At 66.7% G+C, this 111625-nt stretch carries 106 protein-coding genes, 2 tRNA genes and 1 pseudogene (1 of these 109 cut by a window edge); 48 read left to right on the forward strand and 61 right to left on the reverse strand.

Features of this window, described 5'->3' with window-relative positions:
* The first annotated feature begins 122 nt into the window (after positions 1-122).
* From ACFPOB_RS06330 to ACFPOB_RS06345, 4 genes are all read left to right on the forward strand, one after another.
* Entirely contained in the window at positions 123-1427 is a 1305-nt protein-coding gene (locus ACFPOB_RS06330) for a hypothetical protein (protein ID WP_377796819.1), read from the forward strand.
* A gap of 506 nt (positions 1428-1933) precedes the next feature.
* On the forward strand, positions 1934-2437 hold the full coding sequence (locus ACFPOB_RS06335) for a hypothetical protein (RefSeq protein WP_377796821.1): 504 nt from the start codon (positions 1934-1936) through the stop codon (positions 2435-2437).
* Positions 2438-2452: 15 nt separating this feature from the next.
* Positions 2453-3079, forward strand: a complete 627-nt coding sequence (locus ACFPOB_RS06340; RefSeq protein ID WP_377796823.1) for a L,D-transpeptidase — start codon at positions 2453-2455, stop codon at positions 3077-3079.
* A 43-nt stretch (positions 3080-3122) separates the two neighbouring features.
* Positions 3123-4160 carry an amino acid ABC transporter substrate-binding protein gene (locus ACFPOB_RS06345; protein ID WP_377796825.1) on the forward strand — a complete coding sequence of 346 codons (1038 nt, stop codon included), beginning with the start codon at positions 3123-3125 and terminating at the stop codon, positions 4158-4160.
* A gap of 119 nt (positions 4161-4279) precedes the next feature.
* Here ACFPOB_RS06345 and ACFPOB_RS06350 read toward each other — a convergent pair whose 3' ends face one another.
* Together ACFPOB_RS06350 and ACFPOB_RS06355 are read right to left on the reverse strand one after the other, a co-directional pair.
* A complete protein-coding gene (locus ACFPOB_RS06350) occupies positions 4280-5239 on the reverse strand; it encodes a Bug family tripartite tricarboxylate transporter substrate binding protein (RefSeq protein WP_377796827.1) in 960 nt (319 codons plus the stop codon).
* Between the two features lie 250 nt (positions 5240-5489).
* Positions 5490-5972 carry a MarR family winged helix-turn-helix transcriptional regulator gene (locus ACFPOB_RS06355; RefSeq protein WP_377796828.1) on the reverse strand — a complete coding sequence of 161 codons (483 nt, stop codon included), beginning with the start codon at positions 5970-5972 and terminating at the stop codon, positions 5490-5492.
* A gap of 425 nt (positions 5973-6397) precedes the next feature.
* Here ACFPOB_RS06355 and ACFPOB_RS06360 point away from each other — a divergent pair, with 425 nt between their 5' ends.
* The 3 genes from ACFPOB_RS06360 (at position 6398) to ACFPOB_RS06370 (ending at position 9518) form a co-directional block, all read left to right on the forward strand.
* On the forward strand, positions 6398-7180 hold the full coding sequence (locus ACFPOB_RS06360) for a class II aldolase/adducin family protein (protein WP_377796829.1): 783 nt from the start codon (positions 6398-6400) through the stop codon (positions 7178-7180).
* Between the two features lie 55 nt (positions 7181-7235).
* On the forward strand, positions 7236-9158 hold the full coding sequence (locus ACFPOB_RS06365) for an FAD-binding monooxygenase (protein WP_377796830.1): 1923 nt from the start codon (positions 7236-7238) through the stop codon (positions 9156-9158).
* 132 nt (positions 9159-9290) lie between these two features.
* Positions 9291-9518 (forward strand): hypothetical protein, encoded by a 228-nt coding sequence (locus ACFPOB_RS06370; RefSeq protein WP_377796831.1) that lies wholly within the window; start codon positions 9291-9293, stop codon positions 9516-9518.
* 28 nt (positions 9519-9546) lie between these two features.
* Here the strand turns inward: ACFPOB_RS06370 and ACFPOB_RS06375 are convergent.
* The 3 genes from ACFPOB_RS06375 to ACFPOB_RS06385 all read right to left on the reverse strand — a co-directional run bounded on the left by ACFPOB_RS06375 (position 9547) and on the right by ACFPOB_RS06385 (position 13004).
* A tRNA-Glu gene (locus tag ACFPOB_RS06375) sits at positions 9547-9621 on the reverse strand.
* 94 nt (positions 9622-9715) lie between these two features.
* The gene (gene recJ, locus ACFPOB_RS06380; protein WP_377796832.1) at positions 9716-11518 is read right to left on the reverse strand and encodes a single-stranded-DNA-specific exonuclease RecJ; all 1803 of its coding nucleotides are present in this window, start codon (positions 11516-11518) and stop codon (positions 9716-9718) included.
* A 46-nt stretch (positions 11519-11564) separates the two neighbouring features.
* Positions 11565-13004, reverse strand: a complete 1440-nt coding sequence (locus ACFPOB_RS06385; protein WP_377796833.1) for an MFS transporter — start codon at positions 13002-13004, stop codon at positions 11565-11567.
* A 295-nt stretch (positions 13005-13299) separates the two neighbouring features.
* On the opposite strand from ACFPOB_RS06385, the gene ACFPOB_RS06390 reads away from it, so the two are divergent.
* From ACFPOB_RS06390 to ACFPOB_RS06430, 9 genes are all read left to right on the forward strand, one after another.
* Positions 13300-13641 (forward strand): hypothetical protein, encoded by a 342-nt coding sequence (locus tag ACFPOB_RS06390; RefSeq protein ID WP_377796834.1) that lies wholly within the window; start codon positions 13300-13302, stop codon positions 13639-13641.
* Between the two features lie 169 nt (positions 13642-13810).
* Positions 13811-15304 carry an IMP dehydrogenase gene (gene guaB, locus ACFPOB_RS06395; RefSeq protein WP_377796835.1) on the forward strand — a complete coding sequence of 498 codons (1494 nt, stop codon included), beginning with the start codon at positions 13811-13813 and terminating at the stop codon, positions 15302-15304.
* Positions 15305-15407: 103 nt separating this feature from the next.
* Positions 15408-15818 carry an MAPEG family protein gene (locus ACFPOB_RS06400; protein ID WP_377796837.1) on the forward strand — a complete coding sequence of 137 codons (411 nt, stop codon included), beginning with the start codon at positions 15408-15410 and terminating at the stop codon, positions 15816-15818.
* 215 nt (positions 15819-16033) lie between these two features.
* Positions 16034-17299 carry an efflux RND transporter periplasmic adaptor subunit gene (locus ACFPOB_RS06405; RefSeq protein ID WP_377796838.1) on the forward strand — a complete coding sequence of 422 codons (1266 nt, stop codon included), beginning with the start codon at positions 16034-16036 and terminating at the stop codon, positions 17297-17299.
* Positions 17299-20445 (forward strand): efflux RND transporter permease subunit, encoded by a 3147-nt coding sequence (locus ACFPOB_RS06410; protein ID WP_377796839.1) that lies wholly within the window; start codon positions 17299-17301, stop codon positions 20443-20445. Before ACFPOB_RS06405 ends, ACFPOB_RS06410 begins: the two co-directional genes overlap by 1 nt.
* Positions 20446-20624: 179 nt before the next feature.
* Complete coding sequence (locus ACFPOB_RS06415; protein WP_377796840.1) at positions 20625-21737, forward strand: DUF2865 domain-containing protein; 1113 nt, start codon at positions 20625-20627, stop codon at positions 21735-21737.
* A 125-nt stretch (positions 21738-21862) separates the two neighbouring features.
* A complete protein-coding gene (locus ACFPOB_RS06420) occupies positions 21863-22912 on the forward strand; it encodes an HpcH/HpaI aldolase/citrate lyase family protein (protein ID WP_377796842.1) in 1050 nt (349 codons plus the stop codon).
* 112 nt (positions 22913-23024) lie between these two features.
* The gene (hspQ, locus tag ACFPOB_RS06425; protein ID WP_091829030.1) at positions 23025-23354 is read left to right on the forward strand and encodes a heat shock protein HspQ; all 330 of its coding nucleotides are present in this window, start codon (positions 23025-23027) and stop codon (positions 23352-23354) included.
* A gap of 50 nt (positions 23355-23404) precedes the next feature.
* The gene (locus ACFPOB_RS06430; protein ID WP_377796843.1) at positions 23405-25033 is read left to right on the forward strand and encodes a phytoene desaturase family protein; all 1629 of its coding nucleotides are present in this window, start codon (positions 23405-23407) and stop codon (positions 25031-25033) included.
* Between the two features lie 12 nt (positions 25034-25045).
* Here ACFPOB_RS06430 and hflX read toward each other — a convergent pair whose 3' ends face one another.
* From hflX to dusB, 7 genes are all read right to left on the reverse strand, one after another.
* A complete protein-coding gene (hflX, locus tag ACFPOB_RS06435) occupies positions 25046-26383 on the reverse strand; it encodes a GTPase HflX (RefSeq protein ID WP_377796845.1) in 1338 nt (445 codons plus the stop codon).
* Between the two features lie 80 nt (positions 26384-26463).
* On the reverse strand, positions 26464-26712 hold the full coding sequence (hfq, locus tag ACFPOB_RS06440) for an RNA chaperone Hfq (RefSeq protein ID WP_057192822.1): 249 nt from the start codon (positions 26710-26712) through the stop codon (positions 26464-26466).
* 197 nt (positions 26713-26909) lie between these two features.
* A complete protein-coding gene (gene ntrX, locus ACFPOB_RS06445; protein WP_377796847.1) occupies positions 26910-28277 on the reverse strand; it encodes a nitrogen assimilation response regulator NtrX in 1368 nt (455 codons plus the stop codon).
* Positions 28274-30523, reverse strand: a complete 2250-nt coding sequence (locus tag ACFPOB_RS06450; protein WP_377796849.1) for a sensor histidine kinase NtrY-like — start codon at positions 30521-30523, stop codon at positions 28274-28276. The genes ntrX and ACFPOB_RS06450 overlap by 4 nt, the downstream gene beginning before the upstream one ends.
* Before the next feature lie 145 nt (positions 30524-30668).
* Entirely contained in the window at positions 30669-32120 is a 1452-nt protein-coding gene (gene ntrC / locus ACFPOB_RS06455; protein ID WP_092153877.1) for a nitrogen regulation protein NR(I), read from the reverse strand.
* A 26-nt stretch (positions 32121-32146) separates the two neighbouring features.
* A complete protein-coding gene (locus tag ACFPOB_RS06460; protein ID WP_377797336.1) occupies positions 32147-33199 on the reverse strand; it encodes a two-component system sensor histidine kinase NtrB in 1053 nt (350 codons plus the stop codon).
* 107 nt (positions 33200-33306) lie between these two features.
* Positions 33307-34323, reverse strand: a complete 1017-nt coding sequence (dusB, locus tag ACFPOB_RS06465) for a tRNA dihydrouridine synthase DusB (RefSeq protein ID WP_377797338.1) — start codon at positions 34321-34323, stop codon at positions 33307-33309.
* On the opposite strand from dusB, the gene ACFPOB_RS06470 reads away from it, so the two are divergent.
* The 3 genes from ACFPOB_RS06470 (at position 34223) to ACFPOB_RS06480 (ending at position 36197) form a co-directional block, all read left to right on the forward strand.
* On the forward strand, positions 34223-34435 hold the full coding sequence (locus ACFPOB_RS06470) for a hypothetical protein (RefSeq protein WP_377797351.1): 213 nt from the start codon (positions 34223-34225) through the stop codon (positions 34433-34435). The genes dusB and ACFPOB_RS06470 overlap by 101 nt on opposite strands.
* Positions 34436-34501: 66 nt before the next feature.
* A complete protein-coding gene (locus tag ACFPOB_RS06475; RefSeq protein ID WP_377796850.1) occupies positions 34502-35695 on the forward strand; it encodes a bifunctional 2-C-methyl-D-erythritol 4-phosphate cytidylyltransferase/2-C-methyl-D-erythritol 2,4-cyclodiphosphate synthase in 1194 nt (397 codons plus the stop codon).
* A gap of 4 nt (positions 35696-35699) precedes the next feature.
* On the forward strand, positions 35700-36197 hold the full coding sequence (locus ACFPOB_RS06480; protein WP_377796852.1) for a CinA family protein: 498 nt from the start codon (positions 35700-35702) through the stop codon (positions 36195-36197).
* 10 nt (positions 36198-36207) lie between these two features.
* Here ACFPOB_RS06480 and ACFPOB_RS06485 read toward each other — a convergent pair whose 3' ends face one another.
* The 15 genes from ACFPOB_RS06485 to ACFPOB_RS06555 form a co-directional block, all read right to left on the reverse strand.
* A complete protein-coding gene (locus ACFPOB_RS06485) occupies positions 36208-38316 on the reverse strand; it encodes a fused MFS/spermidine synthase (protein WP_377796853.1) in 2109 nt (702 codons plus the stop codon).
* Between the two features lie 49 nt (positions 38317-38365).
* Positions 38366-38836, reverse strand: coding sequence for a type II toxin-antitoxin system RatA family toxin (locus ACFPOB_RS06490; protein WP_377796855.1), 471 nt, complete (start codon positions 38834-38836; stop codon positions 38366-38368).
* Between the two features lie 14 nt (positions 38837-38850).
* Entirely contained in the window at positions 38851-39849 is a 999-nt protein-coding gene (lipA, locus tag ACFPOB_RS06495) for a lipoyl synthase (RefSeq protein WP_377796856.1), read from the reverse strand.
* 96 nt (positions 39850-39945) lie between these two features.
* Complete coding sequence (locus ACFPOB_RS06500) at positions 39946-40221, reverse strand: GlsB/YeaQ/YmgE family stress response membrane protein (protein WP_092153865.1); 276 nt, start codon at positions 40219-40221, stop codon at positions 39946-39948.
* A gap of 71 nt (positions 40222-40292) precedes the next feature.
* On the reverse strand, positions 40293-40628 hold the full coding sequence (locus tag ACFPOB_RS06505; protein ID WP_377796858.1) for a GlsB/YeaQ/YmgE family stress response membrane protein: 336 nt from the start codon (positions 40626-40628) through the stop codon (positions 40293-40295).
* 46 nt (positions 40629-40674) lie between these two features.
* Positions 40675-40923, reverse strand: a complete 249-nt coding sequence (locus tag ACFPOB_RS06510) for a GlsB/YeaQ/YmgE family stress response membrane protein (protein WP_092153861.1) — start codon at positions 40921-40923, stop codon at positions 40675-40677.
* Between the two features lie 169 nt (positions 40924-41092).
* Positions 41093-42532, reverse strand: a complete 1440-nt coding sequence (gene lpdA / locus ACFPOB_RS06515) for a dihydrolipoyl dehydrogenase (RefSeq protein ID WP_377796860.1) — start codon at positions 42530-42532, stop codon at positions 41093-41095.
* Between the two features lie 2 nt (positions 42533-42534).
* The gene (locus ACFPOB_RS06520; protein WP_377796862.1) at positions 42535-42978 is read right to left on the reverse strand and encodes an endonuclease domain-containing protein; all 444 of its coding nucleotides are present in this window, start codon (positions 42976-42978) and stop codon (positions 42535-42537) included.
* Positions 42979-43079: 101 nt separating this feature from the next.
* Positions 43080-43778, reverse strand: coding sequence for an SGNH/GDSL hydrolase family protein (locus ACFPOB_RS06525; RefSeq protein WP_377796864.1), 699 nt, complete (start codon positions 43776-43778; stop codon positions 43080-43082).
* 155 nt (positions 43779-43933) lie between these two features.
* On the reverse strand, positions 43934-44419 hold the full coding sequence (locus tag ACFPOB_RS06530; protein ID WP_377796866.1) for a hypothetical protein: 486 nt from the start codon (positions 44417-44419) through the stop codon (positions 43934-43936).
* Between the two features lie 14 nt (positions 44420-44433).
* Positions 44434-45804, reverse strand: a complete 1371-nt coding sequence (locus ACFPOB_RS06535; protein WP_377796868.1) for a pyruvate dehydrogenase complex dihydrolipoamide acetyltransferase — start codon at positions 45802-45804, stop codon at positions 44434-44436.
* Positions 45795-46157: a hypothetical protein gene (locus ACFPOB_RS06540; protein ID WP_377796870.1), complete on the reverse strand. Its 363-nt coding sequence runs from the start codon at positions 46155-46157 to the stop codon at positions 45795-45797. The genes ACFPOB_RS06535 and ACFPOB_RS06540 overlap by 10 nt, the downstream gene beginning before the upstream one ends.
* A gap of 25 nt (positions 46158-46182) precedes the next feature.
* Positions 46183-47601 (reverse strand): pyruvate dehydrogenase complex E1 component subunit beta, encoded by a 1419-nt coding sequence (locus ACFPOB_RS06545; RefSeq protein WP_377796872.1) that lies wholly within the window; start codon positions 47599-47601, stop codon positions 46183-46185.
* A gap of 67 nt (positions 47602-47668) precedes the next feature.
* A complete protein-coding gene (gene pdhA, locus ACFPOB_RS06550; protein WP_377796874.1) occupies positions 47669-48766 on the reverse strand; it encodes a pyruvate dehydrogenase (acetyl-transferring) E1 component subunit alpha in 1098 nt (365 codons plus the stop codon).
* 382 nt (positions 48767-49148) lie between these two features.
* Complete coding sequence (locus tag ACFPOB_RS06555) at positions 49149-49460, reverse strand: FtsB family cell division protein (RefSeq protein WP_377796875.1); 312 nt, start codon at positions 49458-49460, stop codon at positions 49149-49151.
* Positions 49461-49789: 329 nt separating this feature from the next.
* On the opposite strand from ACFPOB_RS06555, the gene ACFPOB_RS06560 reads away from it, so the two are divergent.
* Positions 49790-49864, forward strand: a tRNA-Lys gene (locus ACFPOB_RS06560).
* A gap of 596 nt (positions 49865-50460) precedes the next feature.
* Here ACFPOB_RS06560 and ACFPOB_RS06565 read toward each other — a convergent pair.
* Both ACFPOB_RS06565 and ACFPOB_RS06570 read right to left on the reverse strand, forming a co-directional pair.
* Positions 50461-50802: pseudogene (locus ACFPOB_RS06565) on the reverse strand (transposase); the annotation flags it as partial.
* Between the two features lie 534 nt (positions 50803-51336).
* Entirely contained in the window at positions 51337-51594 is a 258-nt protein-coding gene (locus tag ACFPOB_RS06570; RefSeq protein ID WP_377796877.1) for a hypothetical protein, read from the reverse strand.
* 192 nt (positions 51595-51786) lie between these two features.
* On the opposite strand from ACFPOB_RS06570, the gene ACFPOB_RS06575 reads away from it, so the two are divergent.
* A complete protein-coding gene (locus ACFPOB_RS06575) occupies positions 51787-52344 on the forward strand; it encodes a PRC-barrel domain-containing protein (RefSeq protein ID WP_377796879.1) in 558 nt (185 codons plus the stop codon).
* 32 nt (positions 52345-52376) lie between these two features.
* Here ACFPOB_RS06575 and ACFPOB_RS06580 read toward each other — a convergent pair whose 3' ends face one another.
* Positions 52377-53924: an NAD(P)H-hydrate dehydratase gene (locus ACFPOB_RS06580; RefSeq protein WP_377796881.1), complete on the reverse strand. Its 1548-nt coding sequence runs from the start codon at positions 53922-53924 to the stop codon at positions 52377-52379.
* Between the two features lie 282 nt (positions 53925-54206).
* On the opposite strand from ACFPOB_RS06580, the gene ACFPOB_RS06585 reads away from it, so the two are divergent.
* The 4 genes from ACFPOB_RS06585 (at position 54207) to ACFPOB_RS06600 (ending at position 58355) form a co-directional block, all read left to right on the forward strand.
* Positions 54207-54545, forward strand: a complete 339-nt coding sequence (locus ACFPOB_RS06585; RefSeq protein ID WP_057192756.1) for a P-II family nitrogen regulator — start codon at positions 54207-54209, stop codon at positions 54543-54545.
* A 96-nt stretch (positions 54546-54641) separates the two neighbouring features.
* On the forward strand, positions 54642-56051 hold the full coding sequence (gene glnA / locus ACFPOB_RS06590) for a type I glutamate--ammonia ligase (protein WP_092153837.1): 1410 nt from the start codon (positions 54642-54644) through the stop codon (positions 56049-56051).
* 202 nt (positions 56052-56253) lie between these two features.
* A complete protein-coding gene (locus ACFPOB_RS06595; RefSeq protein WP_377796883.1) occupies positions 56254-57192 on the forward strand; it encodes an FkbM family methyltransferase in 939 nt (312 codons plus the stop codon).
* Between the two features lie 8 nt (positions 57193-57200).
* Complete coding sequence (locus tag ACFPOB_RS06600; protein ID WP_377796885.1) at positions 57201-58355, forward strand: acyltransferase family protein; 1155 nt, start codon at positions 57201-57203, stop codon at positions 58353-58355.
* Here the strand turns inward: ACFPOB_RS06600 and ACFPOB_RS06605 are convergent.
* Together ACFPOB_RS06605 and ACFPOB_RS06610 are read right to left on the reverse strand one after the other, a co-directional pair.
* Positions 58325-59542 carry a glycosyltransferase family 4 protein gene (locus tag ACFPOB_RS06605; protein ID WP_377796886.1) on the reverse strand — a complete coding sequence of 406 codons (1218 nt, stop codon included), beginning with the start codon at positions 59540-59542 and terminating at the stop codon, positions 58325-58327. The two genes, ACFPOB_RS06600 and ACFPOB_RS06605, sit on opposite strands and share 31 nt — an antisense overlap.
* Positions 59543-59605: 63 nt before the next feature.
* On the reverse strand, positions 59606-59806 hold the full coding sequence (locus ACFPOB_RS06610; RefSeq protein WP_377796888.1) for a hypothetical protein: 201 nt from the start codon (positions 59804-59806) through the stop codon (positions 59606-59608).
* A gap of 302 nt (positions 59807-60108) precedes the next feature.
* Here ACFPOB_RS06610 and parE point away from each other — a divergent pair, with 302 nt between their 5' ends.
* The 3 genes from parE (at position 60109) to ACFPOB_RS06625 (ending at position 63631) form a co-directional block, all read left to right on the forward strand.
* Entirely contained in the window at positions 60109-62172 is a 2064-nt protein-coding gene (gene parE / locus ACFPOB_RS06615; RefSeq protein ID WP_377796890.1) for a DNA topoisomerase IV subunit B, read from the forward strand.
* Positions 62173-62340: 168 nt separating this feature from the next.
* Positions 62341-63255: a LysR family transcriptional regulator gene (locus ACFPOB_RS06620; protein ID WP_377796892.1), complete on the forward strand. Its 915-nt coding sequence runs from the start codon at positions 62341-62343 to the stop codon at positions 63253-63255.
* 115 nt (positions 63256-63370) lie between these two features.
* The gene (locus ACFPOB_RS06625; protein WP_377796894.1) at positions 63371-63631 is read left to right on the forward strand and encodes a hypothetical protein; all 261 of its coding nucleotides are present in this window, start codon (positions 63371-63373) and stop codon (positions 63629-63631) included.
* Positions 63632-63634: 3 nt separating this feature from the next.
* Here the strand turns inward: ACFPOB_RS06625 and ACFPOB_RS06630 are convergent, their stop codons facing one another.
* Positions 63635-64339 (reverse strand): alpha/beta fold hydrolase, encoded by a 705-nt coding sequence (locus tag ACFPOB_RS06630; protein ID WP_377796896.1) that lies wholly within the window; start codon positions 64337-64339, stop codon positions 63635-63637.
* 165 nt (positions 64340-64504) lie between these two features.
* Between ACFPOB_RS06630 and ACFPOB_RS06635 the strand changes: the two genes are divergently transcribed.
* Positions 64505-65977, forward strand: coding sequence for a DEAD/DEAH box helicase (locus ACFPOB_RS06635; protein WP_377796898.1), 1473 nt, complete (start codon positions 64505-64507; stop codon positions 65975-65977).
* A 99-nt stretch (positions 65978-66076) separates the two neighbouring features.
* A complete protein-coding gene (locus ACFPOB_RS06640; RefSeq protein ID WP_377796899.1) occupies positions 66077-67135 on the forward strand; it encodes a GGDEF domain-containing protein in 1059 nt (352 codons plus the stop codon).
* Positions 67136-67148: 13 nt separating this feature from the next.
* Here ACFPOB_RS06640 and ACFPOB_RS06645 read toward each other — a convergent pair whose 3' ends face one another.
* Positions 67149-67544: a HesB/IscA family protein gene (locus ACFPOB_RS06645; RefSeq protein WP_377796900.1), complete on the reverse strand. Its 396-nt coding sequence runs from the start codon at positions 67542-67544 to the stop codon at positions 67149-67151.
* Positions 67545-67722: 178 nt separating this feature from the next.
* On the opposite strand from ACFPOB_RS06645, the gene ACFPOB_RS06650 reads away from it, so the two are divergent.
* Positions 67723-68799, forward strand: a complete 1077-nt coding sequence (locus tag ACFPOB_RS06650) for a malate/lactate/ureidoglycolate dehydrogenase (RefSeq protein WP_377796902.1) — start codon at positions 67723-67725, stop codon at positions 68797-68799.
* 16 nt (positions 68800-68815) lie between these two features.
* Here ACFPOB_RS06650 and ACFPOB_RS06655 read toward each other — a convergent pair whose 3' ends face one another.
* Together ACFPOB_RS06655 and ACFPOB_RS06660 are read right to left on the reverse strand one after the other, a co-directional pair.
* Entirely contained in the window at positions 68816-69205 is a 390-nt protein-coding gene (locus ACFPOB_RS06655) for a GFA family protein (RefSeq protein ID WP_377796904.1), read from the reverse strand.
* 55 nt (positions 69206-69260) lie between these two features.
* Positions 69261-70769 carry a winged helix-turn-helix domain-containing tetratricopeptide repeat protein gene (locus tag ACFPOB_RS06660; RefSeq protein ID WP_377796905.1) on the reverse strand — a complete coding sequence of 503 codons (1509 nt, stop codon included), beginning with the start codon at positions 70767-70769 and terminating at the stop codon, positions 69261-69263.
* A gap of 135 nt (positions 70770-70904) precedes the next feature.
* Here ACFPOB_RS06660 and ACFPOB_RS06665 point away from each other — a divergent pair, with 135 nt between their 5' ends.
* Positions 70905-71102, forward strand: a complete 198-nt coding sequence (locus ACFPOB_RS06665; RefSeq protein WP_377796907.1) for a DUF1127 domain-containing protein — start codon at positions 70905-70907, stop codon at positions 71100-71102.
* 87 nt (positions 71103-71189) lie between these two features.
* The gene (locus ACFPOB_RS06670; RefSeq protein ID WP_377796908.1) at positions 71190-71549 is read left to right on the forward strand and encodes an MmcQ/YjbR family DNA-binding protein; all 360 of its coding nucleotides are present in this window, start codon (positions 71190-71192) and stop codon (positions 71547-71549) included.
* Positions 71550-71670: 121 nt separating this feature from the next.
* Here the strand turns inward: ACFPOB_RS06670 and ACFPOB_RS06675 are convergent, their stop codons facing one another.
* From ACFPOB_RS06675 to ACFPOB_RS06695, 5 genes are all read right to left on the reverse strand, one after another.
* Positions 71671-72558 carry a PhzF family phenazine biosynthesis protein gene (locus ACFPOB_RS06675; RefSeq protein WP_377796910.1) on the reverse strand — a complete coding sequence of 296 codons (888 nt, stop codon included), beginning with the start codon at positions 72556-72558 and terminating at the stop codon, positions 71671-71673.
* 249 nt (positions 72559-72807) lie between these two features.
* Entirely contained in the window at positions 72808-74322 is a 1515-nt protein-coding gene (gene gatA / locus ACFPOB_RS06680) for an Asp-tRNA(Asn)/Glu-tRNA(Gln) amidotransferase subunit GatA (RefSeq protein WP_377796912.1), read from the reverse strand.
* An 87-nt stretch (positions 74323-74409) separates the two neighbouring features.
* The gene (gene gatC, locus ACFPOB_RS06685; protein WP_377796914.1) at positions 74410-74697 is read right to left on the reverse strand and encodes an Asp-tRNA(Asn)/Glu-tRNA(Gln) amidotransferase subunit GatC; all 288 of its coding nucleotides are present in this window, start codon (positions 74695-74697) and stop codon (positions 74410-74412) included.
* Positions 74698-74828: 131 nt separating this feature from the next.
* On the reverse strand, positions 74829-75527 hold the full coding sequence (locus ACFPOB_RS06690; RefSeq protein ID WP_377796916.1) for a metal-dependent hydrolase: 699 nt from the start codon (positions 75525-75527) through the stop codon (positions 74829-74831).
* 52 nt (positions 75528-75579) lie between these two features.
* The gene (locus ACFPOB_RS06695) at positions 75580-75864 is read right to left on the reverse strand and encodes a GIY-YIG nuclease family protein (protein WP_377797340.1); all 285 of its coding nucleotides are present in this window, start codon (positions 75862-75864) and stop codon (positions 75580-75582) included.
* A gap of 189 nt (positions 75865-76053) precedes the next feature.
* On the opposite strand from ACFPOB_RS06695, the gene ade reads away from it, so the two are divergent.
* Positions 76054-77754 (forward strand): adenine deaminase, encoded by a 1701-nt coding sequence (ade, locus tag ACFPOB_RS06700; RefSeq protein WP_377796918.1) that lies wholly within the window; start codon positions 76054-76056, stop codon positions 77752-77754.
* Between the two features lie 126 nt (positions 77755-77880).
* On the opposite strand, the gene ACFPOB_RS06705 is transcribed toward ade, so the two are convergent.
* The 6 genes from ACFPOB_RS06705 to ACFPOB_RS06730 form a co-directional block, all read right to left on the reverse strand.
* Positions 77881-78846: an Ldh family oxidoreductase gene (locus tag ACFPOB_RS06705; RefSeq protein WP_377796919.1), complete on the reverse strand. Its 966-nt coding sequence runs from the start codon at positions 78844-78846 to the stop codon at positions 77881-77883.
* Positions 78843-79772: a hydroxyacid dehydrogenase gene (locus tag ACFPOB_RS06710; protein ID WP_377796921.1), complete on the reverse strand. Its 930-nt coding sequence runs from the start codon at positions 79770-79772 to the stop codon at positions 78843-78845. The genes ACFPOB_RS06705 and ACFPOB_RS06710 overlap by 4 nt, the downstream gene beginning before the upstream one ends.
* Before the next feature lie 25 nt (positions 79773-79797).
* A complete protein-coding gene (locus ACFPOB_RS06715; protein WP_377796922.1) occupies positions 79798-80850 on the reverse strand; it encodes a YeiH family protein in 1053 nt (350 codons plus the stop codon).
* Positions 80847-81434, reverse strand: a complete 588-nt coding sequence (locus ACFPOB_RS06720) for a GNAT family N-acetyltransferase (RefSeq protein ID WP_377796924.1) — start codon at positions 81432-81434, stop codon at positions 80847-80849. The genes ACFPOB_RS06715 and ACFPOB_RS06720 overlap by 4 nt, the downstream gene beginning before the upstream one ends.
* Before the next feature lie 35 nt (positions 81435-81469).
* Positions 81470-82621, reverse strand: coding sequence for a UxaA family hydrolase (locus tag ACFPOB_RS06725; protein WP_377797342.1), 1152 nt, complete (start codon positions 82619-82621; stop codon positions 81470-81472).
* Positions 82622-82823: 202 nt separating this feature from the next.
* Positions 82824-83111, reverse strand: a complete 288-nt coding sequence (locus ACFPOB_RS06730; protein ID WP_377796925.1) for a UxaA family hydrolase — start codon at positions 83109-83111, stop codon at positions 82824-82826.
* 105 nt (positions 83112-83216) lie between these two features.
* Here ACFPOB_RS06730 and ACFPOB_RS06735 point away from each other — a divergent pair, with 105 nt between their 5' ends.
* The 3 genes from ACFPOB_RS06735 to ruvX all read left to right on the forward strand — a co-directional run bounded on the left by ACFPOB_RS06735 (position 83217) and on the right by ruvX (position 85710).
* Positions 83217-83975: a GntR family transcriptional regulator gene (locus ACFPOB_RS06735; RefSeq protein WP_377796927.1), complete on the forward strand. Its 759-nt coding sequence runs from the start codon at positions 83217-83219 to the stop codon at positions 83973-83975.
* A 179-nt stretch (positions 83976-84154) separates the two neighbouring features.
* Positions 84155-85159, forward strand: coding sequence for a tripartite tricarboxylate transporter substrate-binding protein (locus ACFPOB_RS06740; RefSeq protein ID WP_377796929.1), 1005 nt, complete (start codon positions 84155-84157; stop codon positions 85157-85159).
* Between the two features lie 50 nt (positions 85160-85209).
* Positions 85210-85710, forward strand: coding sequence for a Holliday junction resolvase RuvX (gene ruvX / locus ACFPOB_RS06745; protein ID WP_377796931.1), 501 nt, complete (start codon positions 85210-85212; stop codon positions 85708-85710).
* Here the strand turns inward: ruvX and ACFPOB_RS06750 are convergent.
* Both ACFPOB_RS06750 and ACFPOB_RS06755 read right to left on the reverse strand, forming a co-directional pair.
* Entirely contained in the window at positions 85707-86036 is a 330-nt protein-coding gene (locus ACFPOB_RS06750; RefSeq protein ID WP_377796932.1) for a hypothetical protein, read from the reverse strand. The two genes, ruvX and ACFPOB_RS06750, sit on opposite strands and share 4 nt — an antisense overlap.
* Positions 86037-86195: 159 nt before the next feature.
* The gene (locus tag ACFPOB_RS06755) at positions 86196-86615 is read right to left on the reverse strand and encodes a hypothetical protein (RefSeq protein WP_092153777.1); all 420 of its coding nucleotides are present in this window, start codon (positions 86613-86615) and stop codon (positions 86196-86198) included.
* Between the two features lie 188 nt (positions 86616-86803).
* Between ACFPOB_RS06755 and ACFPOB_RS06760 the strand changes: the two genes are divergently transcribed.
* Both ACFPOB_RS06760 and ACFPOB_RS06765 read left to right on the forward strand, forming a co-directional pair.
* Entirely contained in the window at positions 86804-87175 is a 372-nt protein-coding gene (locus ACFPOB_RS06760) for a hypothetical protein (RefSeq protein WP_377796933.1), read from the forward strand.
* Between the two features lie 73 nt (positions 87176-87248).
* A complete protein-coding gene (locus ACFPOB_RS06765) occupies positions 87249-87536 on the forward strand; it encodes a hypothetical protein (RefSeq protein ID WP_377796934.1) in 288 nt (95 codons plus the stop codon).
* 17 nt (positions 87537-87553) lie between these two features.
* Here the strand turns inward: ACFPOB_RS06765 and dprA are convergent, their stop codons facing one another.
* From dprA to panB, 6 genes are all read right to left on the reverse strand, one after another.
* Positions 87554-88762 carry a DNA-processing protein DprA gene (dprA, locus tag ACFPOB_RS06770; RefSeq protein ID WP_377796935.1) on the reverse strand — a complete coding sequence of 403 codons (1209 nt, stop codon included), beginning with the start codon at positions 88760-88762 and terminating at the stop codon, positions 87554-87556.
* Complete coding sequence (plsY, locus tag ACFPOB_RS06775; protein WP_377796937.1) at positions 88763-89386, reverse strand: glycerol-3-phosphate 1-O-acyltransferase PlsY; 624 nt, start codon at positions 89384-89386, stop codon at positions 88763-88765.
* 29 nt (positions 89387-89415) lie between these two features.
* Positions 89416-90720 (reverse strand): dihydroorotase, encoded by a 1305-nt coding sequence (gene pyrC, locus ACFPOB_RS06780; RefSeq protein WP_377796939.1) that lies wholly within the window; start codon positions 90718-90720, stop codon positions 89416-89418.
* On the reverse strand, positions 90713-90955 hold the full coding sequence (locus tag ACFPOB_RS06785; RefSeq protein WP_091829279.1) for a hypothetical protein: 243 nt from the start codon (positions 90953-90955) through the stop codon (positions 90713-90715). Before ACFPOB_RS06785 ends, pyrC begins: the two co-directional genes overlap by 8 nt.
* 5 nt (positions 90956-90960) lie before the next feature.
* Positions 90961-91905, reverse strand: a complete 945-nt coding sequence (locus tag ACFPOB_RS06790; protein ID WP_377796941.1) for an aspartate carbamoyltransferase catalytic subunit — start codon at positions 91903-91905, stop codon at positions 90961-90963.
* Positions 91906-91969: 64 nt separating this feature from the next.
* Positions 91970-92791: a 3-methyl-2-oxobutanoate hydroxymethyltransferase gene (panB, locus tag ACFPOB_RS06795; RefSeq protein WP_377796943.1), complete on the reverse strand. Its 822-nt coding sequence runs from the start codon at positions 92789-92791 to the stop codon at positions 91970-91972.
* A gap of 218 nt (positions 92792-93009) precedes the next feature.
* Between panB and topA the strand changes: the two genes are divergently transcribed.
* Complete coding sequence (gene topA, locus ACFPOB_RS06800) at positions 93010-95652, forward strand: type I DNA topoisomerase (protein ID WP_377796945.1); 2643 nt, start codon at positions 93010-93012, stop codon at positions 95650-95652.
* 184 nt (positions 95653-95836) lie between these two features.
* Complete coding sequence (locus tag ACFPOB_RS06805; RefSeq protein WP_377796947.1) at positions 95837-97924, forward strand: methyl-accepting chemotaxis protein; 2088 nt, start codon at positions 95837-95839, stop codon at positions 97922-97924.
* Between the two features lie 220 nt (positions 97925-98144).
* On the opposite strand, the gene ACFPOB_RS06810 is transcribed toward ACFPOB_RS06805, so the two are convergent.
* From ACFPOB_RS06810 to ACFPOB_RS06825, 4 genes are all read right to left on the reverse strand, one after another.
* Positions 98145-98354 carry a hypothetical protein gene (locus ACFPOB_RS06810; protein WP_377796949.1) on the reverse strand — a complete coding sequence of 70 codons (210 nt, stop codon included), beginning with the start codon at positions 98352-98354 and terminating at the stop codon, positions 98145-98147.
* Between the two features lie 121 nt (positions 98355-98475).
* Positions 98476-99609, reverse strand: a complete 1134-nt coding sequence (locus ACFPOB_RS06815; protein ID WP_377796951.1) for a DUF2778 domain-containing protein — start codon at positions 99607-99609, stop codon at positions 98476-98478.
* 245 nt (positions 99610-99854) lie between these two features.
* A complete protein-coding gene (locus tag ACFPOB_RS06820; RefSeq protein WP_377796952.1) occupies positions 99855-100805 on the reverse strand; it encodes a ring-cleaving dioxygenase in 951 nt (316 codons plus the stop codon).
* A 247-nt stretch (positions 100806-101052) separates the two neighbouring features.
* Entirely contained in the window at positions 101053-103401 is a 2349-nt protein-coding gene (locus tag ACFPOB_RS06825; RefSeq protein ID WP_377796954.1) for a bifunctional salicylyl-CoA 5-hydroxylase/oxidoreductase, read from the reverse strand.
* A 229-nt stretch (positions 103402-103630) separates the two neighbouring features.
* Here ACFPOB_RS06825 and ACFPOB_RS06830 point away from each other — a divergent pair, with 229 nt between their 5' ends.
* From ACFPOB_RS06830 to ACFPOB_RS06860, 7 genes are all read left to right on the forward strand, one after another.
* The gene (locus tag ACFPOB_RS06830) at positions 103631-104392 is read left to right on the forward strand and encodes an SDR family NAD(P)-dependent oxidoreductase (RefSeq protein WP_377796956.1); all 762 of its coding nucleotides are present in this window, start codon (positions 103631-103633) and stop codon (positions 104390-104392) included.
* Between the two features lie 2 nt (positions 104393-104394).
* Positions 104395-104940: a MarR family winged helix-turn-helix transcriptional regulator gene (locus tag ACFPOB_RS06835; RefSeq protein WP_377796958.1), complete on the forward strand. Its 546-nt coding sequence runs from the start codon at positions 104395-104397 to the stop codon at positions 104938-104940.
* On the forward strand, positions 104937-105770 hold the full coding sequence (locus ACFPOB_RS06840; protein WP_377796960.1) for an enoyl-CoA hydratase family protein: 834 nt from the start codon (positions 104937-104939) through the stop codon (positions 105768-105770). Before ACFPOB_RS06835 ends, ACFPOB_RS06840 begins: the two co-directional genes overlap by 4 nt.
* A gap of 1 nt (position 105771) precedes the next feature.
* Positions 105772-106947, forward strand: coding sequence for an acyl-CoA dehydrogenase family protein (locus tag ACFPOB_RS06845; RefSeq protein ID WP_377796962.1), 1176 nt, complete (start codon positions 105772-105774; stop codon positions 106945-106947).
* Positions 106948-107023: 76 nt separating this feature from the next.
* A complete protein-coding gene (locus tag ACFPOB_RS06850) occupies positions 107024-108667 on the forward strand; it encodes an AMP-binding protein (RefSeq protein ID WP_377796964.1) in 1644 nt (547 codons plus the stop codon).
* 24 nt (positions 108668-108691) lie between these two features.
* Positions 108692-109123, forward strand: coding sequence for a RidA family protein (locus tag ACFPOB_RS06855; protein WP_377796966.1), 432 nt, complete (start codon positions 108692-108694; stop codon positions 109121-109123).
* Between the two features lie 104 nt (positions 109124-109227).
* Positions 109228-109881 (forward strand): EF-hand domain-containing protein, encoded by a 654-nt coding sequence (locus ACFPOB_RS06860; RefSeq protein WP_377796967.1) that lies wholly within the window; start codon positions 109228-109230, stop codon positions 109879-109881.
* Positions 109882-109937: 56 nt separating this feature from the next.
* Here the strand turns inward: ACFPOB_RS06860 and cysN are convergent, their stop codons facing one another.
* Complete coding sequence (cysN, locus tag ACFPOB_RS06865; protein WP_377796969.1) at positions 109938-111566, reverse strand: sulfate adenylyltransferase subunit CysN; 1629 nt, start codon at positions 111564-111566, stop codon at positions 109938-109940.
* Positions 111566-111625, reverse strand: the 3' portion of a protein-coding gene (gene cysD, locus ACFPOB_RS06870; protein ID WP_377796971.1) for a sulfate adenylyltransferase subunit CysD. Its footprint extends 843 nt past the window's final position; only the last 60 of its 903 coding nucleotides appear in the window; its start codon lies beyond the right edge, outside the window; the stop codon is at positions 111566-111568. The genes cysN and cysD overlap by 1 nt, the downstream gene beginning before the upstream one ends.

Genomic DNA, 111625 nt, shown 5'->3' on the forward strand with positions numbered 1-111625 from the left:
CCATCGCCTCCGCGACGGCCTTCCTCTACGCAGCCGCCGCCATGGTTCTTATCCGCCGCATCGCGCGAGCGTCATGAGTTCCGGGACGGACTCTCAGGGATGTCGACCTGCGCTCGCGCCGGTTGGCTCTCGCGATCCTGATACCATTCCTGTTCTTCGCCTCGCTCCCGATCAACCTTCACAGCCTCTACCCATCACCGGGCTTCGACGGTTTCGGCTACTACAACCGCCATGTGGCCCTGCTCCTCTACCTGCTGCTGGCGGCGCTTCTTTTCGTCGAAAGCCGGGTTCTGCTAACGACGCTCGTCGCGGTGCTGATGATGGCCTTGTTCCTGGTCAAGGTCACGGGGCCGGTATCGGGCGCGGCTCTCGTCGGCTACGCGGTCCTCGCCGGACGCATGCGCCTGCGAGACGCAGTGATCGCCGCCAGCGTGGTGATTGCATGCCTGTTCCTGATCGAGCTGACGACAGGCATGGTCTACGCCTATGTCGAAGACATCATGAACCTCGCCATGCTCAATTCGGCGTCGTTCCTGCGACGTTTCCTGACGCTCGGCTCAGTCAAGTTCAACGTGATCGCGCCATGCCTGACGCTGATCGGCGTGCTCGCTCTCGCCGCGTGGCGTGACAGGCTTTCGCCGGCGACATTGCTGTCTTCCCCGCTCGGCTGGCTCAGCGCCAGCCTCTTCGCCCTGGTTCTGGGCGAAACCCAGAACAGCGGGTCGCTGGAGTTCATCGGACTTTGGCCGGTCCTCATCCTGATCCTCAAGGACTACTATCCGCGGGCAGACGACCGCCTGCGCACATGGGTGCTCGTACTCGTCATGGCGGTGTCGCTGCCAAGCGCCATCATCTTCCTCGAACGCGGTGCGCGGGCCCTGGTTTCCGCGCCGCGCTACCAGGCGCTGGACGTGCCGGATCTGGGGCCGCTCGGCCGCGTCAGCCTCAAGCCGGAGCTGGCCGCACGCGCGATCGCGCAGATCGAGCGTTACCCGAAATACACGGAAGCCTACCAGGACCTCGCCCGCCGGGGCCTGCTGCCATCAGCCACCTTGTTCTCGGAGATTGATCATCAGGCGACCTGGCTCCTCGAAGTGCAGCAGGGTGTCAGTGCGATCAAACGCTGGGAAGCCTCCAACCAGCGGCAGCTGAACGGCTTCTTCGCGCTCGACTTCGTCAATCCGTTCAACCATCTGCTCGAGCGCGCGGCGCCGCTGCACGTCGCGCTCGGCATCGATACCGACCGCACCAATCCGAAGGTCACGCGGGAGATGCTGGAAGCCCTGCGCGATATCGACGCCATCATGCGGCCCAAATGTCCCTTCGAGTTCAAGCGGGCGGCGATCTGGGGTCAGTTCTCACAGGCGCTCGAAGGGCGCCAGCTGATCGCGCTTTCGCCCTGTTGGGACATGTATCTGAGAAAATAAGGCCCGCCCGCGATCGTCGAGCCCGCGCGCGAGACTCTGGAGAACGGCGGGCGCGCGTTCGGAGCAGTCATCGCCAGGAACGGCGAGGTGGTGGCCCGCGGCGTCAAGAACTCCCGAGCACGAACGATCCGACGGCGCTCCCTATGGCTTGTCGACCGCGGCCGTCTATGCCGATCTGGCCAAGCCGCTCGCAGAGCAGCCGATGAAGGTCAACTACGAGCCGGTACGGCCAGAAACAGGTCAGGATCTCTACAGGGCGTGGCGGCAGAGACAGGCTGACCAGAGCCGACACTGACGTTCCCCCGCCCGGCCCTCCGCTGTGGCCGTTGCGATGACCTCTTCTCGCAGCTCTGCAAACGTGGCCTTATCGGGCCGCGCGATCAGTCCGGCCGAAAAGGGGTTGATCGAAACCGCACTTCCGGATGTCCTACAGCCGAGCCGGGTGACGCTCGTCGCACGGTGCCCTGGAATGCCGCAGCAAGCCGGCGACTTGGCGAGGAGAGACGATGAGACGGCAACATGTCCGGTGCGCGCAGACGAAGTTCCGCTCGATCGGCAGTGCGGCCTTCGCGCTGACGCTGCCGCTGATCCTCGCCGCCTGCGGTGGCGGCGAAGGCCCGTCGTCCTCGGCAGGCGTCGCGGCAAGTGCACCGGCTCCGACCGGGATCACGCGCGACATTCTGGTCGGCCGCTGGGGCATCGCCTCCTTCCATACCGACAAGGACCGCAAGCGCACCGAGGCCGAGGCGCGGGCGGGCTGCAAGCAGCCCTATACGATCACGCAGGGGCCCGGCGACGGCGTGATGATGCATGTCGCCGACGATCCCAAGCTGTATGAGCTCAGGCTGAAGTCCGGAGGCGGCAAGACCTATGTCGGTTTCGAAGCGCCGGCTGGCGATCCGCAGGACCGCGAGATCCTCTCGCACAGCAGATCGATGCTGGTGATGCGCTTCGTCGATCCGGATGCGCAGCGGCGCTACGGCACCTTCATCTACTCCCGTTGTGGCTGAGCGGAGGCAACGCCCATGAGCACAATTCGCACCGCCCTGCGCAGCCTCCTCGCCTGCGGCCTCACCGTTCCCCTGCTAGCCCTGCCCGGTGCCGCTCAGCCACGCCCGCCCGCGGCGTTGCAGGAGACGATGGACATCGGCGACGAGCCGGGCCGGGTCTCGACCGAGGAGGTTAGCATCAGCGAGGGCCCCTATGCCCGCCAGATGGTGCTCTTCCGCTCGAACGAGGCGCCCGGCACCGTCGTGATCCATTCCGGCGAGCGCTTCCTCTATGTGGTCCAGGGCAATGGCCGGGCGTTGCGCTACGGCATTGGCGTCGGCCGCGAGGGCTTCACCTGGTCGGGCCAGGTCCAGGTCAGCCGCAAGGCCGAGTGGCCGGACTGGCGCCCGCCGCCGGAGATGCTGCAGCGCCAGCCTTATCTGCCGCGGTTCATGGCCGGTGGCCCCGGCAACCCGATGGGCGCCCGTGCCCTCTATCTCGGCTCGACCGTCTTCCGCGTCCACGGCACCAACCAGCCTGAGACGATCGGACAGGCGATCTCCTCGGGCTGCTTCCGGCTCGCCAATGGCGATATCGTCGATCTCTATGACCGCGTTCCGGTCGGGACCAAGGTCATCATCCGCCACAAGGCGACACTGTGACCGCCCTACCCTGTCCCCAGACATCCGAAAGGAGACGCGTGCCATGTCGAAGGCTTCATCGGTCTGCTCGCGGCGTTCCGGCTTGGCCGTCGTCGGCGCACTGGCGGGCTTGTCCGCCATGCCGACCATGGCCGGAACACTCGATACGGTGAAGCAGCGCGGCACGCTGCAATGTGGCGTCAGCGAGGGCGTGGCGGGCTTCTCCGACAAGGATGCGCAAGGCAATTGGCGCGGCTTCGACGTCGACTTCTGCCGGGCCGTCGCGGCGGCAGTGCTGGGTGACAAGGGCAAGGTCGCCTTCACGCCGCTCTCTGCCAGCGAGCGCTTCGAGGCGCTGAAGGGCGGCAAGGTCGACCTCCTGGCGCGCAACTCGACCTGGACGCTCGAGCGCGAGGCGCAGCTCGGCCTCGCCTTCGCGGGTATCAGCTTCCATGACGGCCAGGGTTTTTTGGCCAAGCGCACGCTCGGTGTCGACGGAGCGCTCTCGCTCGACAAGGCCAAGATCTGCGTCGAGGCCGGCACCACGACGCAAGCCAATCTCGGCGACTTCTTCAAGGCCAATTCGATGGCCTATGAGGAGAAGGCGTTTCCGAGCGCGGCCGAGGCCCTCGCCGCCTTCCAGTCCGGGCAATGCGACGTGCTGACCCGCGACCAGTCGGCCCTGCACGGCGAGCGCCTCAAGCTCGCCAAGCCCGCCGAGGCGATCGTGCTGCCCGACGTGATCTCGAAGGAGCCGCTCGCTCCGGTGGTGCGCAGCGACGATTTCGCATGGTTCAACGTGGTGAAATGGGTGAATTTCGCCCTGATCAACGCCGAGGAACTCGGCATCGCCAGCACGACCATCGACGACGCCCTCAAATCCCAGAAGCCGGATGTGCGCCGCTTCACCGGCGCCGAAGGCGGCTTCGGCAAGGCTCTCGGTCTCGATGCCGACTGGGCGGTTCGCTCCGTCAAGGCGGGCGGCAACTATGCCGAGCTCTACGAGCGCAATCTAGGCACAGGCTCGCCTCTCGCCATCCCGCGCGGCCTCAACCAGCTCTGGAGCATGGGCGGCATCCTCTACGCCCCGCCGCTGCGCTAAGCGGCGCTGCGGCAGGCGCATTGCCGAAGGATGGTCGGTGGCAGAAATCCAGGAGCACCTCGCGCGCCGGGAGGCGTACCCGCCTCCTGTTTGTTTCCTGAACGGAGGCGCGGACGCCGTCAGCCCGGCTTGATGCCGGCTTCCTCGACCACGCGGTTGGCGCGCTGGATCTCGGCCTCGATGAACTTGCCGAAGCTGGCCGGGTCCTCGGTCACGGCCTCCGCGCCGAGCGCGGTCAGCTTCTCGACGATCTCGCGATCCTTCGAAGCCGCCTGCACCGTCGCGTTGACTCGCTGCACCGTCTCGGCCGGCAGCCCCTTCGGGCCCCACAAGCCGTACCAGAGGGTGAAGTTGAGATCGGAAAGCCCCTGCTCGCCGGCGGTCGGCACGTTCGGTAGGAGCTTGCTGCGCTGCGCGCCCATGATCGCGAAGGCGCGAACCTTGCCATCGGTGATGAACGACAGGGCCGAGCCGAGCGGGGCGACCATCAGCGGCACCTGGCCGGCGACGACGTCGGTGATCGCCGGAGCCGTGCCGCGGTAATTGACCAGCTCGGCCGTCGTGCTGGTACGGAGCTTGAAGCTCTCGGTGGCGAGATGACCCATGCTGCCCAGCCCGGAATTGGCGAAGGTGAACTCGCCGGGCTTCGCCTTCATCTGCGCGATCAGCGCCGGCAGGGTCTCGGGCGTCTTGGTCGAGCCGATCAGCACCATCGGCGACATCGCGAAGCGCGAGATCGGCGTGAAATCCGCCAGCGGATCATAGGACACGCTGCGCATCACGTGCTTGGCCATGATGTGGATGTCGGCATTGGTCAGATAGGTCGTACCGTCGGGCGTGGCCCGGGCGACCTCGGCGGCGCCAAGCGTGTTGCTGGCGCCGGCCTTGTTCTCGACCACCCAGGACTCGTCGAGTGCCGGCGCGATGCGCAGGGCATAGAGCCGCCCGATGACGTCGATCGCCCCGCCCGCTGCGGCGGGCACGATCAGCCTGACGATCTTGCGTTGAGCCAAAGCGGCGTGGGGCGCGAGCGTAGCGCCAGCGAGCCCGATCAGGGCGGCACGTCGTGTGATGGTCACTGGTTTTCCTCCGGGTGCGGCCGCCTTGATGGCGGTTCTCATTCGCTGCGAAAGGGCCGTCTGCGTTCCAGATCTCGCGCTGGGGCAGCTCTCGCCAAGCGCGCTCCCCTCATGCCGCAGATAAGACCGCATACTTATTATCAGTATGCATCGTATCTTGAAGCTGTCAAATGCTGAGCCGCCAGAGCCCCGGCTCCCGGAGTGCGTGGGGCTCCCTGGCAGCAATCCCGCTTTTGCGAAAGCTGCGCTCTCAGGCCGCTTCGGTCGAGCGCCCGGCCGCCAGCCGCAATGGCACGCGCGAGGCCTCGTTGTTGAGCTCGACGAGCTGTCCGAGCATGCGCATGAAGGCCTCGCGATCTTCCGGCGCGAGCGGGGCGAGAATGCGCTCCTGCGCCCGCTGCGCCAGCGGTCCGGCCTCCTGCAGGACGCGCTCGCCCTTAGGCGAGAGGTGCAGCACCTTGATGCGCTTGTCGTCCTTGCTGCCCGAGCGCTGGATCAGCTCCTTGGCTTCCATCCGCTCCAGCACATTGCCGAGCGTCGAGCGGTCGAAGGCGACGAGAGCCGAGAGGCGGGTCGCGTCGATGCCGGGATTGTCGCGCACCGTGACCAGCGCCGCGAACTGGACAGGGGTGAGGTCAACGGGCGCGCATTCCTCCAGAAAGAGCGAGACGGCGATCTGTTGCGCGCGCCGGATGAGATGGCCGGGCATATGATAGATATCGTCGGTCGACATCGTCGCTTTGCCTTGATGGGCCGGCGGGTGACTTCCGCCGCTCGAATGGTTGCGCCGCCGGCTCTTCGTCAGGCGGATCCTCGCCAGCTCAATCTGCGGCTTCGCTATAGATAGTATGCTTTCAGTCCGTAGGCGGTCAAAGCGCCCCGTTTCCCCTGCCTGGATCGATCGCTCGGATACCCGCCCTCCAGTCACGGTTGACAGCAAAAAATCTGGGAGTACTCTGTTAATCAGTATACAGACAATTTTTTCAGAGGTCGCCGGATGGGAGGATGCCTTGGCGGTTCCGGTCGCGACGACCGGGCGCCGATGGCCCATGCGCTCACCCGCCTCTCTGATCCCTACGCGGTCGGCGGCTCACCAGCCTCATCGGCGAGGACCGGCCTCAGGACTTTCGATCAAGGCGACTACGGAGAGAGCGAGCAATGTGCACCGCGGACCATGGCAATCACCCCATCGCCGTCGACGTGGCCGATACGGCCGCTGCCTCGGTCGCGCCCACGCCCGAGATCGTCGAGGACCTGGTTGCCGCCAATCACATCCTGTTCGACCAGGGCGTTGTCGATGCCTTCGGCCATGTCAGCGTGCGCCACGACAAACGTTCCGATCGCTTCCTCCTGGCGCGCAACATGGCGCCGAGCCGGGTCGCGGCGGAGGATATCGTCGAGTTCACGCTCGACGGCGAAGCGGTGAACGCCAATGGCCGCAAGGTCTATCTCGAGCGCTTCATCCACGCCGAGATCTTCCGCAGGCGTCCCGACGTGATGGCCGTGATCCACAGCCATTCGCATTCGATCGTGCCGCTCAGCGTGGTCAAGGGCATGCGGCTCAGGGCGATGTTCCACATGGCCGGTTTCGTCGGCCAAGGCGCGCCCGTCTTCGAGATCCGCGAGGCCGGCGGCGACGCCACCGACCTGCTGATCAGCAACAACCAGCTCGGCCGGGCGCTGGCCGAGCATTTCGACGGCCACGACATCGTGCTGATGCGCGGCCATGGCTCGACCGTGGTCGGCGGCTCGATCAAGCAGGCGGTCTACCGCGCCGTCTACGCCGAGCTCAACGCGCGCTACCAGCTCCAGGCGATGCAACTCGGCGAGGTCACCTATCTCACCGAGGGCGAAAGCCGCGCCTGCGTCGCCAGCATCGAGGCGCAGGTCCATCGCCCCTGGGACATGTGGCTCGAACAGGCCCGCGCCCGCCGGCGCTGAGACGCCGGCCGCGTTCGATCCCCTCAATCGTCCTGGCTCATCGAAGGTCGCCACCATGCAGTTCCATCTCAACGGCTTCCGGACCGGCGACCCTTCCGTCTCCGAGCCGGCCACCGATCTTGCGTCCTCTGCCCGGGACTCCCTGCCGCAGGAGGTCGATGTCCTGATCGTCGGCTGCGGCCCGGCCGGCCTGACGTTGGCGGCGCAACTCGCGGCCTTTCCCGAGATCACCACCCGGATCGTCGAGCAGAAGCCGGGCCCTCTGGAGCTGGGACAGGCCGATGGCATCGCCTGCCGCACCATCGAGATGTTCGATGCCTTCGGCTTCTCCGAGCGGGTGCTGAAGGAAAGCTACTGGGTCAACGAAACCGTGTTCTGGAAGCCCGACGCAGGCAAGCCGGAGACTATCACTCGCAGCGGCCGCATCCTGGATGTCGAGGAAGGCCTCTCCGAATTCCCGCACGTCATCCTGAACCAGGCGCGCGTGCACGACTTCTTCCTCGACGTGATGCGGCGCTCGCCGAGCCGGCTGGAGCCGGACTATTCCCGGCGCGTGATCGACCTCGAGATCGACCGTGCATCGTCACATCCGGTGACCGTAAAGCTGGAGCGTGTCGATCCTGCGCATGCAGGCGAGATCGAGACCGTCCGCGCCCGCTATGTCGTCGGCTGCGACGGCGCCCGCAGCGCCGTGCGCAAGTCGATCGGGCGGACGCTGCAGGGCGATTCCGCCAACCAGGCCTGGGGCGTGATGGATGTTCTCGCCGTCACCGATTTCCCGGATGTGCGACTGAAGGCGCTGATCCAGTCCGCCGGCGAAGGCACGATCATCATCATCCCGCGCGAGGGCGGCTATCTGATCCGGATCTATGTCGAGCTCGACAAGCTCGCCGCGAACGAGCGCGTCGGGAGCCGCAATATCGGCGTGGAGCACCTGATCGCCGCGGCGCAGCGCATCCTGCGCCCCTACACATTCGAGGTGAAGCAGGTCGCATGGTGGTCGGTCTACGAGATCGGCCAGCGCCTCTGCGACAAGTTCGACGACGTGCCGGAGGGCGAGGTCGAGCAGCGCCTGCCCTCCGTCTTCATCGCCGGCGACGCCTGCCACACCCATAGCCCCAAGGCCGGCCAGGGCATGAACGTCTCGATGCAGGACGCCTTCAACCTCGGCTGGAAACTGGCCGCGGTCCTGCGCGGGCAATGCCCGCCCGAGCTGCTGCACAGCTACTCGGCCGAGCGCCGGGCGATCGCCAAGGAGCTGATCGATTTCGACCGCGAATGGGCGAAGATGCTGAGTGCTCCTTTGAAAACCTCGGAGACCGGCGACGGCGTCGATCCCAAGGAAGTCGAAGCCTATTTCATCAGGCACGGCCGCTACACTGCGGGAACCGCGACCCGCTACGCCGCCTCCTCCCTGATCGGCGAGCCAACCCATGCCGGCCTCGCAACGGGATTTCAGATCGGCGCGCGCTTCCACTCGGCGCCCGTGATCCGGCTCGCCGACGCCAAGCCGGTCGAGCTCGGCCATGTCGCGCAGGCCGATGGCCGCTGGCGCCTCTACGCCTTCGCGGACAGGGCCGATCCGTCCGCGCCGGCGTCACGCCTGCGCGCGCTGTGCGAGGCTCTGGCGAATGCGCCCTCGTCACCGCTGCGCCACTATGTGGTGCCGGGGGCCGACATCGATTCCGTCATCGACTTGCGCGCGATCCTGCAGCAGGCCCATCGCGAGGTTGCGGTCGAGACCCTGCCGGGCCTGCTCCTGCCCCGCAAGGGCCGCCTCGGCCTGATCGACTACGAGAAGGTGTTCTGCCCCGATCTGCGTGGCGGCCGGGACATCTTCGATCAACGCGGCATCGATCGGGAGCGTGGCTGCCTGGTGGTCGTGCGGCCCGACCAATATGTAGCGCACGTGCTGCCGCTCGACGCGCACGCCGCTTTGGCAGCGTTTTTTGCCAGCTTCATGTCCCCGCCCGTCTAATCGACGCGTGCCGGTCCAGCGCGACCAAGCAGACCGGATCAAGCGACGCCGAACGCGGGTGCGCCGATCGCCGGTCGCCCGGCACGATCGCGCCAAAGCGCTCGTTATGAGGGATCTGACATCCTGGTCACGATGCGGCGTTTCGGCCTGCAGGGCACGCCGTCCTCGGTGCTGATCGGACGCGACGGGACAATCCTGCACCACGTCTTCGGCGTGGAGGACGATCTCGCGGTGGGCGCCAGGATCGCGATGGCGCTGTCGGGCCCCGCTTCGCGCCTTCAGCCCGGCAAGCCGATCGCCGATGCAGATGGCTGCGACGCCGGGCGATGCGAAACGCCCATCCCGGCCGATGTCCGGTGAGCTGGCAGCTGGCGGACTGAAATGGAAATGGCGCGGTCTACGGGAATCGAACCCGTCTTCCCAGCGTGAAAGGCTGGTGTCCTAACCGATAGACGAAGACCGCGGGCCTGAGCGCGAAGCGCTCCTGCGAGGCGGGGCGAGCTATAGTGTCCCGGCGAAGCTTGGGCAAGCCCGCTCTCAGCGTTTTTCGCAATTGCTCACGACGGACGGGCGAGATCGACCACGCGCAGCTCCGCCCGCTCGCTGCCGCCCCAGCGGTTCAAGGTCAACGTGCCTGCGAGATGGACGCTCTCGCCGCGTCCCGCCAGCAGCGCCTGCCCAAGCGGCTCACGCGCGGCGCGAAAGGCAATTCCGCCGATCGTGGCGCCGTCGCCGGCACGCAGCTTGATGCGCAGATGGCCGCCGGCGCCGACCTCGATCACCTCGGTCAAGCGATGGGCCGGCAGTACGAAGACCGGCTCGGGACAGCCAGCGCCAAAGGGCCCTGCCCGGTCGATTTCGGCGAGCAGGCGCGGATTGGCGCCCCCGGCGCTGATCGCGGCATCGATCAGCAGCGCCTCCGACTCGCGCGAACCTGCTACGCCGGCGGCCAGCCTGTCGCTGACGAAGCTGGCGAAGGCGCCCTCCTGCCCCGGCGCCAGCGTGACGCCGGCCGCCATGGCATGGCCACCGCCCTTGACCGCAAGGCCGGCCTCGACCGCCTGGCGCACCGCGGAGCCGAGATCGACGCCGGCGATCGAACGGCCCGAGCCGGTCGCGCCGCCATTGGCGTTACGCGCCAGCGCGAAGGCCGGCCGGTTGAACCGTTCCTTCAGGCGGCCCGCGATCAGCCCGACGATGCCAGGATGCCAATCGGCCGAACCGACGACCAACACCGGGTGCGCGGCTGCATCCTCGAAGCGGTGCTCGACCTCGGCCACCGCTTCCTCGACCGCAGCGCGCTCGATCTCCTGGCGTTCCTGGTTGAGCCGGTTGAGCTCGGCCGCGATCGTGCGCGCCTCCACCTCATCCGAGGTCAGGAGCAGTCGGGCTCCGAGCGCCGCATCGCCAATGCGTCCGCCGGCATTGATGCGCGGCCCGAGCAGGAAGCCGAGATGCCAGGCCTGCACCGGACCATCTAGCCCGGCGATGTCGAGCAGCGCCGCAAGGCCGGGCCGCTGGCGCAGGCGCATCATGACGATGCCCTGGCGCACGAAGGCGCGGTTGAGGCCGATCAACGGCACGACATCGGCGACGGTCGCCAAGCCGACTAGGTCGAGCGCCGCGAGCAGGTCGGGCTCGCTTCCCCTCGCCTGCCAGGCGCCGCGCCGGCGCAATTCGCGATTCGTTGCGACCAAGGCGAGGAAGACGACGCCGGCGGCACAGAGATGGCCCAGGCCGGAGAGATCGTCCTGCCGATTGGGATTGACCAGCGCCCGGACCTCGGGGAGCAGTTCGGGCGCCTGGTGATGGTCGAGCACCACCGTGTCGAGCCCGAGCCGTGCCGCCTGCTGCAGGGGCTCATGGCTGGTGGTGCCGCAGTCGACGGTGACGAGAAGCGTCGCGCCCTCGCCGGCCAGCATCGTGATCGCCTCGGCATTGGGGCCATAGCCCTCGATCAGCCGATCGGGAATATGGATGCGCGGCTTTGCTCCGGCCTCGGCGAGAAAACCGGCGAGCAGGGCCGCCGAGCAGGCGCCGTCGACATCGTAGTCGCCGAAGATCGCGACCTTCTCGCCGGATATCGCCGCCTGCGCGAGCCGCTGTGCGGCGCGGTCCATGTCGCGCAGCACGGACGGGTCCGGCAGCAGGTCGCGCAGCTTCGGCTCGAGATGGCGCAGCGCCTCGCTGGAGGCGACGCCGCGGCCGGCCAGGACGCGCGCGAGCGTGTCGGGAACACCCTCGACCTGCGCCAGGGCTTCGGCCTGCGCGACGCCGGCAGGATCGAGCCGGTCGCGCCACGGACGTCCGAGGGCGGAATTCCCCACGCCGAGGAACAGGCGATTCTGGCCGAGATTCATGCATCACCGCTGGCGCAGCGGCGCGGGTTCGTCAATGCAAGGTGGATCACTCGAGCGGCTTCTGGTCCTCGATCGCCTGCGCGGTGACCTTGCGAGCGCTCACCGGCGCATGGCCGGAGACCTCGGCGCCGGCATCGGGCTTCAGCTGCATCATCCAGAGGACCGAGGAAGCGGAGATCAGGCCGACGAGGGCGAAGGCCGGCCAGAAATCGCCGGCGCCGAGCGTCCTGCCGCCATTGTAGAGATTGGCGGCTTCGAGCGCGAAGGCGCCGATGGTGACGCCGAGGCTCAGCGACAATTGCTGGGCGACGCTGGAGAGGCTGGTCGCGCTCGACATGTCGCGATTGGAGATGTCGGCATAGCTCAGCGCGTTGATGCCGGTGAACTGCAGCGAGCGGAAGCAGCCGCCGATGAGCAGGACGCCGAGCATCAGCCAATGCGGCGTCGTCGGCGTGAACAGGCCCGAGGCGGCGAGGAAGGCCGAGCCGATCAACGCATTGAAGGTCAGCACGCCGCGGAAGCCGAAGCGGGCAAGGATCGTCTTGGCCAGCGTCTTCATGATCAGCGCGCCGGCGGCCGAGGCGAAGGTGATCAGGCCCGATTGCAGTGCGTCGAGGCCAAAGCCGAGCTGCAGCATCAGCGGCAGCAGGAAGGGGATGGCGCCGATTCCGATACGGAAAACCGAGCCGCCGATCACGCCGATCCGGTAGGTCGGGATTCGCAGCAGCGAGAGGTTGAGCACCGGAGAGGCCAGCCGGCGCGCATGGAACCAATAGAAGATCAGCGCGGCAACGCCGAAGGCGACGCAGCCATAGGAAACCGCGACGGGCACGAGATGGCGCCCACCCGTGGCGAGGCCGAGCATCAGGGCGGCGAAGCCGGTCGAGGAGAGCAGGAAGCCGATGATGTCGAGCGGCGCGACATCCTCCTCGCGGATGTCCTCGAAGAACATCGTCGCGAGCGCGATGCCGAGAAAACCGATCGGGATGTTGATGAAGAAGATCCAGCGCCAGTCGAAATAGGTGGTGATGAAACCGCCGACGACCGGCCCGACGACCGGGCCGACCAGCGCCGGCACCGTCAGATAGGCGAGCGCGCTGACGATCTGCGATTTCTCGACGCTGCGCAGGATGACGAGCCGGCCGACCGGCACCATCATCGCCCCGCCCATGCCCTGGATGAAGCGGGCGCCGACGAAGGCGCCGAGCGAGTTCGAGAAGGCGCAGAGCACCGAGCCGAGCATGAAGATTCCGAGCGCGGTCCTGAAGATGGTGCGGGCGCCGAATTTGTCCGCCATCCAGCCGGAGATCGGGATGAAGACGGCGAGGCTGACGAGATAGGAGGTCAGCGCCAGCTTGAGCGCGATCGGGTCCTCGCCGAGCGACTGCGCGATCACCGGCAGCGAGGTCGCGATCACCGTCGAGTCGGTGTTCTCCATGAACAGCGCGCAGGCGACGATGAGAGGCAGGAGCTTGGCGCGCTGCAAGGAATCGCACTTTCGAAATTGTGCCGCCGGCTGCCCTTTACTGCGGCTCTACCCGGCTGGCGAGAGCGGAGCTGGGCTTGGTGACAAGGGTTGCGCCTGCTGCATGGCGGTGAACCGTGTCGTTTCAAGGAGAGCCGGCTTCAGATCTGCCCTCAGATCATCACAAGGACGTGAAAGCCGCTCTGTTATGCGTTGAAAGCAGAACAATCGAGAGGCGTCGTTACTATCTCCGGGGCGAAGGGGCGATGACTTCGCATACGCCGACGCGGCCTGTCCGCGGGCAAGAGGTGTTCTCATGATCACGTTCACTCACCACAACCTCCGTGTCGCCATCCCGGCTTCTGTCCGGTATGGCGCCGCAGTTGCCCTGTTTGCCGGAGCCGCCCTATTCAGCGCCGGCCAGGCTCCGGCTTCCGCACAATCGATGAGCTGGGAAGAAGGCTGCGCCATGCGGGTCGTCACGCCCGGCTCCGGCGATATTCTGCGGACCACCAATTGCGGCCGTCAGAGGGACTGTCAGCAGATGGCCAACGCCCAGGGCAGCATGATGATGGGCAATGGCTGCTTCTTCGTGATGCCCAACGCTGCGCCTCCTGCGGCGCAGGCCAGCCAGACGCGTCCCGTCCGGAAGCATTGACGAATATGCGAGGCGGTCGCGGCGCCGTGCCGCGACCGCCTCGACAGTTTTTATGATGATGCCTCTAGCGGGCACGTCACACGCATGATAACGGGCCTCGTCAACTCGGCTCAGGGCGCATCCGCCCGGCCTCTTTCAGCGCCGGCGCAGCCGGCCTCCGGAGTTGACGATGGCCACGATCACAGAAGGTCTCATTCGCGACGGTTTCACCTTCGACGACGTGCTGCTGGAGCCGGGGCCGTCCGAGGTGATGCCCGGCGATGTCGACATCACCACCAAGCTCACCAAGACCATCTCGCTCAACCTGCCGATCATCGCCTCGGCGATGGACACGGTCACCGAGGCGAAGATGGCGATCGCGATGGCGCAGGCCGGTGGCCTCGGCGTCGTCCACCGCAATCTCGACCCCGATCAGCAGGCTGCCCAGGTCCGCCTGGTCAAGAAGTTCGAATCCGGCATGATCGCCAACCCGATCACCATCCACCCGGACGAGACGCTGGCCGATGCGTTCGCGCTGATGCGGAACAACGGCATTTCGGGCATTCCGGTGGTCGAGCGCGGCCCGCAAGGTCACAAGGGCAAGCTGGTCGGTATCCTGACCAATCGCGATGTCCGCTTCGCCGCCAATCCCGAACAGCCCGTCTCGGAGCTGATGACCAAGGATCGGCTGATCACGGTGCGCGAAGGTGTCGCTCAGGACGAGGCCCGCCGCCTGCTCCATCAGTTCCGCATCGAGAAGCTGCTGGTCGTCGACGACCACTATCGCTGCATCGGCCTGATCACCGTCAAGGACATGGAGAAGCAGGTCACGCATCCTAACGCCGCCAAGGATAGCCAGGGGCGGCTGCTGGTCGCGGCCGCGACCACAACCGGCGACCAGGGCTTCGAGCGCTCGGAGATGCTGATCGACGCCGGCGTCGACCTCATCGTCGTCGACACTGCCCATGGCCATTCGTCCAAAGTGCTCGAGGCGGTGACGCGGGTGAAGAAACTCTCCAACACGGTCCAGGTCATCGCCGGCAATGTCGCGACCGCCGGCGGCGCCCAGGCGCTGATCGATGCCGGTGCGGACGCGATCAAGGTCGGCATCGGCCCGGGCTCGATCTGCACCACCCGCATCGTCGCCGGCGTCGGCGTGCCCCAACTGACCGCGGTGATGGATGCGGCCTCCGCCGGGCAGAAGGCGGGCATCCCGATCATCGCCGATGGCGGCATCAAATATTCGGGCGATCTCGCCAAGGCGCTGGCTGCCGGCGCCGCCTGCGCCATGGTCGGCTCGCTGCTCGCCGGGACGGATGAGACGCCGGGCGAGACGTTCCTCTACCAGGGCCGCTCCTACAAGGCCTATCGCGGCATGGGCTCGGTCGGTGCGATGGCGCGCGGTTCGGCCGACCGCTATTTCCAGCAGGACATCAAGGATGCGCTGAAGCTGGTGCCGGAGGGCATTGAAGGCCAGGTCGCCTATAAGGGTCCGGTCTCGGGCGTGCTGCATCAGCTTGCAGGCGGCCTGCGCGCCGCGATGGGCTATGTCGGCGGCCGCGATCTCGAGGACTACCGCAGCAAGGCCCGCTTCATCCGCATCACCAGCGCCGGCCTGCGCGAGAGCCATGTCCACGACGTGACGATCGTCCGCGAGAGCCCGAACTACCCGACGCGCTCCTGATCTCGGATCGCCTCACGGCGATCTGTCCTTTTTCCATCGGGCATCGGATACTTCGAGAGGGCGGACCCAATTGTCGGTCCGCCGCTGCGCGAAGAGGACTTACATGACGCTCAAGCTGATCTATCCGGCGCTGGCCCAGATTTTCTGGAGCTTTGTCGTCCTCGTCATCATGTTCCGGCGCCGCAAGCAGGCCTTCGCCAATCGCGAGGTCAAGCTCGCCGATATCGCGGTCTCGACCGAGCGCTATCCGGATTCGGCCCGACTGGCCGCGGCCAATTTCAGTAATCAGTTCGAGACCCCGGTCCTGTTCTTTGCGCTGACCCTGATCGCGATCCATGTCGGCGCGACCGGCTATGTCATGGCTGCGCTAGCCTGGGCTTTTGTCGTCACGCGCGTCGCCCATACATTGATCCACACCGGCTCCAACAGCCTCAAGCACCGGGCGCTCGTCTTCGCAGCCGGCATCGCATGTCTGTTCTGCATGTGGGTGGGCATCGTGATTGCTGTCGTCTGATCGGCGTTTACTTAGCGCACGCAAGACGTGTGGCGACGATTGCGCTCTGCTGAATTGTCGTGCTGTCACCGCATCGCTACAGCAGTCAATAAACCGTGTTGGACACTTGCGTCGAAACCGGGCCGTCTTCATGCTAAATTCTTGCGGTGAGGACGGTTTGGGGAGCAACCGTTCGACAGGGTCGGCGTAGCGCTCCCCGTGGCGCAAGGCTTTCTATGGCAGTGCTGACTTTCGGGCGTGTGGCTCTGTTCTCGGCCGCGGGCGTTCTCGCAGCGGGCGCGTTTCTCCATTACACCGGTCGCCCCGTTCCCTGGCCGCTCGACCAGGTCCCTTACGGCAAGGTGATCCCGGGACCGGCGAAACCGGTAGCGACGGCTTCCGCACCGGCAGCCGGCGGTAACCGCTCAGGTCAGCCCAACCGGCCGCCGGTGACCGTCGTTACCGCCAAGGTCGAGCGCCGGCCGATGCCCGTCCGGATCGATGCGATCGGCACGGTCCAGGCGATCTCCACCGTCAATATCCGCTCGCGGGTCGACAGCCAGATCATGGCGGTCGAGTTCCGCGACGGCGCCATGGTCAACAAGGGCGACGTGCTGTTCCGGCTGGATTCGCGCCAGCTCGAGGCGCAGTTGCGCCAGGCGGAGGCTAATGTCGCGCGCGACAAGGCTTCGCTGATCGCGGCCGAGTCCGACCTGCGCCGCGCCGAAGAACTGTCGCGACGCGAGATCGCCACCGACGCGCGGCTCGACACCGCCCGCACGGCGGTGAGCACGCTGCGCGCCGCGATCCGCGGCGGCGAGGCGGCGGTCGACAGCCTGCGCGTCCAGCTCAGCTACTACACGATCACAGCTCCGGTCTCGGGGCGCGTCGGCGTCGCCGCCCTCAAGGAGGGGAACATCGCCAAGAGCGGCGACAGCTCGGCCATGCTCGCGACGATCAACCAGATCGACCCGATCTATGTCAGCTTCGCCGTGGCGCAGCGCTATCTGCCGGAGATCCGCGAGGCGATGCAGGCGAAGACGGCCGTCGTCCAGGCGAGCCAGCAGGGCGTCGGCAGGACCATCGAGGGTACGATCGCGGTGATCGACAACGCGGTCGACGCGACGACCGGCACGATCCAGATCCGCGCCAGCTTCGACAACCCCGCCGAGACGCTCTGGCCCGGCGCACTCGGTCAGGTCAGGCTGACGCTGCGAACCGAGCCCGACGCCGTCACGGTACCGCGCGAGGCCGTCCAGACCGGGCAGAACGGCTCCTATGTCTTCGTGATCGAGAACAATGCCGCCCGTGCCCGCCCGATCGTCGTCGCCCGCAATGTCGACGATCGCGCCGTGATCGCGTCCGGCCTCGCCGGTGACGAGATCGTGGTGATCGACGGGCAGCTGCTCTTGACTGAAGGCGCGCGCACGATCGAGCGCGGCCGGGGCGGCCAGAGCCCGCCGGCGCCGAACCTGACCTCCCAGCGGGGGAGCGCCGGCTGATGAACCTGCCCGAGCTCTGCATCCGTCGCCCGGTCATGACGACCCTTCTGATGGCGACGTTCCTGATCTTCGGGCTGTTCGCCTTCAAGCAGCTACCGGTCGCGGCGCTGCCCCGGGTCGATTTCCCCACCATCAATGTCAGCGCCCGCCTGCCCGGCGCCAGCCCCGAGACGATGGCCTCTTCAGTGGCGGCACCGCTGGAGCGCGAATTCGCATCGATCTCCGGCATCACCTCGATGTCGTCGGTCTCGCAGCAGGGCTCGACCTCGATCACCCTGCAGTTCGACCTCAACCGCAACATCGACGGCGCCGCGCTCGACGTACAGGCGGCGCTCAGCGCGACGGTGCGGCGCCTGCCGCCGGAGCTCCCTGCCCCGCCGAGCTTCAGGAAGGTCAATCCGGCCGACCAGCCGGTGCTGTTCATGGTGCTGACCTCGGCGACCAAGCCGCTCTACGAAGTCCATGAGTTCGGCGAGAACATCCTGCAGCAGCAGATCTCGCAACTGCCCGGCGTCGCCCAGGTCAACATCTTCGGCGCGCAGAAATATGCGGTGCGCGTGCGGGTCAATCCCGACGCCGTCTCTGCCCGGGGGCTCTCCCTCGCCGACGTCCGCAGCGCCATCGCCGCGGCCAACTCCAATTCACCGGTCGGGACGCTGAACGGCGCCAATCAGCGCCTGACGCTCGGCGCCACCGGCCAGATGGAGCGGGCCGGCGAATACGGCAACCTGATCATCTCGCAGAAGAACGGCGTGCCGATCCGGCTCAACGACGTCGCTCAGATCTACGATTCCGTCGAGAACGACCAGACCGGCAGCTGGTACAACGGCCAGCGCTCGATCATGCTGGCGGTCTACCGCCAGTCCGACGCCAACACCGTTCAGGTCGTCGATAGCATCAAGGGCAAGCTCGACGCCTATCGCGCGCAATTGCCGGCGGCGATCGAGCTCCACGTCCTCAACGACCGCTCGATCCCGATCCGTGAGGCGGTGGAGGACGTCGAGGTCTCGCTGATGATCGCGATCGCGCTCGTGATCATGGTGATCTTCCTGTTCCTGAAGAGCTTCGCCGCGACGGTGATCCCGACGCTGGCGCTGCCGATCTCCCTGGTCGGCACCTTCGCGATCATGTACGCGCTCGGCTATTCGCTCGACAACATCTCGCTCCTGGCGTTGACGCTCGCAGTCGGCTTCGTCGTCGACGACGCCATCGTCATGCTGGAGAACATCATCCGGCATATCGAGATGGGCAAGAAGCCGTTCCAGGCGGCGCTCGATGGCTCGCGCGAGATCGGCTTCACCATCCTCTCGATCACCATCTCGCTGGTCGCCGTCTTCATCCCGGTCTTCTTCATGGGCGGCGTCGTCGGCAAGGTCTTCGCCACATTCGCCGGTACCATTGCCGCCGCGATCATCGTCTCCGGCTTCGTCTCGCTGACGCTGACCCCGATGCTCTGCGCCCGCTTCCTCAAGGCGCATGACCACCACAAGAAGCCGAACCTCGTCGAACGCGTGTTCGAAGCCGGTTTTCAGGGCATGCTCTCCGCCTATCGCTGGACGCTCGACCTCGTCCTCAAGGCGCGCTTCCTGATGCTGCTGGTGACGCTCGGCACGGTCTATGTCTCGGTCCAACTCTACATGGACGTGCCCAAGGGCTTCTTTCCGACCGAGGACACCGGCCTGCTGCGCGGCGCGACCGAAGGCCCGCCCGACACCTCGTTCGAGGCGATGGCGGCGCGCCAGAGCCGCGTCGCGGAGATCGTCAAGGCCGACCCGGCGATCGACTACCTGACCTCCAACATCGGCGGCTTCAACGCCACCAATAACGGCTTCATGTTCATTGCGCTGAAGCCGAAGGACCAGCGCGACAAGGCCGAGGTCGTGATCGCGCGCCTGCGCCGGGCCGTCTCGGAGGTGCCGGGCATCACCGCGGTGTTCCAGCAGGTCCAGAACATCAACCTCAACGCCGGCCGCTCGTCGCGGGCGCAGTACCTCTATTCGCTGCAGGGGCCGGATCTCGGCGCGCTCTTCAACTATGCGCCGCTGATGCAGCAGCGCCTGGCGCAGCTCCCACAATTGCGCGACGCCAATATCGACCTGCAATTGCGCAACCCACAGCTCTCGATCGACATCGACCGCGAGCGCGCCGCCAGCCTGGGCATCTCCAGCGACCAGATCCGCCAGGCGCTCGGCAACGCCTTCGGCTCGCGCCAGATCGCGACGATCTTCACCCCGGCGACCGACTATCAGGTGATCATGGAGGCCGACCGCGCCTACCAGCAGGATCCGGCGGTGCTGTCGCGCCTAATGCTCAAGGCCGCCAACGGCCAGAACGTGCCGCTCGAGGCGGTGGCGACGATCAAGCCGAGCGTCGGGCCGCTCGCGGTCAACCGGATCTCGCAACAGCCGGCGGTGACGATCTCGTTCAACACCGCGCCCGGCGTCTCGCTGGGCGACGCCGTCAACGCGATCCGCGCTGCCGAGCGCGAGATCAACCTGCCCGCCTCGATCGTCACCAGCTTCGCCGGCTCGGCCCAGCTCTTCCAGGATGCGCTGAAAGGCCAGGGCCTGCTGATCTTCGCCGCGATCCTGGTGATCTATATCATCCTCGGCATTCTCTACGAGAGCTTCATCCACCCGATCACGATCCTGTCCGGCCTGCCCTCGGCGGGCCTGGGCGCCCTGCTCGCCCTGCAGTATTTCCACATGGACCTGTCGGTGATCGCGATCATCGGCATCCTGATGCTGGTCGGCATCGTCAAAAAGAACGCGATCATGATGGTCGACTTCGCGATCGAGCGCCGGAAGATGGGCGACGACGCGCTGACCGCGATCCGCGACGCGGCGCTGGTCCGATTCCGGCCGATCATGATGACGAGCTTCGCTGCGATCTTCGGCGTGCTGCCGATCGCGCTGGGGGCCGGCGCCGGAGCGGAGCTACGCCAGCCGCTCGGCATCGCCGTGGTCGGCGGCCTCGTCGTCTCGCAATTGCTCACGCTCTACATCACCCCGGTCGTCTACTTCTATCTCGACAAGGTCGACAGCTGGCTTTCCGGCCGCGGCCGTGGCGAGCGGGAGGAATCGGCGTCGGTTCCAGGTGCGATCCCGGTCGCGATCCCGCAGGCTGTGCATCGCCAGCCGGATTGAGGGAGCGTTCGGCCTGCTTCTTGGCCATCCCGGACGGTGCCTCGGCTCCGGCCTTCTGGCGTTAACGATGAAGCCCTCTTTACGGGGGCGGAAATGTGGCACCGGTTGAGTCTTAACGAAAAGTAAACTAAGCCAATCCAGCGGCGGACAATGAACCAGCGAGCGATGGAGAGATCGCGGTGTTTCGTGTCCGTAATGTCGACTGCCTGCGTTCCGATCCTGTCCCGCCGACCGGTTCCAGCTCCTCGACAGAAGTGACTTCCGTTTCGCGCGGCCGCAGCAGCGGCCTGCGCCTCGTCGCCATGGCCGGCCTCGGGCTCGCGCTCGGCGCCGGCGGCACGATCCTGACCGTTTCGCTCGTCCAGGCCGAGGACGATGCCGGCATCCGCGCCTTCCATCGCGAGGAGGCAGCCCGCCGCGCAGAGCGCATGCCGACAAGGGCCGCGTTCGCCTCCGTTCCCGTTTCGGCCTATGCGCCGTCGCGCCAGACCTGGTCCCTACCGTTCTTCCAGCAGGCGCGCCCGGACGGGCGTCTCGCACCGCCACCGGTCGAGCTCAATCCGTTCAAGCCGGTCCAGGCCGCGCGCAAGCAGGCGCAGCAGAAGCGGAAGCTGCCGGCGATCCGCTACGACACCGTCTCCGGCGCAGCCGATGTGACGCGGACCATTTGCGTGCGGCTGTGCGACGGCTTCCAGGCGCCGATCGGCCATTTGCGTAGCCAGTCCGATCTCAGGGCGCATGAGGCGCTCTGCCAGGCCGCCAATCCTGGCGTGCCGGTCAAGATCTTCAAGGTCGCGGCCGGCGCCGCGACGATCGACGACGCCGTGGCGAGCGACGGCAAGACCTATCGCCAGCTGCCGATGGCCTATGCCTATGAGCGCGGCGCCGATCCGGCCTGCCGGCCTGCCATCGCGACCGCGAAGGATCGCCGCGTCTCGCTGCTGCGCGACTTCACCTTGCGCCCGGGCGACAGCATCGTGCTCGACGGGCGGGTGCGGACCTTCACCGGCGGCAAATGGCCTTACACGGCCGCGGATTTTCGCGATTTCCGCGGTTCGCCCGAGCTGACCGCCAGCGACCGCCGCAAGATCGACGAGACGGTCGGCATCTCGCATATGGAAGCGCAGGTCCGTGCCCTGCGCCGGCAGATGCGGGTGCGTGAGGCCAGCCTGCACGACGACAACTATGCCAGCGATGCTGATGCGCTCGGCCTGCGAGGCCTGCTCAATCCGCGCGATCCGCTCGCCAATCCGCCACGCGTCGTGCTGCAGACGCCGTTCGCGCGGAATTAAACGCTGACAGGATAATTATCTCAGGCTTTTTATCCTAGGATAATTCACCCATATCCCGTCGAAAGACCGATGGACGGCGGCCTGCCCTTCCGGCACATTCGCTGCATTGCAGCATGGAGCCGAGCATGACCACCAAGACGCCGCGCCAGTTCTTCCGCCCGCTGGCGATCGGCGCGCCCGAGCCCTATCGCGAGCTGCCGCTGCGGCTGGAGCGGATGATCCATTTCGTGCCGCCGCACCTCGAGAAGGTCCGCGCCAAGGTTCCCGAGCTCGCCGGCCAGGTCGACATCGTGCTCGGCAATCTCGAGGACGCCATTCCGGTCGAGGCCAAACAGGCCGCCCGCGACGGCTTCATCGAGCTGGCGAAGGCGACCGATTTCGGCGCCACCGGCCTGTGGACCCGGGTCAATGCGCTGAACTCGCCCTGGTTCCTCGACGACATCGCCGCGATCATGGCCGAGATCGGCGGCAAGCTCGACGTCGTCATGGTGCCGAAGGTCGAGGGGCCCTGGGACATCCACTATGTCGACCAGCTGCTGGCGCAGTACGAGGCGCGCCATGCCCTGCCCAAGCCGGTGCTGATCCACGCCATCCTCGAGACCGCCGAGGGCGTGAAGAACGTCGATGCGATCGCCACCGCCTCGCCCCGCATGCACGGCATGAGCCTGGGCCCAGCAGACCTTGCCGCCTCCCGCGCCATGAAGACCACGCGCGTCGGCGGCGGCCATCCCGAATACAAGGTCATCGCCGACCCTTCGCCCGATGGCGGCCCGCGCGCGATCGCGCAGCAGGATCTCTGGCACTACACCCTCGCCAAGATGGTCGATGCCTGCGCCTCGGCAGGCCTGAAGCCCTTCTACGGACCGTTCGGCGATTTCTCAGACGGTGCTGCCTGCGAGGCGCAGTTCCGCAACGCCTTCCTGCTCGGCTGCGCCGGCGCCTGGACGCTGCATCCCTCGCAGATCGAGATCGCCAAACGCGTCTTCAGCCCCGATCCGGACGAGGTCGCCTTCGCCGGGCGCATCCTGGAGGCGATGCCCGACGGTTCGGGCGCGGTGATGATCGACGGCAAGATGCAGGACGACGCGACCTGGAAGCAGGCCAAGGTCATCGTCGATCTGGCGCGGCAGGTTGCAGCGCGCGATCCGGCGCTCGCGGCCCGCTACGGATTCTGAGCCTCCCCGCGACATCCGTGGATATTGACGCATTTGCGACGTAATCCTACGTCAAGCGCTTGGGTGCGGCGATACCGGCCGTGACGGGCCGGGTTTGGGCTGAACGAGGATCATGGAATCACGCACGGCGAAATTCCGCATCGGCGACGTGGTTCGCCATCGCGTCTACCCGTTTCGGGGCGTGATCTTCGACGTCGATCCGGTCTTCTCGAACTCGGATGAGTGGTGGCTGGCGATCCCGGAGCATCTGCGGCCGTCCAAGGACCAGCCCTTCTATCACCTCTTCGCCGAGAACGAGGAGACCGAGTATGTCGCCTATGTCTCGGAACAAAATCTCGTGATCGACGAGTCCGGCCAGCCGATCCGCCATCCGCAGGCACGCGAATATTTCCGGCGCGACCGCAAGGGCAAGTACCGGCTCGACAAGGCTGAGCTGAACTGATCCGCCAGCCTGCCAGTCGACATGCTGCGTGCTGACGAAAGGCCAGTTTCGTGAGCACCAGCCATGCCGACATCGTCATTCTCGGTGGCGGCCATAACGGGCTCGTCTGCGCCTTCTATCTGGCCAAAGCCGGGCTGAAGGTCATCGTGCTGGAGCGGCGCGCCGTGGTCGGCGGCGCGGCGGTCACCGAAGAATTCCATCCCGGCTTCCGCAATTCCACGGCGAGCTACACGGTCAGCCTGCTCAATCCGCGCATCATCGCGGAGATGGAGCTGGCACGGCACGGGCTGCGCATCGTCGAGCGGCGCCTGGCGAACTTCCTGCCGCTGCCGGATGGGCGCTATCTCGCTGCCGGCGAGGGGCGCACGGAAGCGGAGGTGGCGAAATTCTCCGCCCGCGACGCGGAGCGGCTATCGACCTATGGCGCGCGGCTGGAACGGATCGCTGCGATCCTGCGCGAGCTCGTGCTGCAGCCGCCGCCCAATCTCGGGGATGGCGGCTGGCTGGCGGCGCTGCCGCAGATGCTGGACGCGGCTGCGCTCGGGCGGCGCATCGCCGGCCTCGACCAGTCCGGCCGGCGCGATCTCCTCGACCTCTTCACCAAATCGGCCGGCGACTGGCTCGACGGCTGGTTCGAGAGCGATCCGGTCAAGGCACTGTTCGGCTTCGACAGCGTCGTCGGCAATTACGCCAGCCCCTACACGCCGGGGTCGGCCTATGTGCTGCTCCATCACGTCTTCGGCGAGGTCAACGGCAAGCGCGGCGCCTGGGGCCATGCGCTCGGCGGAATGGGCGCGATCACGCAAGCCATGGCGCGGGCCTGCGCGGAACAGGGCGTCGAGATCAGGCTAGAGACGCCAGTCGCGCAGGTCCTGACCGAGAAGGGCCGCGCTATCGGCGCCGTGACCGAGCGCGGCGACGTGGTGCGGGCCCGCGCCGTGGTGTCGAACCTGCATCCGCGCCTGCTGTTCGAGCGCTTCGTCGATCCGGCGATCATCCCAGCCGATTTCGGCGAGCGCATCCGCCGCTATGCTTCGGGCTCCGGCACCTTCCGGATGAATCTGGCGCTGTCGGAGTTGCCGCGCTTCGCCTGCCTGCCTGAGCCGGGCGACCATCTCACCGCCGGCATCATCATCGCGCCGTCGCTCGCCTATATGGACCGCGCCCATGCGCAGGCAAGGCTGTCGGGCTGGTCGCGCGAGCCGATCGTCGAGATGCTGATCCCGTCGACCCTCGACGACAGCCTCGCTCCACCTGGCCGGCATGTCGCGAGCCTGTTCTGCCAGCATGTCGCCCCACAGCTGCCAGACGGCGAGAGCTGGGATCAGCATCGCGATACGGTCGCCGATCTGATGATCGAGACCGTAGATCGTTACGCCCCGGGCTTTCGCGCTTCGGTAGTTGGCCGGCTGGCGCTGGCGCCGAGCGATCTGGAGGAGCGTTTCGGGCTGGTTGGCGGGGACATCTTCCATGGCCGGCTGACGCTCGACCAGCTCTTCAGCGCCCGCCCGGTGCTCGGCCATGCCGATTATCGCATGTCGGTGCCGGGCCTCTATCTCTGCGGCTCTGGCGCGCATCCCGGCGGCGGCGTCACCGGTGCGCCGGGCCACAATGCCGCCCGCTCGGTGGTCGTCGATCTGCAACCTCGGCGCTTCAGACTGCGGCCACAGCGAGCGTGACCGACCCCAGGCTCAAGAATTGCTGCTGACGCGTTCCGCCTGCGGGAAGCGGGCGCCGAAGGCCCCTTCCCGCTCGGGCGGCAGCCGCACCAGCAGGCTGAGCGCGCCGTCCTCGGCATCCTCGCGCTCGAGGATCTCGCCATTGGCATGCAGCCATGCCAGCGACTTGCCGTCGCCCGGTTCCAGAGTGAGGCGGTAGACCGGCCGCGTACGTGCGATGCGCCGCTCGATCGCATCGGTCAACCGTTCCATGCCCTCGCCGGTCAGCGCCGAGACCAGCACCGGCCGGGAGGCACCCGGCTTGAGCTCGGTCAGAGCCGCCTGCCGTTCGCGCTCGTCGCCCGAGAGCAGATCGGCCTTGTTCCAGACCTCGATGACGCGCTCGCCGTCCTCCGGGTCGATGCCCAGATCGCGCAGGATGCTCTGGACGTCGGCGGCCTGGGCCTGTGTGTCCTCATGCGAGACGTCGCGGACATGCAGCAGCACATCGGCCTCGATCGCATCTTCCAGCGTGGCACGGAAAGCCGCGACGAGCTGCGTCGGCAGGTCGGAGATGAAGCCGACCGTGTCGGAGAGCATGATCCTGGCGCCATGCGGCAGCTTCAGCGCCCGCGCCGTCGGGTCGAGCGTGGCGAAAAGCATGTCCTGCGCCAGCACCTCCGCCGACGTCAGCCGGTTGAACAGCGTCGACTTGCCGGCATTGGTGTAACCGACCAGCGCAACCACAGGATAAGGCACGCGTTTGCGGCTGGCGCGATGCAGCGAGCGCGTGCGCTTCACGCTGTCGAGCTCGCGCTCGATCTTGGTCATCCGCTCCTGGATGATGCGCCGGTCGGCCTCGATCTGGGTCTCGCCCGGGCCGCCGAGGAAGCCGAAACCGCCGCGCTGGCGTTCCAGGTGGGTCCAGGAGCGGACGAGCCGGCTCTTCTGGTAGTTGAGATGGGCGAGCTCGACCTGCAGCGCGCCTTCGCGCGTGCGGGCGCGCCGGCCGAAGATCTCGAGGATCAGGCCGGTGCGGTCGATGACCTTGCAGCCGAAGGCCTTTTCGAGATTGCGCTGCTGCACCGGCGACAGGGCGCAGTCCATCACGACGAGGCCGATTTCCTCGATCTTGACGCGCTCGGCGAGCTCCTCGACCTTGCCCTTGCCGAGATAGGTCGCGGGCCGCAGCGCGGTCAGCACCACGGGAATCGCCTCGACGATCTGGAGGTCGATGGCTCCGGCGAGGCCGAACGCCTCGTCAAGCCGCGCCGCGTGGCTACGCTGGTTCTCATCGCCTGCGGCCGCCCGGCTCGTGGCATGGCGCGCCAGATAGGGACCGATCACAAAGGCGCGAGTGTCGGCGGCCAAGGCATGCTCGGCCGCATCGATCGAGATCCCGATTGCGCTTCCGCTTCCAGTCGTCGACCCGCCGGCCTTGGCGCCCACGGTCAGGCCTTGTCCGTGTCCTCGGGCTCGAACAGCTGCACCGGATGGCCGGGCATGATTGTCGAGATCGCATGCTTGTAGACGAGCTGGGAATGCCCGTCGCGGCGCAGCAGGACGCAGAAATTATCGAACCAGGTGACGACGCCCTGCAGTTTGACGCCGTTCACGAGAAAGATGGTGAGGGGAATCTTCTGCTTGCGGACGTGGTTGAGAAAGGTGTCCTGGAGATTTTGAGCCCGCTCGGCGGCCATGGGTAACCCCTGTTGTTGGGATCGCAGCTCGGCTTGCACCTGCGATCCAGATCGTTCCGTTCGGCTTCGACGCCAATCGCCGGGCCATCGGAACACCGATGTTCCATTAGATCGCGACCCAGCAAGCGCGCGCAAGGGTTGCGAGGCGCGAATTTCGATCGGTCGCCTTGCGTGCAGCGCAACACGGCCCCCGGTTCTCAGCCCACCCCTAGCGATTTCAGCTTACGGTGCAGGGCTGAACGCTCCATGCCGATGAACTCCGCAGTTCGGGAAATGTTGCCGGAGAAGCGTGCGATCTGCGCCATCAGATATTCGCGTTCGAAGATCTCGCGGGCGTCGCGCAACGGCAGGCTCATCAACTTCTCGCCGCCCGAGCCGGACGGCGTCGTCGGGACCATGGCGCCGACCTCGGCCGGCAGCATCTCGACCGTGATCTCTGCCGTTGGATCGCCCTTGGTCAGGATCATCAGCCGCTCGACATTGTTGCGCAGCTCGCGGACATTGCCCGGCCATTCATGCGATTGCAGGATCGCCATGGCGTCACCGCCGATCCGGCGCTTGGGCAGGCCGGTCGCGACCGAGATTTGATCCATGAAGAACTCGATCAGCTCGGGCACGTCCTCACGGCGTTCTGACAGGGCCGGTACGCGGATCGGCACGACACCGAGCCGGTGATAGAGATCTTCGCGCAGTTGGCCGTCGGCGATCAACTTGGCGAGGTCGCGGCTGCTGGAGGAGATGATCCGGACATCGACATGGACGCGGGTGGCGCCGCCGACGCGCTGGAAATTCTGGTCGACGAGCACGCGCAGAATGCGGTTCTGGGTCTCGCGCGGCATGTCGCCGATCTCGTCGATGTAGAGCGAGCCGCCATGGGCTTCCTCGAGCGCGCCGACACGGCGCGAACGCCCATCGCCGCCCTCGACGCCGAACAGCTCCTCTTCCATTGTCTCGGGCGTGATCGTCGCCGCATTGATCACGACGAAGGGACCGGCCGAGCGGGTCGAAGCATCGTGGAGGGTGCGCGCGGTCAATTCCTTGCCGCAGCCCGGCTCGCCGGTGATCAGCACGCGGGCATTGGTCGGCGCGACGCGCTCCAGCGTCTGGCGGAGCTGGTTGACGGCGGTCGAGCGGCCGACGATCCGGCTGGCCTGAACCGAGCGGGTCTTGAGCTCGCGCACCTCGCGCCGCAGCCGCGAGGCTTCCAGCGCCCGCTCGGCGACGAGCACGAGCCGGTCGGCCTTGAACGGCTTCTCGATGAAGTCATAGGCGCCGCTCTTGATCGCCGAGACGGCGGTCTCGATGTTGCCGTGGCCGGAGATCATCACCACCGCCAGGTCGGGATGGCTCTCCTTGATCAGTTCCAGCACCTGCAACCCGTCGAGCCGGCTGCCTTGCAGCCAGATGTCGAGGAAGACGAGATTGGGCCGCCGTGCCGCGATCGCGGCCAGCGCCTCGTCGGCGGAGCCCGCCTTGCGCGTCCGATAGCCTTCGTCCTCCAGGAGCCCGGCCACCAGCTCGCGGATATCAACCTCGTCGTCGACGACGAGAATGTCAGCACTCATGCCTTCGTCCCGTTCACTTCTCGTGGGGCGGAAACCGCCGTGCTCTTGCCTGTTTCTGATCGATCTTCGCCGGCCGGCGGCGGGCCGGTCTCGATGAACCAGAGCCTGATCTGCGCGCCGCGCGTGCCGTCGGGACGGTCGAGAAGCTCGATGCCGCCACCATGGTCCTCGAGGATCTTGCCGACGATGGCGAGGCCAAGTCCGGTCCCGCCGTCGCGCGTGGTCATATAGGGCTCGAGCAGCTTCTGGCGCTGGTCGGCCGGCAGCCCCTTGCCGTTGTCGAGGATGTCGATGACGATCCGGCCGTCCCGCGTCCGCTCGAAACCGATCTCGATGCGGCCCTTGCCGCGCTCCTCGGCCGGCACCGCCTGGATCGCCTCGGTCGCGTTCTTGATGACATTGGTCAGGGCCTGCGAGATCAAGCGCCGGTCGAAATGCGCCATGACCGGCGTTTCAGGCAGGTTGTCGGAGATGTCGATCTCGGGGTTGCCGACTCGCATCAGGAAGGTGACCTGCCGTGCCGTCTCGACGATGTCGTCCCGCGCCGGCGAGGGCTTCGGCATGCGCGCGAAGGACGAGAATTCGTCGACCATCCGCCGGATATCCTCGACCTGCCGCACGATGGTGGCGGTGCACTGGTCGAAGATCTCCCTGTCGTCAACGATAACGCGGCCGAACTTGCGCCGGATGCGCTCGGCCGAGAGCTGGATCGGCGTCAGCGGGTTCTTGATCTCATGGGCGATACGGCGAGCGACATCGGCCCAGGCAGCAGTGCGCTGCGCCGAAACGAGATCGGAGATGTCGTCGAGCGTCACCACCAGCCCGGCACCTGCGCCCTCGCCTTCACGCGTCGCCCGGATGTTGACCATGCGGTCGCGACCGCCGCGCGTGATCGCAACCTGGGTGGAACTCAGCCGCTGGCGGTTAGTGAGCGCTTCCGCGACGAAGCCTGCGATCTCCGGCACGACCCGCGCGACCGGTTCGCCGAGTAGGCGCCCGCCGGCACCGAGCAGAGTCTCGGCCGAACGATTGCTGATCGTGACGTGTCCGTCCTCGTCGATGCCAAGCACGCCGGAGGAGACCCCGGAGAGCACCGTCTCGGTGAAGCGCCGACGCCGGTCGATCACCTCGCTCGCGGTGACCAGACCGTCGCGCTGGCGGCGAAGCTCGGCGGTCATCTTGTTGAAGGTCTCGCCGAGATGGGCGAGGTCGCCCTCCGCCCGCCGGATCGGGACCTGGACGTAGAAGTTGCCGCTGGAGACCTGATCGGTCGCGTGGATCATCCGCCGGATCGGGGCGACGAGGCCGTTAGCGAAGTTGAGGCCGAGCCAGATCGCCGAGAGCAGCAGGATCACCGAGATCAGCGCGTACATCGAGGCGAAGGCGATCTGCACGCCTTTGCGCCGCGCATCGATGCCGAGATATTCGACGGCAGCGCCGCGCGCGACGGCGGGAAACTCGACGGCGAGCGGATCGACCTCGCGAGCGACGTAGAGAAAGGCGCCGTCATAGGTCGGCAGCTTTATCAGCGCGCCGAAGACCCGGCCGGTCGACGGCAGAACACAGATCGGCTCCGGCGAGCTCTGGGCATCGTCGAAGGCTTCGGGATTCGGTTTGTGCGGATCGCGCAGCACGTCGATATTGGCCCGGACGAGAATTTCATCCGGTGGCTTCATGATCCATACGACCGGCAAGCCGAGCGCCGTGGCGCGCGCCGTCAGGAAATTCTCGAACCAGCGCCGATCGGCGTCGTAAGCTGTCTTTGCCCGCCCGAGATCGTCCGAGAGCAATCGGATTTCCCGCCCGAGCGAGCGGCATTGCCCGGTGGTGTAGGCATCGGCGACCTCGACGGATTTGAAGATCACGTCGCGCATGCGATCCGAGAACCAGGGCTCGAGGCCGCGCTCCAACGTCGCCGTGGCGATGATCGCGACGAGGACGGCCGGCAGCGCCGCGACGATGCTGAACAGGCCGACGATCCGCACATGCAGGCCGGCCGCGGCCACGCCTCTGCGCCTGGCGCGAATCAAGACTGCCGCCTCGAAGGCGACGATGATCAGCAGCAGCAGGATCAGCAGGCCGTTGATGACGAAGACGCCGACCACGACCTCGTGGACCGGTGCGACCGGCGTCGCGCCCGAGAGCACGAGGAAGGTCGTGAGCGCCGAGACCAGCGCGAAACCGACGACGAGCGCGCCGAGCCAGCCCGAGACCCGGCGGGGCGGGTCGTCAGTCCGGGGCGCCATGCGCATGTCACCGGTCGAGGCCGTCAAAGCGATGTCGAAGCTCCGCTGCTGTGACGCCTTCTTGGCGTCACGCGACGCACTGATGCGCCGCCGCAACGGTGTTGTCAAAATATGACAGATGCAAGGCAGCCACAGTCCCTTGTCATCACCTGGGCGAACGGACCACCTGCATGTCGAGTTCGCGGATCTTCTTGCGCAAGGTGTTGCGATTCAGTCCCAGCAGTTCGGCGGCCCGGATCTGGTTGCCGCGCGTTGCCGCCAGGGCGGCTGCAATCAGCGGCGGCTCGATCTCGCGCAGGATGCGGTGATACAGCCCCGGCGGCGGGATCTGGTCGCCAAACCCGCCGAAATACTGGCCGAGATGGCGCTCGACCGAGCCCGAGAGCGTTTCAGCCCGCTCCGGCGTGGAGCCGCTGCCGGCCTGCACGGGAACACCGCTCGCCGGTTGCAGCTCGGCCTCGACGATCGGCGCGGTGATCGTCTCCTGCGGATAGAGCGCGGCCAGACGCCGCACCAGATTCTCCAGCTCGCGGACGTTGCCGGGCCAGCGATAGCGCCGCAGCACATCCATCGCCTCCGAATCGATCTGCTTGCGCGGCAGCCCTTCCTTCTCGACCAGCGCGAAAAAATGACGGACGAGATCCGGAATGTCCTCGACCCGCTCGCGCAGCGGGGGCAGGCGGATCGGCACGACGTTGAGGCGGAAGAACAGATCCTCGCGGAACAGTCCGTGCGCGATCGAGATGCGCAGGTCCTTGTTGGTGGCGGCGACGATGCGGACATTGGTCTTGATCGGTGTGCGGCCGCCGACCGTGGTGTATTCGCCCTGCTGGAGCACGCGCAAAAGCCGTGTCTGCGCCTCCATCGGCATGTCGCCGATCTCGTCGAGGAAGAGCGTGCCGCCCTCCGCCTGCTCGAAACGCCCGGAGGACCGTGTCAGCGCACCGGTGAAGGCACCCTTCTCGTGTCCGAACAACTCCGACTCGATCAGGTCCTTCGGGATCGCCGCCATGTTGATCGCGACGAATGGCCCGTTGCGGCGCTTGCCGTAGTCGTGCAGCGCGCGGGCGACCAGTTCCTTGCCGGTGCCGGACTCGCCGTTGATCATCACGGTCAGGTCGATCGGCATCAGCCGCGCCAGAGCGCGATAGACGTCCTGCATGGCCGGCGAACGGCCGACCAGCGGGATGTCCTCCGGCTCGGCGGCGTGATTGCGCGGGGCGTCGCCACGCGGCCGCGACAGGGCCCGTCCGACGATGGCGACGAGCTCCTTCAGGTCGAAGGGCTTGGGCAAGTATTCGTAGGCGCCGCGCTCGGAAGCCTTGATCGCGGTCATGAAGGTGTTCTGCGCGCTCATCACGATAATGGGCAGCTCGGGCCGGACCCGCTTGATGCGCGGCAGCAGGTCGAATGCGTTGCCGTCCGGCATCACGACGTCGGTGATGATGAGATCGCCGAGCCCTTGCGCCGCCCAGGTCCACAGCGTCGCGGCCTGGCCGGTGGTGCGGACTTCGTAGCCGGCGCGGGCGAGCGCCTGGTTGAGGACGGTGCGGATCGCGGCGTCGTCGTCGGCAATGAGGATGTTACCCGTCGGCATGCGCTTTTCCGTGTCCTACTCGTCTTTCATCCGGCCTGAGACGGCTTCGCCTCGTGCAGGGGCAATCGAATGCGGAATGTCGTGCGTCGCGGCGCGGACTCGCATTCGACGATTCCACCGTGATCGCCGATCACCTTGGCGACGAGTGCAAGTCCAAGGCCACTTCCCTGCGCCTTGGTGGTGACGAAGGGATCGAACAGGTGCTGGTGCAGGTCCGGAGGCACGCCCGGACCGTTGTCGCGCACGCCGATCTCGAGCGGCAGAGCGAGCCTCGTGCCGGAGCCGGGCGTCTGCATGCGAATGCCGGGGCGGTAAGCAGTGGTCAGTGTGATCTCGCCGTCGATGGCGTCGTTGCCGATCGCCTCGGCTGCATTCTTGACCAGGTTGAGCAGGACCTGGACGAGCTGGTCGCGATTGCCAGCGACCGGCGGCAGCGAGGGATCGTAGACCTCGCTGAAGCGGATATGGCGGGCGAAGCCCGAATGGGCCAGCCGCTTCACATGGTCGAGCACGTCATGGACGTTGACCGGCCCGCGCTCGCTCGGGCGCTCGTCGCCGAACAGCTCGACGCGCTCGACCAGCTTCACGATCCGGTCGGCCTCATCACAGATCAGCTGCGTCAGCAGGCGGTCATCGTCCTCGACCGAGGATTCCAGCAACTGTGCCGCGCCGCGGATGCCGGAGAGCGGGTTCTTGATCTCGTGCGCCAGCATTGCGCCGAGCGCGGTGATCGAGCGCGCCGCCCCGCGATGCGTCAATTGCCTGTCCATTTTTTCGGCAATTGTCCGTTCTTGCAGCAAAAGCACCACGGCATCAGGCTGACTGGGCAATAGTGAGGCAAAGACGTCGACCACCCGGTCGAGGCCGAGCCGGGGCGAAGCGAGCTCCAGCCGGTACTCGCTGACGCTGGCGCCGCGCCGCTGCACCTCTTCGACCAGCGTCAGGACCGGCGAGCCGAAGGCGACGAGATCGTCGAGGCGCTGGCGCTTCAGGACGATCGCGCTGGCCTGGAAGAAGTCCTCGGCGGCGGTGTTGGCGTAGAGGATGCCGTGCCCCTCCCCGATCACCAGGACGGGCATGGGCAGGACGTTCAGCGCCTGGATCTCGAGCAGGTCGGACAAGGGATCGTGCCGCTCCTCCACACCGTCGTTGAACATCGCCATCGTCATATGCGGGACTTTCGTGGTCAGGCGGCCGCGTCGACACGGTCGGTCGAGAACAGCCGCGCGAGCGCAGTGATGGCGCGCGTCGGCTCGTTGGTGGTCAGGAGCTCGCGCCGTGCCGTCTCGTTCGGTTCCAGCCCACTGGCGAGCGCCTCGTCGGCATAGGCGGCGAGATGCTTGCGGGCATGGCGCACGCCGGTCTCGCGCCCCATCAGGGACAGGAGCCCTTCATAGTGCTCGCAGGCGATGTCATGCTTGGTGGCGAGCGATATCGGCGCCGGCTTGCGGCCGGCAAGCGCGGCCCCGATTGAACCCGGCAGCCAGGGGCGCCCTGTCGCAGCACGCCCGACCATGACGTAGTCGGCGCCCGATTGCTCCAGGCAGGCCTGCGCCTGCGCGAGCGTCGCGATGTCGCCGTTGGCGACCAGCGGGAACGCCCCCGCGGCGCGCACCGGGCGGATCGCCGCCCAATCGGCCTGGCCCTTGTAGAATTGCTGACGCGTGCGACCATGCACAGTGATCGCGGCCGCGCCGGCGCAGACGGCCCGGCGCGCCAATTCGGGTGCATTGCGGCTGGCATCGTCCCAGCCGAGCCGCATTTTGACGGTGACCGGGACCTTGACCGCCGCGACCACCGCTTCGACCAAGCCGACGGCGTGATCGAGATCGCGCATCAGCGCCGAGCCGGCCCAGCCGCCGACCACGCGTTTGGCCGGGCAGCCCATATTGATGTCGACGATATCGGCGCCCGACGCTTCGGCGAGCCGTGCAGCCTCGGCGAGCCAACGCGCCTCGCAGCCGGCGAGCTGAACGACATGTGGCGTGACGCCCTCTCCCTCGGCCCGCAGACGAGCCTCCTCGCTGCCGCGGACGAGTTCGTCCGAAGCGACCATTTCCGAGACGACGAGCCCGGCACCGAAGCGCGCGGCGATCCGGCGCATGGCCAGATCGGTCACGCCCGACATCGGAGCCAGGAAGGCGGGCGAAACCGGTAGCAGCCCGCCAATTGCCGTTTTGCGCTCGCCCGAATTTGAGGCAATTTCCATTCTGCTGATTTATTGGACAAATGCTGCAATGCGCAAGACAATTTCACGACATATTGCATTGCAGTATCAGCGTGTGCGTCCGACGCCGATCGTCGCGTGGCAATGACGGCTTGGCGACAGGGCCGAGCCGTCCTATCAGCGAGCCCCGGACATAGCGGAGCCCCGATACTTGATGACGCCGGCGATCGCCGCACTGATCGTTGCCGCCGGACGCGGCCTGCGCGCCGGAGCCGAGGCTCCCAAGCAATACCGGCGGCTCGGCGGCGTGCCTGTCCTGTGCCGCACGCTCGCGCCTTTCCTTGCCGACAATCGGATCGGCACCGTGCTGGTGGTAGTCGGCGCCGGCGACCGCGCCCGTTATGACGACGCGATCGGTCGGCTTCCGGAAGCGGCGCGCGCCCGGCTGACCGCACCGATTGACGGCGGCGAGACCCGGCAGGATTCGGTTCGCGCAGGACTGGAAGCGCTCGCCGCAACCGGCTTCGACGGCAGCGTGCTCGTGCACGACGCAGCCCGCCCCTTCGTCTCGCCAGCCTTGATCGAACGCGCCTTGGTAGCCAGCGCCGAGCATTCCGCCACCATCCCGGCGCTCGCCGTCACCGACACGGTCAAGCGTGTCGATGCCGCCGGCCTGATCGAGGAGACCCTGCCGCGCGAACAGCTCGTCTTCGTGCAGACGCCCCAGGCCTTCGCCTTCCAGCCGCTGCTCGCCGCGCATAGAAGGGCTCATGCCGACGCAGCCGGCGGGTTCACCGACGATTCCGCCATCATGGAATGGGCTGGCCACCGCGTCGCCACCTTCGCCGGAGATCCGATGAACCTGAAGCTGACCTATCCTGGCGATTTCGAGCAGGCCGAGCAGCGCCTCGCCCGCCCGCTCGCGACCCGGACCGGCACGGGCTATGACGTCCACGCCTTCAGCGAGGGCGACCATGTCTGGCTCGGCGGCGTCCGGATTCCGCACAGCCGCGGCGTCACCGCCCATTCCGACGGCGACGTCGCCCTGCATGCGCTCACCGATGCCGTGCTGGGCGCCTTGGCCGATGGCGACATCGGCAGCCATTTCCCGCCCAGCGATCCGCAATGGCGCGGCGCCTCCTCTGATCGCTTCCTCGCCTTCGCCGCAAACCGTGTCCGGCAGCGCGGCGGGCGGATCGATCATCTCGACCTGACCGTCGTCTGCGAGGGACCGAAGGTCGGCCCGCATCGCGATGCCATCCGCGCCCGCATCGCCGAGATCGCGGGACTGCGGCTCGACCAGGTCGGCGCCAAGGCGACGACCTCGGAGCGCCTAGGCTTCACCGGGCGCGGCGAAGGCCTCGCCGCGCTCGCCACTGCCACGATCCGCCTGCCCGAGCCGGAGTGAGACCATGTTCGATCTCGACATCCGTTCGCTTGCCGCCGAATTGCTGAACATCTCCCGAGAGCGCGGCATCACCGTCGCGACGGTCGAATCCTGCACCGGCGGGCTCGTCGCCGGTGCGCTGACGGCTGTCTCCGGCTCGTCGAGCATGGTGCTGGGCGGCCTCATCACCTATTCCAACGAGGCGAAGACGGCGCTGGCCGGTGTTCCGGCCGAGCTGATCCTTGCTCATGGCGCAGTCAGCGAGCCGGTCGCGCGCGTCATGGCGGAAGGCGGCCGCGAGCGGCTGTCGTCACGGCTCGCCGTCTCGATCACCGGCATCGCCGGCCCGGACGGCGGTAGCGAGGCGAAACCGGTCGGGCTGGTGCATTTCGCCTGCGCCAACGGCGCACGGACATTGCACCGCGAGAAGCGTTTCGGCGCGACGGGACGCGACGAGATCAGGCGCCTCAGCGTGCTGGAGGCGCTCGACCTGCTGCGCGAGGCCGCGCTGACGATCGAATAGGCTGCGGTGCCTATTTCGGCGAAAGCTGCCGCCAGATCGCGCCGACGATGTCGGCATAGTCGTCGCTCCAGGGACGGGTCGTCCCCGGTCCGACCTGCTGCTTCCACCCCTTCACGACCGGACCCGGATCGACGCCCGGCCGCGTGACCACTGCGACGCTCGGAGCGGTTTTCAGGGCTTGCAGATCGGCTTCGGTCCGAACCGGGCTGTTGATCCAGGTCGTCAGCCCCTGCCCTGCCGCCGTCGCCCTGACCACGGATTGAAGCTCCATGTTCCGGTTGGAGATGTGCAGGAGCACGGCTCCATCCGGCTTGAGCTTGCGCATATAGAGCGCCAGGGCCTCGCTGGTGAGCAGATGGACCGGGATCGCGTCGGACGAGAACGCATCGACGACGATCAGGTCGAGCGAGCCGTTGCTCGCGTCGCCGAGCGTCAGCCGCGCATCGCCGATGACGAAGGTCGGCTTGGGTGCACAGGCGCTGAAGAAGCTGAAGCGGGCCGGATCGGTCGCGATTCCGATCACGGCCGGATCGATCTCGTAGAAGCGCCAATCCTCGCCGGTGCGGGCCTGGCAGGCGAGCGAACCCGTCCCGACGCCGATCGCGGCGACGGCGCCAAGGGTGCCTCCCCTCGCCTGGCGAACGGAGTCGATGCCGTCGGCAATGCCGCCGCCGGTGAAGTAATAGGTCAACGGCTCCGGGCGCCCGGACACCGGCGTACCGTCATCCTGACGCAGGCGTTGCGCACCATGGATCGTGCTGCCGTGACTGAGTACGCGGAAGCGGCCCGCCTGCATCTCGGTGATCCGGTGCACGCCGAAGAAGGAGCGAACCATGTCCGTCCGGGTGGTTTCACGGGCGATGAGCGCCGTCATTGCGACAACGGCCAGGCAAGCGAGCGCGGCACCTTGCCGCCGCGACGGCCGGACGGAGGTGAAACCCGGGCGGCAGAGCATGCCTGCCACGACCAGAAGCGGATACTCGGCCACGGAATTGAACAGTAATGGCGCCAGCAAGGCGGCGAACACGCCGCCCAGCACACCGCCGAACGACATCCAGAGGTAGAAGCTCGTCAGCTGCGCCGCTGACGGCCGCAGCCGCGCCAGCTCGCCATGCGCGACCATCGCCGTGACGGACAGAATGGAGAGATGGAGGACGAGTTCGCTGCCCCAGCCCAGGCGCAGGTTGAACACCATCGAGGCCATGTAGCAGAGGACGAGCAGCAGCTGCGCGTTCAGCATCCAGCCATGGCGCAGCAGCGGCTTACGCTGGAAGACTATGACGAAGGTCAGCAGGAAGAGTGCGAGCGGGGCGACCCAAAGCAGCGGGCCGGCCGCAACGTCGGTCGAAATATGCGCCGTTACGGCGACCAGCAGGCCAGACGGCACGAAGGCAAGGAAGAGCCAATGCAACTTGCGGCCGGCAGGGATCGGCTCGGCCATGAGCGGGGCGGTATCGCGCGTGCCCGCCGCCGACCCGACGCACAATCCGGCGCAAGCCGTGATGCCGGCGAGCAGCAGACCGAAACCCCAGGCCCAGGCCGAAGCCTGTGTCGCCAGTCTGAGGGCGGGTTCGACCGCGAACGGATAGGCGAGCAAAGCGAGGAAGCTGCCGATGTTGGAGGCAGCATAGAGGAAGTAGGGATCGCGGGCATGGGCATGGCCCGTCCGGGCGAACCAGGCCTGCAGCAACGGGCCGTTTGCGGAGACAGCAAAGAAGGGCAACCCGACCGAGGCGGCGAAGAGCAGCAGGAGCCAGGCGAATTCGCCTTGTTGCGGCGGGCGCTCAAAGCCCGCGGCGATGCCGATCGGCAGCGAGGTCGCCACGACCACGATCATCAAGGCGATGTGGATCAGGGCGGCGCGCCGGACGCTGAAGCGCCTGACCAGCCAATGCGCATAAGCGTAGCCCGCGAGCAGAATCGCCTGGAAGAAGACCATCGCCGTCGACCAGACTGCCGGTGAGCCGCCGAGCTTCGGCAGCACCATCTTGGCGAACATCGGCTGGATGCCGAAGAGCAGGAACGCTGAGAGAAAGATTGTACCGATATAGACCGGCAGCATCGCGCTCATTCGGCGCGCGCCGACATCGACGTCCGCCTGCACAACTGGAGCTTCCATGTCTTCCCCCCGCCGAAACGAGGGGAACAATGGTGCAAGCCCCTTAAAACTAGGTGAGCGCCGCCGGGCCGCTTCGCCCGTAAATTGCATCGGCGCGCTTCTCGAAGGCTTCGGCGAACTTGCGGAAGGCTTTGTCGAACATCGCGCCCATCAAGAGGCCGAGCATGCGGCTGGCGAACTCGTAGGAGATGAAGAAGCCGATCTCGCTGCCCGTATCGAGCGGCTTGAAGCTCCAGCGGTTCTCCAGATAGCGGAACGGCCCGTCGACATATTCGACGACGATCTTGAGGTTCGCCGGATCGAGCGTGACGCGGCTGGTGAAGGTCTCGCGGATCGCCTTGTAGCCGACGGTCATGTCGGCGAGCAGCACTTCGCCGCCGCCCTCGCGCGGCGTGCGCCGGCGGACCGTCAGCCCCTCGCAGAGCGGCAGGAACTGCGGGTACTTCTCGACATCCGCCACGAGCGCGAACATCTCTTCGGGTGAGTGCTTCACCCGGCGGGTGTTGTTGAACATCGGCATGAGTACGGAGCCGATCAGCTGCCGAGCTTGGCTGCGCGAGCTGCCCGCAGCTTGGCGAAATCCTCGCCGGCATGGTGAGAAGAGCGCGTCAGCGGCGTCGAGGAGACCATCAGGAAGCCCTTCACATAGGCGATGGTCTCGAAGCTCTTGAACTCGTCCGGGGTGACGAAGCGCACGACCTCATGGTGCTTGCGCGATGGTGCCAGGTACTGGCCGATGGTGATGAAATCGACCTCGGCCGAGCGCAGGTCATCCATCAGCTGCAGCACCTCGTTCCGCTCCTCGCCGAGGCCGACCATAATGCCGGACTTGGTGAAGATGGTCGGGTCGAGCTCCTTCACCTGCTGCAGCAGCCGCAGCGAATGGAAGTAGCGGGCGCCGGGACGCACCTTCAGATACTTGCCGGGGACCGTCTCGAGATTGTGGTTGAAGACGTCGGGCTTGGCCGCGACGACGACCTCGAGCGCGCCGGGCTTGCGCAGGAAGTCCGGCGTCAGGATCTCGATCGTCGTGCCGGGCGAGGCCTCGCGGATGGCGCGGATGACGCGGGCAAAATGCTCGGCGCCGCCGTCCCTGAGATCATCGCGGTCGACCGAAGTGATCACGACATGTTCGAGGCCGAGCTTGGCGACGGCGTCGGCGACCTTGCGCGGCTCGTCATGGTCGAGCGCTTCGGGCACGCCGGTCTTGACGTTGCAGAAGGCACAGGCGCGCGTGCAGGTGTCGCCCATGATCATGAAGGTGGCGTGCTTCTTCTCCCAGCACTCGCCGATATTGGGGCAGCCCGCCTCCTCGCAGACCGTGACGAGCTTCTCGGCCTTCACGATTTTTTGGGTTTCGGCCCATTTGGGCGAGCCCGGCGCTTTGACCCGAATCCAGTCCGGCTTGCGCAGGATCGGGTTCTCCGGCCGCTTCTGCTTTTCCGGATGGCGCAGTTCCGGCTTCACCTCGGATTTCGGGTTGCCGGCATTGGGGCGCGGATCGCGGTTGAGGAGGTCGAGCACGACGGCCATAGACGGGTCCGTTACCTGGCGCCGCGCATCACGGCGCGGCCACTCCCGTCTAGCTAATGCCGAAGCGCCTCGCGAGCAACCCGCGCGCCGCGGGACTCAGTTGCGCACTGCGCGCCAGACCACGATCAACAGGCAGGCGCCGGCGATCGCCGCAGTCAGCGTGCGCCAGAAGCCGAAGACCGGAATGTCCAGCAGCTCCGCGATGCGGCTGCCGACGAAAGAGCCGGCAACGCCGACAATCATGTTGGTGAAGAGGCCGTGATCGGACGAAGTCACGCGCTCGGCGATCCAGCCGGCAAGAACGCCGATCAGCAGTGTCATGAAGAAGCCATAGCCCGGCGTGCCGAGCGCGGCATAGATCTGGTCGTTCATGGCAATCCCCCTGCCCTCAAGTCCGGCCAGCCGGCCGCAGTCTGCAACGCACCACCCGCGCGCTGGTTCCGTCAGGCGATGAAGCGGGCCAGCAGCACCACCAGGATCGCGCCGATCACCGCCATCGCCATCGCATCGAGGAAGCGGTAGCCGGTGCTGGCGCGCCAGCCGGTGACGTGGACGATGCCCTGCCCGACCAGCATGCCGAGCAGGCCGACCACGGCATGGCGCAGGAAGCCGCCTCCCCCGACGACCAGGCTGGCGATGAAGCCCGCGCCGGTACCGAACGCCACTGGAGGCAGAAGCCGGCGCCAGTCGAGCGCGAGCTTCGTGCCGGGCGGCAGGATCTCGATCTTGTCGTCCGGAACGATCCGATCCGGTTTGGCGGATTTGCGGGCGCGCGTCATCGGCCGGATATGGCCTCGACCGCGCGCGAATTCCAGCGCGGCGAGATCAGGCGATCAACCTGGCCAGGAACACCACGACGATCGCGCCGATCGTCGCCGTGACGATCTGCGAGATCAGTGGATTGCCGATGCCGAGATTGATGCCGAGCGCCGAGAGCAGGAAGCTGCCGACGAAGGCGCCGATCAGGCCGGTGATGATGTAGCGGATCAACCCACCGCCACCCATGACGATGCTGGCGAGCCAGCCGGCGACGGCGCCGATGGCAATGGCGACGAGAATGGCACGAAGGTCCATGGTGATCTTCCCCAAGCAATGACGGCAAGATCACCGAGGCAATGTGAAGCGGATGTGAACGCTGCGACACTTTCCCGTCACTGCTACGAGCGGTGCGACGAAGCAATCCAGCGGCGGCTGAGCTCTATGCTCTGGATTGCTTCGTTTACGCTCGCAATCACGGAAGGACTCAGGCGTTCAGCACCTTGCCATAGGCGTCGAGCACGGCCTCCTTCATCGTCTCCGACAGGGTCGGATGCGGGAAGATGGTGTGCATCAGCTCTTCCTCGGTGGTCTCTAGGTTCATCGCCACGACGAAGCCCTGGATCAGCTCGGTCACTTCGGGACCAACCATATGCGCGCCGAGCAGCTTGCCGGTCTTGGCGTCAAACACCGTCTTGACCATGCCTGAGTCCTCGCCGAGCGCCACCGCCTTGCCGTTGGCGACGAAGTTGAAGCGGCCGACCTTGAGCTGGTGGCCGGCCTCCTTGGCCTTCGCCTCGGTCAGGCCGACGCTAGCGATCTGCGGATGGCAATAGGTGCAGCCCGGGATCATCGCCTTGTCCATCGGGTGCGGGTGCAGGCCCTTGATCGCCTCGACGCAGATCACCGCCTCATGCTCGGCCTTATGCGCCAGCATCGGTGGGCCGGCGACGTCGCCGATCGCATAGACGCCCTTCACATTGGTACGGCAGAGCCCGTCGATCGCGATCACGCCGCGGTCGAGCTTCACGCCGAGCGCCTCGAGGCCGAGATTCTCGACATTGGCGACGACGCCGACGGCCGAGATCATCCGTTCGGCGGTGATCGTCTGCTTGTTGCCCTTCTCGTCCTCGACATGGGCGGTGACGGAGTTCGCTCCCTTCTCGACCTTGGTGACCTTGGTCGAGGTCAGGATCTTCATGCCCTGCTTCTCGAAGGCTTTTCGCGCGAATGCACCGATCTCGGCATCCTCGACCGGGACGACCTGCGGCATGATCTCGACCACTGTCACCTCGGCGCCGAGCGTGCGATAGAAAGATGCGAACTCGATGCCGATCGCGCCGGAGCCCATCACCACCAGCGATTTCGGCATGGTCGGCGGCACCAGCGCCTCGAAATAGGTCCAGATCAGCTTGCCGTCAGGCTCGAGGCCCGGCAGGACGCGCGGGCGGGCACCGGTCGCGACGATGATATGGTCGGCGGTATAGGTGCCCTCGCCCTTGGCGCCCTTCGGGATCGGCCCCTGCGGCTGCATGGCCGGCTTCTTGGTCGGCGCGACGACGATGGTGTTGGCCTTGGTGAGCTTGGCCTCGCCCCAGATCACGTCGACCTTGTTCTTCTTCATCAGGAACTGGACGCCGTTGTTCATCCGGACCGCGATGCCGCGCGAGCGCTTCACCACCGCTTCCAGATCGGCCTTGAACGAGCCTTCGAGGGTCAGGCCGTAATCCTTGGCATGCTGGCCATAGTGCAGGATCTCGGCCGAGCGCAGCAGCGCCTTGGTCGGAATGCAGCCCCAGTTCGAGCAGATGCCGGCGAGGTGCTCGCGCTCGACGATCGCGGTCTTGAAGCCGAGCTGCGCCGCGCGGATCGCCGCGACATAGCCGCCGGGGCCGGAGCCGATGATGATGATGTCGTAGTCAGCCATGGCTAGCGCTCCTCCCCTCCCCCTTGTGGGGAGGGGTTGGGGGTGGGGGTGGTATGACTAGGTTCGAGATTGTTCGTCAGGGCGGCGAAGATCGTATCGACCACCATATCGGCGTCGGTCATCACTTGCCGGTTGGTGAAGCGCAAGACACGGAAGCCTTGGGATTCGAGCCAGGTGGAACGCTCTGCGTCATAACGAGCAGCGACGTCATGTCCGTGTTGGTCGCCATCCACCTCAATGACGAGATGAGCGCCGAAGCAGACGAAATCGACTACATACGACCCGAGCGCGACCTGCCGGCGAAAATGCCGCCCCTGTTGGGGCAAGCGCCTGCGGAGAAGCATCCAGAGGCGCTTCTCGGGTTGCGTCGGAGCGCGCCGAAGCGTCGGAGCATTGCGTTTGGCAGCGCCGCTCGCAATGCGATCCTTGGCTTGCACCCACGGCATCACACACTCCGCTACCGACAAGCGCTGCAGAACGACCCCCACCCCTGCCCCTCCCCACAAGGGGGAGGGGTTACCGCGTGCGCGGACGACCTGTCGCACTATCATCCCACGCGTCCGGCGATCCGCAGTGCCGGTCCGCGCGCCGGCAGCGGCAGGCCGAGCAGGCCGTCAACGACCGGCGCCAATGCCAGCCCGATGGCACGGGTGTTGTCGGCGTCGAGATGGATGCCGTCCTCGCCGGTCACGGTCGCAACCTTGGCTGCGTCGAAGAAGCTGGCGCCGATCTCGTCGGCGATGCGGCGATAATAGGTCGCCAGCAGCGCCATCTTCTCGGGCGCGCCCTCCATGAAGAAGTTGGCTTCGTGGTCGGGATCATCGGGCATGCGCACCACCGGCGGCGCGACGATCAGCACCTCCGGCACCGGCATGCCGGGCTCGACCGGGGGACGCTGCGCCACCTGCGCCAGCATGCGCATCGAGCGGGCGACGTCGTAGGGCGCCAGCGAGTGCTGGCGCTGGCAGTCATTGGTGCCGAGCATCAGGATGACGAGGTCGAGCGGTGCGTGGCACTCGATGAAGAGCGGCAGCAGCGAGATGCCGGAACGATAGGGGCGCAGCGGATCCTCGAGCGCGATCCGCCGGCCGTTGAGCCCCTCCTCGATCACCATGGCGTAGCCGCCGAGCGCCTTCTCAAGCACGCGCGGCCAGCGCACATCGTCGCCATGCCGCTCAGGCCGGTTGGCGATCCGGCCCCAGGTGAGGGAATCGCCGAAGGCGAGGATGCGGGCCTGGCGGGTCATCGCCGATTCCCATCAACCTTCGGCATCTGCCTTCCAGACCGGTCAATAGGTTCCCGCGAGCGGCTTGCGCGCGCGCAAACCGCGACATGGGAGCGGTCTGGAGCTGAGACGCTAGTGACGTAATCGAGCATCGAGTTCCTCCCTCGCAGTGTCGGTCACAGGAGATGGCCGGTAGCGGCCTTGACGCAATCTTCGTTGATCGTGGTGAACTGCTTGTCGGCTTCGCCGAACAGCTTAGCGAATTCGGGCTGCGAAAGCGTCGTCGCCTCGTTGGCGATCTGGTTGAGCTGCCAGGTGAGCGCCGAGTAGCGTTCACGCGCGACTTCGACGCGGAAATTCGCTAGAAACGTGCCCAGTGCGCCAAACTGGTAGACGAGTGCCCTGAGCTCGACTGCCGCCATGCCGTCAGAACCGGCCATGTTCGCCGCCTCCGCCTTCAGTCGGAAGCGAAAGAAGATTTCGATTAGCTCCTTGCAGGTTCGTAGACTCTCCGTCCGCAGGATGTTGCGCTGGACGCTGTCGATGCTGCGGGCATAGTTCAGATTCTGCAGCAGCGAGGCTCCGAGAGACAGCACCGCGATCACCATGGACACAACCGCGAGACGATTGCCGGCACTCGGGCTGCTGCGCTCACCGGGCATGGCGGCCTGCCGCTCTATACCAGCATCGCCATCGGTTTCTCGATATAGCCCTTGAAGGCCTGGAGCAGCTCGGCGCCGAGCGCGCCGTCGACGGCGCGGTGGTCGGTCGAGAGCGTAACCGACATCACGGTCGCGACCGCGAGCTGGCCGCCCTTGACGACGGCGCGTGGCTCGCCGGCGCCGACCGCCAGGATCGTCGCATGCGGCGGATTGATCACCGCGGCGAAGTCCTTGACGCCGAACATGCCGAGGTTCGAGACCGCCGTGGTGCCGCCCTGATATTCCTCGGGCTTCAGCTTGCGCGCTTTCGCCCGCGCCGCCATGTCCTTCATCTCGTTGGAGATCTGGCTCAGCGTCTTGTGGCAGGCGTCGCGCACGATCGGGGTGATCAGGCCGCCCGGGATCGACACTGCGACGCCGACATCGGCATGTTTATGCTTGAGCATGGCGCCGTCGGTCCAGGAGACGTTGGCGTCCGGCACGGCCTTGAGCGCCAGAGCGAGCGCCTTGATCACCATGTCGTTGACCGAGAGCTTGTAGGCCGGCTTGCCGTCCTTCTCCGGCGCTGCGGCATTGAGCTCCGCCCGCAGCTTCAGCAGCGCATCGAGCTCGCAGTCCAGCGTGACGTAGAAATGCGGGATGGTCTGCTTGGCTTCGGTCAGGCGGCGCGCGATCGTCTTGCGCATGCCGTCATGCGGGATCTCCTCATAGGAGCCCGGCGCGAACAGCTTCTTGGTCTGCTCGTCCGAGGGACCGGTCGCGAGCGGCGCGGCGGCGGGCCTGGGTGCAGCAGGAGCGCCGGCCGCGGCAGTGGCCGGCGCGGCCTTGGCCGCTCCGCCCTGCTTGGCGGCCGCGATGTCCTTCTCGACGATGCGCCCATGCGGGCCCGAGCCCTGGACCTTGCTAAGATCGATGCCGGCCTCCTTGGCGAGGCGGCGCGCTAGCGGCGAGGCGAAGGGGCGATCGCCCGAGACCGTTTTGCCAGCGGTGTTGAAGCCAGATTCGGCTGTGACCTGCGGCGTCGATTCAGGCTTGGCCTCCGCCTTCGGAGCGGGCGCTTCCGGCTTGGCGGCGTCGGCCTTGGGCACTTCCGCTTTCGGAGCTTCGGCCTTGGCGGGGGGCGAGACGCTCGTGGCGTCCTCGCCCTCGCCGGCGATCACGGCGATCACCTCGTTGACGGCGACGTCGGCCGTGCCCTCCGGCACGATGATCTTGGCCAGAATGCCCTCGTCGACCGCCTCGACCTCCATGGTCGCCTTGTCGGTCTCGATCTCGGCGATAATGTCGCCGGATTTGATCGTGTCGCCTTCCTTCTTCAGCCATTTGGCGAGATTGCCCTTCTCCATCGTCGGAGAAAGCGCGGGCATCAGGATGTTCACGGGCATGGCTGGAGGCTCGCTTTTTCCAATGCGATGAACAGCAAACGGCGGGCGACGCCCATGCCGAAGCTGACGGAGACGATGACGAAGGCGATATAGTCGAGATGCTCCAGCGCCGTGCCGGCCAGTGTCTTGCCGGCCATGAGTTCGGGCGCGAAAGCCTGGACGCTTTCCGGGACCAGCGTCAGCACGCCGGCTGCGGCGAGCACGAAGGCGAGCAGGTCGACACGATGCAGGTGGAGCCGCGTCGTGGCGAGGTCCGCCGGAGTCAATGGGCGATGCGCCAGCCGTTTCCGGGGCCGGACATAAGCATAGGCCGCCAGCCCCCCGATCGACGCGAGGCCGACCGAAACCAACATGGCTCCGATCGTCACCTGCATGACATCAGGCCCGGTAGCAGACGGCCTTGGCCGCCGCGACGACCTCGCCGATGTTCGGCAGCGCCAGCTTCTCGAGGTTGGCGGCGTAGGGCATCGGCACGTCCTTGCCGGTGACGCGCGCCACCGGGGCGTCGAGATAATCGAAGGCCGCTTCCATGATCTTCATGCCGATCTCGGCGGTGACGCCGGACTGCGGGAAGCCCTCCTCGACCGCGACACAGCGATTGGTTTTCTGCACCGATGCGATCACCGTTTCGATATCCATCGGCCGGATGGTGCGCAGATCGATGACCTCGGCCTCGATCCCCTCCTTGGCCAGCGCCTCGGCGGCGCCGAGCGCATAGGTCATGCCGATGCCGAAGGAGACGATGGTGACGTCGCTGCCAGGGCGCACGACCTTGGCCTTGCCGATGGGAATCGTGAAATCGTCGCCCTTCGGCACGTCGAAGGAGCGGCCGTAGAGGATCTCGTTCTCAAGGAAGATGATGGGGTTGGGATCGCGGATCGCGCTCTTTAGCAGACCCTTCGCATCCGAGGCACTGTAGGGCATCACCACCTTGAGGCCCGGAACGTTCGAGTACCAGGCGGCATAGTCGTGGCTGTGCTGCGCGCCGACACGCGCGGCTGCGCCGTTGGGACCGCGGAAGACGATCGGGCAGCCCATCTGGCCGCCGGACATGTAGAGCGTCTTGGCGGCCGAGTTGATGATGTGGTCGATCGCCTGCATGGCGAAATTGAAGGTCATGAACTCGACGATCGGCTTGAGGCCGGTCAGCGCCGCACCGACGCCGATGCCGGCGAAGCCGTGCTCGGTGATCGGGGTATCGATCACCCGGCGCGCGCCGAACTCCTGCAGCAGGCCCTGGGTGACCTTGTAGGCGCCTTGGTACTCGGCGACTTCCTCGCCCATGACGAAGACATCGGCGTCGCGCCGCATCTCCTCGGCCATGGCGTCGCGCAGCGCCTCGCGGACGGTCATGTGCACGATCTCGGCGCCGGCCGGGAACTCGGAGGAGGCGTCGTACGCCTTGGGCTGCGGCGGCGCGGCGACGGCCGACTCAGCTTTCGGCGCAGGCTCGACCTTGGGTGCTTCCGCCGTAGCGGCCGGCGGCGCGGATTCAGCAGCCTGTGGCGCCGGCTGCGCCTTGCCACCGTCACTCGTTGCGGCCGATACGTCTTCGCCGTCAGCGGCGATCACCGCGATCGGCGTGTTGACCGCGACGTTCTCGGTGCCATCGGCGATCAGTATCTTGGCGAGGACACCCTCATCGACCGCCTCGACCTCCATGGTCGCCTTGTCTGTCTCGATTTCGGCGATAATGTCGCCGGCCTTGATCTTGTCGCCCTCGGCTTTCAGCCATTTGGCGAGCTTGCCCTGTTCCATGGTCGGCGACAGGGCGGGCATCAGGATGTCGATCGGCATTTACACACCCGGAGTTCTGGAGCGGCCGCTAAGGCCTCGATGTCGGGAAAGGAGGCTAGGCGCGGCGTCAGGCCTGAGCCGGCTCCAGCAGGATGTCGGTGTAGAGCTCGGAGGCGTCCGGCTCCGGATCATGCGTCGCGAACTCGGCCGCGTCGTTGACGATCTCGCGCACCTTGGCGTCGATCGCCTTGAACTCGTCCTCGCCAAGCTTGTGCTCGCGCATCAGGCGGCCGCGCACCTGCTCGATCGGATCGTGCTCCTCGCGCATGCGCTGGACCTCGTCCTTGGAGCGGTACTTCGCCGGGTCGGACATCGAATGGCCGCGATAGCGGTAGGTTTGCATCTCCAGGATGTAAGGCCCCTTGCCGGAGCGGGCATGCTCAATGGCGCGGCTGGCGGCTTCGCGCACGGCGCGGACATCCATGCCGTCGACCTGTTCGCCGGGAATGCCGAACGAGACGCCGCGCTTGGAGAAATCGGTCTGGGCCGAGGCGCGGTTCACCGAAGTGCCCATGGCGTAGCGGTTGTTCTCGATCACGAACACGACCGGCAGCTTCCAGAGCTCGGCCATGTTGAAGCTCTCATAGACCTGACCCTGATTGGCGGCGCCATCGCCGAAATAGGCCATCGATACGCGCCCGTCCTGGCGGTACCAGTTGGCGAAGCCGAGGCCGGCGCCGAGCGAGACCTGGGCGCCGACGATGCCGTGGCCGCCATAGAAGTTCTTCTCGCGGCTGAACATGTGCATCGAGCCGCCCTTGCCGCGCGAATAGCCACCGCGCCGGCCGGTCAGCTCGGCCATCACGCCGCGCGATTCCATGCCGCAGGCGAGCATGTGGCCGTGGTCGCGATAGCCGGTGATGACCTGGTCGCCGTCCTTGGACGCCATCTGCATGCCGATGACCACGGCTTCCTGGCCGATATAAAGATGGCAGAAGCCGCCGATCAGGCCCATGCCGTACATCTGGCCGGCCTTCTCCTCGAAGCGGCGGATCAGCAGCATCTCGCGATAGGCGTGAAGCTCCTCCTCCTTGGTGAAGGTCGGAACGTTGGGGATCACCTTGGCCGCACCTTTCGGGGCGCTCCTGGCCGCGGTCTTTGCCGGCGCCTTTGCGCCAGCCTTCGCGGGCGCCCCTGCTTTCGTCTTCCGTGCGGCAATGGCCATGAACGGTTCTCCCCGAGCTCTCCTGCCTTGGTTGTAGAGGAAGCCCAAAGCCTTGGCGAGACGGGCATCTCGCACTGCAACATAGTCTAATGTATTGTAATACTTCGTATAATGAGATTTAACCGATTATAAGTTAATCGATCTTTCTGCGACTATTGGCGCAAGGAAAGCCGGCTCGAAGCCCGCTTGATCAGGCCGATGCGGGCCAAATGGGCAAAGCTGTTCCTTGCCTTGCGCCGACATCGCCGGGCCGACCGCGATCTCAAGCACTTTCGAGCGAAGCGGACACCGGCCCGCGTCAAGACAATGCGACGAGACAAGGACTTAGAGCGCTTGCGCGATTTGGAGAGGTGCGGAGATGCTCTGACTCCGCAGGATCGCCTCAGCGTCCCATGACGACGACGTCGTTGCGATGAACACGGCCGAGCATGGCCCGAGCCCTCTCTTCGAGCAGATCGCGATCCACTGCTTCGTCGCGCATCAGGTTCAGGCGCTTTTCCCAATCCTGCCGCTCGCTGGCCAGCTCCGCAAGCTCGTCATCCATCTCGCTGAGCTTCTCGCGCAATCCGCCGAGCGCCTCGAGGCCACGAGCGCCATGCTGGGCATGGAACAGAAAATAGCCGACCACTGCGCTCGACACGAGATAAAGCGCGAGCGTGATGAGGACGGAGCGGAGGCCGCGGCGAATGACCATGCGGCCACGTTAGAGTCGCTTGGTTGATGCAGCGTTAACGAAGCGCGCCGCGCCCGCCGGGACCGGGTCCGCAGTGCGAGCGGGGGGGCGAGCGCGCAGCGGTCCCCGCTCGTTCGTAACGGACGCGTAAGCATCAAAGCGCGAGCATGATCAGCGCCTGCACCCTGAACGCAAACGCCTTGCTCCAAGCGCTCCAGCACATCCGCGCGGCCGCCAAAGCCGCGCCGGTCCTTGCGTTCGTCGACCATCGTCGCGAACTCTGCCACCATGCGCCCGACGGAACGATGTTGACCGCCGCGCGCCAGCTGCCTATGTCAGCGCCCCAGTGAGGGCGGGTAGCTCAGTGGTAGAGCACGTGACTTTTAATCATGTGGTCGAGGGTTCGATCCCCTCCCCGCTCACCAACAAAATCAGGTACTTAGGAAGAATTTGAGGCCCTGGCTATAAAATTTGTAGCGACCTTGTAGCCAGAGCGCGGCACAAGCGCCTGCGGCGTATGGAACGCTGAACGCAGTCGAATCGTTTTCGTCTCGCAATCACGGAGAACGACGAAGATGTTTCGATTTCTCGCTGGGCAGGCCGTTGGCGCCTATCTGACAAAGCTCGCAACCAGCGGACGGTATTCTCGTGGTGTATCCACCATCCTAAGCCTCGTCGCGACCCGCATGGGCGGGCCGAGTGCGGCATTGGGAATGTGGGGCGTCCTATCCGCCCTGCTGCGTCGTGGCCGATAATGGATAGTCGATGAGCGCTGAACCGCGCCTGTCGTCACTTTCAGCCAGGCATAAGAGCCCGACATCGGTGGGCTGAAGACGGCCATCCGAGCCCGCTGTGCGAGCGGAAGCGGTTCAGGTCGAGCAGCTCGCATCCCAAGCTTTCGCAGATGGCGTTGTCGCAGACGTCGCCGACCGAACCGGTCGAGGGCCTGACGCCAGCGTCTTTGCAGCGGTTGCCGAAGGCCAGCGAGGTCTATCGCAAGCCCCGGACGCTATTCCGTTTGTCAAGCGGCGATGCGGGCGGCGTTGATCTCCTTATGGCGCTGCATGATGAGGGTGACGATCTCACGGGCGAGGTAGCGTTTGGAGCGGATGGCCGAGCTTGGAATGCCCATCGGCAATGCGCCTGGCGACGAACTTCCTCGTCCTCTGATTAGTCCTCAACCGACCGATCGCGATGATATGCGGGGCGCTATTGGCGCTGCTGTCGCCGCCGCGGTTCAGGCGATGCCGGACTGTCTTGCCGGAAGATGCCGGAACGGGACTGACACCGCAAACGCGGCGACGCTGGCTTTCGAGCGCATGCATTCTGGATTGTCGCCCGCGCCGAGGCAGGTTTGCCACGCCAGGCGTATTGGCCTGACGCGGAGACCTTGAAGAGGCGGGCCATGGTCTTGATCGGGAAGACGGCTTGGCGCGCCCTCATGAACCGGAAAACCCGCTCGGGTTCGTCTTGCTCTCCCGCGCGAACCAGGCTGCCGCCTTTGACAGGATATCGCGCTCCCGGCGCAGGCGCTGGTTCTCGCGGCGAAGGCGGATCAGTTCCTCGCGCTCGGCAGCGGTCGCGCCGTCGCTGCGTCTGCCGGCATCGCGATCAGCTTGATGGACCCAGTTCGCGATGGATTGCGCGGTCGGCTTGAACTCGCGCGACAGCTCTTGCCGCTGATCCGGGGTCGCAGGACGGTGCCCGGGCCGTTCTTGACCAGCGATTCACGAATCTCGCGCGCCGAGCCTATCGCCGTCAGGTCTTTGCGAAAGCCCGCGCTGGATATGGGGGCTGATCGGCATACAGGCTTCTCCGCAGGACGACGCCAGCATGAGGCAAGGCGAGAAGCCGGAAATCCTTCATTGGGATGGGCAGGGCGCTCCGCCGTACCATCTCAGCCCAGACGTTCGACGATGCCGCCCGGCTGCGTCCCACGAGGTTGCCGCGGCCTCCCGAAGGCGCGGCCTTCGGATGGCGCGATCTCCCCCGCGTAGCCATCGAGCTCCCAGCAGCGCCAGCGCTGGTAATCCGCCGCGGTCGCAGCCTCGGAGCAGGCCAGCCATTGCGACCGTTGCCAGAAGGCCGCGGAGGGGGCCGTCGTCGCGATCATGCCGACAGCGGCGAGGCCGAGACATATGAGATTCCTGCGCATCCTGTCAGGCTCCGAGCCGTCATGACGAGCCGCGAGAAAAGCGCACAGGCCTTACTGAAGCGCTAAGCCGACTTCCCTCGCGGGCCCCCCAATCCGTCAAACGGCAAGCGCATGCTCCCCATACGCGAACCAAAACGTCGCTTCCGCGTTGTCCAATCATCCCGCAGATGCGGAGACGATAGGAGGATACCGATGTACAAGCGTCACGTTGCACTGACGGCTATCGGCGGCGTCATGCTTGCTGCCGCCGCCGTTGCGCAGACCAGCTCGCCCTCGAACCAGCCGCCGAGCCCGCAGCCGACCTCGCCGTCGACGAGTGCGCCGGCAGCTCCGGCGCCTGCGGCCGAGACCGCCAAGGCCCCGGAAAACAATCTCGCCGGCCAGGGCAAATGGCGGGCGTCGAAATTGATGGGCGTCGACATTTATGGTCCCGACAACAAGAAGGTCGGCGACGTCACCGAAGTGGTGTTCGACAAGACCGGCAAGATCGAGCTGGTCACCGTCGGCGTCGGGGGCTTCCTCGGCATCGGCACGAAGGATGTCGCGATCCCCTTCGAGCAGGTGCAGTGGAGCGAGGAGCCGATGGTGACACCTGCGCCGGCCGGCGGGACAGGCGCGGGCGGCAGCACGGCGACGAACGCGGCGCCGTCCGCCAAGAAGGGCGCGGAGATGTATCCGGACCATGGTAAGATCACGATGACCAAGGAGCAGCTGACTTCTGCTCCCGCGGTGACCTACGCGGCCCGTTAATTGAGGTCGTTTTGCCAATGACAGCCCGCCCCTCACGGGGCGGGCTTTTTCCTGCCTGCCGGATCGTCGTAGAGCTGCGCCAATAGCTGTGGCAACGCTTCGGGCAGGTCGTCGGCGATGAGGCCCCTGCCGAGCTCCTCGCCGGCGCGGCCATGCAGCCAGACTGCCGCACAGGCCGCCTCAAAAGCCGGCATCTTCTGCGCCAGCAGGCCGGCGACGACGCCGCCGAGAACGTCGCCCGAACCGGCTGTCGCCAAAGCGGGCGACCCGGTCTCGTTGATCGCGGCCCGCCCATCGGGAGCTGCGATCACCGTGTCCGGGCCCTTGAGCACGACGACCGCTCCGGTCTGCGTGGCCGCCTGCCGCGCCCGCTGGAGCTTGCCGCGCGCCGCCGCAAAGCCCCCCGCTTCGCCGAACAGTCGCTTGAACTCGCCCTCATGCGGCGTCAGCACGGCAACGCCGGAGCGCCGGCTGAGCAGGTCGGCAAACCCCGGCTGCCGTGCCCCGATATGCGTGAGCGCATCGGCATCGAAGACGCAGGGCCAGCTCTGCCGTAATGCAACCTCCACCCAGGCGCACGCTTCGGCGTCGAGCCCGAGTGCGGGGCCGATCAGCACTGCGTCGAGCTTGCGGCTCCTCGATGCCGCCTCGAAGGCGGCCGCGTCCGCGGCGGCCGATTGCATCAGGGCGTCCGGGCCGCGCCCGGCATGAGCCGCCAATGCCTCCGGCCGGCAGATGATCGTCGCCAGGCCCGCGCCGATGCGCAGCGCCGCGCGCGCCCCCAGTCGTGGCGCTCCGACCCCGGACAGCCCGCCTGCTGCGATCGCCATCACGCCGCGGCCGTATTTGTGGACATCGGTCGCGTGGTCGGGGAGTTGAGAGCGCCACAGCGCCGGACCGTTGCGGAAAGCGGATGGCGCGATTCCGCCCGGCGCGAAGACAACCTCGGGCCGGATGCCGATGTCCGCCAGCGTGAGCACGCCGCAGAGTGCCCGGCCGGGATGCAGCAGATGGCCGGGCTTCAGCCGGAAGAAGGTCACGGTCTCATCGGCGCGAACGGCGGGGCCTTCGGTGAGGCCGGTGTCGCCATGGACGCCGCTCGGCACGTCGACCGCGATGACGGTTCGCCCTGCCGCGTCGACGCGCTCGATCAGGACCGCGGTCTCGCCGGAGATCGGTCGGCTGAGGCCGGCGCCGAACAGTGCGTCGATCACGAGATCATGCCGAGCCGGCTCTACACCCCCGCTCGTCTCGATCGCTCCGGTCCAGCGCTCTGCCGCCAGCGCGGCGTCTCCGTCGAGGGCCGCCCGCTTTCCGGCGAGCGCCAGCGTCACGTGACAACCGCGCTCCGCCAGGAGACGAGCCGCAACAAAGCCGTCGCCGCCGTTGTTGCCGGGGCCGCAAAGGACCAGGACGCGGGCTCCAGGGCGGACGCGCCGCGTCACCGCGTCGGCGACGGCCCTGCCCGCCTTTTCCATCAGGACAATGCCAGGCATGCCGGCGGCGATCGTCGCCGCATCCGCCCGCGCCATCTCGGCGACGCTGAGCAAAGCAAGGGCGGCGGGAGGCGACACAGTCATGCGCGGATTGTCAGTCAGCCCGAGGACAGGGGCAAGAACCAGCGCGGGAATTGTGATTGCACGCGTTATGGGCAGATGCATAATTTTTGGACGGTTTTTCGCCTGCTCAACAGGCGGTTTGCCCCGGGGGGCGTCATGGCGGCCCGCCTGCGCCGATGCTATGAGCAGTTCAGGCGAGGTTTTGTCGGACGCGCCGAGTTGATCCGGGCCGGCCGCCATGGTCAGAACGGAAGAAGGCTGCGTACAGTGCTGTAAGCTCACGCCACGGAGGTCGGTCGGCGCATGAAGAAGATCGAAGCGATCATCAAGCCCTTCAAGCTCGACGAGGTGAAGGAGGCGCTGCAGGAGGTCGGCCTCCAGGGCATCACGGTGCTCGAGGCGAAGGGTTTTGGCCGCCAGAAGGGCCATACCGAGCTCTATCGAGGCGCCGAATACGTGGTCGACTTCCTGCCGAAGGTGAAGATCGAGATCGTGCTGGCCGACGACATGGTCGAGCGTGCGATCGAAGCGATCAAGAAGGCCGCCCAGACCGGCCGGATCGGCGATGGCAAGATTTTTGTATCGAGCGTGGAGGGGGCGATCCGCATCCGTACCGGCGAGTCCGGCGCGGACGCGATCTGAGGAATTTCCCCAACAGCCAATGAATGCGTGCGCCGGCGGAGCTCCGCAGGCAACGTCTGTCGTGAGACCCTAGCAGTCGACAAAGGAAGTCGTGAGATGAAGAACGCCAAAGAGGTCCTGAAGGCGATCAAGGACAATGACGTGAAATACGTCGACTTCCGCTTCACCGATCCGCGTGGCAAGTGGCAGCATGTCACCTTCGACGTCTCGATGATCGACGAGGAGATTTTCGCCGAAGGCACGATGTTCGACGGTTCCTCGATCGCCGGCTGGAAGGCAATCAACGAGTCCGACATGCTGCTGATGCCCGATCCGTCGACGGCCTGCATCGACCCGTTCTTCTCGGCCTCGACCATGGTCATCAACTGCGACGTGCTCGAGCCGGCGACCGGCGAGCCCTATAGCCGCGACCCGCGCGGCATGGCCAAGAAGGCCGAGGCGTACCTCAAGTCGACCGGCATCGGCGATACCGTCTATGTCGGCCCCGAAGCCGAATTCTTTGTCTTCGACGACGTCAAGTTCTCGGCCGACCCGTACAACACCGGCTTCAAGCTCGACAGCGTCGAGCTGCCGATCAACGGCCAGACCGAATACGAAGGCGGCAATCTCGGCCACCGCATCGCGATCAAGGGCGGCTACTTCCCGGTTCCGCCGCAGGATTCTGCGCAGGACATGCGCGGCGAGATGCTCGCTGCCATGGCGGCGATGGGCGTCAAGGTCGAGAAGCATCACCACGAGGTCGCCTCGGCCCAGCACGAACTCGGCATGAAGTTCGACACGCTGACGCATATGGCGGACCAGATGCAGGTCTATAAGTACGCCATCCACAATGTCGCCCAGAGCTACGGCAAGACCGCGACCTTCATGCCCAAGCCCGTCTATGGCGACAACGGCTCGGGCATGCACGTCCACCTGTCGATCTGGAAGGGTGGCAAGCCGCTCTTCGCCGGCAACAAGTACGCCGACCTGTCGCAGGAGTGCCTGTGGTTCATCGGAGGCGTGATCAAGCACGCCAAGGCGCTGAACGCCTTCACCAACCCGTCGACCAACTCCTACAAGCGTCTTGTTCCGGGCTATGAGGCGCCGGTTCTGCTCGCCTATTCGGCGCGCAACCGCTCGGCCTCCTGCCGTATCCCGTGGACGACCTCGCCGAAGGCCAAGCGCGTCGAGGTCCGCTTCCCCGATCCGATGGCGAATCCCTATCTCGCCTTCGCCGCGCTGACGATGGCCGGCCTTGACGGCATCCTCAACAAGATCGATCCCGGCCCGGCGATGGACAAGGACCTTTACGACCTGCCGCCGCGCGAGCTGAAGAAGATCCCGACCGTCTGCGGCTCGCTGCGCGAGGCGCTCGATGCGCTGAAGAAGGACAACGCCTTCCTCAAGGCCGGCGGCGTCTTCACCGACGACTTCATCGAGAGCTATATCGAGCTGAAGATGCAGGACGTCGCGCGCTTCGAGATGACGCCGCACCCGGTCGAATTCACGATGTACTATTCCTACTGAGCCTTTACCGGCCGAGCTTTCGGCTCGGCCAGGATTTCCTCCCGACTGCGGCGATCCGCAGTCCACCTTGTAAACCGGGGCGGCGACGCCCCGGTTTTTTATTCGTTAGCGCCATCGGCGCCCTTTTCGGCAATCGCCTTTACCGGCTGGCAGAGTTTTCGCAGTAAGCAGTCTGCGATCCGTCAGCTTCCGGAGCGCCGCAATGGCTCCTACCCCGTCCGCCATCGCTTTCGACCGCTCGGCCGGCCGCCTCGTCGCCGGCAGCCTCGGCACCCGAACCCTGGTCGGCGCGCTCGATGTCTATGGCGCGCTTTCCCGCCCCCTGCAGCAGCGCGGGCTCTACAAGGCTTGCCGGCTGGTCGGCCGCGTCGCTTGGAGCGGACGGACCGCGACCATCGCGCTCGGCCCCGGCGCGCAGATCAGCTTTCCTGCCAGCGATCCCTACTGGAACCGGATGCTGCTGCGCTCCTACGACCATGAGCCGGAGCTGGCGCGCCTGCTGCGCTCGCTGGCCGGCGTCGACTACGGATTCGTCGATTGCGGCGCCAATATCGGCTACTGGTCGATCTTCGTCGCCTCCCGCACCGGCGGCGGCAAGCCGGTCCTCGCGATCGAAGCCTCTGCCTCCACCTATGCCCGCCTGGCCGCCAACGCCGCGCCGCATGCGGACAAGATCGAGACCATCCATCGCGCCATTTTCGATCGTTCCGGCATCGAGGTCAGGCTCAATGCCGAGGCGCATGAGGCCAGGGGCATCGCAGCCGAGGGCGAAGCCTCGAACGGCGAGATCGTGATCTCGACCTCGATCGATGATCTGCTGGATCAGCGCGGCTGGGCGAAGCGCCGGCTCGTGGTCAAGCTTGACGTTGAAGACGTCGAGCGCGAGGCCTTGGCCGGGATGGAGCAGGCGCTCCGCAAGGGTGCGCTGGTGATCTACGAGGATCACGGCTCCGACCCGACGCATGCCCTGACCCGGCACATCATCGCGGAGCGCGGGCTTGCCGTGCATCTGCTGCTCGACGATCGCACGGTTCCGATCACGAAGGCCGACGAGCTCGACGCCTACAAATGCGATCGCACCAAAGGCTACAATTTGATCGCCCTCCGCGATCCGAAGCAATGGCCTGAAGTCTCGCTATAGGTGCGCCGATGTCACGCCGTCGGGACGCACCGACAGCCATACCGGCAACCGCCGTTCCCCTGCTCGAGAATCTTCAAGTCTGCCGGGCCTTCGCGGCGATCACCGTCGTCATCGGCCATGCCCTGCACGATGCCGGGGTCGTCGCCGCCGGCCGAGGCGTCGGGGCGCCTGGCCTCAAGCTGGACTGGACCTTCGGCGTCGACGTTTTCTTCGTCATCTCCGGCTTCATCATGGTCTATGTCTCGGGCAGGAATTTCGCCAAGCCGGGAGCGGCCTGGCAGTTCCTGCGCCGCCGGCTGATCCGGATCGTCCCGCTCTATTGGGCGTTGACGACGCTCCTGCTGATCACCGGGCTGCTCCTCCCGCAATTGCTCACAATCCCCGTCGGCTCGCTGTCCTATATCGTCAGCTCCTATCTTTTCATCCCCGAATGGCGCGTCGGCGCGCCGGTGGCGGAAATCCGCCCACTCCTGGCGCTCGGCTGGACCCTGAACTACGAGATGCTGTTCTACGTCGCGCTAGCGGGTGTGATGTTCCTGCCCGCGAAGCGAGCGATCGCGGTCCTGAGCGTGCTGTTTGCCGCAGCGGTGACGGCGCGCTTCGCCTTTGACATCCAGCAGACCCAGCTGATGTTCTGGAGCGATCCGATCATCCTGGAATTCTTGATGGGCTGCTATCTGGCGCTGGCTCGCCAGGCCGGCTGGCGCCTGCCCGCGCCAGCGGCGTTGCTCCTGGCCACGGCGGGGATCGTTGGGTCCGTGCTGAATTCCGGCAGTGCGGCGGAACTGCGCCCGCTTGTGGTGGGGCTACCCGCCCTGATGCTCGTCGCCGCTGCGGCACTCGGACCGAGCTTGCCGAGACTGGCGCCGACGCGCATCGCGATCCTGCTCGGCGACGCATCCTATGCGCTCTATCTCAGCCACCCGCTGGTCATCCGCTCGCTGCGCGAGGTCTGGCTGAAGCTCGCCGATCCCGCCTGGCCCCTCTGGGTCTATGCCGTGCTGTGCGTCGTGGCGGCATCGCTGGCGGCGATCCCGATCTACCTACTGTTCGAGCAGCCGATGACGCGGCTGCTGCAGGGCAAAGCGAAAGGTCGGCCGGAGGCACCGGAAGATCCAGCGACCGTCTCGCCTCAGGCCGCGGCGGTGAGCACCGGCCGGTAGGCCTCGATCAGCCGCCGGACGTGACGCTGCATCGTCAGGGGGTCGTCCCAATAGCGGCGATAGGCAGCTGCCCCCATGCGCGCGGCGGCGTTGTCGTCAATCAATCGACCCAGGGCTTTAGCCAACCCTGTCCTGTCGCCACCTTCGACCAGGATCCCGTCTTCGCCGTCCTCGATCCAGCTCGCAGGGCCGGTGGTCCGCGAGAGCACGACCGGCACGCCGAGCGAACGCGCCTCGGCGATCACCAGCGGGCCCGGCTCGTACCAGAGCGAGGGCAGCACGAGGCAGCGTGCCGCCGCGATCTCGTCGAAGACCTGTTCGGCCGGAACCCAGCCGCGGATTTCGGCCTGAGGATTGAGACGGGCGATCTCCTCAGCGAGCGGCCCCTCGCCAACGAACCGCACGGGCATGCCGGCATCCTGCGCGGCAAGGGCGAGGATGTCGCCGGCCTTCTCCTGCGTGAAGCGCCCGAGAAACAACGCGTGGCGGTTCTTCGCCACGTCGACGGGGCGGCGCTTCTGCGCCTCCATCATGTTCTCGACCACGGCATGCTGGGCCTGCTTCGGCAGGAAGGGCTCGGCAAAACGGCGGGCGAAGTCGCTGACATGAATGAAGAGCGGTGCGCGGAGCTTGCGCATCGCCTCGTCCGAACGCCATTGCCGGGCGACGCGCACGAGCTTGTGGATATAGGAGGCACGGTCACAATTGGCGGTGATGCAGCCGACGGACATCGGCGTCTGCTGGCAGGGCGCTCCGGCCTTGAAATCAAAATAGCCGCCGACCGGGCAGAAGGAGAAGTAGTCGTGCATGGTGATTGCGACGGGCAGGCCGCTTTCGCCGGCAGCCGCGATGGCAGCCGGGCTGAAGGCCTTGGTCCATTGATGCAGGTGCACAAGCGTCTCGCCGCGCGGCTGGCGCGCGAGAAGGTCGGTCAGGAAAGCATGGGCGGGAGTGTTCCAGATACCCTGCCGAGCGGCCGCCACCTTGTTGCCGACCTGCCAGATCTCTTCGCCTGGGTAGAGCTCGACACTGATCAGCGGGTGATCCAACCGCTCGGACACCGGGCCAATCGCACAGGCGAAGACGATCTCGACGCCGGCCTCGGCAAGCCCGCGTGCACTCTCGATCGCGACCTTGGCGGCGCCGCCATTGACCGAGCCGAAATCGCTGACGATGACCACGCGCATTGCAGAGAGCCCCCCACCGAGGCTCTTCTAGCGTTCAAAGATTGAGGAAGCGCTGACAGCGCCTCAACGCAAGGCGACGAGCGCCAGGCCGATCAGCGCGACGATGGCGGCGGCCCACCAGAGCCGGCGCAATTGCGCGGCTTCCGCATCTCGTCGCAATTCGAGGCCGGAGCATTCCTCATAAGCAAAGGCTTCACCGGCAAAGCGCGCGGCCCGTTCGAGGCCAGCGATACAGACCTTCGGTACTGCGGAACGCGACGCCACGTGACCTTCCCCCCTGAAGCCAGCTTAGCCGAATACGCGACCGGAACCAGTTACGATTCGCATGTTGATGATGAAATCGCCGCCGTTAACGGCAGCTGAACCCGCGAGCAGCGGAAGCGGTTCCGCAAACTCGCTCTGGCATTCCCGAATGACGGTTTGGCGACAGCTGCGTCCATCCTGACTTTCGGCGGCAGACCGATCGGTTTATTGCGGAGAAGCGACGGGCTATAGGGGCCCCGACAAGCGGCCGTGGGGCCGATACGATATCCTGCGGACCCAGCGAATCAGCGAGTGCGGCGACGATGACGGACGATCTCTTCGGCGACGACGGCGGCAAGGATGCGCGCGCGGAAGCGCCTGCGCCGGCCCCTGCGCCGAAGCCGGCCGCGCGCCCTGCCCCTGCCCCGCGCGTCGGCACGCCGTCCGAGGCCGGCTACGACGCCTCAGCCATCGAGGTGCTCGAAGGGTTGGAGCCGGTGCGGCGCCGGCCGGGCATGTATATCGGCGGCACCGATGAGCGGGCGCTGCATCACCTCTTCGCCGAGGTGATCGACAACGCCATGGACGAGGCGGTCGCCGGCCATGCCAGCTTCATCGATGTCGAGCTCTTCGCCGACGGCTCGCTCGCGGTCACCGACAATGGCCGCGGCATGCCGATCGACCCGCATCCGAAATTCCCGGACAAGTCGGCGCTCGAAGTGATCATGACGATCCTTCATGCCGGCGGAAAGTTCGACTCCAAGGTCTACGAGACCTCTGGCGGCCTGCACGGCGTCGGCGTCTCCGTGGTCAACGCGCTCTCCGACCTGGTCGAGGTCGAGGTCGCTCGCGGCCAGATGCTCTATCGCCAGAGTTTCTCGCGCGGCCTGCCGCTCGGGCCGCTGGAGACGGTCGGACGGGCGCCGAACCGGCGCGGCACCCGCGTGCGCTTCCTTCCCGACGCCCAGATCTTCGGCGAAGGCGCGCATTTCGTGCCGGCGCGGCTCTTCCGCATGGCCCGCTCGAAGGCCTATCTCTTCGGCGGCGTCGAGATCCGCTGGCGCTGCGCGCCCTCGCGTCTGAAGCCCGAGGGCGATGTCCCGGCCGAGGCCGTGTTCAAATTCCCCGGGGGCTTGCGCGACTATCTCGCCCGCGAGATCGAGGGCAAGGACCTGGTCGCCGAGCCGATCTTCTCCGGCAAGATCACCAAGGAAGGTGGCCACGGCTCGCTCGAATGGGCGGTGGCCTGGCTCGCCACCGGCGAGGACGGGTTCTCCTCCTCCTATTGCAACACGATCCCGACGCCCGAAGGCGGCACGCATGAGCAGGGCCTGCGCATCGCCCTGCTGCGCGGCCTGCGCGACCATGCCGAGCGCATCGGCCAGTCCAAGCGCATGGCGCAGGTCACCGCCGACGACGTGATGGCGACCTGCGCCGCCATGCTCTCGGTCTTCATCCGCGAGCCGGAATTCCAGGGCCAGACCAAGGACAAGCTGGCGACGCTGGAAGCCGCCCGCATCGTCGAGAACGCGATGCGCGACGCCTTCGACCATTGGCTCGCCGCCTCGCCGCAACAGGCGCTGAAGCTGCTCGATTGGTCGGTCGACCGGGCCGAGGAGCGCCAGCGTCGCCGCCTCGAGAAGGAAGTCTCGCGCAAGACCGCGACGCGCAAGCTCCGGCTCCCCGGCAAGCTGGCCGATTGCAGCTCGGCCGGCGCGGCCGGCTCGGAGCTCTTCATCGTCGAGGGCGACTCGGCCGGTGGCTCGGCCAAGCAGGCGCGCGACCGCGCCACGCAGGCGATCCTGCCCTTGCGCGGCAAAATCCTCAACGTCGCCAATGCGACGCGCGACAAGCTCAACGCGAACCAGCAGCTCGCCGACCTCATCCTGGCGCTCGGCTGCGGTATCGGCAGCCAGTTCCGCGAGGACGACCTGCGCTACGAGAAGGTCATCGTGATGACCGACGCCGATGTCGACGGCGCCCATATCGCCTCGTTGCTGGTGACTTTCTTCTGGCGCCAGATGCCGCGGCTGATCGAGAAGGGCCATCTCTACCTCGCTGTGCCGCCGCTCTATCGGCTCCAGCATGGCGGCAAGAGCGTCTATGCCCGTAACGACGCCCATAAGGACGAGCTGATTGATACCGTCTTCAAGGGCAAGAAGCCGGAGATCAGCCGCTTCAAGGGCCTGGGCGAGATGATGCCGGCCCAGCTCAAGGAGACGACCATGGATCCGAAGAAGCGGATCCTGCTCAAGGTCATGGTCGACCATGAGGCCAAGGAGGAGACCTCGGACACGGTCGAGCGGCTGATGGGCAACAAGCCGGAGGCGCGCTTTCTCTTCATTCAGGAGCGGGCCGCCTTCGCTGGGGAGCTGATCGACCTGTGAGGCGAAGCCTGGACGGCTCGCCGGCCGGGCTCCCCCGCAAGCCTGCCGGGCTGCCTCATAGCGCGCATGCGCCCATCCTGCGCGCATGCCGACCGATCCCCACGATGGCGACCATGACTACGCAGGGCGCCGTGGCCGCCCCCAGCCCTATCTCTGGCCGCTGAGCGCATGGGCGAGCCTCCTGCCGCTCCACCTCGACGCGATGCCCAAACCTCGGGACAGGCCTCGCTCTGGGCCGATCTCGAAATCTTCCACGCCGTCGCCAGCAGCGGCGGCCTCTCTCTGGCGGCGATTGCTCTCAGGCTGAGTGAAACCACTGTCGCGCGACGGCTGAAGGCGTTCGAAGCCCGACTCGGCCTGCCCCTGTTCAAGCGCGGCGCCAATCGGCTGATCCCGACGCAGATCGGCCTTGCGCTCGCCGCCGACGCAGCTGCCGCCGCCGAGGCCGTCGCGCGCTTCGAGGCGCGGGCAAACGCTGCGTGCGTTCGCGATGACGCACCCGTCCGCATCACCGCGACGACCTCGATCAGCCTGTTCCTGACCCAGCACGCCGCCCGCCTCTCGGCCGCCGCAGGCGGAATCGAGATCGTCATCATCAGCACCCGCGAACGGCTCGACCTCGCCCGCGGCGACGCCGAGATCGCAATCCGCATGCGCAAGCCGCCGGGAGAAGCCGGCTATTTCGGCCAGAAGGTCGGCAAGCTGGCGCAGGCCTTCTATGTCCGCCGCGATGTCGACCCGGCGACCGCGCCGGTGATCTCGGTCAGCCGGGACGTGTCGTCGCGGATCGAGCAGCATATCCTCGCCTGGGCGGCCGGCCGGCCGATCGCCGCCCGCGTCGGCGATTCCGCCGCGCGCTACGAGAGCATCCGCTCGTCCGGCGCGGTCTCGATGGCGCCCTGCTTCCTGGCCGATGGCGATGCGACACTTGTCCGGCTGGAGCAACCGCCCGAAGCGACCGCCGACGAGATTTTTCTGGTCTCGCATGAGAGCAGCCGGCAACGGGCGGCGGTCCTGGCCACGCAGGAGGCCCTGCGCAAGCTCTTCCGCGAACATCGTGGCCGGCTGGAAGGCCGCACCTGACGATTCGAATTCCATCGATCGCGCTGGGGCCGCGCTAACCAAGTCTTTACAGGGGTCGGCGCAGAATTTCCCTGTCGGCGCTCGGCGCCTTTGCTTGAATATTCGGAGAGCAGCGATGCGCCTCGTCATCGCCTTCCTGCGCAATCAGCGCGGCACCATGGTCGCTGATGTCGCCAAGGCCGGCGCGGCGATCGCCTTCCTCTCCGTCGTCGCCGCCAATTTCGTCTCGAGCCAGACGGCGCAACTCGATCGCGACGCGCTGCGCCAGATCGCCCAGGCCGCGACAAAGGGCCAAGCGATCGACCCGCAGATCACCGGCTCGATCGTCAAGCGCGCCAGCGAAACCAAGCTCGACCCGTGCGTGGCCCCGCGCTGAGGCTCAGCTCAGCCAGTCGAGCAGCGCCCGCGTGACGATCTCGGGTGTCTCCAGCGTCGACAGGTGGCCACAGCCGGGCACTTCCAGATAACGCGCCTTCGCGCCGACGCCCGCGGCGATCTCGCGCGCTTCGTCCGGCGGGGTGATCGCGTCTTCCGCGCCGACCACGACCAGAGTCGGAACGGAAATCGTCGCGAGGACAGGCCGCGCATCGGAACGGCCCATGATGGCGCGCTGCTGGCGAATGAAGCCCATGGCGCCGACCGCCTCGGCCATGGCTTTCACGGCGAGCCGTAGCGCCTCGTCTGCGAGACGACCGGGCGCGACGAGCTTCTGCCAGAGCACCGTCACGACATTGTCGAAGGCCCCCTTCTCCGCCAGCGCGATCATCTGCTCGCGTGGCATGTTCGTCTCGGGCGTCGGCGGCTTTGCGGTGGTGTCGAGCAGAGCAAGCCGCGTCACCCGTTCGGGCGCGCGCCGCATCACCTCGAAGGCGATATAGCCGCCCATCGACAGCCCGCACAGGGCGAAACGTTCAGGCGCAGCCGACAGCAGCCGCTCGACCATGGCGGCGATCGTGTCGTCGGCGGCGGTCTCGGCGACCAGAATTTGCCGGCCGGATGCCAAGGCTGGCCATTGCGGAGCATAGAGCGCCGGCGTGCAGTTCAGCCCCGGAATCAGGACCAGAGGCTCCGGAGTCTTCGCCATAACCACACCCATCCTTCAGCAACTTCGCTAGAATGTTGACTTTGCCCTGTTTTTTCTGCATTGCACGGGCGTCCGAAGGCGCGCAACCCAGCAAAGTCGCGCCACCGTTGCGGTTGAACGGTCATCCCGCCACGTGTCCCCGACCCTTGAGAAGCGCAACCATCGATGTCTTTTGCCGAACTCGGCCTGAGCGATAAGGTTCTTACGGCGGTCTCCGCCGCCGGCTACACGACGCCCACCCCCATCCAGGCCCAGGCCATTCCGCATGTGCTCGCCCGCAAGGACGTGCTCGGCATCGCGCAGACCGGTACCGGCAAGACCGCGGCCTTCACCCTGCCGATGCTGACCATCCTGGAGACCGGCCGCGCCCGGGCCCGGATGCCACGCACGCTGATCCTGGAGCCGACGCGCGAGCTTGCTGCGCAGGTCGAAGAAAACTTCGTCCGCTATGGCGTCAACCAAAAGCTTTCGGTGGCGCTGCTGATCGGCGGCGTCTCCTTCGGCGACCAGGATGCCAAGATCACGCGCGGCGTCGACGTGCTGATCGCCACGCCCGGCCGCCTGCTCGACCATGTCGAGCGCGGCAAGCTACTGCTCACCGGCGTCGAGCTGCTCGTCATCGACGAGGCCGACCGCATGCTCGATATGGGCTTCATCCCGGACATCGAGCGAATCTGCAAGCTGGTGCCGTTCACGCGCCAGACACTGTTCTTCACTGCGACGATGCCGCCCGAGATCACCAGGATCAGCGAGCAGTTCCTGCATAATCCGGTCCGCATCGAGGTCGCCAGGCCGGCAACTGCGGCCGCGACGATCACCCAGCGTCTGGTCGCCTCGCACAGCCAGGACTACGAGAAACGCGATACGCTGCGCCGGCTGATCAAGGACGCCAAGGACCTACAGAACGCGATCGTGTTCTGCAACCGCAAGCGCGATGTAGCAACGCTGCACAAGTCCTTGCAGAAGCATGGTTTCCCCGCCGTGGCTCTGCATGGCGACATGGATCAGTACGCCCGCATGGCGGCGCTCGATTCCTTCCGCACGGGCGAGAACCCGATACTGGTCGCCAGCGATGTCGCGGCCCGCGGCCTCGACATCCCCGCGGTCAGCCACGTCTTCAATTTCGACGTGCCGACCCATGCCGAGGACTATGTCCACCGCATCGGCCGTACCGGCCGCGCCGGCCGCGAAGGCGCTTCGTTCACCATCGTCACGCGGCATGACGACAAGCTCCTGGCCGCGATCGAGAAGCTGACCGGCCAGAGCATCGAATGGGCCGGGCCGGGCCTTGAGAGCCTGCCGGCAGCCGAGCCGCGCGAGGAACACCGCGGCCGCCGTGGCGACGACCGAAAGGGCGGCCGGCCACAACGCGGCGGGCGCGATGGCAGGCCGCCGCGAGGCGAGGCAAGGAGCGAGCACGTCCGGTCCGAAAGCCGGCCCGAGCGGGCCGAAGCCGAGGCCGCGCGCAGCAACGATGCGCCGCGCGCGCCACGCCGCGAAGAGACCGCCGGCAACGGCGATCCGCGAGGCCAGCGTGGCCGCTCCTCGCGACGCGACGATCTCGATGACGGCCCGGAGGTCAAGGGCCTCGGCGACCACGTTCCCGCCTTCCTGCTGCGCCCGGTCCGCGTCGGCTGAATCGTACGTCCCTGCAACCTTGCATTAACTCCGTCTGCCCTACGGTCAGGCGCGTAGCGGGCGCGGAAGAATTTCGTGCCCGGCGGGGGACAGGACGTCATGACCAACAGCCGATCGGGCTCGCCGCAGGTTCACGACCTCGCTGAACAGGTCGTCACGGCGATGCGTCAGCATTATTCTCCCGGCTATCCGCGTTCCTTCGAGGTCTGGTACGCTCATCTCAGCGGCGAAGTGCCGGCTCTCAGCATGGCGATGAACGCCGTGATCGCCGCCAGCAATGGCGAGGTCGGCGCCGCAGACATCGACACGCTCTACGAGAAATTCATCAGCACCGACCGCCTCACGCGCCAGGCCGAGCGCACCAGTTTGCAGGTGCTCGCCGAGATCGACAGCATGATGGCACTGGTCGACCGGGCCCTGAGCTCGAGCGAGCAGTATCACGGTCGGCTCTGCGCCATGTCGGAAGAGGTGCCTCCCTCGGCCGACCGGCAGAAGCTGCGCGAATGGGTCGAGGCTCTGGTCCTGTCGACCCGCGAGGAGGTCGCTCGGAAGACCCAGCTCGAAGGCCAGCTGCGCGAAAGCGCGCACGAGATCCACAATCTGCGCGAGGCGCTGGAATCGACGCGGGCAGAGGCGCTGACCGACCCCCTCACCGGCCTCGCCAACCGTCGCCATTTCGAGGAGATGCTGCAGAAGGCGATCGATCAGGCGACGCTGCGGCGCGAGCCCTTCGCGCTGGTCATGGCCGATATCGACTTCTTCAAGAACTTCAACGACATGCACGGCCATCTGACTGGCGATCAGGTGCTGCGCCTGGTCGCCAGGACGATGAAGGACAAGTTCAAGGACAAGGCGATCATCACCCGCTTCGGCGGCGAGGAGTTCGCCATCATCCTGCCGGACGCGGATGTTGTCGCCGGCAAGTTCGGGGCCGAGACCGTGCGTCAGGCTCTGCTGACCCGGGAGCTGGTCAAGCGCTCGACCAATGAGAGCCTCGGACGCATCACCATTTCGCTCGGCGTTGCCGTCTACCGGCGTGGCGACACCGCGAGCTCGATCGTCGAGCGGGCCGATAACGCGCTGCTGCAGGCCAAGCGCGACGGCCGCAACCGCACGGTCACCGAGGACGCGGTCCAGGACGCGGCGAAGGTCGCCTGAGCGATCCTGATTTTTACTGGGCCGCCAGCGCGGTTTCGGCGCGCGGCTTGATCTCGACCGATTCGCCGCAGCCGCAGGCCGAGACCTGGTTCGGATTGTTGAAGACGAAGGTCGAGGAGAAACGGTCGGTCTTGAAGTCTAGCTCGGTGCCGAGCAGGAACAGCACCGCCTTGGCGTCGACGATCACGGTCGCGTCCTTCTCGGTCACGACCTCGTCGCCCTTGCCGACCGCACGCGCGACCTCGAAGGTGTACTCCATGCCGGCGCAGCCGCCCTTCTTGACGCCGACGCGCAGGCCGAGCGCCGGCGAATCCGGATTGTCGCGCACCGACTGCGCCATGATCTCGCGAATGCGCCGAGCGGCGGCGTCGGTCAGCGAGACGACCTTCAGGCCGGGTATCGAAAACATATCCTCGTCCCTCCTCGACCGGATTCAAGGTCCGGTGAAAACAGGATTGCTGACGGCAACATAAGGATTGGTGAGCGCAACGTCGAGATGCACCGGCCGGGACGGCGCCATTTGCTTGCGTCCATTGCATGGAGCGCACGCCCGTGCACTCTGCGCGGATCATTTCAGCATCTGACAGATGGCCATGACATCCTATCGCTTGCACCGGCCCGAGGCGCTCCGTGCCCTCACCCGCGCCATGATAACCGCTGCCGGCTGGAGCGAGGACGAGGCGAAGGAGACGGCCGAGCATCTGGTGCTGGCCAATCTCAGCGGCCATGACAGCCATGGCATCGGCATGCTGCCGCTCTATTTCAACTCGCTCGCCGACGGCCATCTGACGCCGCAGGCCAAACTCAGCATTCGCAGCCAGGCCGGTCCCTTCCTGATCGTCGACGGCAATGTCGCGCTCGGCCAACCGACTGCGCGAGGGGCCGTCGACCGCGCCGTCGCGATCGCACAGACCGGCGGCGTCGCCGTACTCAACCTGCTCGATTCGCACCATATCGGCCGCATCGGCCACTATTCCGAGGTCGCTGCGGCTGCGGGGCTGATCTCGGTGTTCTGGGTCAATGTCGCCGGACGGCCGCCGATCGTCGCCCCTTTCGCCGCCAAGCAGGCGCGCTTCGGCACCAACCCTATCTCGATCGGCCTGCCCGTGCCCGGCGGCGAGCCGCTGATCCTCGACTTCGCCACCAGCCGCATGGCTCATGGCAAGGCACGCGTCGCGCTCAACAAGGGCGTCACCGTGCCGGAAGGCTACATCATCGACGGCGAGGGCCGCCCGACCGTCGAGCCCCGGCATGTCTTCCTGCAGGAGGGGCTGCCGCTCGGCGCGCTCCTGCCCTTCGGCGACCATAAGGGCGCCGGTCTCTCGCTGATCGCCGAGCTGCTCTCGGCCGGGCTGATGGGTGCGGCCCGCATCGACGAGAAGCCGCACAAGAGCTGGATCATCAACTCGCTGTTCGGGGTACTGATCGACCCGGCCCGGCTTGAGCCCGATGCCGCCCTCCGGCAGCAGCGGATCGAGAGCTACCTTGCCTTCGTACGCGCCGCCGCGCCGCAGGATCCTTCGCAGCCCGTGCTGGCGCCCGGCGACAAGGAGCGCAAGACGCGGATCGAGCGCGAGCGCGACGGCATCCCGCTCGACGACGAGACCTGGTCGCAAATCGTCGCCGCAGCGAAGGCCCACGGGGTCGACGCCGAGAGTTTCTAACTTCCGCTTGGCGTGACTACTCGCGATCGCGGGTGTGCTGCTCGGCGCCCTTCTGGTGTGCCAGCCAGGGCTCGCGGCGGATGGTCCAGAGTTCGTAGGCCGGCACCAGCGCGCTCGGCGGGCTGTCCAGGCTGCCGAGCTTGATCTCGATCTCGTCGGAGCCTTCCGCCCAGCAGAACAGCGGCGAGCCGCAGGCCGGGCAGAAGCGCTCACCGCCGGCGCGGCTCGACCAGGATGCAAGTTCTCCAGACCAGGTAACGCTGGCCTTCGGCCAGATGCCGAAATAGGAAAAGGCCGAGCCCGAACCCTTCCGGCAGGTCTCGCAATGGCAGATGCCGACGCGGATCGGCTCGCCGTCGAGCTCGTAGCGAACCTGCCCGCAATTGCAGCCGCCTGAGAGTTTCATCGTCGCCTCGCGCTCCTGAGCGGCAGATCAACCATGCCCGGTCGGACTGGTTCCGTCACTCCGGCAAGCCAGCCTTGCGGAAACCCTCGACGAAGCGCTCACGCAGCGCATTGTCACGGAACGGCTCCATTGCCGCCCAATGGCGAATACTGAAATCCGGATTGCCGACGAGGAAGAGCTCGGCCTCGGCACGCGCCTTATCAAGCTGCCCGATCTGAGCCAGGCTCGCCGCCAGGAATCGGCGCGAGCTGGTCCGATGCGTGTCGTCCCGGCGCAGCGCCGCGACGGCGGCTTGATGCTCGCCGGCGGCGTAGAGAGCCTGCCCAAGCGGTAGATAATACCAGCTCGCCGGAAACGGGTTCAGCCGGAAAGCCTTGCGAATATGCTCGAGGCCCTCCTCGACCCGCCCGGCCAGCACAGTGATATCGGAGAGCGCTGCCCATGCATCGGCTTCGTTCGGATCGAGCTCGATCGCCCGAGCGAATTCCGCATCCGCTTCAGCGAAGCTCCGTTCATAGGCGAGCAGATAGGCGAGAGACCAACGGCAGCCGGCATCGCCGGGGTCCAGCGCGACGGCCTTGCGCGCCAGTTCAAGGGCGGTGCCGCGGGAGGCCTCGCTCGGCCCGCCAGAATGCACCCAGCCCATCCAGTGGTTCAAGGCGAGCCAGCGATAGGCCTCGGCATAGTCCGGATCGAGCGAAATTGCGCGCGTCAGCAGCAGGTGCGCCTCCTGCGCTGCCTGCGGCGTGTCGTCCATAAGCCGGCGCGCCCGCACGCAGAGATCGTAGGCTTCGAGGCATTTCGGTCGCTGCCTCGGCGGCGGTGTGCGCAGGCGACCCAGCAAAGCCTGGACGATCCTGGCGGTGACCTCGTCCTGCACCGTAAAGATGTCGCCCAGCTCGCGATCGAAGCGTTCGGCCCAGAGATGATCGCCGGTCAGCGAATCGACGAGCTGGGCGTTGATGCGAACCCGCCCGGCAGCGTGCCTGACGCTTCCTTCCAGCAGGTAGCGCACGCCGAGTTCCTCGGCGATCTCGCGCACCTCCCTCGCCTTGCCCTTGTAGGCGAAGGCCGAATTGCGGGCGATGACGAACAGTTCCGCGGTCCTCGACAGGTCGGTGATCAGGTCCTCGGTCAGTCCGTCCGCAAAGCTTTCCTGCCCGGGATCGCTGCTGACATTGAAGAAGGGCAGCACGACGATCGACGGCTTGCTCGGCAGCGGCAAGGGCTCTCGCCTCGCACTGCCCAGTTGTTCGACCAGTCCGGCGAAGCGGTAGCCGACACGCGGTACCGTGACGATCCAATCACCACCATTTGCGGGCTCGCCGAGCAGCTTACGCAGTTGTGCGATCTGTACGGTGAGATTGCCTTCCTCGACGGCCATGCCCGGCCAGGCGGCCTCCAGCAGCTCGGCCTTGCTCAGGATGTCGCCAGGACGTCCCACGAGCGCCGCGAGCAGCTTCAGGCCGCGGTAGCTGGCAGCGACAGGGACTCCGTTCTCGAGGAGCGTTCCCGCGCTCGGATCGAGCACGAACGGTCCAAAGGCGAAGCGCGCTCCCTGCATAGGCTGAATCCATAGCTCCTTTGGAAGTTTTTGGAACTCTTCGCATGGGCTTAAGGACCGCGCCGCCTGCATCGAGCAGAACGGAACCTCCCTTCACTCGGGGCGCCGCTTGCGCCTGAACCACGGGAGGCTGCCATGCACGATGCTCCCACGCTCGCGTCGAATTCAGACCAGGCTGCCCCGCAGGGCCTGCTGGCGATCTGGCGCGAGCGCATCCGCACGCGCTGGAAGCTGGCGCAGATGGCGCAGGAGAACCCGCACCTGCTAAAGGATATCGGCCTCACGAAACAGCAGGTCGAAACCGAGATCGCCAAGCGCTTCTGGCAGCGCTAGCGGATCGGGTCGCCCGCTCCGGACACGCGGCCGCTGCGATCAGGATATCAAGTGACCCGACAGAGCGACTCGCGACAGCAGGACGACATGACCCTCGCCGAATACAACGCCTTCTGCGCCGCCCTGCCCGCGACCAGCCATGTCGTGCAATGGGGTGGGGCCGATGTCTGGAAGGTCGGCGGCAAGGTATTCGCCCTCGGCCGCGACGATGCCGAGGGGATGCTGTTCGTCTCGTTCAAATGCTCAGCCGTCGCCTATGAGATGCTGCGCGACGCGCCCGGCTGTAGGCCCGCGCCCTATCTCGCTTCGCGCGGGATGAAGTGGATCCAGCGCTTCTCCGACGAAGGCCTGCCGGATGATGCCTTTCGCGACTATCTGCGCGAGAGCCATCGGCTGGTCGCGGCCGGGCTGACAAGGAAGGTTCGCGCGGAGCTCGGGCTCGGCTAACAACCGCGTCATTCTCGGGCGAAGCGAAGCGCAGACCCGAGAATCTCAGGACCAGAGCGCGCTGACAGGCCCTCGTCCTGCATGGGATGCTCGGGTCAAGCCCGAACATGACGAGCAATCTTTAGACCGTCGCCTCACCGCGCAGAACCGGCACGCAGCCGCCGCCGACGGTGGCGCGGATCTCGCCATCGACGCGCCGCGCCGTGACCTGCAGCAGGCTCGGCCGCCCCATCTCGACGCCTTGCGCGATCTCGAAGGCGATGCTGTCCTTGTCGGAAAGCAACAGGGTGAGAGCTGCCAGCGTCGCGCTGGCGCTGCCGGTCGCGGGGTCCTCCCAGGTGCCCGCGAGCGGCGCGAACATGCGGGCGCGGACCCTGTCGCCATCCCAAGCGTAGAAGAAGATCGACAGACGGCCTTCGAGAGCCGGGTTGGCCTGTTCGAGCCGGCGATAGGCGGCGATATCCGGCGTCGCCCGCGTCAGCGCTTCCGGCGTGAGCTCGACGAGGACGAAGTTGACGCCGACCGAGGCCTGCTGCGGCGGATGGCGGCCGGTGAGCACGTCCTGCGCCTGAAGGCCGGCGCAGGCGGCGATCGCATCGGGCGGCAATTGGATACCGAGCGAGAGAGCCTGCGGCGCGGCGATGGTCGCGCCTGTCACCAGTCCTGTGCCATCGCGGGCGACCCGGACCTCGACGAGCCCCGCCATTTCCTCGAACAGCAGGATGCCGTCGCTGTCGCGGCCATGGCCGGCGAGGACGCAGGCGGTGCCGACATTGGGATGGCCGGCGAAAGGCATCTCGGCGGTGCGATGGAAGATGCGGACGCGCGCCGTGTTGGCCGGATCGCGCGGCGGCAGCACGAAGGTGGTCTCGCTATAGTTCATCTCCGCCGCCAGCGCCTGCATCTCGGCATCCGAGAGCCCGCGTGCATCGGTGAAGACGGCGAGCTGATTGCCGCCGAAGCGGGTGTCGGTGAAGACGTCGACGGTCTCGAACGGATAGGACGGCATGGCGATCTCCGGCTTGTCGGCAAAGACTGACACCGGAAGCGGCGGCCGGGAAATCAGGAATCGGAATGCGACCGATCAGCTCGGGCCGGCTGAACTTAGAATCCACCCTCTCCGGGTCGTCCCGGGCGACCGGAGGGAGACCCGGGACCCATTCCGGAACCTCAATCGGAAAGGCTCCGGAATGGATCCCGGATTCCCGCTTCGCTGCGTCCGGGATGACCAACGGGATGGGAGGCAGTTAGAGCCTTCTCACGCCCACCAGCGCTCGCCCACCGGGAAGCGGCCGGCGGCTTCCTCGATGACCTGGCCGAGCGAGAACAAGGTCTCCTCGTCGAACGGACGGCCGATCAGCTGCAGGCCAAGCGGCAGGCCCTGGCTGTCGAGCCCCGCCGGCACGGCGATGCCCGGCAGGCCGGCCATGTTCACCGTCACCGTGAAGACGTCGTTGAGATACATCTCGACCGGGTCGGACGAGCCCTTCTCGCCGATGCCGAAGGCGGAGGACGGCGTCGCCGGCGTCAGCACGGCATCGATGCCCTGGTCGTAGACAGCTTCAAAGTCGCGCTTGATCAGCGTACGCACCTTCTGGGCGCGCAGGTAATAGGCGTCGTAGTAGCCCGAGGACAGCACATAGGTGCCGATCATGATGCGGCGCTTGACCTCGGCGCCGAAGCCGGCGGCGCGGGTCTTCTCATACATCTCGATGATGTCGCGGCCCTGCTCGCGCAGGCCGTAGCGGACGCCGTCGTAACGGGCGAGGTTGGACGAGGCCTCGGCCGGCGCGACGATGTAATAGGCCGGCAGCGCGTATTTGGCGTGCGGCAGCGAAATCTCGACGATCTCGGCGCCGGCGGCCCTCAGCCAGTCGATGCCCTGCTGCCAGAGCGCGTCGATCTCGGCGTTGAGGCCTTCCAGCCGATATTCCTTCGGAATGCCGATCTTCATGCCCTTGATCGAGCGGCCGACCGAGGCCTCGTAGTCCGGCACCGGCCGGTCGACGCAGGTGGTGTCCCTCGGGTCGTGACCGGCCATTGAACGCAGCATCACGGCGCAGTCGCGCACGGTCTTGCCGATCGGCCCGGCCTGGTCGAGCGAGGAGGCGAAGGCGACGATGCCCCAGCGCGAGCAGCGGCCATAGGTCGGCTTGATGCCGACCGTGCCGGTGAAGGCCGCCGGCTGGCGGATCGAGCCGCCGGTGTCGGTTGCGGTCGCGGCGAGGCAGAGATGCGCGGCGACGGCCGCGGCCGAGCCGCCAGAAGACCCGCCGGGCACTAAGTGGTTGCCCTCGATCGCGCCAGCAGCCCCTGCCCCAACATTGGAACCCTCCCGACGCCAGGGGTTGACCACCGGCCCGAAAGCCGAGGTCTCGTTCGACGAGCCCATGGCGAACTCGTCATTGTTGAGCTTGCCGAGCATGACGGCGCCATCGCGCCAGAGCTGCGACGAGACGGTCGATTCATAAGGCGGCACGAAATTGCCGAGGATGCGCGAGCAGGCCGTGGTGCGCACGCCCTTGGTCGCGAACAGGTCCTTGATGCCGAGGGGCAGGCCTTCGAGCGGGCCGGCCTCGCCCTTGGCGAGCTTCTCGTCGGAGGCGGCGGCCTGCTTCAGCGCATGCTCGGGGGTCTCCAGCACATAGGCGTTGAGCGCGCGCGCCTGCTCGACGGCGGCGATATGCGCCTTGGCAAGTTCGGTGGCGGAGAACTGCTTGGCCTTCAGCCCCTCGCGGGCTTCGGTCAGGGTCAGGCGGGTGAGATCGGTCACGGGAAAGGTCCGGTTCTGGCAAGCGGCAGGAGATCCCCGGATCGTGCTCCGCACGTCCGAGGATGATCGAATGAGCGCGTTACGCGCTCATTCGATCACCTTCGGCACCATGAAATAATTGTCCTCGGAGGCCGGCGCATTGGCGACGATCTCGTCGGCGATCTCGCCGTCGTTGACCACGTCCTGGCGCTTCTTCATCGCCATCGGCGTGACCGAAGTCATCGGCTCGACGCCGGAGACGTCGACCTCGTTGAGCTGCTCGACGAAGCCGAGGATGGCGTTGAGCTCGCCTTGCAGCTTCGGCACATCCGCATCATCGACGGCGATGCGCGAGAGATGCGCGACGCGTTTGACGGTGGCGGCGTCGACCGACATGGGCGGGCTCCTAACGGGATTGGCGCAACGGCGCCGGTAATTGTTCGCCAGCGCTATAGCGCGCGGACCGCCAGTAAGTCAGCACTTACTTGCGGCCCGCTGACTGCACGCAGCTCACAACGATAGTGGCGTCAGACCGTGACCGCCTTGCCCTTCTCCGGCACCAGCGCCTCGACGCCGCTGCCCTTCAGCCCCTCGACGAAGACCGCTGCATCCTGGGCGATGATCGGGAAGGAGCCGTAGTGGCAGGGGATGGCGAGCTTGGGCTTGACGAAGCGGGTCATCGCCAGCGCCGCGGTCCTGGCGCCCATGGTGAAGCGATCGCCGATCGGACAGATGCAGGCCTCGACCCCGTGGATCTCGGCGAGGAGGGCCATGTCGGAAAAGATGTCGGTGTCGCCCATGTGCCAGAGCGTCTTCTCACCGGGGGCCTTGATGATCGCGCCATTGGCGTTGCCGACCGGGACGGCCACGCCCGCCTCGCCCATGCCGGCAGAGTGGTCGGCGCGGACCAGCGTCACCGAGAAGGCGCCGAGATCGACGGTGCCGCCTGTGTTCATCGGCTGGAATGTCTTCAGTCCCTTCGAGGCGAGGTGCATGCAGAGATCGTAATTGGTGATGACGGTGGCGTCGTTCGCGGCGGCGATGGCGAGCGTGTCGCCGACATGGTCGCCATGGCCATGGGTGACGACGATATGGCTGACGCCCTTGCCGGCCACTGCGACATCGCCCTCGAAAGCAGGATTGCCGGTGAAGAACGGATCGATCAGGACCGAGGCGCCGGGCAGGTCGAGCCGAAACGCCGAATGGCCGAACCAGGTGAGCTGCATGATGGTCTCCGCGAAAAGGCTGTGCCGGCAGGGTATAGCCGGGCTGAGCGGCTCAATCGAGATGGGTGGTCGGATAGAGATCGTTCCAGTCGGGATTGGCGCGTTCGATCAGGACGATTTTCCAGGCGCGGCGCCAATGTTTCACACGCTTCTCCTGCGCGATCGCATCATTGGGATCGGCGAAGGGTTCAGCGTAGACGAGCCGCATGACGCCATAACGCCGGGCGAACTCGGAACCTCGACCGTCGCGATGCTCTTCAACGCGTTTCGACAGGGATTTCGTGACGCCGACATACAATGTGCCATTCTTCTGGCTCGCCAGAATGTAGAGCCACATAGTCGTACCCAATATCCGAGTCGTCCCGGGCGGAGCGAAGCGCAGACCCGGGACCCATGCCTGACCATGGCGAGACTAGCTTCTCCGCCGACAAAATCGAGCTTCCCTGGATCGATGTTCCGGCATGGGTCCCGGGTCTCCCTTCGGTCGCCCGGGACGACCACCGCTTTTTGATCGAAAGGGTTTTCCATGACCGACGCAGCCACCCTCGCCCGCCGGATCGCGCAAGGACGGGGCGACGAGCCGGCCGATCTCGTCATTCGCGGCGCAAAGCTGTTCGACCTCGTCACGGGCGACCTCGCCCCGACCGACATCGCCCTCTGCGGCGACACGATCGTCGGAACCCATGGCCGCTACGAGGGCAAGAAGAGCTTCGACGCCAAAGGCCTGATCGCGGTGCCCGGCTTCATCGACACGCATCTCCATGTCGAATCCTCGCTGGTGACGCCGCTCGAATTCGAGCGCTGCGTCCTGCCGCACGGCGTCACCACCGCGATCTCCGACCCGCACGAGATCTCCAATGTGCTCGGCGCCGAGGGCATCCGCTATTTCCTCGAATGCGCGCAGGCGATGCGGATGGATCTGCGCGTGCAGCTCTCGAGTTGCGTGCCGGCGACGCATCTGGAGACGGCGGGCGCGGCACTGGAAGCCGCCGACCTCACCCCGTTCATGGACCATCCCAAGGTGATCGGCCTTGCCGAGTTCATGAACTTTCCCGGCGTGCTGCATCGCGATCCCGGCTGCCTCGCCAAGCTCGAGGCGTTCTCGCACCGGCATATCGACGGCCATGCGCCGCTGGTGCGCGGGCTCGACCTCAACGGCTATCTCTCCGCCGGCATCCGCACCGACCACGAGACCACGACCGCGGACGAGGCGCGCGAAAAGCTTGCCAAGGGCATGGCGATTCTGATCCGCGAGGGCTCGGTCTCGAAGGACCTGCACGCGCTGATCCCGCTGATCACCCGCGACGCCTCGCCCTTCCTCGCCTTCTGCACCGACGACCGCAATCCGCTGGACATCGCGGAGGAAGGCCATCTCGATTTCATGATCCGCACCGCGATCGCCCACGGCGCGGACATTCTCGCGACCTACCGGACGGCAAGCCTGTCGGCGGCGCGGAATTTCGGCCTGTTCGATCGCGGCTTGATCGGCCCCGGCAAGCGCGCCGACATCGTGCTGGTCGAGGATCTCGCCGCCTGCCGCGTCAAGCAGGTCTTCGCCGGCGGCAGGCTGGTCGAGGATGCCCTGTTCGCCGACAGGACGACGGTTCCGCCGGTCGGCCTCGCCAGCGTCCGCAGCCGCAAGCTCGCGCCGGAAGACTTCGCCGTGAAGGCGCGCGAGGGGCAGACGCCGGTGATCGGCGTCGTGCCCGGCCGCATCATCACCGAGCGGCTGTCCATGCGCCTGCCTGCGCGCGACGGCCTCGCCTTGCCCGATCTCGATCAGGATGCCGTCAAGGTCACGGTGATCGAGCGTCATGGCCGCAATGGCGGCATCGCTTCAGGCTTCGTCCATGGCTTCGGCATGACGCACGGCGCCATCGCCTCCTCGGTCGGCCATGACAGCCATAATCTCTGCGTCGTCGGCGTCGACGAAGCCTCGATGGCGGCGGCTGCCAACCGGCTGATCGAGACCGGCGGCGGCTTCGCCGTGGCCGATGGCGGCAACGTCGTGGCCGAGCTGGCGCTGCCGGTCGCCGGGCTGATGAGCGACCAGCCGTTCGAGACGGTGCGGCATGGGCTGGAAGGGTTGCGTGCAGCGGCGAAGGCGCTCGGCGTCGTGCTGGCCGAACCCTTCCTGCAGGTCGCCTTCCTGACCCTGCCGGTGATCCCGCATCTCAAGATCACCGACAAAGGGCTTGTCGATGTTGATAGATTCGATTTTGCCTAAGAGCTTCGCCATCATTCTCGGGCGCAGCGAAGCCCAGACCCGAGATTCTCCTGACGAGAAGGAGCTTATCGGAGCCTCTTCCGGCCAGAGATGCTCGGGTCAAAGCCCGAGCATGACGCGCCTTTTTCAGAGCGCGACATCGATCCCCTCCGCCCGTGCCTTGGCCCGCAAAGCATAGCGCCGCATGCCGGGCAAACGCGTGCCCGGCTGCGCCTCGATCGCATGGGTCAGCAGCTTCATCCGCTCGGCGAACCAGTTGCCGCCCATGCTCGCCGGGTCGATGGCGAGGATGAGCTGGCCGGTGTCGGGCGGGCCGCCCTGGTCGTCGAGGAAGGACGAGGCCTGGAAGGCGAAATGGGTGCCGACCAGCGCGGCAGCGAGGATCTCGACCATCATGGCGAGCGTCGCGCCCTTGGCGTCGCCCAATGGCACCATAGTGCCCGCGATCGCCGCCGCCGGATCGGTCGTCGGCCTGCCGGCGGCGTCGAGCGCCCAGCCTTCGGGGATCGCCTCGCCCTTCTGCTTCGCCGCGACGATCGGGCCACGCGCGACCTTGGACAGCGCCATGTCGATCACCAGCGGCTCGCGGCCGGCCAGCGGCGCGGCGAAAGCGATCGGGTTGGTGCCGAAGACCGGCTTCGCGCCACCCCAGGGCGCCATCGCGCCGGGCGTGTTGGCGAAGAGCAGTGCGACGAGGCCCTGCTCGGCCAGCCGCTCGACATGAAGGCCCGCGGCGCCGCAATGGTTCGAGCGCCGGATCGGGGCTGCAGCGATGCCCTGCTTGCGGGCGATTTCGGGCAGTTCGATCACGGCAAGATCGATCGCCGGATAGGCGAAGCCGTGGGCGGCGTCGATCGCCAATATGCCGGGCTTGGGCTGCTTTGCGATCGGCACGGCCTGGCCGTCGATCTTGCCGGAGCGCAGCATGGAAATATAGGTCGGCACCCGCGAGAGGCCGTGGCCCTTGAGCCCATCCGCCTCGGCCATGACCAGCGCGAGCGCGACGGACGCCGCGTTGGCTGGCGAGGCGCCGGCCTCGATGAAGAGCTCCGCGACCTTCTGCTCGGCCGCTTCCAGCGAGAGCTTCGTCACGCCCTGCCCTCCAGAGCCGCCATCACCCGCTCGGCCACGAGACCGGAGACGCGCCCGTTCGATTCCACCGTATTGCCGGCAATGTGAGGGGTCAGGATCAGATTGGGCGTGCCGGCGAAGAGTTTCGCGCCATCGGCCTTGAGCGGCTCCTGCTCGAAGACGTCGAGCGCCGCACCGCCGAGGCGCCCGCCCTTGAGCGCCGCGACCAGAGCTGCCTCATCCATGATGCCGCCGCGCGCGGCGTTGATCAGGATGGCGTCGGGCTTCATCTTCGCGAAGGCCGCTTCGCCGATCAGCCCGCGCGTCTCAGGCGTCAGCGGCAGATGGATCGAGATCACGTCGGACGTCGACAGCAAAGCGTCGAGCTCGAGTTGCTCGATGCCCTGCCAGGCATCGCCAGCGGGAACATAAGGGTCATAGGCGGCGACGGTCATGCCGAGCGCCCTGGCATGCCGCGCCGCATCGCGGGCGATCGAGCCGAAACCGACGAGGCCCATGCGCTTGCCGGCGATCTCGCGGCCGATCAGCCTGGTCTTGGGGAATTCGCCGGCGAGCATGGCGGCATTGGCAAAATAGGCGCCGCGCAGCAGCGTCATCGCCGTGCCGATCACGTACTCGACCACAGACAGGCTGTTGGCGCCGGTCGCCGGGAAAACCTTGATGCCGCGCGCCGAGCAGGCTTCCATGTCGATATTGTCGAGCCCGACGCCGAGCCGGCCGACGACCTTGAGGTTCTTCGCGCCGGCCAGCAGCGCGCCGCGAACCTGCGTCTGGTTGCGCACGATCAATGCCGGGATGTCGGCGACCAGCGTCGCGAGCTCGTCCGGCTTGCCGAAGAGCTCGGGGTCATGGTGCACACTGTAGCGCGCCTTCAGCGTCGCCACCGCCGCCTCGTCCATGAATTCGGTGATGACGATCTCGGTCATGGCTGTTTCCGCTGTGATGGGTCGCTCAACCGAGCAGGATGATCCCGCCCGTGGCGACGACGAGGATGACGAGGCTGGTGCCCGTGACCACGGCAAGATGCCGCCAGCCGAGCCGGGCCATCGCCGCGATCGAGGTGCCGAGGCCGAGCGCTGCGATGGCGATCAGCAGGCCCCAGCGCGAGACTTCGAGCAGGATGTCGCGGATCGGCAGGTAGACCCCAGCGAGCCCGGACTGCGTGCTCAGCACGCTATTCACCACGCACATGACGAGGAAGACGAAGGCGAAGACCGGGACCGGCACCTTGGCGTCGCCATGGCTCTCGCCATGCCGCGTCAGCCACCAGCCGACGATCAGCACCGCGGGCAGCAGCAGGAAGACCCGGAAGAGCTTGACGATGACAGCCGCATTCGCCGCCTCGTCCGAGACCGCCTGGCCTGCGCCGACGACCTGCGCGACGTCGTGGATGGTCGCGCCCAGCATCACGCCGGTCTGCTGCTGCGAGAGGCCGAGCCAGACGCAGAGCAGCGGATAGGCCAGCATCGCGATCGTCGAGAGGACGTTCATCGCGATCACGGTGAAGGCGGTGTCGGCGGCCTTGTCGCGATAATCCGGCACCACTGTCGCGGTGGCGAGCGCGGCCGAGGCGCCGCAGACAGCGGTGGCGACGCCACCGAGGGCGCCTACTCCGGGCTCGCGGCCAAGCAGGCGCGCCAACGCGAAGCCGGCGACGACGGTCGCAACCATCGAGACAATGACGAGCGCAGCCGTGCCCAGGCCGAGCGCGATGATGTCGCCGAGCGCGACCCTGAGGCCGAGTAGCGCGATCGCCCAGCGCAGCAGTTTCTTGACGCAGAAGGTCATGCCGGGGAGGAAGCGCTGCGTGTTCGCGACCGGATGCAGCGCCACGCCGATCACCAGCGCGATCACCACCGCCGGAATGCCGACGCGCCCGCCGGCGAGCTGCTTCAACACGGGCTCGGCCAGGACGGAGGCGATCGCTACCGCCGCCGAGAGCGCGAGGCCCGGCAGGAGCGGGCCGAGGCCTTTCGCCAGGCGCGGGACGGCTGCTTCGGTCATGATTGCAAATCGATCCGGTACATCAGCCGCTCCCCGGGTCCGTAGAACGGAGCGACGAAACTCTCGACGAAACGCCCGCCATTCTTCTCGATGATCCGTCGCGAGGCCGCATTATCGGCATCGCAGGTGATCCTGACGAAGGGCAGCCCGATGGTGCGGGCCTCGCCCAGCACGGCCGCCAGCGCGGCGCTGGCATAGCCGCGCCCGGCATGGTCCGGCAGGATGGTGTAGCCGACATGGCCGAGCACATGGGGCGGCAGCTCCGTGATCGGTTTACCGGACGCATCCTCCTGCCAGCGCAGGTTGATGCTGCCGACGAACTGACTCTCCGGCCCGCGAGCCGCGATGATCCAGCGGATGATGCCCGGCAGGCGATCGACCTCGCTGCCGTCATGCAGGCGAATCTTGCCGCCGCGCCCGTTGAGACCGAACAGGAAGGCATCCGGATCAGCCGCGATCGCGGCGAGCTGCTCCGGCGCGACATCGCGCATCGTGTTCGGCGACCAGCCCGCCTCCAGGGCACGGACATAGGCGGGCAAGACTGCCCGCCCCGGCTCATGCAATGAAACGATGCTGTCCGACACGTCTTTCGCCTCGTCGCGCCCGGAGACGCAGGTGCTCAGGCGCTGCGGTATAGCTTGGTCATCGAGAACTCGCGATGGCCCAGCGCCTCGGCCGCCGTGAGGCGGCCATTCGCGGTGCGCACGATGTTCTCGATCAGCGCGTCGCCGGCCTGCGGGATGGTGAGATCGCGCCGCAGGATGCCGGAAACGTCGACGTCGATGTGCTCGGGCATGGTGCGCATGGTCTTCGGATTGCCGGTGATCTTGATGACCGGGACGATCGGGTTGCCGATGACGTTGCCTTGCCCGGTCGGGAAGGTGTGCACGACATAGCCGCCGGCAGCCATCAGGGTAACGCATTCGGCCGCGGCCGAGGAGGTATCCATGTAGTAGAGGCCCGGGCCGCTCGAAGGCGCCTGCGCCGGCTCCAGGATGTCGATGAACTTGCACTCGCGGCCGATCTTCTCGAGGTTGCCCAGCGCCTTCTCCTCGATCGTGGTCAGGCCGCCGGCGATGTTGCCCTTGGTCGGCTGCGAATCGGAGAGGTCGTCCGTCTTGTGGGCCTCGATGACGTCGTCCTGATAGGCCTTCCACATCTTGTACCAGCGCTCGCCGACCTCCGGCGTCGCCGCGCGCGCCTTGCAGAGGTGCTCGGCGCCGGTGATCTCGGAGGTCTCGCCGAAGACGCCGTAGACGCCGCGCGGGATCCACTTGTCGTACATGTTGCCGACGGTTGGGCAGGAGGACAGGCCGGTGGTGGTGTCCGACTCACCGCATTTGGTCGAGACCCAGAGCTCCTCGATGCCGCACTTCACGCGCTGCAGCTCGGTCGCCCATTGTACGAACTCCTTGGCGACATAGGAGGCCTTGGCGATGGTGGCGATGTCGCCATGGCCCTCGATGCCGAAGCCGACCACCGGCTTGCCGGTCTTGGCGATGCCGTCGACGACGCGCTTGGTCCAGCCATCCTCGATGCCGATGACGACCACCGCCGCGACGTTCGGGTTCGAGCCGGTGCCGATCAGCGTGCGGAAATGGACCTCCAGGTCCTCGCCGAACTGCAGGCGGCCATAGGCATGCGGGATCGCCAGCGTGCCCTTGATATTGTTGGCGACGGCCTCGCAGGCGGCGTTGGAGAGGTCGTCGAGCGGCAGCAGCAGCACATGGTTGCGCACGCCGACGCGGCCGTTCTCGCGGCGCCAACCCATGAAGGAATCGAGGCTGCGGCCGGTCGGGCGCTTGACGAAGGGCGTCTTGAACTCGGGCGCCTCGATCTTGCGGCCCTTCACCTTGGCGAGCTTGCCTTTGACGAGGTCGAAATTGGCGACGATGGAGGACATGGGCGTTTCCTGGACGGTTGCGGGCTCGACCTGACGGGAGCCTCGTGACGTGATCGGCGAAGACCTGCGCTCACCAGCGCTTGGTCTTGACGTTGTGGACGTGGAGATGCTCGCCCTTGGCGATATCGGCGATCGCCTTGCCGATGTCCTGGCCGTACTTCCAGATCGTGTCGCCCTTCTTGATGTCCTTGAGCGCGACCTTGTGGCCGATCGGGATGTCCATCTTGGCCGTCAGGCGGAAGTCGGAATTGTCGTGCGTGACGACACCGAGCATGTCGGTCCCGGCCTTCAGCCCCTCGACGACAACGACGCCGACCGTGTCCTTTGTCTCGTGCACCAGCAGATGCGGCTTGCTCATGGCTGATATCCCCGACCGTTTCCTGTGATCTCTCACACCGTCACCCGCTTCCAAGAAATCGGGCTCGACGTGGCTGCGCCCAAGTCTTATATAAGACATATGAGTGTGCACAAGCTCGAAATCGCAGGGCGGCCCCGCGAACCCGACACGCCGGAGACGCTGGGCTTCCGGCCGCTCTATCGCCAGGTGAAGGCGATCTTCGTGCGCCGGCTGATGGATGGTGTCTGGGCGCCCGGCGCGGTTCTGCCGAGTGAGGGCCAACTCGCCGCCGAGATCGGCGTCAGCCAGGGCACGGTGCGCAAGGCGCTCGACGAGCTCGCGGCCGAGAATCTCGTCGTGCGGCGCCAGGGCCGTGGCACCTTCGTCGCCGAGCATGACGAGCGCCGCATCCTGTTCCAGTTCTTCAAGCTGGCGCCGGACCAGGGTGCACCGCGCTTTCCCGACAGCGTCGTGCTCTCGGTGACGACGGGGCCGGCTGACGACACGGAACGTACGGCGCTGGACCTGCAGGAGGCTGCCCCCATCATCCGAATCCGGCGCCAGCGCTCCTTCGACGGTGCGCCACTGATCGTCGAGACGGTCAGCCTGCCGCAAGCCCTCTTCCCGGGGCTGGAGAGCGGGCCGATCCCGAACAATCTCTACAGCCTGTATGCGGGGCACTACGGCATTACCATCGCCAATGCGCGTGAGCGGCTGAAGGCGGTGGCGCTCTCGGCCGAGGACGCTGCCGCGCTCGGAGCCGCGGCTGGCGGACCGGCCCTGCAGATCGACCGTATCGCCCTGTCGCTCGATGGCACGCCTGTCGAGCACAGGCTCAGCCTGTGTCTGACCGAGGAGGTTCACTATCTGTCGGACCTGCGCTAGCCGCGCTCACCGTTTCACGCATGACCGAACGTCGATCGATTGCGATCGACGCAAGATCAATGCGCTGCCATCGATTTCTATAGTTCCGCTCGAAATCGAGCGAACCAAACTCGAGGACCGAAGAGCCACGAGATTTCGACCAAGCCGACGCAGAGCGGCCGCCCTACTGGAGGAAACGAATGATCGCGCATTTCCGCAGATTCCTCATGACGCGCCGCGGCGCCCTCACAGGGCTGGCCCTGCTGGGACTAGCCACACCCGCCCTGGCGCAGAATTTTCCGAGCAAGCCGATCACGCTGATAGTGCCCTTCGCCGCCGGCGGGCCCAGCGATGTGATCGCCCGCCTGCTCGGCGAGCATATGGGCCGCACCCTTGGCCAGCAGGTCGTCGTCGAGAACATCGCCGGCGCCGGCGGCACGGCCGGCGCGAAGCGCCTGGTCTCAGCAGAGGCGGACGGCCACACTGTGCTGATCCACCATCTCGCGCTCGCCGCGGCACCAGCGCTCTACAGCAATCTCGGCTACGACACCTCGACCGCTTTCGCGCCGGTCGGCCTGGTCAATACCGGCCCGATGGTGATCGCCGGCAAGCTCGCTTTGCCGCCGGTCGACGGCAAGGCCTTCTTCCCCTACGCCAAGCAGCAGGCCGAGAAGCTCACCGTCGCCCATGCCGGTGTCGGCTCCAACGCACATCTGTGCGCCGTGCTGATCTCGCAGGCGCTCGGCGTCAAGCTCGCCCAGGTCGCCTATCGCGGCACGGGGCCGGCGATGAACGACCTTGTCGGCGGCCAGGTCGACGTGCTCTGCGACCAGTCGACCACGGCAGTGCCGCAAATCCAGTCCGACAAGATCCGCGCCTATGCCGTGACCTCGCCGGAGCGCCTCGGCGTGCTGCCGAACGTGCCGACATCGCGCGAGGCCGGCACCGAGATCGACATGACGATCTGGCACGGGCTCTACGCCCCCAAGGGCACGCCGGCAGCCGCACTCGACAAGCTGAACGGCGCCTTGCAGGCGGCGCTGAAGGACCCGGCCGTGCTCGAGCGCTTCAAGGCGGTCGGCACCAGCGCCTTCCCGACGGCGGAATGGACGCGGGAAGCCCATGGCAAGCGCTTCGCCGCCGAGGTCGCCAAATGGGGAGCGGCGCTGAAAGCCGCCGGGCTGACGCCACAGAACGCCAATTAGAGTTGGCTGAGCCGCTCGCCTATGCGGGCGGCCCATGCTACCGGCGGCAGATGAGCAATCTCGTCGCCCTGGATCATTTCGTCGCTCTGCCCGAGCACGCACGCCTGCTCGGGCTGGACCTCGGCACCAAGACGATCGGGCTCGCTCTGTCCGATGTCGAGCGCCGGATCGCGACGCCCCTGGAAACGATCCAACGCGTGAAATTCAAGCAGGATGCAGCCGCGCTGCTCAAGGTGGCACAGACCCATGCGATCGCCGGGCTCGTGATCGGCCTGCCGCTCAACATGGACGGGACGGAGGGGCCGCGGGTGCAGTCGACCCGCGCCTTCGTGCGCAATCTCGCGCCGCTCACGGCGCTGCCGATCGTGTTCTGGGACGAGCGGATGTCGACGCTCGCCGTCACCCGCACCTTGCTCGATGCCGACGCCTCGCGCGCCCGGCGGGCTGCCGTCGTCGACAAGATGGCGGCAGCCTATATCCTGCAGGGCGCGCTCGACCGGCTCGGCCGCCTCGAATCGGAGGCGGGCGAGCCGGAGGACGACCAAGGCTAGGGCATGATGTAGCCGTTCTTGAACGCCTTCTTCTGCGCCCGGCGATGGTTCTTGATCGCCCGCTTCTGATCTTCGATGCTCATCCCGGCGAGCGGATTGCGAGGATCGGGCCCACGCCGATAGTCGCCGCCATAACGCCGGTCGTCGTAACGTCGCCGATCGTAGCCCCGGTCGTAGCCACGATCATAACCGCGATCATGGCCAGGGCGTTCGTAACGGCGGCCGTAGCCGTCATTGTAGTACTGGGCCATTGCCGTACCGGAGCAGAGCACCGCCAGGGCGACCGCACCGCAGCCGGACAGCAGCATCTTGAGCGAAGGTCTCATCGTCTTTCTCCAAGGTCGACAAGGCGACGGCTCCGGGTTCGGAGCCGATTGTTCCCGCGCGCGGCGAAAAGGGCCACCACCGTCGATGGACGGAAGTGACCCTTCGCAGCCTAGGCGTCAGGCGTTCGGAATTCATTAAGGCTATTGTCCGGGCGGGACTCAGCGATAGCTGCCGCCAGCCGGATCCCGGATGTTGTCCGGATAGTAGCCGTAATGGCGCGGGCCGTAGTAGCGGCGCGGCGCGACATAGACCGGTTCTTCATAGACATAGCGCGGCCCGTAGCCATAGCCGTTGTCATAGCCATAAACCGGTTCGGCATAGGCGGGCCTGCTCGCCGCGATGGCAGCAGCGCCGAGGATACCAAGACCGACGCCGGCCGCGATGGCAGCGCCCCGGTTACCCCCGCGCCAGCCGCGACGATAGTATTGCGAATAATCGACCTGCGCCGCGTCGAGACGGCTCTTGTCGAAGCCGACCGGGCGAGTCTCGCCGGCGATGACGGGGCTCAGGCCCGCCGCCAGAACACTGCCGGTGACGGCGAGCGTCACCAGGAAGCGACTCTTTCCGAAAACTGACATGGCATTCTCCTTTCGGCGAAATTTCGCCTTGCCGCTCGATTTAACGCGCCTCGGTTGAACCGGGCCTGAACCAATCGCGGCCAAATTGCGACGCGGGAAAAACGCGCCGATCGCGGAGACGTTCCCCGCAAGAAAATTTTATACACGCAGTGATTGCATTATTCGAAGACGAGTAGCAAGAATAGGCCTTGTCGAAAACCGGTTCGTTCCCCCGGGCTGACGCTACCGCGAGGGCAGGCGAAATGAGAAAAGCAGCATCACGGCGACTCAAGGAGGATAAAATCTATCCGAACGACAATCGCTTGCCCCGAGTGCCCGATCTCGGCCGGAGCCTGCGGGTTTCACCGGGCCCGCATAGCATGGACGCGATGGCGCGAATGCAACTTGAGGTTGCTACATATATCGAGGACATCAGCGTGGAGCTGGGCGCAATGGCACGGGCGGCGCAACTCAGCAGCCTCGCTTACTTCGTCGACATGACGCGGATGGAGGCTGCGATCAATCGCCGAACCTGCCTTGTTCAGCTGGGTGAGGTGACCGATACCAACAGGGGAGCTTAGCTCGCATGTCCTTTGCCGAATGTTAAATTATAGGTTGCATTATTGCTTGATAGCAACCTAAAGGGAGTGCCCCATGCCGGCTTCTCCGACGTCCGACGCCTACGCCCCCAGCACTTTTGCGACCTGTCGAACCCCGCTTGTCCACGGCGCAGCCGAAACTCTGGCACTGCAGTTCCTCGTCGAGAAACGAGCCCGCCAACGGGAGCTCCAGCGCGATCTTGCCGTCAAGGCGACGACGATGCTCGCCGAGCTCGGCACGCAGGCGCGCGCCGCCGATCTCGACCTGCTCGTCACCCTCCTCGAAATCGCATCCGCGGAGGCCGAGCGAGAGCGCGACCGCTGGGGCGAAATGGTCGATTGATCGTCGGCCGCGATTACTCATCCCGACCGTGAGAGCGCACCACCGGCATGACGCTGCACAACGCCCTCCAGCTCCAGTTCGAGCAGGATGCGGCTGACCTCGCGCGCAGGCCGGCCGCTGGCGCGAACAAGATCATCCATCGCGATCGGAGCTGAGCCGATCAAATCGAGCAGGAGTCGATGCGGGACATCCGCAACGACGTCCTGCCGCCGCGGAAACTCGCTTTCGAGCTCGAGCTTCGGCGCCGGCAGCACCTCCGGCAAGTCGAGTTCATCCCAGAGCGCCTCTTGACGCGCAGGCGGCTCTCCCCCTTCGCGCGCAAGGAAAGGCACAGGACCGAATAGATCGCCCTGCCGTAGCATCGGCGCCAGCACGTCGACGACATGGGCCGTCTCTGCGCAGAGGATCGCGCCTTCGCGAATCAGGTGGTTGCCGCCCTCGGCCCGTGGATCGAGCGGCGAACCCGGCACGGCGAAGACCTGACGGCCCTGCTCATTGGCAAAGCGCGCGGTGATCAGCGAGCCGGATTTGCGCGCCGCCTCGACGACCACCGTCCCTAAAGCCAGCCCCGAGACGAGGCGATTGCGCCTCGGGAAATCGCGCCCGCGCGGCACCCAGCCGAGCGGCATCTCGCTCAGCGCCGCGCCACGCGGGCGGATGCGATCGAGCAAGGAAATGTTCTGCGGCGGATAAACCTGGTCGAGCCCGCCTGCGAGTACCGCGATCGTGCCGCTCTCCAGGCTCGCCTGATGGGCCGAGGTGTCGATCCCTCGGGCAAGACCCGACACGACGACGAAGCCGGCCTCGCCCAGTTCCCGCGCCAGCGTCGCGGTGAATTTCAGCCCGGCGGCAGAGGCGTTGCGCGAGCCGACCAGTGCGACGCAGGGGCGACTCAGTACCGCCGGCTCGCCCTCGATCGCGATCAGCGGCGGCGCCGAATCGATCGCTTGCAATGGCACGGGATAAGCGGCTTCGCCGAGCGCGATCAGATGGGCGCCGCGCCGGCGCAGGGCCTCGAACTCGCGCTCGGCTTCGGCGATGGTGCAGAGCCTGAGCGTCCGTCCGGCCTGCCGGCCGAGCTCCGGCAAGGCGTCGAGCGCGCCTGCTGCCCCGCCGAAGCGATTGACCAAAGTGCGAAAGGTGCGCGGGCCGATGCTCTCGCTGCGGATCAGGCGGAGCCAATCGAGGCGTTGCCGGTCGTCGAGAGCGAAACCGGCCATCGCCATTCAGCCTTTCTGTCCGATCTTGCCCTCGCGGCCCGAGAGCAGCCTCGTGATGTTCTCGCGATGCATGAACCAGAGCAGCAGCGCGAGGATCGCCATCAGCCCGGCCATCTGGACATCCCGCACCCAGAACCAGAGCAGCAGCGGCGTCAGCAGGCTGGCGATCAGGGCCGAGAGCGAGGAGTACTTGCTCAGATAGGCGATGCTGAGCCAGACCGCGGCGAAAATCAGCGCGATCGACCATTTCAGCCCGATCAGGATGCCGAGGAAGGTCGCGACGCCTTTCCCGCCCTTGAAGCGGAGCCAAACCGGGAAGAGATGGCCGAGGAAGGCGCCGAGGCCGGCGGCGAGCGCAGCCGCCTTGCCGCCGAGCAGCCAGCCGGCGAGTAGGACCGCCGCCGTACCCTTCAGCATGTCCCCGAGCAGCGTCAGCGCCGCCAGTTTCTTATTGCCGGTGCGCAAGACATTGGTCGCGCCGATATTGCCAGAGCCGATGGTGCGCAGGTCCGGGCCGCCGGCAAGCCGGGTCAGGATGATGCCGAACGGGATCGAGCCGAAGAGATAGCCGAGGACGAGCGCGGCGAGGCCCATAGGCCCCGAAAACGCCCAAGCGAACGCCTCAGCCATGCAATCTCCCCTGCCCGTCTTGGTTGAACTTACGCGGGTTCGCCGCGATAGACCACCCGGCCACCGACGAAGGTCGCCTGGACGATCCCTTGCAGCCGCGCCTCGTCGAAGGGCGAGTTCTTGGCACGGGATTTGAGCTTGCGCTTGTCGACGACGAAAGGCGCGTCGATGTCGATCAAAGCGAGATCGGCCGGTGCGCCTGGCGCCAGCCGGCCACAACCCAGCGCCAGCAGTTCGGCCGGCCGGCTAGACAGGGCGGCGAACAGCGAAGCAAGGCCGATCTGCTCGCCATGATAGAGCCGCAGCGCCGCTGGCAGCAGCGTCTCGATGCCGAGCGCGCCATTGGCGGCTTCGGCGAAGGGCTGGCGCTTGGTCTCGACATCCTGCGGATCGTGGTCGGAGACGATGACGTCGATCAGGCCCTCGGCCACGGCCGCGATCATCGCCAGCCGCTCGTCCTCGTGCCGCAGCGGCGGCGAGACCTTGCAAAAGGTGCGGTACTCGCCGACATCGTTCTCGTTCAGGCAGAGATTGTTGATCGAGACGCCGCAAGTGACGTTCAGCCCGTCCTCCTTGGCCCGGCGGATCAAAGCAAGCGAATCCGAGCAGGAGATCATGGCGGCGTGGTAGCGGGCACCGCTGGCGCGGGCGAGGCGCAGGTCGCGCTCCAGCATCACCGTCTCGGCCTCGTGCGGGATGCCCGGTAGGCCCTTGCGGCTGGCGAACTCGCCCTCGTTCATCACGCCGACGCCGCGCAGATCGGGATCCTCGACATGGTTGATCAGCAGCGCGTCGAAATCGCGGGCATAGATCATGGCGCGGCGCATCACCTGCGGGTTGCGCACGCCATTGGCGCCATCGCTGAACGCGACCGCCCCCGCTTCGAGCAGCAGGCCGAACTCGGTGATCTCCTTGCCGGCCAGGCCCTTGGTCAGCGCCGCCGCCGGCAGCACATTGACGATCGCCTTGTCGCGGGCGCGGCGCTTGATGAAGTCGATGACCGAGGGATCGTCGATCGGCGGGTCGGTGTCGGGACGGCAGATCACGGTGGTGACGCCGCCGGCGGCGGCGGCCTGCGAGCCGGTTCCGAGCGTCTCGCGGAATTCGGCGCCGGGCTCGCCGAGAAAGGCGCGCAGATCGACGAGGCCGGGCGCGAGCACGAGGCCGCGGCCCTCCTCCACTGCGATGCCGGCCGGCAGGTCCGGACGATCGCCACCCCAATGGACATCGGCGATCACACCGTCGCGGATCAGGACGCTGCCGAGGCCCTCGCGGCCGGAGGCCGGGTCGACCAGTTGCGCGCCGATGATCGCAAGATCGCTGCTCTCAGCCATCGCTACGCTCGATCCCGTTCTCGCGCTCGCGGCGCTGCGTGAAGACATAATGCCAGAACCCGACCAGCCCCCAGATGCCGATGCACAGAAGCGCGCCGAGCAGCACGATCAGCCAGGTCCAGGCGGAGCGCGGCTCGGCATAGACGAAGCCGGCCACGACCACGAGATAGAGTCCGACGAAGACGATCCGAGCCCGGCGCATCTGTCGCAGCAGCCAGGCGAGGAAGAGCTCCATCCGGCTCAGCCATTCGGGAGCTGCTGCGCAAGCGCATCGAGCACCGCCATGCGCACGGCAACGCCCATCTCGACCTGCTCGCGGATCAGCGATTGCGCGCCGTCCGCCACCTCGGACGAGATCTCGACGCCGCGGTTCATCGGGCCGGGATGCATGACGAGCGCATCCGGCGCGGCCAGCGAGAGCTTGTCGCGGTCGAGCCCGAAATAGCGGAAATACTCCTTCGAGGACGGCACGAAGGCGCCGTTCATGCGCTCGAGCTGCAGGCGCAGCATCATGACGATGTCGACGCCCTCCAGCCCCTTCTTCATGTCGCGGAAGACCTCGACCCCCATGCGCTCGACACCGGTCGGCAGCAGGGTCGAAGGCGCGATCAGGCGCACCTTGGCGCCGAGCGCGCTGAGGAGGATGATGTTGGAGCGGGCGACGCGCGAATGCACGATGTCGCCGCAGATCGCGACGGTCAGCCCCGCTATCCGGCCCTTGTTACGGCGGATGGTCAGGGCGTCGAGCAGGGCCTGCGTCGGATGCTCGTGGGCGCCGTCGCCGGCATTGACGACGGAGCAATCGACCTTGCGGGCGAGCAGATTGACCGCGCCGGCGGCATGGTGGCGCACGACCAGGATGTCCGGCCGCATCGCGTTCAGCGTCGCGGCGGTGTCGATTAGCGTCTCGCCCTTCTTCACCGAGGAGGAGCCGACCGACATGTTCATCACATCGGCGCCCAGACGCTTGCCCGCGAGCTCGAACGAGGCCTGCGTCCGTGTCGACGGCTCGAAGAACAGGTTGATCTGGGTGCGGCCGCGCAGCGTCGCGGTCTTCTTCTCGACCTGGCGCGAGAGAGCGACATAGGTCTCGGCGCGCTCGAGCAGGGCCTCGATATCCAAATGAGACAGCCCCTCGATCCCGAGGAGATGCCGGTGCGGATAGAGCGGTGCGGTCGATGTCATTTGAAGACCGCTGTTTAGGGGCGAGTCGTGGCCGGCGCAAGGCGGCGCGCAGGTTCTTTGTGGGTCACTCCGCTTTCAGCGAATAGACATGCGCCTCGCCCGGGAACTGGCGACTGCGCACCTCGGCGGCATAGGTCCGCACTGCCTCGCGAGCGTGCCCTGCCAAGTCGCCGTAAGCCTTGACGAATTTCGGCACGCGGCCGGTGAGGCCGAGCATGTCGTCGAGGACGAGGACCTGCCCGTCGCAGGCCGCGGACGCGCCGATGCCGATGGTCGGGATCGCAATCTTCTTGGTGATCTCCGCCGCCAGCGGCTCGGCGACCGCCTCGACCACCAGGGAGAATGCGCCGGCATCGGCGATCGCCTCGGCATCGGCGATGAGCGCCGGCCATTCCGCCTTGCTGCGGCCTTGCGCCTTGTAGCCGCCAAGCGTATTGACCGCCTGCGGCGTCAGGCCGACATGGCCCATGACCGGCACGCCGCGTTCGACCAGGAAACGCACCGTCTCGGCCATGCGCAGGCCGCCCTCGACCTTCACTGCGCCGGCGCCAGTCTCCTTCAGCAGCCGGGCTGCATTGCGGAAGGCCTGCTCGCGGCCCTCTTCATAACTGCCGAATGGCATGTCGATCACGACGAGGGAACGCGTCGTCGCGCGCGTCACGGCCTGGCCGTGCAGGCTCATCATCTCCAGCGTCACCGGGACGGTGCTGTCGAGGCCGTAGACGACCATGCCGAGCGAGTCGCCGACCAGGGCGACATCCGCGACCTCATCGACGATCCTGGCCATCGGCGCGGTGTAGGCGGTCAGCGCGACGAGCGGCTCGCCGCCCTTGCGGCCGCGAATATCGAGAGAGGTCAGCCGGCTTGGCCGGTTCTGTGACGACATGCTGAGCTCTCCATGACATAGTTCAAAAACAGCGCTGGTTGCTGACCTAGCCTGATGGCCCTACCCCGAAAAGCAGAATCGGGTTTGACAGGACCGGCCGCGTGAACCACTTTCGCGCGCAATCCCGAACCGGTATCAACGCGCCCCGCGCCAAGTTCGGCGAGGCTGGCAAGATATGTGCGCCGGTCTCACCTCTTGTTTATGAGATTTGAAGCGTCATGAAGCTCCTCGTCGTCGAGTCGCCGGCCAAGGCCAAGACGATCAATAAGTATCTAGGCTCCGACTACGAGGTCATCGCCTCGTTCGGGCACATTCGCGATCTTCCCGCGAAGGACGGCTCGGTCGATCCCGAGAACGACTTTGCCATGCTGTGGGAGACCGAGGGGCGCGGCGCCAAGCAGGTCGCCGAGATCGCGCGGGCGGCAAAGAACGCAGAGAAGGTCATCCTCGCCACCGACCCGGATCGCGAGGGCGAAGCGATCTCCTGGCACGTGCTGGAGGCGCTGAACCAGAAGCGCGCCATCAAGGGCATTCCGGTCGAGCGCGTCACCTTCAACGCCGTGACCAAGGACGCCGTGCAGAAGGCGCTGGCCAATCCGCGCCCGATCGACCAGGCGCTGGTCGACGCCTATCTCGCCCGCCGGGCGCTGGACTATCTCGTCGGCTTCACCCTCTCGCCGGTGCTCTGGCGCAAGCTGCCGGGCGCTCGCTCCGCGGGACGCGTGCAGTCGGTGGCGCTGCGTCTGGTCTGCGACCGCGAGCGCGAGATCGAGGCCTTCCGGGCGCGCGAGTACTGGTCGCTGGTGGCAACGCTCGCGACCCAGAGCGGCGCGACCTTCGACGCCCGCCTCAGCGGCGCCGACGGCAAGAAGATCACCCGGCTCGACATCGGCACCGGCGAGGAAGCGCAGGCCTTCAAGGCCGCGCTGGAGACCGCCCGCTTCTCGGTCGCCGAGGTCGAGGCCAAGCCGGTCAAGCGCCATCCGCAGCCGCCCTTCCAGACTTCGACCCTGCAGCAGGAAGCCTCGCGCAAGCTCGGCATGGCGCCGGCCCGCACCATGCAGGTGGCGCAGCGCCTCTATGAAGGCGTCGACATTGGCGGCGAGACCGTCGGCCTGATCACCTATATGCGTACCGATGGCGTCGACATGGACGGCTCGGCAATCGCGGCGGCGCGCCGCGTCATCGGCAAGGAATTCGGCGACAATTACGTGCCGGGCGCGCCGCGCAAATACACGGTCAAGGCCAAGAACGCGCAGGAAGCGCACGAGGCGATCCGCCCGACCGATCTCGGCCGCCTGCCGGCGATGGTCGCGCGCCATCTCGAGCCGGAGCAGGCCAAGCTCTACGAGCTGATCTGGAAGCGCACCATCGCCAGCCAGATGGAATCGGCCTCGATCGAGCGCACCACGGTCGACATCGCCGCGCAGGTGGGCGCCCGGGCGCTCGAACTGCGTGCCACCGGCCAGGTCGTGCTCTTCGACGGCTTCCTGACGCTCTACCAGGAGAGCCGCGACGACGAGGAGGACGAGGACTCCAAGAAGCTGCCGGCGATGAAGTCTGGCGATCCGCTGGAAAAGCGCGCCATCGCCGCCGACCAGCACTTCACCGAGCCGCCGCCGCGCTTCTCGGAAGCGAGCCTGGTCAAGCGCATGGAAGAGCTCGGTATCGGCCGGCCTTCGACCTATGCCGCGACGCTGGCGACGCTGCGCGACCGCGAATATGTCCGCGTCGAGAAGAAGCGGCTGGTGCCCGAGGACAAGGGCATGCTGGTCACGGCGTTCCTGGAGTCCTTCTTCAAGCGCTATGTCGAGTTCGACTTCACCGCCAGTCTGGAGGAGAAGCTCGACCTGGTCTCTAGCGGCGATGTCGACTGGAAGGCGTTGCTGCGCGAGTTCTGGGACGAATTCACCAAGGCGATCGGCGAGACCAAGGAGCTGCGTGTCGGTGACGTTCTGGAAGCGCTCAACGGCATCCTGGGCCAGCACGTCTTCCCGCCGCGCCCCGATGGCAGCGATCCGCGCAGCTGCCAGGTCTGCGGCACCGGCACGCTCTCGCTCAAGCTCGGCAAGTTCGGCGCCTTCGTCGGCTGCTCGAACTATCCCGAATGTCGCTTCACCCGCCCGCTGACGGCGTCCGCCGCCGAGGGCGAGGCTTCGGCCGAAGGCGGTCAGGCCGTCAACGGCGTGCGCAGCCTCGGCAAGGACCCGGTCACCGATCTCGAAGTGACCGCGCGCGAAGGCCGTTTCGGCCCCTATATCCAGCTCGGCGACGGCGAGAAGCCGAAGCGCTCGAGCCTGCCTAAGGGCGAAAGCGTCGGTTCGTTGACGCTGGAGAAGGCGCTCGCCCTGCTGTCGCTGCCGCGCGAGGTGGCGAAGCATCCGACCAGCGGCGAGCCGATCCTCGCCGGCATCGGCCGCTATGGGCCTTACGTCCAGCACGGCAAGACCTACGCCAATATCGACAAGGACGACGACATCCTCGAGATCGGCGCCAACCGTGCCATCGACTTGATCGTTGCCAAGGAGAGCGGCGCGGGCGGGCGCCGTTTTGGCAATGCCGCGGCGACGCCCGGGCGCGATCTCGGCGAGCATCCGCAGGGCGGCAAGATGGAGGTCAAGGCTGGCCGCTACGGCCCCTATGTCGCCTGGGGCAAGGTCTACGCCACCCTGCCGAAGTCGATGGCGCAAGAGAGCATCACCGCCGAGCAGGCGATCGAGCTGGTCAACGCCAAGGCGGCGGCCGGAGCCGGCGCCAAGGGCAAGGCGAAGGCCCCGGCCAAGAAGCCCGCTGCGACCAAGAAGGCGCCGGCGAAGCCGAAGAGCGCCAAAGCCAAGAAGGCCGGCACCGCCGGAGAGTAAGGCCGCTCATCGAAAAGCGCAGCCCCGCGCTCGATTATGCGGCTGTGCTGCAAAGCTGCTTTTCCAGAACGACGCTTCAATCGATTGAAAAATGTCCGAAGTCGATCACGGTTAACTCCGGATTCAAGGGGCTCTGGTTACCTTGCGCCGCCGCAGTCGAACTAGCGGCCTGCGAGGGGACATCATGAAATCCATCAGGACCCAGATTCTGGGGCTGATCGCGATTGTCGCGGCCGGCGCCTTGGTTGCACTCGGCTGCGCTTTGCTGGCGATGACCCGCATCGACACGATGAACGAGCGCTCGTCGCAGCAGAACCACATCGCCCTCGCCGCCGAACGGCTCAATGTCGCGGTCAATCTCGTCGTCGCCGATTCCTACCTCGTCTATACCGCCCGCAACCCGCATCTCGCTGGGATCGCCGCGACGACGGTCGAAGGCGGCCTCGCCAAAGTCGAGGAGCGCCGCAAGGATCTTGCCAAGCTCATCCCGCCGGCCGAGCGCGAGCGCATGGAGAAGATCAGCGGCCTGATCACCGAGTTCGTCGCCATCCGACTGGAGACGACGCGCCTGGTCCGGGAGATCTCGGCCCGCGCTGCGGAAGCCTGGGGCAACAGCGACGCCAGCCGGAAGAACCGTGCGACGCTGCAGGAGGAGCTCATCGGGCTCAGCAGCAGCTATGAAACGCTCGCCAACGAGGTCGACGCGGCAGCGAGCGCCTTCTCCGGACAGGTGCGGACCTGGCTGCCGGTCGCGCTGATTCTGGTGCTCGGCGCCGCCATCGCCGGCGCGCTGGTGTTCTCGCGGCGCTCGATCATTCGCCCCCTGGTCGATCTCGGCGGGACGATGACCCGCCTGACCGCGGGCGAGACCCAGATCGAGGTGCCGCACACCAAGCGTCGCGACGAGATCGGCGAGATGGCGCGGGCGGTCTCGGTGCTGCGCCAGAGCACCGAGCAGGTTGCGCTGCTGCAGGAGCAGGAGCGCGCCGCCTCCGCCGCGCGCATCCGCTCGGCCGATGCGATGGCTTCGGTGGTGTCGGATGTCGGCGAGGTCGTCGCCGCGGCCGCCGCCGGCGACTTCTCGGCCCGGCTCCAGATCGACCATGGCGACGAGCAGATGCAGAAGCTGGTCGCCGGGATCAACGAGATCAATGCGGTGGTCGACAACGCCACCACGGAGTTCGTCGCGGTGCTGCAGGCGCTCGCCGCCGGCGACCTGACCCGTCAGGTCCCGACGGCCTATCGCGGCCGCTTCGCCGAATTGAAGGATGCGATCAACGAGACGCTGACACGCCTGTCGGCGACCGTCGGCACGATCCAGACCATGTCGGCCGATGTCGGCCTGTCGGCACGCGAGATCAACATGGGCGCCGACGACCTCTCCAAGCGCACCGAGGAGCAGGCTTCCTCGCTGGAGGAGAGCGCCGCGACCACCGAGCAGCTTGCCGCCTCGGTCAAGGCCGCCGCCCAGGCCGCGCAGCAGGCCGTGCGCCAGGCCGGCGAAGCCATGCAGGTCGCGCAAACCGGCGGCAACATCGTCACCGACGCCGTCTCGGCGATGGAGCGGATCGAGGCGGCTTCCAAGAAAATCTCCGACATCACCCGCGTGATCGACGACATCGCCTTCCAGACCAATCTGCTGGCGCTCAACGCGGCTGTGGAGGCTGCAAGGGCCGGCGATGCCGGCAAGGGCTTTGCGGTCGTCGCGTCCGAAGTGCGCACGCTCGCCCAGCGGTCAGGCGAGGCGGCCAAGGATATTTCGGGGCTGATCTCCTCTTCGAACATCGAGGTCGAGGCGGGCGTGAAGCTGGTCCGTCAGGCGGGCGATGCGCTGACCCGCATCGTCTCGGCCTCGCAGAGCGTCCAGGCGACGGTGTCGGAGGTTGCCGCGGCCTCGAGCGAGCAGGCCAACGGCATCGAGGAGATGAGCCAGACCGTCGCCCATATGGACGAGATGACCCAGGCGAACGCCGCGCTCGCCGAGCAGAGCGCCGCCTCCGCCGGCGCCCTGTCGAGCAAGATCGGCGAGCTCAACGCCCTCGTCGCCGGCTTCCGGACCAGCGAGAGCGCTGCGGCCCTGTCGCATCAGCCGGCTGCATTTGAGTTGGCTGGCGCCTCTGAACCCGGACGCCTGCAGCAACTGGCTGAAGCCGCCTTTGCCCAGCAGAGGCCAGCACCGCGTCGCGAACGTGCTATACCCGCCCCCATGCCGGCTCCCGCCCGCAAGGTCGTCAACGCTCGCGGCGGCGACGCAGGCTGGGAAGAGTTCTGAAGCGGCACGCCCCGCAAAATGCTTGTCTGTGATACCCTGCTGAATCTTGACGCGGTCATCCCGGGCTTGACCCGGGATCCATTCCGGAGCGCTTCCGACCAAGGTTCAGGCATGGATTCCGGCTCCGCGCTTCGCTCCGGCCGGGATGACTCGTGTGGTTCCAGTGCGCCAGGAACAGATTTTGGAGATGAGCTGGCGACTTGATCGCTGGCCGCTCCGGTCAGCGCGGCCTGATGCGTTGAAGGTGGCAGACCTTCACCCGCCCGCCCCTGCCGTCCGAGTGCCAGGCGCAGCCGGGATTGCGCGGCCGGCCTTCATAGATGTGGTAGACGCCGCGGTTCCGGCGGTCGAAGCGCTGGTTCGAGGCATCGTGCCCGCCGATGCGGACATTGTTGCCGAAACGCACTTCGGCGGCCGCGGGATCGGCCACCGCCAGAGGGAACGCTAGCGCAAAAAACGCCAGCTGGCATGTCGGAAGATTGGCCGATCTCATCATCAGGCGATCAGACCAGCCGCGCGCCCAGGAGGCAAGGCTTAGCCTTTCGCGGGACTCAGCTCCGGCCAGCCACGACGACGAGCTGCTTGATCTCACCGCGCAGGAAGGCGTGCAGGAAGCGGTCATAGTCCTTGACCGAGACGCAGCCATTCGAATCGCCGCGCGGGCCGAGCAGGTAATTGTGCACCAGCAGGCCGGCGCGGCCGAAGATCTTGCCGCTGCCGCCGACCGGATGCATGCGGATCGCACGCACGCCGTGGAACAATGCCTCACGCTCGGTCAGATTGTAGACGTGAGGCGGGGTCGGGCCGTGCATGCGGACATGGACGTAGCGCAGGTCGTTCATCTTGTCGCCGAGGCCAGAATTGGCCTCCAGCCGCTCGCCATTGGGCAGGTAAACGGTGCGGGCGCTGATGTCGTAGACCGCGGTCTTGCCGCTGGCGACCGGCGTCGCCGACGACATCGGCACAGGCATGGGCGCCGGGCCGACGGTCAGGCCACTACCCCGACCGCTGCGCTGGGTGATGTCGTCCTGCGGCGCCGCATAGGCAAGCCGTTCGCCGGAGTTCTGCGGCGCATTGGCGTTCACGCCGAAGAGCTTCTCGAAGAAGTTGCGATTGTCGACGGGTTCGGCCTTGGCGACGATGTCCTTGCCTTGGCGCGTGGTCGCGCGCGTCGCAAGACGTGGCTCGGGCGGCGTCGGCAGCTTGAGATCAGCCGGACGCGGAACCGGGCGCGGCGCGAGCAGCGCGATGCGCGGCGGCTCGACTGTGGCGGGTTGGATGGCAACCGTGGTCGTCGCCAGACTTGGGCCGCCGACCGGATCGGACGGCGCGATCGAGCCGGTTGTTTCAGGATCGAACGCCACTGGCCGGGGAGCAGCCGTCACTGACTGAAACCGACCTGGCAGCGGCGCGCTGTCGGCGAGCGACTGCGCGACATAACCGGCGACATAGCCGGGGCGCAGCAGCGGCGTCGCGCCATGGGCGGGGGCTGGGCGCGCCAGTGCGTGCCGTTGGACCGGCGGAGCTGCGGTCGCCGCATGCTCGGCCTGTCTGTTCGACCAGACCGACACGCCGGCCATTGCGCCACCGGCAATCGCGACGAGCACTCCGAGGCGGACGAACGGGCTGCCGCGCCGACGCTTCAGGCTATAGGAATAACCGGCGAACTGGTTCGAGCTACGCATACGCAACGCCTCGGGACACCTTGCAGGCATCCCGCTGAAGTTCAGCGCCTACCCGTCTCGCCGCTGCGCTCGCTTGCGCCGGGCAGACCGTAGCGGCCTGTTCGTCAGTCTCGGGAGGCCCCCAACCACACGAGGCCCATTCAGCGCGAGCTTGGTTAATTCCCGATGAATCAAAACAAATTTAGCGAAAGCCGATCGCGCTGCGGCCAGAGCGGCCGCAGCGCGTTTCGTTGGCTCCGATGTCCTCAAGCCAGAGGCTTCAGCCCCGCCTCGATCGCCGCCCGCTTCGACTCCAGAAAAGGCGGCAGCGACAGCCCCTCGCCCATCGTCTCGAAGGGCTCGTCGGTGGCGAAGCCCGGCCCGTCGCTGGCGATCTCGATCAGCACCCCGTTCGGCTCGCGCAGATAGAGCGAGCGGAAATAGAAGCGATCGACCGGCCCGCTGTTCGGATAGCCCGAGGCCCGCAGCCGCTCGGCCCAGGCGTCATACTCGCCGAAGCTCGGCGTGCGCAGCGCCAGATGGTGGACGCCGCCGGCGCCTTCACGGGCCGGAGCCAGGCCAGGCTCGACCGCGACGTTGAGCTCGGCCGCCGGGCCGCCCTCGCCGATCCGGAAGACATGGATGTCGCCGCTGGCGTGGGCCGCATCGCGGTAGTCGGCGATGCGCTCCAGCCCCAGCAGCTTGGTCAAGACGAGCTCAGTCCGCTCGATCTGCGGCACGGAGATCGTCACCGGCCCGAGGCCGCGGATCTGGTGCTCGGCCGGAACCGGGCTCTTGTCCCAGGCGACGAAGGGAATTCCGCCACCATCGACGACGAGCGTCAGGCGCTGGCCTTCCGGATCCTCGAAATCAAGTGCGGCGCGGCCATTGAGCAGGCGGATATCGGACAGCTTGACACCGGCAGCGGTCAGCCGCTCGCGCCAGAAGTCGAGCGAGGCTTCGCTGGCGACCCGGAGCGAGGTGCGGGTGATCGAATGCGTGCCGCGCTTGGCGGGAGCGGTCGGCCAGTCGAAGAAGGTCAGGTCGCTGCCGGGCGAGCCGGCGCCGTCGGCATAGAACAGGTGATAGGCGGAGGTGTCGTCCTGGTTCACCGTCTTCTTGACCAGCCGCAGGCCGAGCGTCTCGACATAGAAGCGCCGGTTCTGCGCGGCCTGGGCGGTGATGGCGGTGACGTGGTGGATGCCGGTGAGTTGCATGGTGCGGGCCCTTGGTTGCGCGCCTCATCTGGCAAGGCGCCTGCGTCGACACCAAGATAGTCGTTGCATTCACGCCATAAAGACCGCTCACATCCAATCATGAATTGCGCGAATGCAATGCTACAAGCTGCACCCTCATTCCGGCTGGCATGAAGCGGAATGCCGAAATCCATCTGGAACTCTGGTGCCCTTCGATGGATTCCAGAGTTGCGCTGGCTCGCAGCTCGTCCGGAATGACAGCGGCATTCTATTCCGCCGCCCGCGCAACCGGAACCGCTGGCGCGCCGTGCCGGCTCGGCCTGGCTTTGAGCTTCAGATCCTGGAGCTCTTCGCGCTCGCGCGGCGTGTTGCGCATGAGCTGGTCCTTGCCGGGCTGGTACTGCACCGGCTGGGCGATATCGGCGCCATACCAGGCGGCTGCCCTGAGCACGAACGACGGATCGGCCAGATGCGGCCGTCCCAGCGCGACAAGATCGGCGCGGCCGGCGGCGACGATGGTGTTGGCCTGGTCGGCCGAGGTGATGGCGCCGACGCACATGGTGGCGACGCCGGCCTCGTTGCGGATGCGGTCGGCGAACGGGGTCTGGAACATGCGGCCGTAGAGCGGCCGGGCGCGCGGCGTCGTCTGTCCGGTCGAGACGTCGACGAGGTCGCAACCGGCCTGCGCGAAGGCCTCGGAGATCGCGACGGAATCTTCCGCGCTGATGCCGCCCTCCTGCCAGTCGGTCGCCGAAATCCGTACCGACATCGGCTTGTCGGCCGGCCAGGTCTGGCGAAGCGCGTCGAAGAGTTCGAGCGGGAAGCGCAGGCGATTTTCAAGCGAGCCGCCGTACTCGTCCCTGCGCTGATTGGTCAGCGGCGAAAGGAAGCTCGCCAGCAGATAGCCATGGGCGCAGTGCAGTTCGAGCATGTCGAAGCCGGCGCGCAGGCCGCGCTCGGCCGACGCGACGAAATCGGCCTTGACCCGATCCATGTCGGCTCGGGTCATTTCGCGTGGCACCTGGCTTTCGGGATAATACGGCAGCGGCGATGCTGAAATGATCGGCCAGGCGCCCTCGGCGAGCGGCCGGTCCATGCCGTCCCACATCAGCTTGCTCGCCCCTTTTCGCCCGGCATGGCCGAGCTGCAGGCATATCTTTGCAGCCGAGTTGCTATGGACGAACTCGACGATGCGGGTCCAGGCGGCTTCCTGCTCATCATTGTAGAGGCCGGTGCAGCCGGGTGTGATGCGGGCATCGGCAGAGACGCAGGTCATCTCAGTGAAGACCAGCCCTGCCCCACCGATGGCGCGGGCGCCGTAATGCATCAGGTGCCAGTCGCCCGGAAGGCCATCCTGTGCGGAATACTGGCACATAGGCGAGACGACGAAGCGGTTCGCCACCTTCATCTCGCGCAGGAAGAAGGGTTGGAAGGCCGGTGGCACCGGCGTGCCGTCGCGGCGCGTCGCTTGCTCGGCACCGAGATCGTCGGCGACCAGCCTGTCGATCGCCGCGACGAACTCGGGCGCACGCAGCGCGAGGTTGTCGTAGGTGATCGCCTTGGACCGGGTCATCAGGCCGAAGGCGAAGCGCAGCGGCTCGAAATCCCAGAAGCGCTTAAGCTGCTCGAACCAGACCAGCGAGACGTCGGCGGCGTGCTGGGTCTTCTCGACCTCTTCGCGCCGCCCGGTCTCGAAGCCGGCGAGCGCCGCCTTGACGTCGAGTCCGGCGCGATGGAAGGCGCGGTGCAGCGCGATCGAATCCTCCATGGCGAGCTTGGTGCCCGAACCGATCGAGAAATGCGCCGTCGCCTTGGCGTCGCCGAGCAGCACGACATTGTCGGCGACCCAGTTGCTGCAGCGGATCATCGGGAACTGCCGCCAGAGCGAGCGGTTGGCGATCAGCCGGTGGCCCTGCAACTCCCCAGCGAAGACCTCCTCCAGGAAGGCGGCCGTGCCGGCCTCGTCCATGCCTTCCAGCCCGGCGCGGGCGAAGGTCGCAGGGTCCGTCTCCAGCACCCAGGTCGATTGGCCCGGCTCATACTGGTAGCAGTGGGCGATGAAGACGCCGTGCTGCGTCTGCTTGAAGAAGAAGGTGAAGGCGTCGAAGGGCCGGGTCGAGCCCATCCAGACGAAGCGGTTGGGCCTGAGATCAACCTCGGGCCTAAAGCGCTCGCGGTGGCCCTCGCGAATACGGCTGTTGATGCCGTCTGCGGCGACGACGAGGTCGTAATCGCGCTTGAGCGCGGCGACATCCTCGATCTCCTGCGAGAAGGTAAGCTTGACGCCGACCTGGCGCGCCCGCTCCTGGAGCAGCATCAGGAGCGTGCGGCGCGAGCAGCCGCAGAAGCCGTTGCCGGAGACGCGCTGCACCGTGCCTTTGAAGTGGATCTCGATGTCGTCCCAATAGGCGAAGCTGGCGACGATCGCTTCATAGCTCGGCAGGTCGGCCGCCTTGAACAGGTCGAGCGTCTGGTCGGAGAAGACGACGCCAAAGCCGAAGGTGTCGTCGGGACGGTTGCGCTCGAAGACGGTGACGTCGAGCTCAGGCCAATCCCGCTTCATCAGCAGCGCGTAATAGAGACCTGCCGGCCCGCCGCCCACCACCGCAATGCGCATGACGCTCTCCCTAGCTCACGAAATCATTTTAAACCTAAAATAATTTCGGCTCAAGCCCTGACTGAACGGCCATATTCCCGACCGCGACGCAGGCAGGTCGAATCTGCTTAAAACACGTATAATCGATTGCCATATCAACGATATTCCTCCTCATCCCAGCTTCTCTCCATCCCTCTTGCAAAATGTTTCAGACCTAAAATATATTGACTGCCAAGAGGGAGTGAACGGCATGGCATCGGCTCTGGCGGGACAGCATGCCCTGGTGAGCGGCGGCGGACGCGGCATCGGCAGCGCCATCGCTTCCGCGCTGCGCCAGGCCGGCGCTCGCGTCTCGATCATCGGCCGCAATGACGACATTCTGCAACAGGCCGTGCTCGCCGGTGCCGCCGATGCCGCCCATGCCGTCGACGTGACCGACGAGGCGGCAGTGCGCGAGGCGATGGCCGGGCTCGCGGCGGGACAACCCTTCGACATCGTCGTCGCCAATGCCGGCGCGGCCGAGAGCGCCAGCTTCCAGCGCAGCGAGGCGGCGCTGTTCCGGCGCATGGTCGAGATCAACCTGATCGGCACGGTGAACTGCTTCCGGCCCGCTTTGCCTGGCATGAGCGAGCGCCGCTCGGGCCGGCTGATCGCGATCGCCTCGACCGCCGGGCACCGCGGCTATGCTTACGTCTCGGCCTATGTCGCCGCCAAGCATGCCGTGGTCGGCCTCGTGCGCTCGCTGGCGCTGGAGACGGCGCGCTCCGGCGTCACCGTCAACGCGATCTGCCCCGGCTACACCGACACCGACATGGTCGCCGGCAGCCTGACGACGATCGCCGCCAAGACCGGCAAGAGCCGCGAGGAGGCGCTAGCTGAGCTGACCAAAGACAATCCGCAGCACCGGCTGATCACGCCGGAGGAGGTCGCAGCCGCCGTCCTCAATCTCTGCAAGCCTGAGAGTCGCGGCATCACCGGCCAGTCCATCCTGATCAATGGCGGGGAGTTCTGACGATGGAGATTCCATCCACCGCCCCGATGCTCGACCGCGAGACCAAGGCGAGCGAGCGCCCCGGCGATCACAAGGACGAGCTCCGGCTCTGGCTGCGGATGCTGACCTGCTCGACCCTGATCGAGAGCGAGATCCGCACCCGCCTGCGCGAGGAGTTCAAGACGACGCTGCCGCGCTTCGACCTGATGGCGCAGCTGGAGAAATCGACCACCGGCATGACCGTCGGCGAGGTCTCGCAACGCCTGATGGTATCGAATGGCAACGTCACGGCCGTCGTCGCCGGCCTGCTCGCGGACGGGCTGGTCGACAAGCGCCCTGCGGCGCAGGACCGGCGCGTCCAGGTGCTGACGCTGACCGCGCAAGGGCGGCGCGCCTTCAAGGCGATGGCCGAGCGCCATGAGGACTGGATCGCCGAGCTCTTCGCCGGTCTCGGCCCGGCCGAGATCGGCCAGCTCTTCCGCCTGCTCGGCGGGGTCAAGACCTCGCTCCACCAGGCCATCAGCAACCGCCAGAACGGCACGCCGACCGCGGCGGGAGAGACCGAATGACCAGCGCCAACCCCGTCACGCTGCCGCTTTCCGGCTTCACGCCGCAGCATTTCCAGCTCTCGGTCGCCGGCAAGGTCGCGACCGTGACGCTGAACCGGCCGGAGAAGAAGAACCCGCTGACCTTCGAGAGCTATCGCGAGCTGACCGATTTCTTCCTCGCCGCGCAAAAGGAGGAAGCGGTCAAGGCGATCGTGGTGACCGGCGCCGGCGGTAATTTCTCCTCGGGCGGCGACGTCTTCGAGATCATTGGGCCGCTGGTCGCGATGGACACCAAGGACCTGCTCAAGTTCACCCGGATGACGGGCGAGCTGGTGAAGACGATGCGCGCCTGCCCACAGCCCATCGTCGCCGCGATCGACGGCATCTGCGCCGGCGCCGGCGCGATCATCGCCATGGCCTCCGACCTGCGCCTCGGCACGGCCGAGACCAAGATCGCCTTCCTGTTCAACCGCGTCGGCCTCGCCGGCTGCGACATGGGCGCCTGCGCGATGCTGCCGCGCATCATCGGCCAGGGTCGCGCCGCCGAATTGCTCTATACCGGCCGCGTGCTCAAGGGCGAGGAAGCCGAGCGTTGGGGCTTCCTCAACCGGCTCATTGCCCGCGAGAGCGTGCTCGCCGAGGCGCAGGCGCTTGCCGCCGAGCTCGCCGACGGGCCGACCTTCGCCAACGCCATGACCAAGCGCATGCTCGAAATGGAATGGGCGATGTCGGTCGAATCCGCAATCGAGGCGGAGGCGGTGGCGCAGGCGCTATGCATGCAGACCGAGGACTTTTCCCGCGCCTATCACGCCTTCGCCGAGAAGCGGAAACCGGTGTTCGAGGGCAACTGAGATGGCTGCGCTCGGCACAGGAATCCTCGGCGACACGCTCGACTGGCCGTTCTTCGAGGCGCATCACCGCGACTTCGCCGGGCAGCTCTCCACATGGGCCGACGCCACCCTGCCCGGCCTGCCCCATTACGATGTCGACGAAGCCTGCCGGGCCCGGGTGAAAGCGCTGGGCGAGGCTGGTTTCCTGAGGGCCGCCGTACCGGCCGAATATGGCGGACTGCATGCCGCGCTCGACGTGCGCACGCTCTGCCTCGCCCGCGAGATATTGGCCGCCCGCGACGGGCTCGCCGATTTCGCTTTCGCCATGCAGGGGCTCGGCACCGGCTCGATCAGCGTCGCCGGCTCGGCAGAGATGAAGGCGCGCATCCTGCCTGCGGTGGCGCGCGGCGAGAGGATCGCGGCCTTCGCCCTCTCCGAGAAGGAGGCCGGCTCCGACGTCGCGGCGCTGGCGACAACCGCGACGCCGGACGGCAATACCCATGTCCGGATCGACGGCGAGAAGACCTGGATTTCGAATGGCGGCATCGCCGACCACTACGTCGTCTTCGCCCGCTCCGGCGAGGCGCCGGGCGCGCGCGGCCTCTCCGCCTATCTGGTCGAGGCGGATACGCCCGGTCTCTCGATCGTCGAGCGCATCGACGTGATCGCGCCGCATCCGCTGGCAACGCTCCGCTTCGATGGCTGCCGCATCCCCGCCGCGAACCGCATCGGCGGGCCGGGCGACGGCTTCAAGGTCGCGATGGCGACGCTCGACATCTTCCGCTCGACGGTCGGCGCCGCCGCGCTCGGCTTCGCCCGCCGCGCACTGCACGAGACGGTGTCGCATGCGAAGGGGCGCAAGCTCTTCGGCGGCACGCTCGGCGATCTCCAGCTCTCGCAGGCGGCGATTGCCGATAGCGCGACCGAGGTCGATGCCGCCGCTTTGCTCGTCTACCGCGCCGCCTGGACCAAGGACCGGGGCGCGGCTCGCGTCACCCGCGAGGCGGCGCTGGCCAAGCTGGTCGCGACCGAGAACGCCCAGAAGGTGATCGACCGCGCCGTGCAGATCCATGGCGGGCTCGGCGTCACCCGCGGGGTCAAGGTCGAGGAACTCTATCGCGAGATCAGGGCGCTCAGGATCTACGAGGGCGCCAGCGAGGTGCAGAAGGTCGTGATCGCGCGCGACCTGCTGAAATAGGCGCGAGCATGGTCCGCAAAAGTGGGAACCGGTTTTGCGGCAAGACCATGCTCAAAAAATAGACCAGGGGAACGAGATGGGTACCGCAGATCTCATGCGGTCGGGACATGTCGACAGTTTCGCGCGGGACAACCTGCCGCCGCGCGAAAGCTGGCCGCGCCTCGACCTCGCAGCCGCCGGGCTGAGCTACCCGGAGCGGCTGAACGTCGTCACTGAATTTGTCGACCGGCACGTCGCCGAGGGGCGTGGCGAGCGCGATGCGGTGATCGGACCGAGCGACACCTGGAACTATCGGGCGCTCGCAGAGACGGTGAACCGTATCGCCAATGTACTGACGCGCGATCTTGGCATGGTGCCGGGCAATCGCGTGCTGCTGCGCGCCGCCAACACGCCGATGATGGTCGCGACCTATTTCGCCGTGCTGAAGGCCGGGGGCGTCGTGGTGGCGACCATGCCGATGCTGCGGGCCGGCGAGCTCGCCTATCCGATCCGCAAGGCGAAGATCGGGTTGGCGCTCTGCGACGCGACGCTGGTCGATGAACTCAAGGTAGCGCAACGGCTTGCGCCGGAACTCTCGACCATCGTCACATGGGGAGATGGCGCGCTCGAAACCATGATGAACAAAGCCGGCTACGAACATTTCGAGCCGGCTGACACGGCGCAGGATGATGTCTGCCTGATCGCCTTCACCTCGGGCACCACCGGCGAGCCCAAGGGCACGATGCATTTCCAGCGCGACCTGCTGGCGATCTGCGACGCCTATGGCGCGCGCGTGCTGAAAGCCGCGCCGGATGACCGTTTCATCGGCTCGCCGCCACTCGCCTTCACCTTCGGCCTCGGCGGCATCGTGCTATTCCCCTTGCGGATCGGCGCCGCCTGCGTGTTGCCGGCCAAGGTCGCGCCGCCCGATCTCGCCGAGGCGATCGAGCGCTATCGCGCGACCATCTGCTTCACCGCGCCGACCGCCTATCGCGCCATGCTCGGCAAGCTCGGCGAGCGCGACCTGTCATCGCTGCGTATCTGCGTCTCCGCCGGCGAGGCGCTGCCGAAGGCGACTTTCGACGCCTGGCGGGAAGCGACGGGGCTGCCGCTGATGGACGGCATCGGCGCGACCGAGATGCTGCACATCTTCATCGGTGCGCCGCGTGACAAGATCAGGCCGGGCTCGACCGGCCTGCCGGTGCCAGGCTACGAGGCGAAGATCGTCGACGAGGACGGCAAGGAATTGCCGGACGGTACCCCCGGGCGCCTCGCCGTGCGCGGCCCGACCGGCTGCCGCTATCTCGCCGATCCGCGCCAGGCCAAATACATCCTCGATGGCTGGAACGTCACCGGCGACACCTATCTGCGCGATCGCGACGGCTATTTCTGGTACCAGGCCCGCTCCGACGACATGATCATCTCGGCCGGCTACAACATCGCCGGGCCGGAGGTCGAGGCCTGCCTGCTGGCGCATGAGGCGGTGGCCGAATGCGGCGTCGTCGGCGCGCCCTGCCCCGAGCGCGGCCAGATCGTGAAGGCCTATGTGCTGCTGCGGGAGGGTTTTGCCGGCGATGCTGCGCTCGCCAAGGCGCTGCAGGACCACGTCAAGGCGTCGATCGCGCCGTACAAGTATCCGCGCGCCATCGCTTTCGTGACAACCCTGCCGAAGACCTCTACCGGGAAGCTGCAGCGCTTCGCCCTGCGCGAGATCGCGCGTCAGGAAGCCACGGCCTCGTGACTATCGCTTGAGAAAGATGACGCCATGACCAGCGGCTCGCCGCCCTTCGATCCCGCTTCGCGCCGCGTCCGCGCCGTCCTGCCCGATGGCTGGCCGCAGCCGCGCGGCTATGCAAACGGCATGCTCGCCGAGGGCAAGGTGCTGATGACCGGCGGCCTCGTCGGCTGGGATGCGCAGGGCGTCTTCGCCAAGGGCTTCGTCGCACAGGTCGGCCAGACACTCGCCAACATCAAGGCGGTGGTCGAGGCCGGCGGCGGCAAGGTCGAGGATATCGTGCGCCTGACCTGGTACGTCACCGACATCGAGGCCTATCGCAACAGCCTGGCCGAGCTCGGCCCGGCCTATCGCGCCAGTTTCGGCCGGCATTTTCCGGCGATGGCGGTGGTCGCCGTCGTAGCGCTGGTCGAGCCCGAGGCAATGGTCGAGATCGAGGCGACGGCCGTGCTGGCGGGTTGAGCCCGCTCCAGCGTGGTTTCCAGCCTGCTAGGGATTTACCAAGAATTAGCCACGATACTCGATGGCGCCGCCCTGCCCGGGCGGCGCGTAACCAGGAGTATCGCATGACAAGCATTGGCGGCGTTGGGGGCTTTCGCCCACCACCGCCCGGAAAACCACCGAGCTTCGAAAAGCTCGACGGCAATGCCGATGGGGCGCTCAGCCTCGACGAGTTCGCGGCCGGCGCGCCGAAGGGCGCCGACAGCAAGAAGGCCGAGCGCCTGTTCAAGGCGATGGACGCCGACCAGGACGGATCGGTCAGCAAGGCAGAATCGGACGCCTTCAAGGCGAAGGCAGACAAGGCCGACCAGCAGATGCAGGCCCTCCTGCTGATGCTCCAGTCGGAGACGGCCGACGCCTCGACGGAGACCAAGGCCGACGCCAAGGATGGCGAGGACAAGAACTACTTCGCCAAGCTCGACGCCAACTCCGATGGCAGCGTCGCCAAGGACGAATTCCTGAAGGCCGTCAATCCGGGGGGCGACGGCTCGAACGGCCTGCTCAGCCGCCTCTTCGCCGCGATGGATGCAGACAAGGACGGCAAGATCTCCAAGGAGGAGATGGACGACTTCAAGAAGCAGATGGAAGAGCGCGCCTCGCACCGGCCGCCGCCGCCTCCGCCACCGGCGGAGATCACCGGCGCTTCGGAAGCCTATGGCCAGACCTACCAGCTCGGAGCAAAGGCTTCCGCTGGCACGACCTACTCCCAGGCGGCTTAAGTCACCGCTTGCGCAACGCCGGGCCGGCAGAAGGCCGTCCGGCGCTCTTAAGCCTCCTAGATCCCCGCCCCGTCGTAGAGCGCAGGGGGCGCCCTCCTCGCCCATAATCTGGCATGCAGGCCTTTAAGCAGCGGCCGCAGCACGATGTCGCCGAGCCCCAGCGCGGCCGCAAAAGCCCATTGGCCCGTCGGCAGCGCCACCGCGGCGAAGACGAACAATCCGCTCGCCAGGCGCCAGCTCGCCGCCTCGAACCAGGCGCGTCGTTCCTGCGCACCGCGCCAGCCGACGAGACGCAGGACCGTGCGGCGGGCCGCACCCGCCTCGGCAATCGAACGGTTGTTGGATTTACTGCGGTGCGTCTCGATGAAGCCGAAGGCGACCGTCTGGTTGCTCAGCCTGTCGATCAGGATGAAGCCGCCGAGCTCGCGACTGCGCGCGTAGTCGAGCACGGCGAGCTGCCTATCGAGCGTCAGCGTCGCCAGCCCGATGCCGTTCATCGCCAGGCTCTCGGCCGGCGCCTCGGCATAGCTCTCGATGTCGACGCTGCTGTGAAGGCGAACGACCTGGGCATTGGCGCTCGCCGTGGCGAGCTTGAGGATGAACTCGCCGCCTTCGCGCAGCGCCGCTTCGCCGGTCCAGAGCAGCCGCGCCTGCAGCTCCTGCTTCACCACCGGGGCATGCGCAACCGAGGCGATGACGTCGCCGCGCGAGATGTCGATCTCGTCGGCAAGCGTCACTGTGACCGACTGCCCTGCGCTCGCCTGCGAGACGTCGCCGGAAGGGGCGAGGATGCGCGCGATCGTGCTGCGACGGCCCGATGGCAACGCCGCGACCGCATCGCCGACGCGCAGGCGTCCGCGCGCGACCGTGCCGGCAAAACCGCGGAAGTCGAGATCGGGCCGGTTGACCCATTGCACCGGCAGCGCGAAGCCGGATTCGACTTCCGCCTCGGCGGCGACCACGACGGATTCGAGCAGCGGCAGCAGCGCCGGTCCGCGATACCAGGGTGTCAGCCTGGACAGGCTGGTGACGTTTTCGCCATCGCGAGCCGAGACCGGGACGAAATCGATGCTGGCGAAGCCGAGCCCTGCGACCGCCTTGCGGTAGTCCTGCTCGATCTGGCGGAAGACCTCCCGATCATAGCCGACCAGGTCCATCTTGTTGACGGCGACGACGACATGACGGACGCCGACCAGCGAGACGATGAAGGAATGCCGGCGCGTCTGCGGCAGCAGGCCCTTGCGGGCATCGATCAGGATGATGGCGAGATCGGCGGTCGAGGCGCCGGTCGCCATGTTGCGGGTATACTGCTCGTGGCCGGGTGTATCGGCGACGATGAAGCTGCGCTGGTCGGTCGAGAAATAGCGATAGGCGACATCGATGGTGATGCCCTGCTCGCGTTCGGCCGAGAGTCCGTCGACCAGCAAGGCGAAATCGGGCGCTGCGCCTTGCGTACCGAACTTGCGGGAATCGCTGTCGAGCGCGGTGAGCTGGTCGTCGAAGACCGCCCCGGCCTCGTAGAGGATGCGGCCGATCAGCGTCGACTTGCCGTCGTCGACCGAGCCGCAGGTGATGAAGCGCAGCAAAGCGCGGGCGCTGCCCTCGGTGCTCTGGCCCTGATCGTTGGCGGGATGCGGCTGGCCGGCCGGAGCGGGCTGGCCCTTCAATTTCGCGAGCGCCGCCATCAGAAATAGCCTTCCTGCTTCTTCTGCTCCATCGAGCCGGAGCCGTCATGGTCGATGAC

Origin of the sequence: Allobosea eneae, assembly GCF_042657265.1 — a bacterium.
GTDB classification, from domain to species: domain Bacteria; phylum Pseudomonadota; class Alphaproteobacteria; order Rhizobiales; family Beijerinckiaceae; genus Allobosea; species Allobosea eneae.

Excerpts from the sequence above, each read along its gene's own strand:
- ACFPOB_RS06335 (WP_377796821.1), top strand. The coding sequence starts at position 1,934 with ATGAGACGGCAACATGTCCGGTGCGCGCAGACGAAGTTCCGCTCGATC.
- ACFPOB_RS06340 (WP_377796823.1), top strand. The coding sequence starts at position 2,453 with ATGAGCACAATTCGCACCGCCCTGCGCAGCCTCCTCGCCTGCGGCCTC.
- ACFPOB_RS06345 (WP_377796825.1), top strand. The coding sequence starts at position 3,123 with ATGTCGAAGGCTTCATCGGTCTGCTCGCGGCGTTCCGGCTTGGCCGTC.
- ACFPOB_RS06355 (WP_377796828.1), bottom strand. The coding sequence starts at position 5,972 with ATGTCGACCGACGATATCTATCATATGCCCGGCCATCTCATCCGGCGC.
- ACFPOB_RS06360 (WP_377796829.1), top strand. The coding sequence starts at position 6,398 with ATGTGCACCGCGGACCATGGCAATCACCCCATCGCCGTCGACGTGGCC.
- ACFPOB_RS06365 (WP_377796830.1), top strand. The coding sequence starts at position 7,236 with ATGCAGTTCCATCTCAACGGCTTCCGGACCGGCGACCCTTCCGTCTCC.
- ACFPOB_RS06370 (WP_377796831.1), top strand. The coding sequence starts at position 9,291 with ATGCGGCGTTTCGGCCTGCAGGGCACGCCGTCCTCGGTGCTGATCGGA.
- recJ (WP_377796832.1), bottom strand. The coding sequence starts at position 11,518 with ATGAATCTCGGCCAGAATCGCCTGTTCCTCGGCGTGGGGAATTCCGCC.
- ACFPOB_RS06390 (WP_377796834.1), top strand. The coding sequence starts at position 13,300 with ATGATCACGTTCACTCACCACAACCTCCGTGTCGCCATCCCGGCTTCT.
- guaB (WP_377796835.1), top strand. The coding sequence starts at position 13,811 with ATGGCCACGATCACAGAAGGTCTCATTCGCGACGGTTTCACCTTCGAC.
- ACFPOB_RS06400 (WP_377796837.1), top strand. The coding sequence starts at position 15,408 with ATGACGCTCAAGCTGATCTATCCGGCGCTGGCCCAGATTTTCTGGAGC.
- ACFPOB_RS06405 (WP_377796838.1), top strand. The coding sequence starts at position 16,034 with ATGGCAGTGCTGACTTTCGGGCGTGTGGCTCTGTTCTCGGCCGCGGGC.
- ACFPOB_RS06410 (WP_377796839.1), top strand. The coding sequence starts at position 17,299 with ATGAACCTGCCCGAGCTCTGCATCCGTCGCCCGGTCATGACGACCCTT.
- ACFPOB_RS06420 (WP_377796842.1), top strand. The coding sequence starts at position 21,863 with ATGACCACCAAGACGCCGCGCCAGTTCTTCCGCCCGCTGGCGATCGGC.
- hspQ (WP_091829030.1), top strand. The coding sequence starts at position 23,025 with ATGGAATCACGCACGGCGAAATTCCGCATCGGCGACGTGGTTCGCCAT.
- hfq (WP_057192822.1), bottom strand. The coding sequence starts at position 26,712 with ATGGCCGCCGAGCGGGCTCAAAATCTCCAGGACACCTTTCTCAACCAC.
- ntrX (WP_377796847.1), bottom strand. The coding sequence starts at position 28,277 with ATGAGTGCTGACATTCTCGTCGTCGACGACGAGGTTGATATCCGCGAG.
- ACFPOB_RS06450 (WP_377796849.1), bottom strand. The coding sequence starts at position 30,523 with ATGGCGCCCCGGACTGACGACCCGCCCCGCCGGGTCTCGGGCTGGCTC.
- ntrC (WP_092153877.1), bottom strand. The coding sequence starts at position 32,120 with ATGCCGACGGGTAACATCCTCATTGCCGACGACGACGCCGCGATCCGC.
- ACFPOB_RS06460 (WP_377797336.1), bottom strand. The coding sequence starts at position 33,199 with ATGCCCGTCCTGGTGATCGGGGAGGGGCACGGCATCCTCTACGCCAAC.
- ACFPOB_RS06470 (WP_377797351.1), top strand. The coding sequence starts at position 34,223 with ATGGCCAGATCGGTCACGCCCGACATCGGAGCCAGGAAGGCGGGCGAA.
- ACFPOB_RS06475 (WP_377796850.1), top strand. The coding sequence starts at position 34,502 with ATGACGCCGGCGATCGCCGCACTGATCGTTGCCGCCGGACGCGGCCTG.
- ACFPOB_RS06480 (WP_377796852.1), top strand. The coding sequence starts at position 35,700 with ATGTTCGATCTCGACATCCGTTCGCTTGCCGCCGAATTGCTGAACATC.
- ACFPOB_RS06485 (WP_377796853.1), bottom strand. The coding sequence starts at position 38,316 with ATGGAAGCTCCAGTTGTGCAGGCGGACGTCGATGTCGGCGCGCGCCGA.
- ACFPOB_RS06490 (WP_377796855.1), bottom strand. The coding sequence starts at position 38,836 with ATGCCGATGTTCAACAACACCCGCCGGGTGAAGCACTCACCCGAAGAG.
- lipA (WP_377796856.1), bottom strand. The coding sequence starts at position 39,849 with ATGGCCGTCGTGCTCGACCTCCTCAACCGCGATCCGCGCCCCAATGCC.
- ACFPOB_RS06500 (WP_092153865.1), bottom strand. The coding sequence starts at position 40,221 with ATGAACGACCAGATCTATGCCGCGCTCGGCACGCCGGGCTATGGCTTC.
- ACFPOB_RS06505 (WP_377796858.1), bottom strand. The coding sequence starts at position 40,628 with ATGACGCGCGCCCGCAAATCCGCCAAACCGGATCGGATCGTTCCGGAC.
- ACFPOB_RS06510 (WP_092153861.1), bottom strand. The coding sequence starts at position 40,923 with ATGGACCTTCGTGCCATTCTCGTCGCCATTGCCATCGGCGCCGTCGCC.
- lpdA (WP_377796860.1), bottom strand. The coding sequence starts at position 42,532 with ATGGCTGACTACGACATCATCATCATCGGCTCCGGCCCCGGCGGCTAT.
- ACFPOB_RS06520 (WP_377796862.1), bottom strand. The coding sequence starts at position 42,978 with ATGCCGTGGGTGCAAGCCAAGGATCGCATTGCGAGCGGCGCTGCCAAA.
- ACFPOB_RS06525 (WP_377796864.1), bottom strand. The coding sequence starts at position 43,778 with ATGACCCGCCAGGCCCGCATCCTCGCCTTCGGCGATTCCCTCACCTGG.
- ACFPOB_RS06530 (WP_377796866.1), bottom strand. The coding sequence starts at position 44,419 with ATGCCCGGTGAGCGCAGCAGCCCGAGTGCCGGCAATCGTCTCGCGGTT.
- ACFPOB_RS06535 (WP_377796868.1), bottom strand. The coding sequence starts at position 45,804 with ATGCCCGTGAACATCCTGATGCCCGCGCTTTCTCCGACGATGGAGAAG.
- ACFPOB_RS06540 (WP_377796870.1), bottom strand. The coding sequence starts at position 46,157 with ATGTTGGTTTCGGTCGGCCTCGCGTCGATCGGGGGGCTGGCGGCCTAT.
- ACFPOB_RS06545 (WP_377796872.1), bottom strand. The coding sequence starts at position 47,601 with ATGCCGATCGACATCCTGATGCCCGCCCTGTCGCCGACCATGGAACAG.
- pdhA (WP_377796874.1), bottom strand. The coding sequence starts at position 48,766 with ATGGCCATTGCCGCACGGAAGACGAAAGCAGGGGCGCCCGCGAAGGCT.
- ACFPOB_RS06555 (WP_377796875.1), bottom strand. The coding sequence starts at position 49,460 with ATGGTCATTCGCCGCGGCCTCCGCTCCGTCCTCATCACGCTCGCGCTT.
- ACFPOB_RS06570 (WP_377796877.1), bottom strand. The coding sequence starts at position 51,594 with ATGCGCAGGAATCTCATATGTCTCGGCCTCGCCGCTGTCGGCATGATC.
- ACFPOB_RS06575 (WP_377796879.1), top strand. The coding sequence starts at position 51,787 with ATGTACAAGCGTCACGTTGCACTGACGGCTATCGGCGGCGTCATGCTT.
- ACFPOB_RS06580 (WP_377796881.1), bottom strand. The coding sequence starts at position 53,924 with ATGACTGTGTCGCCTCCCGCCGCCCTTGCTTTGCTCAGCGTCGCCGAG.
- ACFPOB_RS06585 (WP_057192756.1), top strand. The coding sequence starts at position 54,207 with ATGAAGAAGATCGAAGCGATCATCAAGCCCTTCAAGCTCGACGAGGTG.
- glnA (WP_092153837.1), top strand. The coding sequence starts at position 54,642 with ATGAAGAACGCCAAAGAGGTCCTGAAGGCGATCAAGGACAATGACGTG.
- ACFPOB_RS06595 (WP_377796883.1), top strand. The coding sequence starts at position 56,254 with ATGGCTCCTACCCCGTCCGCCATCGCTTTCGACCGCTCGGCCGGCCGC.
- ACFPOB_RS06600 (WP_377796885.1), top strand. The coding sequence starts at position 57,201 with ATGTCACGCCGTCGGGACGCACCGACAGCCATACCGGCAACCGCCGTT.
- ACFPOB_RS06605 (WP_377796886.1), bottom strand. The coding sequence starts at position 59,542 with ATGCGCGTGGTCATCGTCAGCGATTTCGGCTCGGTCAATGGCGGCGCC.
- parE (WP_377796890.1), top strand. The coding sequence starts at position 60,109 with ATGACGGACGATCTCTTCGGCGACGACGGCGGCAAGGATGCGCGCGCG.
- ACFPOB_RS06620 (WP_377796892.1), top strand. The coding sequence starts at position 62,341 with ATGGGCGAGCCTCCTGCCGCTCCACCTCGACGCGATGCCCAAACCTCG.
- ACFPOB_RS06625 (WP_377796894.1), top strand. The coding sequence starts at position 63,371 with ATGCGCCTCGTCATCGCCTTCCTGCGCAATCAGCGCGGCACCATGGTC.
- ACFPOB_RS06630 (WP_377796896.1), bottom strand. The coding sequence starts at position 64,339 with ATGGCGAAGACTCCGGAGCCTCTGGTCCTGATTCCGGGGCTGAACTGC.
- ACFPOB_RS06635 (WP_377796898.1), top strand. The coding sequence starts at position 64,505 with ATGTCTTTTGCCGAACTCGGCCTGAGCGATAAGGTTCTTACGGCGGTC.
- ACFPOB_RS06640 (WP_377796899.1), top strand. The coding sequence starts at position 66,077 with ATGACCAACAGCCGATCGGGCTCGCCGCAGGTTCACGACCTCGCTGAA.
- ACFPOB_RS06645 (WP_377796900.1), bottom strand. The coding sequence starts at position 67,544 with ATGTTTTCGATACCCGGCCTGAAGGTCGTCTCGCTGACCGACGCCGCC.
- ACFPOB_RS06650 (WP_377796902.1), top strand. The coding sequence starts at position 67,723 with ATGGCCATGACATCCTATCGCTTGCACCGGCCCGAGGCGCTCCGTGCC.
- ACFPOB_RS06655 (WP_377796904.1), bottom strand. The coding sequence starts at position 69,205 with ATGAAACTCTCAGGCGGCTGCAATTGCGGGCAGGTTCGCTACGAGCTC.
- ACFPOB_RS06660 (WP_377796905.1), bottom strand. The coding sequence starts at position 70,769 with ATGCAGGGAGCGCGCTTCGCCTTTGGACCGTTCGTGCTCGATCCGAGC.
- ACFPOB_RS06665 (WP_377796907.1), top strand. The coding sequence starts at position 70,905 with ATGCACGATGCTCCCACGCTCGCGTCGAATTCAGACCAGGCTGCCCCG.
- ACFPOB_RS06670 (WP_377796908.1), top strand. The coding sequence starts at position 71,190 with ATGACCCTCGCCGAATACAACGCCTTCTGCGCCGCCCTGCCCGCGACC.
- ACFPOB_RS06675 (WP_377796910.1), bottom strand. The coding sequence starts at position 72,558 with ATGCCGTCCTATCCGTTCGAGACCGTCGACGTCTTCACCGACACCCGC.
- gatC (WP_377796914.1), bottom strand. The coding sequence starts at position 74,697 with ATGTCGGTCGACGCCGCCACCGTCAAACGCGTCGCGCATCTCTCGCGC.
- ACFPOB_RS06690 (WP_377796916.1), bottom strand. The coding sequence starts at position 75,527 with ATGCAGCTCACCTGGTTCGGCCATTCGGCGTTTCGGCTCGACCTGCCC.
- ACFPOB_RS06695 (WP_377797340.1), bottom strand. The coding sequence starts at position 75,864 with ATGTGGCTCTACATTCTGGCGAGCCAGAAGAATGGCACATTGTATGTC.
- ade (WP_377796918.1), top strand. The coding sequence starts at position 76,054 with ATGACCGACGCAGCCACCCTCGCCCGCCGGATCGCGCAAGGACGGGGC.
- ACFPOB_RS06710 (WP_377796921.1), bottom strand. The coding sequence starts at position 79,772 with ATGACCGAGATCGTCATCACCGAATTCATGGACGAGGCGGCGGTGGCG.
- ACFPOB_RS06715 (WP_377796922.1), bottom strand. The coding sequence starts at position 80,850 with ATGACCGAAGCAGCCGTCCCGCGCCTGGCGAAAGGCCTCGGCCCGCTC.
- ACFPOB_RS06725 (WP_377797342.1), bottom strand. The coding sequence starts at position 82,621 with ATGGGTTGGCGCCGCGAGAACGGCCGCGTCGGCGTGCGCAACCATGTG.
- ACFPOB_RS06730 (WP_377796925.1), bottom strand. The coding sequence starts at position 83,111 with ATGAGCAAGCCGCATCTGCTGGTGCACGAGACAAAGGACACGGTCGGC.
- ACFPOB_RS06740 (WP_377796929.1), top strand. The coding sequence starts at position 84,155 with ATGATCGCGCATTTCCGCAGATTCCTCATGACGCGCCGCGGCGCCCTC.
- ruvX (WP_377796931.1), top strand. The coding sequence starts at position 85,210 with ATGAGCAATCTCGTCGCCCTGGATCATTTCGTCGCTCTGCCCGAGCAC.
- ACFPOB_RS06750 (WP_377796932.1), bottom strand. The coding sequence starts at position 86,036 with ATGAGACCTTCGCTCAAGATGCTGCTGTCCGGCTGCGGTGCGGTCGCC.
- ACFPOB_RS06755 (WP_092153777.1), bottom strand. The coding sequence starts at position 86,615 with ATGTCAGTTTTCGGAAAGAGTCGCTTCCTGGTGACGCTCGCCGTCACC.
- ACFPOB_RS06765 (WP_377796934.1), top strand. The coding sequence starts at position 87,249 with ATGCCGGCTTCTCCGACGTCCGACGCCTACGCCCCCAGCACTTTTGCG.
- dprA (WP_377796935.1), bottom strand. The coding sequence starts at position 88,762 with ATGGCGATGGCCGGTTTCGCTCTCGACGACCGGCAACGCCTCGATTGG.
- plsY (WP_377796937.1), bottom strand. The coding sequence starts at position 89,386 with ATGGCTGAGGCGTTCGCTTGGGCGTTTTCGGGGCCTATGGGCCTCGCC.
- pyrC (WP_377796939.1), bottom strand. The coding sequence starts at position 90,720 with ATGGCTGAGAGCAGCGATCTTGCGATCATCGGCGCGCAACTGGTCGAC.
- ACFPOB_RS06785 (WP_091829279.1), bottom strand. The coding sequence starts at position 90,955 with ATGGAGCTCTTCCTCGCCTGGCTGCTGCGACAGATGCGCCGGGCTCGG.
- ACFPOB_RS06790 (WP_377796941.1), bottom strand. The coding sequence starts at position 91,905 with ATGACATCGACCGCACCGCTCTATCCGCACCGGCATCTCCTCGGGATC.
- panB (WP_377796943.1), bottom strand. The coding sequence starts at position 92,791 with ATGTCGTCACAGAACCGGCCAAGCCGGCTGACCTCTCTCGATATTCGC.
- topA (WP_377796945.1), top strand. The coding sequence starts at position 93,010 with ATGAAGCTCCTCGTCGTCGAGTCGCCGGCCAAGGCCAAGACGATCAAT.
- ACFPOB_RS06805 (WP_377796947.1), top strand. The coding sequence starts at position 95,837 with ATGAAATCCATCAGGACCCAGATTCTGGGGCTGATCGCGATTGTCGCG.
- ACFPOB_RS06815 (WP_377796951.1), bottom strand. The coding sequence starts at position 99,609 with ATGCGTAGCTCGAACCAGTTCGCCGGTTATTCCTATAGCCTGAAGCGT.
- ACFPOB_RS06820 (WP_377796952.1), bottom strand. The coding sequence starts at position 100,805 with ATGCAACTCACCGGCATCCACCACGTCACCGCCATCACCGCCCAGGCC.
- ACFPOB_RS06825 (WP_377796954.1), bottom strand. The coding sequence starts at position 103,401 with ATGCGCATTGCGGTGGTGGGCGGCGGGCCGGCAGGTCTCTATTACGCG.
- ACFPOB_RS06830 (WP_377796956.1), top strand. The coding sequence starts at position 103,631 with ATGGCATCGGCTCTGGCGGGACAGCATGCCCTGGTGAGCGGCGGCGGA.
- ACFPOB_RS06835 (WP_377796958.1), top strand. The coding sequence starts at position 104,395 with ATGGAGATTCCATCCACCGCCCCGATGCTCGACCGCGAGACCAAGGCG.
- ACFPOB_RS06840 (WP_377796960.1), top strand. The coding sequence starts at position 104,937 with ATGACCAGCGCCAACCCCGTCACGCTGCCGCTTTCCGGCTTCACGCCG.
- ACFPOB_RS06845 (WP_377796962.1), top strand. The coding sequence starts at position 105,772 with ATGGCTGCGCTCGGCACAGGAATCCTCGGCGACACGCTCGACTGGCCG.
- ACFPOB_RS06850 (WP_377796964.1), top strand. The coding sequence starts at position 107,024 with ATGGGTACCGCAGATCTCATGCGGTCGGGACATGTCGACAGTTTCGCG.
- ACFPOB_RS06855 (WP_377796966.1), top strand. The coding sequence starts at position 108,692 with ATGACCAGCGGCTCGCCGCCCTTCGATCCCGCTTCGCGCCGCGTCCGC.
- ACFPOB_RS06860 (WP_377796967.1), top strand. The coding sequence starts at position 109,228 with ATGACAAGCATTGGCGGCGTTGGGGGCTTTCGCCCACCACCGCCCGGA.
- cysN (WP_377796969.1), bottom strand. The coding sequence starts at position 111,566 with ATGGCGGCGCTCGCGAAATTGAAGGGCCAGCCCGCTCCGGCCGGCCAG.